The organism is Burkholderia aenigmatica (genome assembly GCF_902499175.1).
GTDB classification, from domain to species: Bacteria; Pseudomonadota; Gammaproteobacteria; order Burkholderiales; family Burkholderiaceae; genus Burkholderia; species Burkholderia aenigmatica.
Map to the genome: position 1 here is coordinate 1 of NZ_CABVQC010000020.1, position 112239 is coordinate 112239.

Genomic DNA, 112239 nt, shown 5'->3' on the forward strand with positions numbered 1-112239 from the left:
GTCGCGACGGCGCCCGCACCGCGCCGCGCGCGGCGGCGGGGCGCCGTGTGGTGGTCGGGAGCGGCATTCGCGGGCGTGGGCCTGGCCGGCGCGCTTGCGGGCGCGGTGGCCGTGTCGATGCTGATGCTCGGCAGCGTGCCGCCTTCGCATGAGCCCGGCTATCTGACAACGACGTTCGGCGGACCGAGCGTGGACTGGAGTGATGAATGAGTGAGCGTGGCTGGAAATTCATCCTCGTCGGTTCGGTCGTGCTGAACGTATTCATGCTCGGCGCGATCGGCGGCGGCGCGTATCAGTGGTTCTCGACGCATCGCGACCTGCGGGCCGCGGGCGCACCGGCGTCGCGCACCGCATTGCGTTTCGCTGCGAACGAATTGCCGGATACGCGCCAGCAGGAATTCGCCGCGGCACTGAAGGCGGCGCGCAAGGACGGCCGCGATTTCGCGCGGGAAGGGCGCGACGGCCGGATCACCGTGCTGGATCTGCTCGCCGCGCCGCAACTCGATCGTACGGCGATCGACGCCGCGCTCGACCGCACGCGTGCGGCCGATACCGCGCTGCGTGCGCAGGTCGAGCGCAGCGTCGTCGATTTCGCGGCGACGCTGACGCCGGACGAGCGCGCGAAGTTCGTCGACGGGTTGCGGCGTAGCGGTAACTGGCGGCTGCCGCCGAAGTTGCAGAAGAAACAGGGCGACGCGGCGAGCAAGTAAACAAACGCCGCGCGGGCGACGTGCGGCGGCGTGCCGTTTCAGTGATGCGCAACGCGTACGCGGAAGGCATGGCCGTCCATGCTGGCAGGCAGGTGACAGCGAAGGATTACAAGAGGCAACCGCGACTGCACCACACGGCGCGCACGTTCAACGAGCGAGCATCCACGCGGAGATCGCGTCGACCACGCCGCTCTCCAGGCCATTGAAGCCGTGATAGGCAAACGCCTCGCACGGATCGCCCCGGGACGTGCCGCCCGACACGATCATCAGGTCGGATTTCGGCGACTGGTCCAGCTTCTTCATCAGCGTATCCGTTTCGGACACCGGACAATTCCTGCAGCCGTCTTTCTCGTGATGCACGACGAGCACCGGAATCCTGAGGCTGGCAAGGTTCATGTCCGTGACCGCCGTACCCCCTCTGTCTTCGCGGAGGATGGTGGACGTCAGCACGATACCGTCGGGCCCGCCGCCGCCGGCCAGTGCAATCGCAATGGCGGCGGCGGACTGGGTGCCGCGGCTCGTTCCGACCAGCCAGACCGGTACGTGGAGTTGCTCTCTCAACCAGGCGATCACCGCACGCGCGTCGTCGGCATGTTCCTTCGACAGTCGAAAACCGTTGAGGTAGGGCGCGGATTGCCGGTCGCTCGGTGCATCGATCACTGCGACAGCGATGCCGTCCTTCACGAACAACTGCCGGGTGCGGACGAGAAAGTTGCCTCCACCCCATCCGAATCGTCCGGATGGATCGAGCTGCAGCCCGCCGTGTCCGCCGGCATAGAGAATGGCCGCGGCCTTCGGCGCGTCCGGTGCGATGAAGAGAAACCGTTGGGTCACGCCGGGACGGGTCGGAATGTCGACGACCTTGGGCGGGTTCTGCGCATGCGCCGGATAGCCGTGCAGCGTCAGTGCGACTGCAAGCAACCACGCGCCGGTCCAGCGCGTGGGCGGACGCATCGAACCGAAGCAACGAATCCGCGCGCGCAAGCTGACGGGAAGAGTGGGCATCGTAGTGGCGGCCAGCGCATTCCACTGTGGCGGGCGGGAATGCGGCAGCTTCTCCTGGTCAATGTCGTGGCGCCACGTCGACGCGAGGTGTGCCGAGCCGTGGCTGCCCGAGCGCTCGTATTCGTTCCGACGCGCGGCGTTCAATGCGATTCGACGAACTGAATGATTTCGCCGTTGTCGCGCCTGAGATAGAGTTCGTCGCCCTTCACGCGAACGTCGTTGCACGAGTACGGGATCTTGCTGCCCTTGCTGCAGACCTTGCCGTCCTCGGCTTTCCAGTCGCCGTGATCGGCGAACCCCTGGCTCGACTTGAAATCGTAGTCGCCGCCGTTGCCGTACTGGACATGCCACTGGGTACCGTCCGCCAGTTTGATGTCGAATGCCTTGCCCGCGAGACGTTGCTGGATGTCCGATGCAGCAGGCGTGGTGGCCCCTTCGGGAAAGGCCGATTGAGCGGCGAAAGCGATAGCGGGAGTCAGCAGGAGGAGGGCGAGCAGCTTGGTCATGGTCAGTCTCCGGGTGTACCGAATTCTTGCTTTGGGTCAAGACGCCGAAACTCCCTGACGCGCGGGGCGATACATGCCATTGAGTCTAGGTGGCTTTCGGGGAACGGCAAGCGCCGGGCACCTGCGGCCGGCAAGGCGTCATTTCAGGCGTTCAGGAGGGTTTCGGTCGACGCGCCTTCCGATCGGCGCCGTGCCGGTCAGGCTGGTGAAAGCCCTTTAACCGAATGTCGAAACGTGCCGTCCTCCGCAGGGGCACGGAACCGCGATACGGCGGAGCGATCCACCGGGTCGCTGCATTCGTCAGCCGAATCCGCGACGGGAATTCGAACGGCAACACGCACGCATTCGCCGCCGCGCGACGCACCAGAAATATTCGTGTTCCCGGCGACGGATTTTCCGCCGCCCGACGTTAAACACGGGTACGCATCGCGAGAGCCCCGTCATGGACCACCCGAACGACATCACACCGGCCGCCATCGCGCTGAACCGTTTCGGTCTCGGCGCGCGGGCCGACGAAGCGCCGCCTGCCGACCCGAAGGCGGCGCTCGTCGCGCAATTCGACCGTTACGACGCGCGGCCCGCCGCGTGGGCCGGCGAGCCCGACGCTGTCGCGCTTGCCACGCGCTTCGCGAACGCGCGCAACGCAATGACGGCCAACGATCCGGCAACGAAGCGCGCGACCGAGCAGTCGATCCGGCGCGACGGCAACGACATGTATCGCAGCGCCGTCGTCGCGCGGCTGAACAGCGCGCTGATCACGCCCGCGCCGTTCGTCGAGCGGCTCGTGCATTTCTGGGCGAACCATTTCGCGGTTTCGGTCGACAAGGGGCCGGTGGCGGCCTATGCGGGCGCGTTCGAACGCGACGCGATCCGCCCGCACGTGCTCGGCCGTTTCGAGGACATGCTGGTTGCCGTCGAGCAGCATCCGGCGATGCAGCTCTTCCTCGACCAGGCGCGCTCGGTCGGCCCCGACAGCCCGGCCGCGCTGCGTGCCGAAGCACGCGATCCGTCGGCGAAACGCGGGCTCAACGAGAACCTCGCGCGCGAAATCATGGAGTTGCACACGCTCGGCGTACGCACGGGTTACACGCAGGCCGACGTGACGGAATTCGCGCGTGCGCTGACCGGCTGGAGCATTGCCGGCGGGCGCGGCCCGCAGCCCGGCGACGCGGCGCCCGGCGCGTTCGTGTTCCGCCCGAAACTGCACGAACCCGGCGCACGGGCCGTGATGGGGCGCAGCTACGACCAGCCCGGCGAAGCGCAGGCGCGCGCGATTCTGTACGACCTTGCGCATTCGGAGGCGACCGGCCGGCATATCGCGTTCCAGCTGGCCCGCCATTTCGTCGCCGACAATCCGCCGCCCGCGCTGACCGACCGGCTCGCCCGCGCGTTCGATGCGAGCGGCGGCGATTTGCCGACCGTCTATCGCGCGCTCGTCGATGCACCCGATGCGTGGTCGCCGGTCAACCGCAAGTTCAAGACGCCGTGGGAGTGGGCCGTGTCGTCGCTGCGCGGGCTTGGCTGGCGCGACACGGGCGACCTGAAGGCTGCGCCGCTGCTCGCGCAGCTCGGCCAGCCGGTGTGGCGGCCCGGTTCGCCGGCCGGATACGACGACGTTGCCGCGAGCTGGGCCGCGCCCGACGCGCTCGTGCGCCGCGTCGAGCTTGCGCAGCGGCTGGCCGCGCGCACCGGCGACCGGCTCGATCCGCGCGCGCTCGGCAACACGCTGCTCGCCGGTTCGTTGAGCGCGCCGACGGCGACCGCGCTGTCGCGCGCCGAAAGCGCGACCACGTCGCTCGCGCTGCTGCTCGTCTCACCCGATTTCCAACGGAGATGACCATGGCACTGTCCCGCCGCCAATTCCTGAGCGTGGCCGCCGCTGGCGCAGGCGCGATCCTCGTCGCGCCGCGGATCGTGTTCGCGAACGTCGCGACCGACCGGCGCTTCGTGTTCGTGATCCAGCGCGGCGCGGCCGACGGCCTGAACATCGTCGTCCCGTATGCGGAGCCTGCGTACGCGTCGCTGCGCGGCCCGCTCGCGATCGACGCGGCGGCCGCGACGCGGCTCGACGGCACGTTCGCGCTGCATCCGTCGCTCGTGCAGACCGCGCAGTTGTACCGCGACGGGCAGGCGCTGTTCGTCCATGCGATCGCGTCGCCGTATCGCGACCGTTCGCATTTCGACGGCCAGAACGTGCTCGAGACGGGCGGCCGCGCGCCGTACCAGGTGAAGGACGGCTGGCTGAACCGGCTCGCCGCGCTGCTGCCGGCCACGCGCGAAAGCGCGATCGCGTTCGCGCCGACCGTGCCGCTCGCGTTGCGCGGCACCGTGCAGGCCGCTTCGTACGCGCCGTCGGGGTTGCCCGCCGCGCCGGACGACCTGCTCGCGCGCGTGTCGGCGCTCTACGAGGCCGACGCGCAGCTCGGCCCGCTGTGGCAATCGGCGATGGACGCGCGCGGCCTCGCCGGCGATGCGCATGCGCGGCAGGATCCGGCGGGTGTCGGCAAGCTCGCCGCGACGTTCCTCGCGCGCGACGACGGCCCGCGCATCGCGATGATCGAGACGGGCGGCTGGGACACGCACAGCGCGCAGAACGCGCGGCTCGCGAATCAGCTGAAAGCACTCGATACGATGCTCGCCGCGCTGCGCGACGGCCTTGGGGCCGCGTGGCAGCAGACCACGGTGCTGGTCGCGACCGAGTTCGGCCGCACGGCTGCCGCGAACGGCACCGGCGGCACCGATCACGGGCAGGCGTCGGTCGCGATGCTCGCGGGCGGTGCGGTCGCCGGCGGCCGCGTGATCGCCGACTGGCCGGGCTTGCGGCCGGGTGACCTGTACGAAGGGCGCGACCTGAAGCCGACCGCGTCGCTCGACGCGCTGATCTCGGGCGCCGCCGCCGAAAGCCTGCGGCTCGATCCGCACCGCACCGCGTCCGCGCTGTTCGCGGAAAGCGGTGCGACGCGGCCGATGAGCGGGCTGGTTCGCGGAGCCGCGTGACGCGCGGCGTTGCCGTTTCGGCACTGAATCCATCCACTACACAACAGGGAGAATGCAAGATGTTGAAGATGCGATCCGTTTCGCTCGCCGTGCTGGTCGCGGCCAGTGCGACGCTGCTGTCCGCGTGCGTGGTCGAACCCGTGCGGCCGCCGCAGCCGGCGCCGGTCGTCGAGGTACCGACTCCGATGCCCGCGCCAGGCTATCGCTGGGCGAAGGGGCATTACCGGTGGGCCGGCAATCACTGGGCGTGGGTGCCCGGGCACTGGGTGGGCGTGTACTGATCGGGCGTAACGTGCCCCGCGGCGCGGGTGCGGAAGAGGCGGAGCAGCGTATTGAAATGCGATGCGCGTTGGCCTAAGCTGCCGGATCGCGGCGACGGGCATCCGGCGATGGGCTTCCCCGTTCGTCCGTCACGGCGAGCCGATCCACGGCCGCCGTTTTCTACCTCACGGCACCCACATGAAAGCATGGCTCGTTGCGCTGGCCGTCGCGGCCGGCATGACCGGCGCGCACGCTGCGTCGTTCAACTGCGCGAAAGCATCCACGTTCGTGGAGCGCGAAATCTGCGCCAATCCGACGCTGTCGCGTCTCGACGATGCGCTCAACGCGGATTACCAGCACATGCTCTACGACTTCAGCAACTATCCGGTCGAGGATCCGCCGGAGTATGAGCAGTTCATGGCGACCCAGAAGGCATGGCTGAAGGCGCGTAACCGCTGCACGACGACGCAGTGCCTGATCGACAGCTACCGCAAACGCATCGACGTGATGTGCGGGCAAATCGACTGGCAGGTGAAAGGCGATCGCGCGAAATGCCGCAGCAATGGCGGCCTGGGCGGGCTCGAACTCGATCACTGAGCGCGGACACGTTGCGCGAGCCGGGATCCGTCAGGCCGGTGCGGGCCTACCACCCGATCCGGTGCTTCTCCTCCGTCTCGCGATGCCGCCAGTCGTCGTCCGCGTGCAGGTACTGGCTCGTCGTCGTGAGCGACACGTGGCCGAGGTTGTCGCGCACGAGCCGCAGGTCGACGCGGCCGTCGGCCATGTGCGAGCCCGCGCTGTGGCGCAGCCAGTGCGCGGACGCCTGTTCGAGCACGCGCGCCTGCTGCTCGCCGGCTTCGCCGTTCGCGCGCAACCGGTCGGCCGCATGCCGGAACACCTGCTTCACGATCCCGTGCAGCGCCGCGCGCGTGAGCGGCTTGCGCGTCTGGCCGACCGGCAGCACGAGCGGCGTGGGCTCGCCGTCGGACGGCAACGCGGACAGGCCATGCGCACGCCGGTAGCGCGACAGCTCGGCCATCATTTCGTCGGTGGCCGGCACGAGCCGCTGCCGGCCGCCTTTGCCCGTTACGTCGAGCCACCAGCGGTCGCGCCCGTCCGCGTCGCGCCGGCAGAAGAACTGGCCCATCGTCGTGTCGGCCGCTTCGGTGATGCGCAACCCGCCGAGATACAGCAGCGTGAACAGCCAGCGCGCGCGATCCGCATGGAAGCCCGCCCGCGCGTCGTCGCGCGGCATCGCGGCGATCGCGTCCTTGACCGACTGCCACAGCGGCTGCCCGAGATGGCGCGTGACGCGCGGCGCGGGCCGGCGCTGCCGCTGCCGCGACAACGCGAGCGGATTGCCGGCCAGGTAGCCGGCCTGCACGAGCCACGAGAACATCACGTTCAGGATCACCAGTGCCTGCCGCTGGCTGGCCGCCGACAGCGGCCCGTAGAACGGCCGCCAGCGCGGATCGTCGCGCGGATGCTTGCGTCCGCCGTTCGCGCACCACAGGTCGGCCGGCGCGGGGGCGAGCAGGAACTGCCGGTACACGATCAGATCTTCGTGCGTGAGCGACGACAGCGGCTTGCCGCACGCGATCACGGCCCACAGCAGCAGGCGTTCGGCTTCCTTGCGATAGTTCTGGAACGTGGTCGGCGTATCGACGAAGCGTGCGAGCCATGCGCGCACCGCGTCGAGATCGTTGGTCGCGGCAATCTGCGGATGTGCGCTGTTCGAGCGGTTGGCGCCCGTGCGTCCGTCGAGCGCGGCCGGCACGGTCAGCGCATCGATCGGCAGCGGGCGCAGCGCGGTGTCGGACGGAACGGGTGAGGTCATGCGAAGCGGGGTGCGCTGCGCGGATCGTACGCTGGGAGCCGGGCGGACGAACGCAGCGCGATCAGGCATATCGGGAAGCGCCGATGGTACACGATTGCCACGCGGCGAACCGGCCGGCGACGATCACTTCGGTCAGCCGACGGCATGCCATTCGGCAACGTCCCGACGAGCATCGCCTGTCGCGTGACGCCGATCGGCGAAAGAATCGCTGCATGCGCGGCCCGCTGGCGGCGATGACTGCGGCCGAACCGGCCCACCGTAACGTGACGCCTCGCAAGCGACATCCGGTGAACGAGGGGCAGATCGATGACTGTAAGCTATCTGTGAACTTTCTCGTTGCACTGGCCGTCTAAACGGCCCTCCAACGCTTCCTGAGGACCATCCGATGATTCGCCCATCCAGAACGCTGCTCGGCGCGGCCGTCATTGCCGCCAGCACGCTCCTCGTCGGATGCCAGACCGACGCAGTCGCCACGTCGCCGAACGCGGTGCGCCCGGCCGATGCCAAGCCGGTGACCAGGACCGTCTATGTCGCGCCGCAATCCGCGCGCTGCACCGGCGTCGCGCCGATGGAGTGCCTGCAGGTGCGTAGCAGCCCGAGCGAGCCGTGGAGTCTGTGGTACGCCGGCATCGAAGGCTTCGCGTACCAGCCCGGTTACCTGTACACGCTTGAAATCGACGAATACCGCGTCGCGCAGCCGCCGGCCGACGGCTCGTCGATCCGCTGGGTGCTCAAGCGCGTCGTCGAGCGCCGTCCGGCGAACTGACGGCCGCGCTCACGCGGACGGGCGCGCCGCCGCACTGGCCGGCGGCGCGGCCGTATCGATCCGCCGGAACACGACGGACGACAGCAGCGTCACCAAACCCATGCAGGCGAACGACAGCATGAACCCGTGCGCCATCGAGCCCCGATAGGCGGCAAACACGTTGACGAGGCCGCCGCCGATCGACACGCCGAGCCCCATCGCCAGCATCTGCATCATCGTGAACAGGCTGTTGCCGCTGCCGGCGTCGGCATGCGACAGCCCCTTGAGCGTCACGCCGTTCATCGCCGCGAACTGCATCGAGTTCGCGGCGCCGAACACGATCAGCAGCACGCCTTCCAGCACCGGCGCGGGTCGTGTCGACACCAGCGCGAACCCCGCGATCGCACACCCGACGATTCCCGTATTCACGACCAGAAATGCAGCGTAGCCGAAGCGCTTCACGAGCGGCGCGATCCAGCGTTTCGCGATGACGCCCGCGATCGCGGCCGGCAGCAGCATCAGCCCCGACTGCAGCGGCGTATAGCCGAGCTGCACCTGCATCAGCAGCGGCAGCATGAACGGCACCGAGCTCGTGCCGATCCGGCACAGCAGGTTGCCGAGCAGCCCCGAGCCGAAGTTCGGCTCGCGGAACAGCCCGAGCCGGAACAGCGGCTGCGCGCGGCGCCGCGCGTGCGGCAGGTAGGCAAGCGCGCTCGCCAGGCCGACGACGGCCAGCCCGGCCGACCACGCCGCGCGCTGCGCGGGCATCGGCGGATCGATCGCGAGCGACAGCGCGATCATCGCAACGGACAGCAGCGCGCAGCCGACGAAGTCGAACGGCGGCGGCTGCGTCAGCTGGTCGTGCGGCAGATAGCGCTGCACCGCGAGGAAGCCGACCACGCCGACCGGCACGTTGACGATGAACACCCAGTGCCACGAGATCGCCTGCGTGAGCCAGCCGCCGAGCGTCGGCCCGGCGATCGGCCCGAGCTGCGCGGCGACCGACACGAACGCGAGCGCCGACACGTACTGCTCGCCCGGCACGCGGCGCAGCACGGCGAGCCGCCCGATCGGCAGCAGCATCGACCCGCCGATGCCTTGCAACGCGCGTGCGGCGACGAGCTGGCCGAGCGTATGCGATGCCGCGCAGCCGATCGACGCGAGCACGAACACGAGAATCGCGAGCGAGAACACGCGGCGCGTGCCGAACCGGTCGGCCAGCCAGCCGGACGCGGGCGTGAGCATCGCCATCGTCAGCGTATAGACGACCACGACGGGCTGCATCGCGAGCGGCGACGCGTGCAGGCTTTGTGCGATTGAAGGCAGGGCGGTGTTGACGATCGTCGTGTCGAGCGACTGCATGAAGAATGCAGCGGCGACGATCCAGAGCAGCGCGGTGTGTGTGGGTTCTCGGGACATGGCGAAATCGGTGGTGCAAAGGCCGGCGCGGGCGGCGCCTTGACGCGGTCGCACGGCGCCTGCCGGTCTTCAAGCGCTCGATGGTACCGATTCCGATGGTCATCGGGAAGCCGCCTGACGACGTTGACTGTCATCGGTCATGCCGATGACAATGCGGGATGCTCAATCCCGTCTGGCTCAAGACGTTCGCGACCGTCACGAACTGCCGCAGCTTCACCGAAGCGGGCCGGCAGCTCGGGCTCAATCAGTCGAGCGTCAGCGAACACATCCGTCGTCTCGAAGAGAGCGTCGGCCGGCGGCTGTTCGTGCGCGACACGCATTCGATCGCGATGACGGCCGACGGCGAGGCGCTGCTCGTGCATGCGAACGTGATCCTGCAGGCGTTGAACCGCGCGGAATCGCAATTCCGCAAGCCGAGGCTGCAAGGGCTGGTGCGGCTCGGCGCGCCGGACGATCTCGCGCTCGTCGCGTTGCCGGACGTGCTCGCCGGGTTTCGCGCCGCGCACCCGGACGTCGCGCTGGAGATCACCACCGGCATGACGAGCCGGCTCTACGAAGGGCTGGACGCGGGCGCGCTCGACCTGATGATCGGCAAGCGGCGGCTCGGCGAGCGGCGCGGCACGCCGCTCTTGCGCGCGCGGCTCGAATGGGTCGCGCGGCCCGGCACGGTCGTCGATCCGGAGCGGCCGCTGCCGCTCGTGCTGGTCGCCGAGCCGAGCGTGACGCGCGGGATCGTCCTGAACGCGCTAGCGGAGAAGGGGATCGGCTGGGAAGTCGTGTGTTCGAGCAGCAGCCAGCCGGGCTGCATCGCGGCCGCGCGCGCGGGGCTCGGCCTGACCGCGACGTCGCACTATTTGTCGACGCGCGGGCTTGCGCCGCTGGTCAACGGCGACGCGCTGCCCGTGCTGCCCGACATCGAATTCATCGCGCTGGCCGCGAAGCGGCTCAGCCAGCCGGCGCGCACGCTGCTCGAATTGCTGGAAGCGAGCGACTTGCGCGCGCCCGGCACGGCCACCTGACGCGGCCGACGGGCCGACGGCCCAACGGCCCGACGCGCGGCGCCACGCGCCGGCGCCCGCGAAGCCCGCCGGGCCGCGTGCGGCCATGTGCGGCGATGTGCATCAGGCGGCCCGTTTCTGCGAAATCACCAACAGCGCGCCGTTCTTGTCCTCCAGCACCGCGCGGTATTCGTGCGGCCCGGCCTGCACGGGCACGCGCACCGATGCGCCGGCCTTCACGACCCGCGCCATCGCCGCATACAGGTCGTCGTCCTCGTCGACGCGCAGCGTCAGCGCCGCGCGCTCGACGATCTGCTCGTCGCCCGCGACCAGCGCGATCGTCAGCGGACCGCCGTCGAGTGCGCAATAGCGGTCGCCGTCGCGGAACTTCACGTTCAGACCCAGGCCGTCGACGAACAGCGGCAGCGCCGTGTCGATGTCGGCGACCGGATACAGCAGCATGGATACCTTCATTCCCTCTCTCCCTTGTCGTTGGCCGGCGCATGCAAGGCGCCGCCGTTCGATGCTAGCGCGCGGTTCGCCGCGTCACGCAGTCCGATCGGATGACGGTGAAACCCCTCTGTCCCCGCAGGCGTACCGGTACTCCGAACAGACGATGCCCGCGCCCGTCCGCGCGCCGACACTCCCATTCGTGGACCGTCGCGCTTCGTCCGTATCGTGCGGGCGGGCTGCACGACCCCGACTCGTCCAACAACCATGGAGACGCACGCAATGAAGTTTTCCCTCATCTACGAAGCCCAGACCACCGACGCATCGCGCGAGGGCGACCACCGGGTATTCAAGGAGACGGTCGAACAGGCGCTGCTCGCCGAGCAGGTCGGCTTCGACACGATCTGGTGCGTGGAGCACACGTCGCTGACCAACTATGCGCACATGAGTGCGCCGGAAACCTTCCTTGCGTACCTGGCCGGCCGCACGACGCGCATCGGCCTCGGCCATGGCGTCGTGTGCCTGCCGCCGGCGATGAACCACCCGATCAAGGTCGCCGAGCGCGTCGCGCTGCTCGACATCCTGTCCGGCGGCCGCGTGCACTTCGGCGTCGGCAAGGGCGGCAGCCAGCAGGAGGCCGGCGCGTTCGGCTACGACCTCAACGAACTGCAGCCGATGATCGACGAATCGATGTACCTCGTGCCGAAGATGTTCGTGCAGGACGAGATCGAGCATGACGGCAAGTACATCAAGATTCCGAAGCGCCCGATCCACCCGAAGCCGTTCCAGGATCCGCACCCGCCGATGTACCTGGCTTGTACGAACACCGACGCGCTGCTGCGCGCCGGCCAGCGCGGGATGGGCGCGCTGGTGCTCGGCTTCGGCGGCCCCGACGAAGTCGCGAAGAAGAACGCCGTGTACCGCGAAGCCTGGGCGAACCGCAAGCCGGAAGACCAGGTCGGCTTCCGCCCGACCCAGCACCTCGCGGCGCTGTGCCCGACGGTCGTGATGGCAGACGGCCAGGCCGCCCGCAAGATCGGCATCCGCGGCCAGCGCTATTTCATGGAATCGCTCGCGTACTGGTACACGGGCGGCGAGCGTCCGGACCCGGCGAAGTGGGGCGACGATCTCGTGCAGGCCGACACCGGCGAGATGGTGATCCGCTCGCGCTTCGCGTCGGAGGAAGTCGTCGTGAACTTCGCCGACCCGGCGCTCGCGATGATGAACCCGAACCATGCGTACGGCACGGTGGACGACTGCATCGGCTATGTCGGCCGCCTGCAGGAAGCCGGCGTCGACGAAGTGCTGTTCCTGTGCCAGATGGGCACGGTGCCGCACGACGCGCAGATGGAGACGATCCGCAACATCGGCGAGCACGTGATCCCGTTCTTCAACCGCGAGAAGGAGCGCGCCTGCGCGTGATGCACCGGGCCGCGCCCGTCGTCCGGTCGGACGATGCGGCGCGGCGGCGCGAAGCCGACCATCGACGATGGCGAGCATCGCCCGCGGCCAGGCCGCGCCGAACAACTTTGAACGAGAGCGGGGCAGGCGCCGCGGCGCATCACCCGCTTCACAGGAGACATTCGTGCATCGCGACAACGATTCGAACGCACTGGCCGCCACGCTGATCGCCCGCGCCGAGGCGCTGGCGCCGACGCTCGCCGGCCGCGCCGCGCAGGCGGAAGCGCAGGGCCGCATCCCGGCCGAGACGATCGCCGACATGCAGGCCGCCGGCTTCTTCAAGGTGCTGCAGCCGAAACGCTACGGCGGCTACGAGCTCGATCCGCAGACCTTCTTCGACATCCAGATGGCACTGGCGCGCGGTTGCATGTCGACCGCGTGGGTGTACGGTGTCGTCGGCGTGCACAACTGGCAGCTCGCGCTGTTCGACGCGCGCGCGCAGCAGGACGTGTGGGGCAACGATCCGGCGACGCTGATCGCGTCGACCTACATGCCGGTCGGCCGCGTGACGCCGGTCGACGGCGGCTTTCGCCTGTCCGGCCACTGGAAGTTCTCGAGCGGCAGCGAGCTGTGCGAATGGGTGTTTCTCGGCGCGCTGGTGCCACCGGCCGAAGCCGGCCAGCCGCCCGAATACCGCACCTTCCTGCTGCCGAAAGCCGACTACCGGATCCAGCAGGACTGGGACGTGCTCGGCCTGCGCGCGACGGGCAGCCACGACATCGTCGTCGACGACGTGTTCGTGCCCGCGTACCGCACGCACAAGGCGATCGACGGAATGATGGGCACGAGCCCTGGCCTGGCCGTCAACGATGCGCCGCTGTTCAAGCTGCCGTTCGCGCAGATCTTCGTGCGTGCAGTGTGCACGTCGTGTATCGGCGCGCTGCAGGGCGCGCTCGACGATTTCACCGGCTACGCGGCCACGCGCGTGTCGGCCAACAGCGGCGCGAAGACGACCGACGATCCGGGCGCGCAGGGCGCATGTGCGAACGCGGCCGTCGCGATCGACGAGATGCAGGTGCTGCTCAAGCGCAATTTCGCGGAGCTGATGGCGTCGGTCACGGGCGGCCCGGCCGTGTCGATCGAGCGCCGCGTGCATTTCCGCTACCAGTCGGCCCAGGTCGCCGAGCGCTGCGCGCAGGCCGCGAACGCGCTGCTGCGCTACGCGGGCGGCAACGGCATCTATCACCGCAATCCGCTGGTGCGCCGCTTCCTCGACCTGCACGCGGCCCGCGCGCACTACGCGAACAACGTGGACCGCTTCGGCCAGAATCTCGGCGCCGTGATGCTCGGCCGCGAGAACACCGACTTCTTCATCTGATGAGGCCGCGATGAACGACCCGCAAGCACAGCAATACGTGTTCGACGTGGTGGTCGTCGGCTCGGGCGCCGGCGCGCTGCTCGCCGCGTGCCGCGCGGCCGATCGCGGCCTGTCCGTCGTCGTGATCGAGAAGACGGCGCTGTACGGCGGCACGTCGGCCGTGTCGGGCGGCGGCATCTGGGTGCCGTGCAACCACCATATCGCCGAGCTGGGCGCGACCGATTCGCGCGAGGCCGCGCGCGGCTACATCGAAGCGTGCGTGGCCGGCGAATCGACGCCCGAGAAAATCGACGCGTATCTCGACCGCGCGCCGGAGATGCTGCGCTACCTGGAATCGAAGACGCCGGTACGTTACCAGTCGCTGCCGAAGTACGCGGACTATTTCCAGAAGGTGCCGGGCGCGATGCCGGGCTATCGCGCGCTCGATCCGCTGCCGTTCGACGGCGGGCTGCTCGGCGACGAGTTCGACCGGCTGCGGCCGCCGTCGCCGGGCACGCTGATCGGCGGGCGCGTCGCGGTGACGTCGAAGGAAGCGCACACGCTGTTCTCGCGCGGGCCCGGCTTCATGAAGCTCGCGATCGCGCAGTTCGGCCGCTACTGGCTCGATATCGGGATGCGCCGCCGCACGCGGCGCGACCGGCGCCTGACGCTCGGCAATGCGCTGATCGGCGGGCTGCGCCGCGCGCTGCTCGACCGCAACGTGCCCGTTTGGCTCGACACGCCGATGCGCGACCTGCTCGACGTGGGCGGCCGCGTGACGGGCGTGCGCGCGCAGCGCTTCGGACAGCCCGTGACGATTACCGCGCGACGCGGCGTGATCCTCGGCGCGGGCGGTTTCGAGCGCAACCAGCCGATGCGCGAGCGCTACCTGCCGCAGCCGACGCAGGCGCGGTGGAGTGCGACGCCGCCGGCCAATACCGGCGACGCGATCGCCGAAGGCCACCGGCTCGGTGGCGCGCTGGCGCTGATGGCGCACGTGTGGGGCGCGCCGACGGTCGGCGTCGCGGGCGAGGAGAAGCAGCGCGCGCTGTTCGTCGAACGCAACCTGCCGGGTTGCGTGATCGTGAACAGCCTCGGCAAGCGCTTCGTCAACGAAGCCGCGCCGTATTCCGAATTCGTGCCGGCGATGTATCGCGACCACGCACATACCGGTGCGAGCGTGCCGGCGTGGATGGTGTTCGACGCACGGTTTCGCCGCAAGTATCCGTGCGGGCCGATCATGCCGGCATCGATGATGCCCGATACGAAGATTCCCGCCGCGTTTCGCGACGTGCTCGTGAAAGCGGACACGATCGACGCGCTCGCCGCGCGCATCGGCGTCGACGCGGCCGGCCTGCATGACACGCTGCGCGACATGGCGCGCTATGCGGTCACCGGGATCGACGAAGCGTTCGGCAAAGGCGACAACCTGTTCGACACGTACTACGGCGACCCGCAGAACCAGCCGAACCCGTGCCTCGGGCCGGTCGACCAGGCGCCGTTCTACGCGGTGCGGATCGACGCGGGCGACATCGGCACGAAGGGCGGGCTCGTCACCGACGTGCACGCCCGCGTGCTGCGCGCCGACGGTGAGCCGATCGATGGCCTCTATGCGATCGGCAACACCAGCGCATCGATGATGGGCGCGAGCTACCCCGGCGCGGGCTCGACGCTCGGTCCGGCGATGACCTTCGGGTATCTCGCCGCCGACCACCTGGCTGCTCGCGCAGCCGACGCCGGCGGCCCGCCCGCCCGGCCATCCACGACTGAACTTGACGGAGTCCGATCATGAGCGATCTCACCACCCATCCGCTGCGTACCGACATGCTGCTCGCGATGCGTCGCCTCGCGCGCTCCGTCACGGTCATCAGCAGCGCGCACGACGGCCGGCGCTATTCGATGTCCGCGACGGCGGTCGATTCGCTATCGACCGATCCGCCTTCGCTGCTGATCTGCATCAACCGCAGCGCGTCGCTGTATCCGCCGCTCGACGCGGGCGCCGGGTTCTGCGTGAACGTGTTGTCGGCGGCCCACGAAGGCATCGCGATCGACTGCAGCGGCCGCCTGAAGGGCGAGGCGCGCTTCACGACCGGCGACTGGCACACGTCGGCGCACGGCGTGCCGTATCTGCGCGACGCGCAGGCGAACCTCGTGTGCGAGCAGGACGGCCGGTTCGAATACGGCACGCATACGGTGTTCATCGGCCGCATTCGCGAGGTGCTGATGAGCGGCGACGTCGATCCGCTCGTCTACCTCGACGGTGCGTACACGACGCCCGGCGCGCCGCTGGCCCGTGCGGCCGCGTGACGTGAGGAGCCGGCCATGAGCGATTCGCGCTTCCATCGGCTGACCGTGGCCGACGTGATTGCCGAAAGCGACGACGCGTGCTCGTTCGTGTTCGACGTGCCGGCCGCGTTGCGTGATGCATTCGCGTACCGGCCCGGTCAGTTCCTGACGCTGAACGTGCCCTGTGCGGATGCGACCGTCGCGCGCTGCTACTCGCTGTCGAGCGCGCCCGGCATCGACGCCGCGCCGAAGATCACCGTCAAGCGCGTGCGCGACGGCCGCGCATCGAACTGGCTGTGCGACCGTGTGAAGGCAGGCGACGCGCTCGACGTGCTGCCGCCGGCCGGCGTGTTCACGCCGCGCACGCTCGATGGCGACCTGCTGCTGTTCGCGGGCGGCAGCGGCATCACGCCGGTGCTGTCGATCCTGAAATCGGCGCTCGTGCACGGACGCGGGATGCTGACGCTGATCTATGCGAACCGCGACGAACGCTCGGTGATTTTTCGCGACGAACTGCAGCAGCTCGCGCAGCGCCACCCGGGCCGCATGCGCGTGATCCACTGGCTCGACAGCGTCCAGGGCATCCCGCAGCAGCGCCATCTCGAGGAACTCGCGCGGCCGTTCAGCCAGCAGGAGACCTTCATCTGCGGGCCGGCGCTGTTCATGGAGAACGCGCTGGCCGCGATGCTCGGCCTTGGATTGCCGCGTTCGCGCGTGCATGTGGAGCGTTTTGCGTCGCTGCCCGATGCGCCGGCACAGGCTGCTGATACGGCTATGTCGAGCGCAGCGGGGGCCGCAGCGTCCGGCGACGGCGCGGCGATCGAGACGGTGCTCGACGGCGACGCGTTCGCGTTCGACAGCGCGCCCGGCGAAACGCTGCTCGACGCGATGCTGCGCGCGGGCGTGCCGGCGCCGAATTCGTGCCGGATGGGGCAATGCGGCGCGTGCATGTGCCGGATCGAGCGCGGCGAGGTGGCGCTCGACAGCAACCACGTCCTCGACGACGACGAGATCGCGGCCGGCTGGACGCTCGCCTGTTGTGCACGGCCTGCGAGCGACGCGCTGCGCGTGGTGTTTCCCGACTGAGCCGTGGCGCGCCGGCGGCGCGCACGGCCACCTGATGCCTATGACGATGGACAACGAAATCCTGACCACGCCCGCGCTGATCGCACGGGCAGCCGCGCGCCACGGCGCGCATCCGGCGATCGAATCGGCGCATGGCCGGCTGACTTACGCGGAACTCGACGCGGCACGCCTCGACGCGGCCCGCGCGCTGCTCGCGAGCGGCATCGCGGCCGGCGACCGCATCGCGGTGTGGGCGCCGAACCTGCCGCAATGGATCGTCGCGGCGCTGGCGATCCACACCGTCGGCGCGATCCTCGTGCCGGTCAATACGCGGATGAAAGGGATGGAGGTGGGCGGCATTCTGCACGACGGCGGTGCACGGCTGCTGTTCTGCTGCGGCACCTTCCTCGGCGAATCCTACCCGGCGATGCTCGCGCCGCACCGGCCCGCGACGCTCGAGCGCGTCGTCGTGTTCGACGGCGAGCCGCCTTCAGGCGTGAGCGACGAAACCTGGAGCGCGTTCCTCGCGCGTGGCGCCGACGTGCCGCTGGGCGCGGTGCGCGAACGCGAGGCCCAGGTGACGCCCGACACCGTGATGGACCTGATGTTCACGTCCGGCACGACGGGCCGCCCGAAGGGCGTGATGACCGCGCACGGCCAGAACCTGCGCGCTGCGCAGGCATGGGCGGCAATCGCCGGCGTGCGGCCCGACGACCGCTACCTGATCGTCAATCCGTTCTTCCATACGTTTGGCTACAAGGCAGGCTGGCTCGCCGCGCTGGCGAGCGGTGCGACCGTGCTGCCGCACCTCGTGTTCCAGCCGGCCGACGTGCTGCGGCGCGTCGCCGACGACCGCATCTCGGTGCTGCCCGGCCCGCCGACGCTGTACTACGCGCTGCTCGACGCATCCGATCGCGCGACGCGCGACCTGTCGTCGCTGCGGATCGCGGTCACGGGCGCGGCGGCGATCGCGCCGAGCCTGATCGAGCGGATGCGCGCGGATCTCGGCTTCGAGACGGTGCTGACCGGCTACGGGCTGACCGAATCGTGCGGTTTCGCGACGCTGTGCCGTCAAGGCGACGATGCGGAGACGGTCGCCTATACGTCGGGCCGCCCGATGCCGGATGTCGAACTGCGCATCGCGGGGCCGGGCGGCGCGCCGCTCGGGCCGGACGAGACCGGCGAGATCTGGGTGCGCGGCTACAACGTGATGCGCGGTTACTTCAACCAGCCGGACGCAACGCGCGAGACCGTCGATGCGGACGGCTGGCTGCATACGGGCGATCTCGGCTGTGTCGATGCGAACGGCAACCTGAAGATCACCGACCGCATCAAGGACATGTTCATCGTCGGCGGCTTCAACTGCTATCCGGCCGAGATCGAGCGGCTGCTCGCCGCGCACCCGGCGATCGCGCAGGTGGCGCTGGTCGGCGTGCCCGATACGCGGCTCGGCGAGGTCGGGCATGCGTATGTCGTGCTGCGGCCGGGCATGCATGCCGACGCTGACGCACTGAACGACTGGGCGCGCCGCAACATGGCGAACTACAAGGTGCCGCGGCATTTCACGTTCGTCGAGCAACTGCCGACGAGCGCGGCCGGGAAGGTGCTGAAGTACCGTCTGCGGACGGGGATCGAGGCGGCGGCCTGAGCGCCGCCGCGACACACGAACGGGATGAACGCATGAACGACAACGGGTTTCCGCCGGGCGCGGTGCTGGTGTTCGGCGGCAGTGGCGGGATCGGGCAGGGGGTTGCGCTCGAGTTTGCGCGCGCCGGCGTGCCGGTCGCGGTGGGCTACCGCAGCAAGGCGGACGTGGCCGAGCGCGTCGCGCGCGACATTCGCGGCGCAGGCGTCGCGGCCACCACGCACTGCGTGGACGTGACCGATTCCGCCCAGGTCGACGCGGCGCTCGCGGCTGCAATCGGCGCGCACGGCCGCGTGCACACGGTCGTCTGGGCGGCCGGGCCGTTCGTGAACCAGCGTCATATCGGCGACATGACGCACGACGATTGGCGCCGCGCGATCGACGTCGAGACGATCGGCTTCTTCGTGGCGGCGAAAGCCGCGCTGCCGCACTTCCGCGCGTCGGGCGGCGGATCGTTCGTGACGCTCGGGTCGGCCGGGCACCTGCGCTGGCCCGACCGAGACGGGCTGTCGGTCGCGCCGAAGGCGGCGAACGAGGCGCTGGTCAAGGGGCTGGCACGCGAGGAGGGGCGTTACGACATTCGCGCGAATTCGATCCTGGTCGGCGTGATCGAGGCCGGGATGTTTCCGGTGCTGCTCGAACAGGGACAGTTCGACCAGGCGTGGATCGACGAAACGCAGAAGATGCTCGCGCTCAAGCGCTGGGGGAAGGCGTACGACGTCGGGCGGGCGGCGGTGTTCCTGGCGTCGGACCGGGCCAATTACATTACCGGGCAGCAGTTGAATGTGTCAGGCGGGTATGGGCTGTGACGGTTGAGGTGCTGCGGGCAAGGTAGTGCGCGCCCGCGATTCCGATAGGGCGCTGTAGCGATGCCTGCCCCATGAGCGAGGAGCAGGCATCGTGTGCCCGTCATGTCGGCTTGCGTATTCCGGTGACAGACCGCTTCGTGTCAGCGTCGACGCGGGGAAACCCGAGGGTCGCGATCACCACGCCAGCGGTGCCGGCTCCGTTTTCCAGAACAGCCAGCGCCGGCGTTCGAGATGCATGCCGTTGCCGATCTGGTATGGCTGCTGCCGCCCGGCATCCAGTTCGATAATCGACACGTAGCCGGCACAGGTCGAGACGACGAGCGTTCGGCCGTCGTCCGATAGATCCATGTCGCAGATCGTCGAGCCGACGAAATGTTGCCAACGGGCGTTGCCGTCCGTGTCGACCGCGCGCAGATAGCCGCCGGCATCGCCGAGGATGAATTCGTCGCGACGCGCGGCAGACGCGTAGACGCGTGCGTTGCCCTCGATCACTTTTACGCCGTCTGCGTCCTCGTAGAAATCCGAGTGCAGCCCGGGAAGCTTGTCGACCTGTACGCCGATCGTTGCGCCATTGTAAAAGTGGCAGGCGTTCAGCGCGAGCACGCTGCCGTCGGCGCTGAACACGGCATGGTGCGGATACTCGCCGTGCGGGCCGACTGTCGCGATGCATTGCAAGCGGGCGTCGAATACCCGATGCTCGCCGTCCTGCGCGCCGACTGCAATGAGCGATCCGTCCGAAGACAGCGCGCCGTGCTCCATGTCGAGCGACACGTCGGGCGCGTCGTCCGGATAGTTCTTGCGGAGCCAGTCGAAATGCTCCTGCATTTGCTCTTGGGTCGGCAGGAGCAAATGCGCGCGTTGTTCGTCCAGAACGTATGTGCCGTCGGCGGAGACCAGCAGCACGCGCTTGCCGTCCGGAAACGGGATGAGCCGGGTCGGCTTCGGGTGCGTTTCGCGCGGCGGGACGTCGAACCCCTCCGGTACGCCTTCCTGGCCCGTCGGCCAGGGGCACCATGCAACACGCGGCCCTTGCCAGCCGTCCGTCACCTCGACGCCTTGCTCGCGTGCGACGGCGAAGAAACGCCGGCGCGGGCAGCGGCCGAAGAAGAGGACGCCCGGGATGTCGGTGATCGTGTCGCCTTCGATATGCAGAACCTTGCCAGGTTCGTACGTTGCACCGAGGCGCACGAGGATGCCACCGTCACGCAGCGCGAGCACGGCCGCAATGCTCTGCGCGTTTTCCTCCAGCAACGGCATCAACGGTTCATGCGCGAGCGGCCATTGTGCCCGGATGTCCTTTCGCTCGGGGGACGCATTGGCTTCGCGAAGCGATGCCAGCAAGGCAGGCAGCAGGTCGTCGCTGTTCGCGAATTCGGGGGCATCGCCGGCCTCGTCCCAGCCTTTGGCGAGCCCGGTTGCCACGTAACGGTTGATCTCTTCGGCGTAGTCGAGCACGCGGTGTTGCCATAGCGCTTGCGCTTCGTCCTGGTTCATTCGGTTTCTCTCGGATTGGATCGGCGTTGGTTCGACGCCGTTGGTTTTTTGTAGACGGGTTCAGCCATTCGGACAACCGGCGTGGCCCGTTGCGACATGCGCCGGCCGATTCTACCGTCATGCCGTGACATTGAATTCGATGGACTTGCCCGGGGCACGCTCTCGGCCCGGGTATGGGGTGTAGCGGGGTGCGGAAATGCGTGGTCGAGCGATTGCGCTCCCGTATCGAGCTTCATCGGCGCCGACATTACCTGTCTTTCCCGCTCTTGAAATCGTTTACGACGCGGGTCGATATGTCGACCGGTTCCCGCCCATCGTTTCGGCTCGCTTATCTCCCCGGTGCACGACGCGGACAAGATGGATGCGCACGCATCGGTATTCACCCTGCATCGCCACGCGCGATCGCACATCGGCCTCGCGCGCGACCGGCGCGAGGTCACATTCTTGCAACGCATTCTTCAATGCATTGCGCCGCACGCGTTCGACGACAACGACGACACGCATGCGCTGAAGGCCGTCCCGCCTCGTTCGGCACGCGTTGCGGCACCGATGCGCGTCGCGGCGGATCGCGTGTCCCGGCATCGACCGCCGAATAAGGATGCGCGCCTGAAACATTTCCTCCTGTTACAGCCCGCGCGACCTTCCGTGTTTTGCGGTGACGCTTGTCCCGCATCGGTTTGCGCCGCATGGCACGCGCTTTGCGGTTGACCCGGTGCCGCCGGTGCAAACGAAATGGGCAACAACGATGAACGCATCGTCGGCATGCAACGACATCGAAACAATCGGGGAATCGGATCGGGCCGCGGGCGCCGCGTGGGGTGGCGCACCTGCTGCGCATGTCGTATCGGCCATGTGTACGGGGCAACGCGTGCCCGATCCGTAGAACAGCAAGCGTGCTTGCAAGGTGTCGTGTCGGGGTTCGCATCACGCAGGGCGGCGCAGGCCGCATGCGTTGGCGAGGCGCGCCCGGCACATGTCGGGGGAGGCGCCCGTGAAAATGACGGTGAACCAATGGGCAGCGGTCGCGGTGATGTGCGCCGCGAGCGCGCACGCGCAGGAGATCTACCTGCAGGGCGGCACGCAGGGCGTCGGTATCGGCGCGGCCGTGAGCTTCAATTCGATCCTGGGGGCGCATGCGGACTTCAATGCGATCGATCTTTCGCATGACTTCACGGTGGCGGGCAATCGCTATCAGGACGACCTGAAGCTGCGCCAGGGCGGCTTGTACGCGGACATCTTTCCGTGGCGCGGCAGCGGCTTTCGGGCGACGCTCGGGATGCGCTTCAACGACGACGATATCCGCGGCGTATCGGTGCCGACCAACGGCACCTATGTGTTCGGCGGCAAGCACTATCCGGCGATGCCGGGGATGTACGCGGTGGCGGAAGCGCGCTATCCGACCGTGATGCCGTACGTCGGGATCGGCTACGGGCATCGGCCGGCGTCGAAAGGGCTGGGATTCGTCGCCGATCTCGGCGTTGCGTACGGGATCCCGAAATGTTCGTACACGCTGTCGCCGGAACTGGCGGCCGCGGCCGGGCCGGCGAAGAGCCAGGTTCTGGTCTCGAGCGGGCTGGATTCGCTGCGGCAGGTGATGTCGCGCTATCGGTGGTATCCGGTTTTGCAGATCGGGATTTCGTATCGGTTCTGAGCGGTTGCGCTTCCGTTGCGTGTGCCGGGCGGGGGATGGCCGGCAGCGCCGATACGGGCGGGACAACGGGTGCCGGCAAGGGTGGCAGTTGACGACCGTCGCGAGCGCGACGCGCGACGGCGGTTTGCGCGTGCCTTCAACGGATGGGACGACTGGCTGATCGGCCGTCTTTCCCGCCGGACCGATCCGGCTTGCCTTGCACCCAGCGGTTCGACGTGTCGGGCGAGCTGCGCATGTCGAAAGGATTCATGCGCCCCGTTGCCGTTCGCCGACGCCAACCACCGTCCTCTCTCCGCCAATGGCGGTGATAGCCGTGATTGCAACGGGTGTCATGGCACTATCATTGATATCAGCCTGGATGGAGGGAATCATGGCAAATCTACGGGTGCGTAACGTGGACGATATCGTTCAGCGCCCGCGCGAGCAGGCTGCGGCCAATGGCAGGCGTGCGGAGGCTGAACATCGGGCCATTCCGGCCGCTGCGCTCGGCCGGAAACCGTTGGCGCACAAGGGCATGTTCTGAATCTGTTCAGAATTCGTCTAGAACTCACCTTCACCTGAATCGTCGTGACGCCTCGCGCATCTGCATAGCTTTCGGCCGACGTGTCCGACATGTGGCCGAGTAGCGCCTTCGCATCACGTCTTCATGGAACTTACGCGATAGCGCCTCGAAGATCGGCATCGAGCAGCTCCGCCCGGTTTCGAATTCGGCCGTTTCCACGTCGATGTCGGCGGACGATTCGAACGCGTTTCACCTCGTTCCGCGCTTCCCCCGATCGCATTCCCGAATGCCTGATTCATGTCGAACGACAACGACAGGTCGGCGACGGAGGGAAGACGATTGGCCTCGGTGCAAACGGTAACAGTCAGTTTTCCGTGAATGCGTTGCGGAACAAAGTGTGGCAATCCGGTGTCATCGTCGGTCGGGAAGCGATGGGTTGGTCGCCGGGATAAAGCAGGTGAACACGGGAACAACCATTCAAGCAATGCAGGGTGCCGTTTGAGCGGCACCGAGCGGCTCGTAACAAGGAGTGCAACAAGCATGAAAATTTTCCGCACGAGGCTTCGCAGCATCGCAGGCCTCCTGGTTGCAGCGGCAGTGTTCGATTCAGCGTATGCACAGGGTGTGCCTGGGCAGCTTCTGACTGCAACGCAGCTTAACGATGCGTTGCGGACGGCTTCGATCCAGGGCGGTGCGATCAACGGCGCGACGATCGGGAGTGCTCGTCCGGCTTCTGGCAAGTTCACATCGCTTGCGGCGTCTGCATCGAATCCGTCGTTACTGTTCAATTTCGGTGGGGTGGGCGAAAGCGATCGCGCGTTGCAGGCGATTCTGCGGGAACAGAAAATTTCGGTGATCGCATTCGGTGCGGACCCGACCGGCGCACGACCGAGCGCGACGGCGATTCAGAATGCGATCAACTACGCGTGTGCGTCGCCGTCGCAGAAGACGGTGTATGAGCCGCCGGGCACGTATCTCTGGGACCACAACGTGACGATCAACTGTCCGGCCGTCAAGCTGATCGGTTCTGGAGGGGGTGGATACAACGACAATGCGCCGAAGATCAACGCGACGACGATCAATCGCTGGGTCGGCCCGCGGGGCGGCACTGCGCTGACGATCGCCCCGTCCGGCGATCAGAAGACAGAAGACAACAGCGTCATGGGGATCTTCTGGGATGGCAACAATTCCCGTGGCGGTATCGCTGTCAATCTGATTTCAGCCCGATACGGGACTTACGACATTCGTGCAGCCCACTGGTCTACCGCTTTTGTGCAGACGGACATTTCGCCGGCGGCAACGGAGAACTCGGACGTCACGGGAAACATTTTCTACAATATTTCCGGGTATCAAACGCTGCCGACGGACGGGTCGGTGCTCATCACACACAGTGCTTACGATCACAATGCCTGCTGGAATCACTTCTTCCTGATTCAAGCCGTTTATTTCAATTCGCCCGGTATCGTGCTGAATGGCGACGACAGCGAACGGTTTGACGTGATCAATCTATACAACGCGAAGGATGGAACAGCAAAAGGGCTCGTGCTGAATGGCTCGAATACGTCGCCGTATGCCAATACGCGTCACAACACGTTCTATCTGGTTGGCACGGGGGGCAGCCAGCACGGCAACCAGGGCGGCGTTTATTCGCAGGGGGTTGACGCGTCCGGCAAGCCGCTCGCCTATCCTGCGGTGGGAAACAATATCGTCTGGTACGACGCCGAGAACTCGCAAGCGATGCCGACGGTCGATCCCGGGTCGACGCTCTGGTGGAGTGAGGACAATGCGCCGGCCGGGATGAGGCAGTTCTATTTCACGAAGAGCCCACCCGGATATGTCCAGGTCGACAATTCGGGAAAGATCACACAGGCCGGGCAGATCACGATCCCGGCGGGCGCGACGAGTGGTTCATTCACATTCCCCACCTATCAAGGCAACCGGACGGCAGGGTTTCCGCATGCCGTCGTCAGCGTTCAGGCTACGCCAACGACGGCTGCGGTTCCATTTTGGGTGTCGGCGACGAACAAGGCCGTGACGATCACGTCGGGATCGCCGCATACCGCGCTCACGTTCTCTTTCAAGGTCGAGGGGTATTGAGCCACGCTGAAGAGGATCCTTGCGGGTATCGCGCTCGGCTGCGCGTGCCCGATCCAACGCACGAACTCGACAAACCGATCGCTGCCGCCGCGCTGATCAACGCTCTCACCACCGTGGTCACGCGCAACGTCGACGATTTCTCGCACACCGGCGTGCGGTTGCCGAATCCGTTCGACTAGCCGCGCGGCCTGTCCGAACCGTTTTTTTTACCCCGTATAATCGCGCGGAAAACCAATCAAAACGAACGGGGACGCGATGACGCTTTACGCACAACAACGATGCCGATACGGCACGATGCTGTTCAATTCGAATGATGAATTTGTGGGGCGCAGCCTGTCGTTGTACGGCGAGTGGTCCGAGCCCGAGTCGTTCCTCTTCGCGCAGATGGTCCGCGAAGGCGACACGGTCGTCGAGGCCGGCGCGAATCTCGGCTCGCACACGGTGATGCTGTCCCGGGCGGTCGGGGAGCGCGGCGCGGTGTACGCGCTCGAGCCGCAGCGTCATACGTTCCAGTTGCTCTGTGCGAATCTCGCGCTGAACCAGCGGTTGAACGTCCGCGCGCTGCAGTGCGCGGTCGGCGATGCGGAAGGCTCGGTGCCGTTCCCGGTCTTCGATCCGCGTTCGCCGAACAACTTCGGCGCGTCGTCGCTGCTCGGCACGAATCGCGACACCGAACCGGTACCGCTGCGCACACTCGACTCGCTCGACTTGCCGCGGGTCGATTTCCTGAAGGCGGACGTCGAAGGTTTCGAGCCGAACCTGATCCGCGGCGCGGGCGACACACTCCGCCGGCATCGTCCGATCGTCTATCTGGAATACTTGAATCACTACACGGGTGACGGCTCGAAGGCGTTTCTCGAGCGCTTCGCGGCGCTCGACTACCGCGTCTGGTATTTCATCACGCCCGTGTTCAACCGCCTCAACTTCCTCGGCAATCCGGAGAACGTGTTCGACGGCATCTGGTCGTTCGACCTCGTGTGCATTCCACGCGAACGCGGCGAAATGCACGGGCTCGTCGAAGTGACGCCGGACAACGAAGGCGTGTGCATCGATCCGGATACGTGGCGGCGCGTGCGGTTCGCGCCGGCGTGAACCGCAGCGCGGGGATCGGGGCATAGCGCCCCGGCTCCCCGTGTCGACCGCCGGATGCGTATCGAGGGCCGCACCGGCGTGCGCGTGATGACCTTCCTGCCGCTGCGACTGCGCGGGGCAGACGGTCGATGAACTGATCCGGTTTCCGGTTCGCAAGAATCCGGCACAACCCGGCAACAACCCGACGGCAACCCGTCCGGGTTTTCCCGGCCCTCCCGCATGCCCGCGTCGTCCCGCCGGGCTTTCGCGAACCTCCCATTCCCCGCTGCCTCTCGTCCCAACAGACGATGTGACGCCATCCCCGACCGGCCAGAATCCTTTCACGAACAACGGATTCTGAACGAGGAGGAGGCCGACATGATCGATGTCCGTGCACTCGGCTATGTGGTCGTCGAAGCGACCCGCGTCGACGCGTGGCGCCGCTATGCGGAGGACGTGCTGGGCATGCAGGCGATCGACGCGTCCGACGGCGCGTTGTACCTGAAGATGGACGAACGCGATTTCCGCTACGTGATCGTCCCCGGCCAGGCCGACCGCTATTTCGCGTCGGGCTGGGAACTGCCCGACGGCGCCGCGTTCGACGCCGCGCTTGCGGCACTGCAGCGCGCGGGTGTCGAACCCGTGCGCGCCACCCGCGACGAAGCCGCGTTGCGCCGCGTGCAGGCGATGGCGTGGTGCACCGACCCGTCCGGCAACCGCCACGAACTCTACTGGGGGCCGCGCTGCGACTTCCGCCGCTTCGTGTCGCCGCTCGGCGTGCCGCGCTTCGTCACCGGCGACATGGGGCTCGGCCACGCGGTGCTGCCGGCGCCGCAGTTCGACGCGACCGACGCGTTCGTGCGCGGCGTGCTCGGCTTCGAGCTGTCCGACATCTACCGCGTGAAGTTCAGGCCCGATCCTGCCGAGCCGGAGAAGCGCATCCATTTCATGCATTGCCGCAACGCGCGCCATCACAGCCTCGCGCTGTTCGAGATGGCCGTGCCGTCGGGCTGCGTGCACGTGATGACCGAAGTCGACTCGATGGACGAGGTGGGCCGCGCGCTGGATCGCGTGGCTGCCCACGACGTGAAGCTGTCCGCAACGCTCGGCCGTCACTGCAACGACCAGATGATCTCGTTCTACATGAAGACCCCCGGCGGCTTCGATCTCGAATACGGCTTCGGCGGCCTCACGGTCGACTGGTCGCAGCACGCGGTGTTCGAGGCCACCCAGGTGAGCCAGTGGGGCCACGACTTCAGCATCGGATACCGGTAAGCCAGCACGATGACGATGAAACCTCTCGACAAGACGATGTCCGCGCGCGACGTGGTCGCGCAACTCGCCGACGGCATGACGATCGGCATCGGCGGATGGGGGCCGCGGCGCAAGCCGATGGCGCTGGTGCGCGAGATCGCGCGCTCGAACCTGAAGGGCCTGACGATCGTCGCGTACGGCGGCGCCGATGTCGGCCTGCTTTGCGCGGCCGGAAAGGTGCGCAAGGTGGTGTTCGGCTTCGTGTCGCTCGACGTGATTCCGCTCGAGCCGCATTTCCGCCGCGCTCGCGAGCAGGGCCGCGTCGACGTGCTCGAACTCGACGAAGGCATGCTGCAGCTCGGCCTGCGCGCGGCCGCCGCACGCCTGCCGTTCCTGCCGACGCGCGCCGGGCTCGGCACCGCGCTGCTCGATCACGCGCCGCAATTGCGCACGGTGCAATCGCCGTACGACGACGGCGAGACGCTGCTCGCGATGCCCGCGATCGAACTCGACGTCGCACTGCTGCACGTGAACGCGGCCGACCGGATGGGCAACACACGCATCGACGGTCCCGATCCGTTCTTCGACGCGTGGATGGCCCGTGCGGCGCAGCGCTGCTACGTGTCGGCGGAAACGGTCGACGCGTCGCTCGCGAGCGACGACCTCGACGCCGCCAAACGCAACCCGTTCGAGCGCTCGCTCGTCACCGGCGTCGTGCACGCGCCGGGCGGCGCGCACCCGACCTCGTGCGGGCCGGCCTACGGCTGGGACCTGCCGCACCTGCGCGCGTACTGCTCGAGCGCGGAAGACGACGCGAAGACGGCGGCGTACCTGCGCGACGTGGTCGGCCAGGACGAACGCCAGTACCTCGAAGGCGTCGGCGGGCTGTCGCACGTGACGACGCTGCCGTTGCCGATTCTGTAAAGGAGCGCCTTGTGAGCGAATCTCTCGACCATTCCCTCGCGGAACTGATGATCGTCGCGTCCGCGCGGCTCTGGCGCGATGACGGCGAAGTGCTGGCGACCGGCATCGGCACGGGCCCGCGGCTCGCGGCCGGCCTCGCGCGCCTTGCATATAACAACGGGCTGATGCTGACCGACGGCGAAGCGTATCTCGTCGAGGAGCCGGTGCCGCTAGGGCCGCGTCCCGACGGCTATCGCGTGAAGGCAAGCGGCTGGATGACCTACGAGCGCGTGTTCGACTGCCTGTGGCACGGCCGCCGCCATGCGCTCGTGATGCCGACGCAGATCGACCGCTTCGGCCAGGCCAACATCTCGTGGCTCGGCGACGACTACGCCCGCCCGAAAACCCAGCTGCTCGGTGCGCGCGGCTTCCCCGGCAACACGACGAACCACGCGAACTCGTTCTTCGTCAGCGGCCACGGCAAGCGCACGTTCGTCGAACACGAAGTCGACATGGTGTGCACGGTCGGCTACAACCCGGCGCGCCGGCTGCCCGGGATGAAGACCTTCGTCGACCTGCGCAGCATCGTCACCGACCTGTGCGTGATGGATTTCGGCGGGCCCGACCATGCGATCCGCGTGCGCTCGCTGCATCCGGGCGTGAGCTTCGACGAGGTGCAGGACGCGACGGGCTTCCCGCTGATCGCCGCACCGGACCTCGGCACGACGGCCGCGCCGAACGCCGACGATCTGCGCATCGTCCGCTCGCTCGATCCGCACAACCTGCGCGCGACGATCGTGCGCAACAATCCGGCGCCGCGCCGGGGATGAGGTCAGACATGGAAGCGACCCAGGTGACCTTCGGCGACGGTGTCGTCGACTACGCGGTCGAAGGCGGCATCGCGACGATCACGATGAACCGCCCCGAGTACCACAACGCGCAGAACTCGAAGATGACCTACGCGCTCGACGCGGCATTCCGGCGCGCCGCGCACGACGACGCGGTGAAGGCGATTGTGCTCGCGGGCGCCGGCAAGCATTTCTCGGCGGGCCACGACATCGGCACGCCGGGCCGCGACATCCACGAGTCGTTCGAGCGCGCATCGCTGTGGTACGACCACGTCGACAAGGAAGGCGGCGAATTTCTCTATGCACGCGAGCAGGAGGTGTACCTCGGGATGTGCCGGCGCTGGCGCGACCTGCCGAAGCCGACCATCGCGATGGTGCAGGGCGCATGCATTGCCGGCGGGCTGATGCTCGCGTGGGTGTGCGACCTGATCGTCGCGTCGGAGGATGCGTTTTTCGCGGACCCGGTCGTGCGGATGGGGATTCCGGGTGTCGAGTATTTCGCGCACGCCTACGAACTGAACCCGCGCATCGCGAAGGAATTCCTGTTCCTCGGCGAGCGGATGCCGGCGGAACGCGCGTACCAGATGGGGATGGTCAACCGCGTCGTGCCGCGCGAGCGGCTGCGCGACGCGACCTACGCAATTGCCGCGAAGGTCGCGACGATGCCGCGCCTCGGGCTCACGTTGACCAAGCAGGCGCTGAACCACGTCGAGGAACTGCAGGGCAAGCGCGCGGCGATGGATGCGGCGTTCGCGTGGCACCACTTCGCGCATGCGCACAACGAGCTGGTGAGCGGCGACCGTCTCGGCGGCTACGACGCCCGCAGCATGGCCAGCTCGCAGCGCCAGCCGAACGGCGCGGACCGCAGCGACGCGCCGACGCCGGCACCGGCCGCCGTCAACGGAGCCGCCGCATGAGCATGACGCTGCATACGCCCTTGTGCGACCTGCTCGGCTGCCGTTACCCGATCGTGCAGACCGCGATGGGCTGGGTGGCCGACGCACGCCTCGTCGCGGCCACCGGTAACGCGGGTGGCTTCGGCTTCCTGGCTGGCGCGACGCTCGAACCGGAGCAGGTCGAGGCCGAGATCCTGAAAGTGAAGTCGCTGACCGACCAGCCGTTCGGCATCAACTTCCACATGTTCCAGAAGAACGCGCAACAGGTCGTCGAGCTGGCGATCAAGCACCGGCTGCGCGCCGTCAGCTACGGCCGGGGGCCCGACGCGAAGACGATCCGCCGCTTCAAGGACGCCGGAATCGTCTGCATGCCGACCGTCGGCGCGCCGAAGCATGCGGCGAAGGCGGTCGAGCTCGGCGCGGACATCGTCACCGTGCAGGGCGCGGAAGGCGGCGGCCACACGGGCGCGGTGCCGACCACGCTGCTGCTGCCGAAGGTGCTCGACGCGGTGCGGGTGCCGGTCGTCGCGGCCGGCGGCTTCTTCGACGGGCGCGGGCTGGCTGCCGCGCTGGCTTACGGCGCGGCCGGCATCGCGATGGGCACGCGCTTCCTGATGAGCGCCGAATCGCCGGTGCCGCGCGAGACGCTCGAACGCTACGTCGCGGTCGGCGACCCGGCGCGCATCCGCGTGTCGGACGCGCTTGACGGGCTGCCGCAACGGATGATCGACAACCCGTATCTGCTGAAGCTGGAACGCTTCGGCCCGCTGCGCCGCACGTGGTTCGCGCTGAAGACGGCCGAAGCGTGGCGGCGGCAGAACGGGCTGAGCACGGGCGACATGCTCGGCCTCGCGCTCAAGGCGCTGCGCTCGCAGGACTACACGGCGAGCCAGACGCTGATGGCCGCGAACGCGCCGTTCCTGATCCAGCGCGCGATCGTCGAGGGGCGCCCCGACGAAGGCGTGCTGCCGAGCGGCCAGGCGGCCGCGATGATCGGCGCGATCGAATCATGCGATGCGTTGATCGCGCGGATCGTCGCGGAAGCGGGCGAGCGGCTCGATGCGCTGGCCGTATTGCGCGGCGCGGCAGCGGCACAGGCTGCGTAAAAAACATCACAGGAAGGCTTTGGAGATGACTACATCCAACCAACCGGCCGGCGCAACGCCGTTCCGGATCGATCGTGCCGACGGCATCGCCGAACTGGTGATTGCCCATCCGCCCGTGAACGCGCTCGACGCGCAGGGCTGGCACGCGCTCTCGCGTGCGCTCGACGCGCTCGGCGAGGACGACGACGTGCGCGCGATCGTCGTGCGCGGCGAAGGCCGCGGCTTCTGCGCGGGCGTCGACATCAAGGAACTGGCCGCGCATCCGGAGCGGATCGTCGCGGTCAACGCAGGCAACTACGAGACGTTCCGCGCGGTGCACCGCAACCCGAAACCGGTGATCGCGGCCGTACACGGCTTCGTGCTCGGCGGCGGGATCGGCATCTGCGGTGCGGCGGACATCGTCGTCGCGGCCGATTGCGCGCGCTTTGGCGTGCCCGAGATCGACCGTGGCGCGATGGGCGGCGGCGCGCATCTGCAGCGGCTGTTCGGCGTGCAGAAGGTGCGCATGATGTATTTCACCGGCGACATGATCGACGCGGCCGAAGCGTATCGGCTCGGCGCGGTCGAGCAGGTCGTGACGCGCGACACGCTGCGCGACGCGGCGCTCGCGATCGCCCGCAGGATCGCCGAGAAGAGCCCGGCGATGGTGCGGCTCGCGAAGGAGGCGCTGAACGGCGTCGAGGACGGCGATCTCGAGGACAAGTACCGCTGGGAGCAGGGCTTCACGCTGCAGGCATACATGACGAACGATTCGACCGAGGCACGGGCCGCGTTCGTCGAGAAGCGCGACGCGCGCTTCGACGCGCAGGCCGCCGCCGAGGAGGCACGCGCATGAACCTGACCTATACGCCGCAACAGCAGGCGTTCCGCACGGAAATCCGCGACTGGCTCGCCGCGCACGTGCCGCGCGAGCGGCTGCCGAGCTTCGACACGGAAGCGGGCTTTGCCGCGCACCGCGAATGGGAGCGCACGCTGCACTCGGGCCGCTGGAGCATGGTCACGTGGCCGCGCGAGCTGGGCGGGCGCGGCTGCGACCTGATCGAGTGGCTGATCTTCGAAGAGGAATACTGGCGCGCCGACGCACCGATGCGCGTGAACCAGAACGGCATCTTCCTGCTCGGCCCGACGCTGATGGATTTCGGCACGGCGGAGCAGAAGGCGCGCTTCCTGCCCGCGATGGCGGCCGGCGAACACGTGTGGGCGCAGGGCTGGTCGGAGCCGAACGCGGGCTCGGACATGGCCGCGATCCGCACGACCGCTGCCCGCATCGGCGACGAATACGTGCTGAACGGCCAGAAGATCTGGTCGACCCGCGCGGTGTGGGCCGACTGGCTGTTCGGCCTGTTTCGCAGCGACCCCGAATCGTCGCGCCACCACGGGCTCACGTTCCTGATGGTGCCGCTGTCCGCGCCGGGCATCACGGTGCGGCCGATCCGTCAGCTGAACGGGCACACGGGCTTCGCGGAAATCTTCTTCGACGACGTGCGCGTGCCGGTCGAGAACCGTCTCGCGGCCGAAGGCGCGGGTTGGCAGGTCGCGATGGCGACGGCCGGCTTCGAGCGCGGGCTGATGCTGCGTTCGCCGGCGCGCTTCCAGCGCACCGCGCAGGCGCTGCGCGACCTGTATCTCGCGCACCGCGACAGCGCGGACCGCGATCCGACGCTGCGCGAGCGCGTGGTGCAGGCATGGATGGATGCGCAGGCCTACGCGCTGTCGACCTACGCGACCGCGAGCCGGCTGCTGAAGGGCGGCCACATCGGCGCGGAGTCGAGCACCAACAAGGTGTTCTGGTCCGAGCTCGACCTGCGCATGCACCAGACGGCGCTCGACATCCTCGGCGCGCACGGCGAGGTCGTTCCGCAGACGGCCGCGCAGCACGCGACGCTCGGCCACTGGCTCGACGGCTTCCTGTTCGCGCAGGCCGGCCCGATCTACGCGGGCACCAACGAGATCCAGCGCAACATCGTCGCCGAACGGATGCTCGGCATGCCGCGCGCGTAAGCGCGCCGGCGACTCTCTCACTGAACGGACATCGTATGGATTTCGTATTCGATGAAGACCAGGAAGCGCTCGCGGACAGCGTGAAGCGCCTGCTGATGACCGAGATGACGCCCGAGCTGATCCGCGAGCTGTGGGCTACGCCGACCGGGCGTTCGGACGACCTGTGGGCGCTGTTCGCGTCGCAGGGGCTGACCGCCGTGTCGGTGCCGGAAGCGCACGGCGGCCTCGGCCTGACCGAAGTCGAATGGGCGCTGCTCGCGCAGACCTACGGCTACTTCGGCAGTCCCGAGCCGCTGCTCGACACGGCGCTCGTGTCGGCCGGCGTGCTGGCGCGGCTGCCCGCGAGCGGCTGGCGCGACGCGCTGCTGCGCGACATCGCCGAAGGGCGCGCGCGTGTCGCGCTCGTGCATCCGGTGAACCCCTATGCGGCCGACGTGCACGTCGCGCAGGCGCTGCTGTGCGAGCACCGCGGCGAGCTGCACCGCGTCGATCCCGCGCAGTGCGCATGGCGCGCGGTCGACAGTGTCGACCCGTCGCGGCGCCTGTTCACGCTCGACTGGGAACCGTCGGCGGCCACGTGCATCGCGAGCGCCGACGACGCCGCGCCGCTGCTCAATCGCGCGCTCGACCACGGCGCGTTCGCGGTCGCCGCGCAGCTGCTCGGCCTCACGCAGCGCGTGCTCGACGTCGCGATCGACTACAGCGCGCAGCGCAAGCAGTTCGGCAAGGCGATCGGCTCGTACCAGGCGCTCAAGCACCTGCTCGCCGACGTCGCGATCCGCTACGAGTTCGCCCGGCCGGTAGTCGCGCGCGCCGCGCAGGCGATCGCCGACGACCATCCGCAGCGTGCGGTGTTCGTGTCGCACGCGAAGCTCGCGGCCACTGCCGCCGCGCAACTGGCCGCACGCCACACGATGCAAGTACATGGCGCGATTGGCTACACGTGGGAGCTCGACCTGCAGATCTTCATGAAGCGAATCTGGGCGCTCTCCGGCAGCTGGGGCGACACCGCGTTCCACAAGGCCCGCGTGGCCGACGCGATCCTCGGCGACGCATTGCCGATCGGTCCCGCGCAGACCTTCGATTTCGAGGAAACCAACCGATGAAACAAGCCTATATCGTCGACGCGCTGCGCACGCCGACCGGCCGCCGCAAGGGCGGGCTCGCACACGTGCATGCGGCCGACCTCGGCGGCTTCGTGCTGAAGACGCTCGTCGAGCGCAACACGATCCCGGCCGACGACTACGACGACGTGGTGTTCGGCTGCGTCGACACGATCGGCCCGCTCGCGGGCAACATCGCGCGCACCTGCTGGCTCGCGGCCGGGCTGCCGCTGAAGGTGCCGGGCGTGACGGTCGACCGCCAGTGCGGCTCGTCGCAGCAGGCCGTGCACTTCGCTGCGCAGGCCGTGATGAGCGGCGTGCAGGACGTGGTGGTGGCCGGCGGCGTGCAGACGATGACGCAGATCCCGATCTCGTCCGCGATGACCTGCGCGGCGCCGCTTGGTTTCAACGACCCGTTCTCGGGCAGCACCGGCTGGCGCGCACGCTTCGGCGATGCACCGGTGTCGCAGTTCGTCGCCGCGCAGCGGATCGCCGATCACTGGAACCTGTCGCGCGACGCGATGGAGCGGTATGCGCTCGAAAGCCACCGCCGTGCGGTCGCGGCGATCGAGGCCGGCTATTTCAAGCGCGAAATCGTGCCGTTCGAAGGCGTGATGCACGATGAAACGCCGCGTCCCGATACGTCGCTGGAGAAGATGGCGACGCTCGAGCCGCTGACGCCGGGCGGCTCGCTGACCGCTGCCGTCGCAAGCCAGACCTGCGATGCGGCTGCCGCGCTGCTGATCGTGTCGGAGGATGCGTTGAAGCGCTACGGCCTCACGCCGCGTGCGCGCATCCATCACCTGAGCGTGCTTGGCGACGATCCGTTGTGGATGCTGACCGCACCGATTCCCGCGACGAAGGCTGCGCTCAAGAAGGCCGGCCTCGACTGGTCGCAGATCGACGTCGTCGAGATGAACGAGGCGTTCGCATCGGTCGCGCAGGCGTGGCTCGCCGACACGCGCTTCCCGCACGAGAAGACCAACCCGAACGGCGGCGGGATCGCGCTCGGCCATCCGCTCGGCGCGACCGGCGCGCGGCTGATGACGACGCTGCTGCACGAACTGGAACGCACCGGCGGCCGCTACGGGCTGCAGACGATGTGCGAAGGCGGCGGCCTCGCGAACGTCACGATCATCGAGCGCCTGTGAGCGCGCCATCTTTCACGATCCACGAGGCATGAGCATGGGAATCTGTAACGGACGCACCGTCATCATCACCGGCGCGGGCGGCGGGCTCGGGCGCGCATACGCGCTCGCGTTCGCGGCCGAAGGCGCGGCGGTCGTCGTCAACGACATCCGGCACGATGCCGCGCAGGCCGTCGTCGACGAGATTGCACGACGCGGCGGGCGAGCGCTCGCGAACGCGGACGACATCACGCAGGTCGACACCGCGCAGCGGATCGTCGACGCGGCACGCGACGCATTCGGCGACGTGCACGTGCTCGTCAACAACGCAGGCATCTGCCGCGACAAGATGTTCACGAGCATGACCGAAACCGACTGGGACGACGTGATGCGGGTGCACCTGCGCGGCCACTTCTGCCTGTCGAGCGTGCTGGCGCGCGTGTGGCGCGACGCGGCGAAGGCCGGCCACCCGGTCGATGCGCGGATCGTCAACACGAGTTCGGGCGCCGGGCTGCAAGGCTCGATCGGCCAGTCGAACTACGGCGCGGCGAAGGCCGGGATCGCGGCGCTCACGCTGATGCAGGCGGCCGAGCTGCAGCGCTACGGCGTGCGCGTGAACGCGCTTGCACCGGCCGCGCGCACGTCGATGACCGAAGGTGTGTTCGCCGACATGATGAAGATGCCCGAGGACGGCGGCTTCGACTATTTCGATCCGGCCAACGTCGCGCCGCTGGTCGTGTGGCTCGGCAGCGCGCTGTCGGCCGACGTGACAGGCCAGGTGTTCGAGGTCGCGGGCGGGATGATCGCGGTCGCGGAAGGCTGGCGCACGGGCCCGAGCGTCGATCGCGGCGCGCGCTGGGCGGCGGCCGAGGTCGGCCCGGCGGTGGCGCAGTTGCTCGCCGATGTGCGTCCCGCGCGGCGCGTGTACGGGAGCTGAGCAATGGATCTGGCGCTCACCGACGAACAGGCGATGATCCGCGACGCGGCGGCCGACGTGCTCGTCGAGCGCAGCGCGTCCGCGGACGTGCGCCGCGCGCTCGAGCAGTCGGCCGGTCGTGACGATGCGTTGTGGGCCGCGCTGGCGGGCGAGCTTGGCTGGAATGCACTCGCGCTACCCGAGGCGGTCGGCGGGCTGGGGCTCGGTGCGGTCGAGCAGACGGTGCTGATGGAACAGCTCGGCCGGCGCGTTGCGTGCGTGCCGTATTTCTCGACGGCGTGCCTCGCGGCGACCGCGCTGGCCGGCTGCTCCGATACGGCTGCCGCCACCGGCTGGCTCGCGAAGATCGCCGAAGGTGCGTGCAGCGCGACGCTGGCGCTGCCGTTGGACCTGCCGGCCGTGTCGCGGTCGTTACCGGTCGTCGCGGAAGAAGCGGCTGGCGGCTACGCGCTGTCCGGCACGATCGAACAGGTGATCGACGGCGCGCGCGCCGACCTGCTGCTGGTGCCCGCACGGATTGCGAACGAAGGCCAGTCGATCGGGCTGTTCGCGATCGACGTCGCAACGGTATCGGGGTTCACGGTCACGCCGCTCGACACGCTCGATGCAACGCGACCGATCGCGCGGGTGGTGCTCGACGAAGCTCGCGTGAACCGCGACGCGCTGCTCGCGTGCGGCACGGTGGCAGTGCAGGCGATGGAGCGCACCGCCTGGTTCGCGGCGCTTGCGCTGGCTGCCGAACAGCTCGGCGGCGCCCAGCAATGCCTCGACCTGACGCTCGACTACACGAGCCAGCGCGTGCAGTTCGGTCGCGCGATCGCATCGTTCCAGGCCGTGAAGCACCGCTGCGCACAGATGATGGTGCTGATCGAATCGGCGCGCTCGGCCGTGCTCGGTGCCGCGCACGCGTGGGAAGCGGAAGCCGGCCGCATGGTGCCGGGCGACGCATTGCGCGCCGACGTCGCCGCCGCGAAATCCGCCGCGAACGACGCGTATGCGTTCTGCGCACAGGAAGCGATCCAGCTGCACGGCGGCGTTGGCTTTACGTGGGAATACGACCCGCATCTCTATTTCAAGCGCGCACAGGCATCGGGTTCGCAGTTCGGCACGACGCCGCAACTGCTCGAATGGATCGCGAGCCATGCGATCGACGGCGGCGCATCGCAGCGCGATCGAGCGTTCGCGCCACCCGCTGCGGTGGAATCCCGTCCATCCGCCGCACGCGCAGGAGCCCTCCAATGAACAGCGAAACGCGCGAACAGCAATTGCGGCACGAAGTGGCCGACTGGGTGCAGTCGCACCTGACCGGCGGCTTCGCGTGCCTGAAATACCGCGGCGGCCCCGGCGACGAGGAAGCGTGGCCCGAACTGCGCAAGGCGTGGGAACGCGAACTGGCGCAAGGCGGCTGGACCGGCCTCGGCTGGCCGACGGATGCCGGCGGGCGCGGCTTCTCGGTCGCCGAGCAGGTGATCTTCCACGAGGAATATGCGCGCGCCGGCGGCCCCGGGCGGATGGGCCACATCGGCGAAGGGTTGCTCGGGCCGACACTCGTCGCATGCGGCTCCGACGACCAGCGCGCGCGCTTCCTGCCCGGCATCCTCGCCGGCACGCAGTTCTGGTGCCAGGGTTATTCGGAGCCGGGCGCGGGTTCCGATCTGGCCAACGTGCGCACGCGTGCCGAACAGGATGCTGACGGCACGTGGCGCGTGTACGGCCAGAAGGTCTGGACGTCGCTCGCGCACGATTCCGACTGGATCTTCGTGCTGGCGCGCACCGATCCCGCGTCGAAGGGCAACAAGGGGCTGTCGTTCCTGCTGATGCCGCTCGACCAGCCGGGCATCGAGATCCGGCCGATCAAACAACTCAACGGCGGCGCGGAATTCAACGAAGTATTTTTCGACGGCGCGCACGCGGACGCCCGCGACCTCGTCGGCGCGCCCGGCGACGGCTGGCGGATTGCGATGACGCTGCTCGGCTTCGAGCGCGGGATGTCGACGCTCGGCCAGCAGATGCAGTTCGTCCGCGAGCTCGAATGGGTGATCGACGCCGCGCGCGAAGCGGGCACCGACCGCGACCCGGTGCTGCGCCAGCGGATCGGCCGCGCGTGGGCCGGGCTGCGCGTGATGCGCTACAACGCGCTGCGGATGCTGTCCGGCGCGGACGACGTCGACGGCGGCTCCGCACCGCTGCGCCGCGAGGCGCTGATCTACAAGTACTACTGGTCGAACTGGCATCGCGACCTCGGCCAACTCGCGATGGATGCGCTTGGGTCCCGCGCGAACGTGATCGATCCGGCCGACGAAAAACTCACTCATCTGCAGCGCGTATTCCTGTTCTCCCGCGCGGACACGATCTACGCGGGCACCAACGAAATCCAGCTCAACATCATGGCCGAGCGCGGGCTCGGCATGCCCAGGGAACCGCGAGGACAAGCATGACCGAACCCACCATCCAGAAGGCACCGGCCTACGTACCGGGCCATCAGTTGCTCGCCGGCAAATCGGTGCTGATCACGGCCGCCGCCGGCGCCGGCATCGGCTTCGCGGCCGCCCGCCGCTGCGCGGAGGAAGGCTGCCGCGCGCTGTTCATCTCCGACATCCACGAAAAGCGCCTCGAACAGGCGGTCGAGACGCTGCGCGCCGAAACGGGGCTGCAACAGGTGTACGGCCGCCTGTGCAACGTCGCGGTCGAGGCCGACGTGCAGGCGCTGGTCGCGCAAGCGCAGGACAAGCTCGACGGCGTCGACGTGCTGATCAACAACGCGGGGCTCGGCGGGTCGACCCGCATCGTCGATATGGACGATGCCGAATGGTCACGCGTGATCGACATTAGCCTCACCGGGACGTTCCGGATGACGCGCGCGATGCTGCCGCACATGCAGGCCCGCGGCCGCGGCGCGATCGTCAACAACGCATCGGTGCTCGGCTGGCGCGCGCAGGCGGAACAGGCGCACTACGCGGCCGCGAAAGCGGGCGTGATGGCGCTCACGCGTTGCGCGGCGCTCGAGGCGTCGCCGTACGGCGTGCGCATCAACGCGGTCGCGCCGAGTATCGCGATGCACGATTTTCTGAAGAAGTCGGCGCCGGCCGACTTGCTGAATCAACTGGCGTCGCGCGAAGCCTTCGGGCGCGCCGCCGAAGTCTGGGAGGTCGCGAACGTGATGGTGTTTCTTGCAAGCGATTACGCGTCGTACATGACGGGCGAAGTGCTGTCGGTCAGCAGCCAGCACGCATGATGAGCGCGACCCTCGACCCCGTGCGCGCGACGCCCCGTGTGTTCGCGCATCCCGGCGAACTCGCGGCGGCCGTCGGCGACACGCTCGGCGCGAGCGCATGGCTCGCGATCGACCAGATCCGCATCGACGGCTTCGCGGATGCGACGGGCGACCACCAGTGGGTGCACGTCGATCCGGTGCGCGCGAACGACGGCCCGTTCGGCGCGTGCATCGCGCACGGCTACCTGACGCTGTCGCTCGTCAATTATTTCCTGCCGCAGATCGTGCGGATCGACGGCGCGCGGCTCGGCGTCAACTACGGCTGCGACAAGATCCGTTTCCCGGCGCCGGTGAAGGTCGGCGCGCGCGTGCGCGGCGTCGGCGAACTGCTGCGCGTCGAGCCGCTCGAAGGCGGCGTGCAGGCGTGGATCCGCGTGACCGTCGAGATCGAAGGCGAAGCCAAGCCCGGCTGCGTCGCCGACACGATCAGCCGTTACACCTTCTAGTTCGAGAGAGCCACACACATGGAAGACGCAGTCATCGTTTCCGTCGCACGCACGCCGATCGGCAAGGCGTTTCGCGGCATGTTCAACGACACCGAGGCGCCCGCGCTCGGCGGCCACGTGGTGCGCACCGCGCTCGAACGCGCGGGCGTCGCGCCGGCCGACGTCGACGACGTGGTGATCGGCTGCGCCGCGCAGCAGGGCACGCAGGGCTACAACATCGGCCGCCTGTCGGCTGCGGCGGCCGGGCTGCCGGCGTCGGTGCCCGGCATGGCGATCGACCGCATGTGCTCGTCGGGGCTGATGTCGATCGCGAGCGCCGCGCGCAGCATCGGCGCGGGCGACGCGCGGATCGTCGTCGCGGGCGGAGTCGAGTCGATTTCACTCACGCAGAACAAGCACAAGAACGCGTATCGCGCGCGTTCGCAGGCTGTGCTCGACCATCAGCCGGCTGCGTACATCGCGATGATGGAAACGGCCGAGATCGTGTCGCGCCGCTACGGCATCTCGCGCGCGGCACAGGACGAATTCGCGTTGCAGAGCCACCAGCGCACGGCGCAAGCCCAGGCGGCCGGCCGCTTCGACGCGGAAATCGCACCGCTCGACGTGCGGCGCGCGCTGTTCGACAAGGAAGGCAACCCGGCCGGCCACGAGGACGTGAACGCCGCGCGCGACGAAGGCGTGCGCGCCGACACGACGGCCGAACGGCTCGCGGGGCTGAAGCCGTCGTGGAGCGGCGGCAAGGTCGTCGAGCAGGGCGAGTTCGTGACGGCCGGCAACGCGTCGCAGCTGTCGGACGGCGCGGCGGCCGTGGTCGTGATGTCGCGTGGCGAGGCCCAGCGCCGCGGCCTGACACCGCTCGGCGCGTTCCGCGGCCTCGCGGTGGCCGGCTGCGAGCCGGACGAAATGGGTATCGGCCCGGTGTTCGCGATCCCGAACCTGCTGGCGCGCTTCGGGATGACCGTGGCCGACGTCGGGCTGTGGGAGCTGAACGAGGCGTTCGCGTGCCAGGCGCTGTACTGCCGCGACACGCTCGGCATTCCGGACGCGCGGCTGAACGTCGACGGCGGGGCGATCGCGCTTGGCCATCCGTTCGGGATGTCCGGCGCGCGGATGACGATGCACGTGCTGCTCGAAGGCGCGCGGCGCGGCGTGCGGCACGCGGTCGTGACGATGTGCATCGGCGGCGGGATGGGTGCCGCCGCGCTGTTCGAAGTCGGCGCGTAGCGGCACGCGGACGGGCCGCGCCGCTCGAGCGGCCCTCCATTCAGGACCATTCGAGGCCGCGGCAACGACCGACGGCCCGGAGACTTGCAGGCGACGGCGGTGGGCGCCATGGCGTGAACCGTCGTCGAACGCAGACACAGGAGACAAGCGATGAAACGAACTTTGCCCGGACTCGCGATGTCGGCACTCGTGCTCGGCGCCGCGCTGTTCGCGTTTTCGCCGCGCCCGCTGCCGGCGTTCCCGGTCACCGCGATCCATGCGGATCGCCTGCAGATCAACGGGCTGGCGAAGGCCGGCGCGCGCATCGTCGCGGTCGGCGAGCGCGGCGTGATCCTGCTCAGCGACGACGCGGGCGCGCACTGGCGACCGGCGTCGGTCACGCCCGACCAGGGCTCGACGCTCACGCAGGTGCGCTTCGTCACGCCGACGCTCGGGATCGCGGTCGGCCACGACGGCCGGATCGTCCGCAGCGACGACGCCGGCGCGCACTGGCGCGAGGTGTACATGGATCACGCGCATTCCGATCCGTTGCTGTCGATCTGGGGCACGGCCGACGGCCCGCTGTTCGCGGCCGGCAGCTTCGGCGAGCTGCTGCGCTCGGACGATGCGGGCCTCGATTGGCAGACCGTGAAGACGCCGGCCGGCGACCGCCACCTGAACGCGATCGTCGGCGACGGCCACGGCAGCCTGCTGATCGCGGGCGAGAGCGGCACGCTGCTGCGTTCGACCGACAACGGCGCGACCTGGGACAAGCTGCCGCCGCCGTACGCCGGTTCGCTGTTCGGCGCGCTGATGCTCGCGAACGGCGACTGGGTCGCCTACGGGATGCGCGGCAACGTCGTGCGCAGCACCGATCGCGGCGCGACCTGGACGCACGTCGACAGCCATGTACCAGTGTCGTACTTCGGCGCAACGCAGCTCACCGACGGCGAGCTCGTGCTGGTCGGGCAGGGTGGCGCGATCGTCGCGTCGCGCGACGGCGGGCTGACCTTCGACGTGCGCAAGCTCGGTGGCGTGCAGAGCCTCGCGGCCGTACTCGACATGGGCCACGGCGCGCTGCTGCTCGGCGGCGAGGCCGGCGTCGCGCCGCTCGCCGGCTTGCTTGCCGCCAGGCCGTCCTGACGCGCGGCGGTCCTGCTGCCTGCTTCCGTTCATTTCGCATCGTCCGCATCGACAAGAGAATTCCCATGAACGACCTGTCACGTCCCCCTGAAGCCGTTCCTGCGTCGCGCCTCGCCGCGTTCGTCGAGCGCTGCGCCGACACCATCATCCGCCGCCGCCGGCTGCTGCTGGTGCTGTGCGTCGCGGTGACGCTCGCGCTCGGCCTGTCCGCGACGCGCCTGAAGCTCGATCCGGGCTTCAACAAGATGATCCCGATGGAGCATCCGTACATGCAGGTGTTCGAGCGCTACGCGGGGGCATTCCCCGGCGCGAACACGATCCTCGTGAGCCTGCGCTGGAAGGGTGACGGCGACATCTACAACCAGACCTTCATGGACGCGCTGCGCCACGCGACCGACGACGTCTTCTTCATCCCCGGCGTGAACCGCTCGCGCGTGTTCTCGCTGTTCACGCCGAACGTCCACTACACCGAGGTGACCGAGGCGGGCTTTCGCGGCGACGTGGTCGTGCCGGGCCAGTTCTCGAGCGCGAACCCGGACGATCTCGCGAAGGTGCGCCGCAACGTCGCGCGCTCCGGGCAGATCGGCCGCCTCGTCGGCAACGACCTGAAATCGGCGCTGATCCGCGCGGAGCTGCGCGAGACCGATCCGGCCACCGGCAAGCGGCTCGACTACAGCGCGGTCGCGCGCCAACTCGAGGAGATCCGCGCGAAATACGCGAAGCAGGGCATCGACGTGAACATCATCGGCTTCGCGAAGCTGGTCGGCGACGTCGAGAACGGCATCGCGGGCGTGATGGCGTTCTTCGCGCTCGCGTTCCTCGTGACGGCCGCGCTGCTGTTCGCCTACACGCGTTCGTTGAAGACCACCGTACTGGCGCTCGTCGTCGCGCTGCTGCCGGTCGTGTGGCTGCTCGGCGCGCTGCCGCTGCTCGGGCTCGGCATCGATCCGATGTCGATCCTCGTGCCGTTCCTGATCTTCTCGATCGGCGTGTCGCACGCGGTGCAGATGACCAATGCGTGGAAGCAGGCGCTGGTGCGCGGCGCATCGTCGGCCGATGCCGCGCGCGACGCGTTCCGCAAGCTGTTCGTGCCGGGCACGGTCGCGCTGCTGACCAACGCGCTCGGCTTCATGGTGATCATGCGGATCCGGATCGACATCGTGCGCGAGCTCGGCATCACCGCGTGCCTCGGCGTGCTGCTGATGATCGTCACGAACAAGGTGTTCCTGCCGATCCTGCTGTCGTACACGCGCCTCGAACGCGGCACGCTGGCCCGCGCGCAGCGCACGGCGGCGGCCGGCGGTAGCGGGAAGTGGGCGCGTTTCGCGGTGTTCGCGCGGCCGGCGCCCGCACTCGGCGTGTTCGCGGTGGCGCTCGCGCTGCTCGCGTACGGCACGCTCGAATCGCGCAAGCTGGAGATCGGCGACATCGGCACCGGCGCGCCCGAACTGCGCACGAACTCGCGCTACAACGTCGACAACGCGGCGATCACGCACCAGTACAACATCGGCGTGGACGTGCTGTCGGTGATCGTCGAGACGACCGGCTTCGACGACGCGTGCCTGCATTACCCGGTGATGAGCGCGATCGAGAAGTTCGAGATGAACATGCGCGGCGTGGCCGGCGTGCAGTCGGTGACGAGCGTGGCGTCGCAGGGCAAGGTGTTCATCGCTGCGTTCAACGAGGGCAATCCGCGCTGGGCCGCGCTGCCGCGCTCCAGCGACGGGCTCACGCAGGGTTCCAACGCGTTCGATCCCGACAACGGGATGAACACCGCGAACTGCAAGGCGATCCAGGTGCTGATCTACACGCAGAACCACGAAGGCACGACCATCGCGCACATCGTCGACGAGATCAAGCGCTTCGCGGCCGAGAACCCGACGCCGAACGTCGCGTTCCGGCTCGCGGGCGGCAACGTCGGCGTGATGGCCGCGACCAACGAGGCCGTCGGCGACGCGGAGATCGCGATGCTGCTGTCGATCTTCGGCGCGATCGCGCTGCTGTGCGCGGTCACGTTCCGCTCGTGGCGCGCGGTGCTGTGCATCATCGTGCCGCTCACGCTCGTGTCGATCCTGTGCAACGCAGTGATGGCGCGGCTCGGCATCGGGCTGAAGGTCGCGACGCTGCCGGTGATCACGCTCGGCGTGGGCGTGGGTGTCGACTACGGGATCTACCTGTACGAGCGCTTGCAGCACGACATCCGCCACGGCGCGACGCTGCCCGACGCGTTCGCCGATGCAATGCGCCAGCGCGGTACGGCGGCGCTGTTCACGGCCGTCACGATGTTCATCGGCGTCGGCACGTGGGCGTTCTCCGCGCTGAAGTTCCAGGTCGACATGGGCGTGCTGCTCGCGTTCATGTTCCTCGTGAACCTGTTCGGCGCGGTATTCCTGCTGCCGGCGCTCGCCGCGTGGCTCGGCGTCGAGCGCGCCGAGCGCCGCGTGCTGCACAAGCAGCAGCCGTCGCCGGCGGCCCCGGCGCCGCTGAAGCCGTCGCCCGCGTTCGAACCCGGCAACCCGATGCGCTGACCGGCGCCCCCATTTCCCCCGCGCGCGGCCGGCCGCCGCGCGCTCTCCACAAGAGGAGTCAACCCACATGTCCGCACGCCCTTACAAGATCGAAGCCCAGCCGCTCGCGCAGCGCTATGCGCGTGGCTGGCACTGCCTCGGGCTTGCCCGCGACTTCAAGGACGGCAAGCCGCACACGCTGAACGCCTTCGGCCGCAAGCTCGCCGCGTTCGCCGATTCGACCGGCAAGGTCAACGTCGTCGACGCATACTGCCCGCACATGGGCGCCGACCTGAGCCTCGGCACGGTGCAGGGCGACCACCTCGTGTGCCCGTTCCACGGCTGGGCGTGGAGCGGCGAAGGGCAGTGCGCGTCGATCCCGTACTGCAAGCGGATCCCGCCGAAGGCGCGCATCGGCGCATGGCCGACCTGCGAGGAAAACAACCTGCTGTTCGTGTGGAACGACCCCGAAGGCAACGCGCCGCCGACGGAAGTCGCGATTCCGCGCCTCGACGTGTGCTTCTCCGATGAATGGTCGGACTGGGTCGTCGACAGGATGGTGATCCAGGCCAACTGCCGCGAACTGGTCGACAACATCTCGGACGTCGCGCACTTCGCGACCGTCCACCGCGCGCCGATCGACTATTTCGCGAACCTGTTCGAGGACCACAAGGCGACGCAGCTGATGGTCGGCCGCAGCGAGAAGCTCGGCGGCGACGCGCTGACCGCGCTGTCGACGTATTTCGGGCCGGCCGTGCACATCACGCAGATGACGGGGCAGAGCGGCGGGCAGCCGATCCACTCGGTGCTGCTGAACTGCCACGTGCCGATCGACATGAACAGCTTCGAGCTCCGCTACGGCGTGATCGTGAAGAAGGTGGCCGGGCTGTCCGACGCGCAGAACATGGAGATCGCGAACGCGTACGTGAAGGAAGCGCAGCGCGCGTTCTACGAGGATGTCGACATCTGGCACAGCAAGACGCGGATCGACAACCCGCTGCTGTGCGAAGGCGATGGCCCGCTGTACCAGATGCGCGACTGGTATTCGCAGTTCTATCTGGACGTGGCGGACGTGCGGCCGGCGAGCGTCGCGCGTAAGGCATTCGAAATGCGGATCCGGGAGGGCGCGGAACCGCCGGCGCTGCATCACGTGTTCGAGCCGCAGTAAAAGCCGGCTCGCGGAGCGAAAAAGGGGGCGTATCGAAACAGGCCCCGTCGGCCGGTAACACCCGCCGCATAAGGCGCACGCGGCGGGTGTGCTGGTGCGCCGCATCAAAATGACTTGACGAAACGGCCACTACCGCGTAGTGTCCATGACCGAAGTGTTCAAGAAGTTCGATTGCTCATCATTGGCCGCACTCCGTGCGGCGGTCGTTGGTCTCTCCCTCTTTTGATTCTTTCTGTGCCCGTCGAGGGCGCATGTTCAATTATTCGTCATTTGTATTAAGGAAGTAATTGTGGATACCGGTACCGTCAAGTGGTTCAACGAAACCAAGGGCTTTGGTTTCATCTCCCCTGACAACGGCGGCGACGATCTGTTCGCCCATTTCTCGGAAATTCGCGGCACGGGCTTCAAGACCCTGGCCGAAGGCCAGAAGGTCAGCTTCGAAGTGAAGCGCGGCCCGAAGGGTCTGCAAGCGTCGAACATCACGCCGCAGTAAGCCGCATCGGCAACGGCCGCCACACGGCGGCCGCTGCCGGATGGATTTGCGCGCAGGGCGCCGCTTTGGCGGCAGTCGGCGCGTTTCCGATGCGCACGACCGATGCATCGCGACATTCACGATGCATCGGTCGTGACGCCTCTTTCATCGCATGCCAGAATGGCGTGCGACGCAACGCCTTCGCAAAGCGCCTGCCGCTTAGCGAGCGCATCACCGCTTCAACCTGAGCAGACCGCCGCCATGCCGTTGCAGGCGCGGTCCCGACTTGCGCGGCGCTTCGTGCGCCGCCGCCACCGACCGCCTGAACGCCGCAACGCGCCGGGCTCCGATCGCAAGACAGGCCCATGGCCCGTCTGAACGAACCGATCCCCGGCAGCCTGCCGGCCGCCGTCCCGTTGTGGGCACGGCGCCGGGCAGATCGCCGCGGCCGCGGTCAATTACCTTGTCTGGAGGAATTGGTTTGGCAAAAGAAGAACTGCTGGAACTGGACGGAATCGTCGACGAAGTGCTGCCGGACAGCAAATACCGTGTCACGCTGGAAAACGGCGTCGTGGTCGGCGCGTACGCGTCGGGCCGCATGCGCAAGAACCACATCCGCATTCTCGCGGGCGACCGCGTGACGCTGGAACTGTCGGTCTATGACCTCACCAAGGGTCGTATCAACTTCCGTCACAAGGACGCGAATTCCCCGCGTCCGCCGCGAACCGGCCAGCCGCGCCGTTAAGCGGTAACGATCGGCGCGCCGCCGCGTGTCGATCGAATCCCGTCCGGCCGACGAGGCCGGACGAGCCGGGTGGACGACACCATCGCGTGCCGTCCACCGGTCGTCGCCGGCATCGTCATGCCGTGGCGGCCAATACCACCTTGACCGGCCGCCGCGCGTGCGCAACGCTCAGGCGGCCGCGTCCCGCAGGAAATCCTCGACGATCATCGCGAAGTACGGCGGACATTCCTGCATCGGGTAATGCCCGCAATTCGGCAGCGTCGCGAGCCGTGCGTTCGGATGCCACGCGAGGAACGTCGCCTGCATCGCCGCTTCGTCGAGCCCCGGATCCTTGTCGCCGACGATCACCAGGAAGCGGGTGTCGAGTCCGCGGATGTCGTCGACGAAATCCGTGCCAGTCAGCATGTCGAGATACGCGAGCCGGCAATCCGGCGCCACGCGCTCGCGGTTCTGCCGCAGCTTCACGTCGGCCCAGCGCGCCGACAATCCCCCCGTCACGAATCGCACGAGCCGGCGAAACGCATCTTCGTCGACGGCCGTGCGCGCGAAGAATGCGCGCGCGTCGTCGTTCAGGCGATTGCCGGCCGCCGACACCGGGCACACGGCGATTGCGCTCTTGATGCGCGACGGCGCGTCGGCGGCGAGCCGCTGGGTCGCCATGCCGGTCATCGAATGGCCGATCACGTGAAAGCGCTGCCAGCCGAGCCAATCCGCGAGCGCCAGGCAGTCGGCCGAGATCTCGTCGACGGTACAGGCGCCGGTCAGATGGATGGATTCGCCGTAGCCGCGCAGGTCGACGAACACGTACGTGAACGCCGTTTCGTCGAGATACGGCAGCAGCGCCGCGTAGTTCGTATGGTCGCCGAGCCAGTCGTGCATGACCATCACGCATTCGGGGCCGGTACCGTGCTGGAGGTAGCCGAGGCCGCTGTTCGGGCGGGAAGTGAGGGTGTCGATACGGTTCATTTCAAGGAGCTTCCTTTTGGTTGGAGGAACCAAAACGAAACGCCCTCCCGGCGGACCGGGAGGGCGTCTTGAAAGTGCATCGATCGTATCGGGCCGATCGGCGAAAGTCAACGATCAGAGCGCCATCCCGCCCGACACCTCGATGCGTTGCGCATTGACCCAGCGGTTGTCGTCCGACAGCAGCGACGCGATCATCGGCCCGATGTCGTCGGGCTCGCCCACGCGGCCGAGCGCCGTCCATTCTGCGACGCGCCGGTTCACCTCGGGGTTGTCGCGCACCATCCCGCCGCTGAAGTCGGTTGCCACCGCGCCCGGCGCGACGACGTTCACTGCGATGCGGCGCGGACCGAGCTCCTTCGCCAGGTAGCGCGTCAGCACCTCGACTGCCCCCTTCATCGACCCGTACGCCGCGCTGCCCGGCACGGCGACGCGCGTGAGGCCCGACGACACGTTCACGATGCGGCCGCCGTCGCGGATCAGCGGCAGCAGCGCTTGCGTGAGGAAGAACACGCCCTTGAAGTGCACGCGATAGAGCGCGTCGAGATCGGCTTCGGTCGTCTCGGCGATCGGCGCGTGATGCGACGTGCCCGCGTTGTTGACGAGGAAGTCGAACCGGTCGGCGCCCCAGCCCGAAAGCGTCTCGCGGAGTTGTTCTGCAAAGCGGTCGAACGTGGCGCTATCGCCGGTATCGAGCGGCAGCGCGATCGCCGCTTGCCCGGCGTCGGCGGTCAGCGCGACGACCTGGTCGGCTTCCGCGCGGTTCGCGCGATACGTGAAGATCGAGCGCACGCCGCGTTGCGCGAGATGAAGCACCGTATTGCGGCCAAGCCCACGGCTGCCGCCGGTGACGACGGCGATTTTCGGGGTGGAAGGGTTGGATTGTGCTGCTGCCATGCTGGGCTCCTGATCGAAGTCGGTGACGAACAGCGCCAAGCGTACGGTGGCGGCCGCCCCGGCTGAATGCCGGAACCGGCCGCGTTCTTGCCTGATCCTGCCCGGCCGCCCCGGAAGGCGCCGCGCCGCGTGTACCATCCGGACATCGGGATACGGAGGGTGGCTGCATGTCGGACGAACTGGTCGAACGTGTCGCGCGCCTGACGGATGCGCCGGGCGAAGAGAGCCCGTTCGCGACGGCGATCGACGGGCTGATCCTGCTGCGTTCGAACCGCGAGAAGCTGCCCGCGCCGCTGATCATGAAGCCGGCGCTGTGCGTCGTCGTGCAGGGCGCGAAGTGGACGACGTTCGGCGGGCGGCGTTACGACTACGGGCCCGGTCGTGCGCTCGTCGTCAGCGTCGAGATGCCGGCGACGAGCCGGATCGTCAAGGCCAGCGAGACCGAACCGTTCCTCGGCATCGTGCTCGAATTCGATCTCGCGATGATGCGTGAAGTACTCGAACGACTCGATGCGCCGCCGCCGCAACCGGCCGGCGCGATCGGTCATGGCGTCTGCGTGACCGATTTCGGCGGGTCGCTCGCCGATTGTGTGCTGCGGATGATGCGGCTGCTCGATACGCCGGCCGCGATTCCTGTCGTCGCGCCGCTCGTGATGCGGGAGATCTGCTATTGGCTGCTCGCGGGGCCGCACGGCGGCGAAGTTTCGCGCGTCGTGTTCGCCAATGGCCATGCACAGCGCGTCGTCGCGGCGATCCATGCGCTGCGTGGCCAGTTTGCCGAGGCGATCCGCGTCGAGGATCTCGCCGCCGTCGCGCAGATGAGCCCGTCGGCGTTCCATCGGCAATTCAAGGCGCTCACGTCGATGACGCCGCTGCAGTACCAGAAGCAGTTGCGCCTGCTGGAAGCGCGCCACCTGATGGTGACGGGCGCGGCGAACGCGGAAACGGCCGCGTATCGCGTCGGCTACGAAAGCGCGTCGCAGTTCAGCCGCGAATACGCGCGGATGTTCGGTGCGCCGCCGCGGCGCGATGTCGTCACGCTGAAAACCGCGCCGGCCGACGGCTGAACGCCCAGGCCGCAACGCGGTTCGCGTGCAGCTTTACGCGCGGGCCGGCGCGGTCGTACACTCGTCGGCAATTCGCGGCCCGCGCCACGGCTTTCAATCCCTTCAGTGGCTTTCAGCGGGCCAGCGACCGTGCCAGCAGGACTTTCGTCGCGCGACGCCAGGAGGCGCCATGAGTGCAGACGCAGCCCCCGCATCCCCGTCGGTTCAGGACCGCATTCAGCACGTGTTCGTGCTGATGCTCGAGAACCGTTCCTTCGATCACCTGTTCGCGCTGTCGGGCTACCCCGACATCGTCGCCGCGTCGCCGGGCAACAGCAACGCGTATGGCGGCGCGGTCTATCCGTTCGGCGGCGGTGCGCCCGACCGGATGCCGACCGATCCGTGCCACGAATTCACCGACGTGCTCGAGCAGCTTTGCGGTGCGGGCGTGCCGTTCGTGAAAGGGCAGCCGTATCCGCCGGTCGGCAATACGGGATTCGTGTCGAACTACGCGACCTCGCATGATGAAGGCACGCCGCCGCAGCCGGCCGATGCGGGCAAGATCATGCAGGGCGTCGACATCGCGACGCAGGCGCCGTCGCTGTCCGCGCTCGCGAACGCGTTCGTGCTGTGCGACGCATGGCATGCGTCGATGCCGGGGCCGACCTGGCCGAACCGCTTTTTCCTGCACGGCGCGTCGTCGGCCGGGCTCGATCACTCGCCGACCAAGGAAGAAATGGCCGGGTGGGATGCGTTCGACGGCTTTCCGTATCCGAAGGGTTCGATCTTCGCCGCGCTCGGCGACGACAACTGGCGCATCTACCAGGACCAGACGGGCGATCCGCTCGGCCACGTGCCGCAGGTCGCGTCGCTGAAGGGCATCAGCTTCTTCGACGTCGACGATCTCGCGCATTTCGAGGCCGATCTCGCGGCCGGCTATACGGCGCGCTATACGTTCATCGAGCCCGGTTACGGCGACATCGTGCACGGCACCTACCAGAACGGCAGCTCGCAACACCCGATGGACGGCCTTGCCGGCGGCGACCAGCTCGCCGCGCGCGTGTACAACGCGATCCGCAATTCGCCGGTGTGGAACAGCAGCCTGCTCGTGATCTGCTACGACGAGCATGGCGGCTTCTACGATTCGGTCAGGCCGGGCGCCGCACCGCCGCCGAACGATGGCGCGGCGGCGACGCTGAACGCGAGCGGCTTCGGGTTCGACCTGTACGGCGTGCGGGTGCCGGCGATCGTGATTTCGCCGTGGGTCGCGGCCGGGCAGGTCGACCATACGCCGTACGATCATGCGTCGGTTGCCGCGACGCTCGAGCGGCTGTTCGGCCTGGCGCCGCTGACCGACCGCGACCGTCTCGCGAACGACCTGCTGGCGCTCGTCACCACGACGTGCCGCAGCGACTGCCCGCAAAGGATCGGATCATGAGTACCACACCGGCCTTCGACCCGCGCGATGCGCTGCCCGTGCGCGACGGCACGAGCCTGATCGCGTATCTGCACATCCTGAAGAAAGCGCATGCGGCGCTGGTCGGCCATGACAAGGCCCATCAGCGTTTCAGCGAGGTCGTGACGCGCGGGCAGGCGCGGCAATACATCGAGGAACTGATGCCGTCGCTGCTGCAGGCGCGCGAAGCGCATCGGCGCAAGCGGCACGGCGCGAAGCATCGCTGACGGCCGGGGCGGTGCGCGGTCGGGGCGGCGTGAAGCCATGTCGGCATGGACAGGTGCATGAGCGAGGCCGCGACGCGTTATGCCGCCAGCCGGGCACGCTGCATGCTGAGTGCCGACACCGCGGCGCCGGCCAACTGAACGGCTGCGCCGGCGAACATCGCCGCACGCAAGCCGGCTGCACCGCCGTGCGCGGCCGCGAACAGCGTGCCGAGTACCGCGATGCCGAGCGTCGCGCCGGTCATGCGCGCGACGTTGACGAGCGCGCTCGCGGTGCCCGAACGCGCGGCGTCGACCGCCCCGACGGCGACCGTCATCAACGGCCCCGTCGCGATCCCCATGCCGAGCCCCGTCATCGCAAGCCCGAGTTCGGCGCCGAGCAGGCTCGACGAACCGGCCGACGCGCCGATCGCGCCGAGCCCGCTCGCGATCAGTCCGACCCCGCCGGCCGTCGTCGCACGTGAGCCGATGCGCTCGGACAGCGGCCCCGACCACGGCGATACGACGACGAACACGAGCGCCATCGGTAGCAGCGCGAGGCCCGCGCCGGTCGAATCGAGGCGGCCGGCGCCTTGCCAGTAGAGCGGCAGCAGGAACAGCACGCCGTACATTCCGAACGTCATGCCCGAGGTCGCGGCGATCGCGCCGCGAAACGCGCCGATCCGGAAGAGTTCGAGCGGCACGAGCGCGGCCGCGCCGTGACGCCGTTCGATCGACACGAATGTGGCGAACGCGGCGATCGCGACGCAGCCCGCGAGCACGCATGCGGCCGGCGAATCGCGGAACACGATCGCCGCATACGCCAGCGTGCCGAGCACGAGCGCGCCCGTGACTTGTGCGCCGACGTCGACGTGCCGGCCGCGCGGATCGGACGACTCGGGCACCGCCGGGATGGCAAGCAGCATCGCGGCGATGCTCAGCGGCACGACGACGAAGAAGATGCTGCGCCAGCCGAAGTGCCGGATCAGCACGCCGCCGAGTGTCGGGCCGATCGCCATCGCCGCGCCGTTGCAGGCGGCCCAGATGCCGAGTGCGCGGCCACGCTCGACCGGGTCGCGCCACACCACCCGCACGATCGCGAGCGACGCCGGGAGCAGCAGCGCGGCGCCGACGCCGGCCAGTGCGCGGGCGGCGATCAGCACCGGCACCGAAGGCGCGAGCGCGCACAGCAGCGACGCGACGGTGAAGAGGGCCGTGCCCGCGATGAAGATGCGGCGCCGGCCGTGCAGGTCGGCGAGCAGCCCGCCGGTCAGCAGCAGCACCGCGTACGTGAGGTTGTAGCTGTCGACGACCCATTGCAATGCGCCGACGCCCGCGTGGAAATAGTCGCCGATCGCACGCGTCGCGAGATTCACGACGGCCGTGTCGACCTGCGCGACGAGGACGGCGAGGCAGAGGGTCAGCAGGGTCATGCCGCGCCGCTTGACGACGCGGCCGGCGAGCGCGGAAAGTTCTCCGGTGTGAGCCATGGGCGGTGTTCTTGAGCGGACGATCATGCGAGCTTAAGCGCCGCCTGCTGCCAGCGTGGTGTCAGCAGGGCAAGGGCAGCCGACGCGCAATCGGCATGCATGTATGCTCGGTGCGCGGAGCAGGAACAACGGGCCTTGAGCCCCCGGTTCTCGCCTGATTCAACCAACCCGCGCAAATAGCCGCCGACGGCCTCCCGTCAATCGCCGGCGCACTCGCATCGATGGCGGGGTCGCATTGCAGCGCCGCGACGCCATACTGCAACGGGACCACGCAATGCACGATTGCCTGGATGAGTTTGGTCTACCGTGTCACACCCATTTTCGAGAACGCCGCACGCAAATGCGAACGCGCGGGGCTATGGCGGATCGGCATCGTTTCGGCTGCATTCTGCAGCGACAACGCTTGCGTCAGATGCAGCACGAGCGATGCCTCGCGGCGGGTTCAGCTTGAACATGGCCTGCAGCGTCTCGTCCGAGACCTGCGGCCGGCAATCGGAATCGCGTCCCCAGGAAGACGGGTGCGGCGCTTGCGGCCCGCTTGCTCGTCGATCGGCGGCGGCCGCACGAGCGGCCCAGCCGTGCGCGTCCGGCGCGTCGCGGACCAGCGCGTGCACCGTCCGCGGGTTCGCGGCGCCGTCGCACGCTAGCCAGCCGTCGGCAAAGCGCGAGCCTCCACGTTTTTTAATCGGGACGGTCGGATTGGCCGTCGCGGAGCAGGCGTCGGCACGACCAGTGGGCCGGAACGATTGCCGTTGCGATCCCGAAAACCATTCCGCTATCGGATTGATGAATTCGCTCGCTTTATCGCTATCAGCATACTAAGAGCACTGTCGGCAATGCGGAATTGCGATGACCAGCTCCGCATGTCGCCAAGTTTTCGAAGCTGGCCATGGAGTTCATTCGGCTGAGGGTTTCTATTTAGTACGTGTCCTAGTGCTCATTTTGTTTCAAATTGAAAATTACCGATTAAATCTAAAAATTAAAATAAAATTCGCCGATTCGTGCATTGACGCATTGCTTCCTCGAAAATAGAATCCATCGCCAATCTAGGAAGTTTTTGCTTCGTCCGGGGTTTCCCTTCCCTGCATCGCACGTCTCAATTGACGATGGCGAGCCGCTCCGCCTTGCGGATTTTTCCCTGGTTGAATCGTATTCGGATTATCGGTTTATTACGTCTGATCGAATTGATGGATTAATTCTGGATGGATTTGTCGTGCCCATTCAAATTTTAATGATGGAGGCGCACCAATGGATGCAAGAAAAGAATCCCGGGCTGCAACGGCATCGAATGTCTATTTTGGTCCTTCCGCGCAGAGAAAATGGCTGAGGCGCGGTGCGCCGCGCGACGTGGACGTCGTTCTGCTGACTCATCCGCGCGATAGAGCCGATGTCGAGCGGATGTTTCCGTGGGCGGGAATGCTCGATGGCGACGCACTCGCTGATCTGCTGGACTGTCTGCAACCCGTCTACGGCGAGATCATCGAGGCGAAAGGCATCAACATCGGAATCCTCTTTTTGCCGATTCTCGCGGAAGACATGATCGATCCGAGAAAGCGTGCATCGAGTCGCAGTCGCATGGAGACGGAGGGATTGACCAAGGCGGCCGCGATGGGCGCACGACATGTCTGCCTGGGCGGGCTGACCGGGGCGCTGACGAATTACGGCCGCCGCATCGAAGCGCGTTCGAAGGAACTCGGTATCGAATTGACGACCGGCCATGCGGTGACGTCGGTCTCGATCGTCCGGCAGTTCGACAAGGCACTGTCCGAGTCGGGATTGAGCGGTGGCGATGCGGTCCTCGCCATCCTTGGCGTTGGCAGCGTGGGCGCGGGGGTGGCCAGGCTGCTGGCGCACTCGCCTCGGGCCACGCGACCCGCGGAGCTGATCCTCGTCGACACGCTGCAACAGCAGGACAGGGTTCGCGCGATTGCAGACGAAGTGATGGCATATTCATCGATGCGGGTATCGGTTGAGGTGCTTCCGACGCGTTACGCGTTGCCGGATGGCAGCCGCTGCTATCGCGATGCCAATGTAATCGTCAGTGCGGTCAGCACGCCGTCCATCCTCGATATCGACCTCGTGCGCGCCGGCACGATCCTGATCGACGACAGCCAGCCTTATTGCTGGGATCGCAACGCAGCGTGGGCGCGCGTGCAGGCACGTGGTGACATCCTTCCGTGTGATGCAGGGCTTGTCGATGCAGGTGCGACCGCATATCGGTCGTTCTTTCCGTTCGATTTCGCCGACGATGTCGGAAACGGCAGCGTCGTCTCATGGTCGTGCCTGGCCGAGGGGATGTTGCGCGCCAGCCTGCCGCAACTCGCAAGCAATATCGGCGAGGCGGATGTGGCACAACTGCTGGCCTACGAGCGCGCGTTCGATAAGGTGAAGTTCGGAATTCCGCCGCTCCAATGCGGAAGGCATGTGCTGGATGTGGCCGCTTTCCGCCGTTTTCTGCGCGATGCGGACGGATCGTCCGGCGAGCGAGGAGGCCGTTCGTGAAGACGATTCCGATTTATCGAGGATGCAACCGTTGCGGGATGCCGTTGCATTACGACGCGCTGATGAATGGCACCGACGTCGACAAGACCGTGGCGTCGGCGCTATGCGCACACTGTTCGCGCATGCAATCCGATCGGCGCCCCGAATACGAACGGGATGCCGATCACGAATGGTTGCTCGATGCGATTATTTCCAGCGCCCACGGCGAACGAACCTGGCGTCACAAGGCGCTCTCGGCGGCGAAACGCTTGCCGATTGTCGGTGACGGCAGTCTCAGGACGGCAGCCGCCATGCTCGATTCGATTCCGGCCCGCGAACCGCGTTCGACGTATTCCGCGATGGTGCTCTACAGCGGCGGGAAGGACAGCACCTACATGCTGGTTCAACTGGCGGAGAAAGGGTTGAATGTTTGCGCGTGGATGCTGGATCCCGGTTACCAGTCGCCGCAAACACTCGAGAGTGCGCGGCGCGTCACCGCCAAGCTCGGTATTCCGCTTGTGATCGAACGTCCGGATAAAGCGCTCACGGATGCGCTGTTCCGATCGGGATTTTCGATCGACGGGAATTCGGATGTCGATCTACAGAAGGGAGCCATGACGTACGGCTCCGCGTGCTGGCCGTGTTTTTCGCTGATCGCGGTCAGCGCGAGCGCCTTCGCGAATCGCCATCGCATTCCGCTCTGCTTCATCGGCACGCAGAAAGGGCAGAACCGGTTGAATCTGGAAGGTGCGGGCGTGTTGTCTGCGCAAGCGTTGCCGAAGGTCAACGATCTCGTCGCCAGGTTCGTGCAGCCGTTCCGCAAAGCGATCCCGGATCACGCGGCTTCGCTCGAAGCGGATCCCGACGACATCGGGTTTCCGACCGTGCTCGTGCCGTACTACGAACTCATGCGCAAGCCCGAGCGGGAGATCCAGATTGCGCATATCGAGCGATATGACTGGATCCTGCCGAAAAATACGGGCGCATGTAGTTCGAATTGCATGATCAACGAGTTGGGCCGGGCCGTCATGCGTTCGAGATTCGGTTTCGATCTGTATCAGGTCATTGACGCGAACGAACGTCGGCTCGGGTACGCCCCGGATCAGGCCGCCTCGGGCTTGCCCGATCCGGCCATCGTGCGTCTCGGCGCTACGATGCTCGGCTTGAGTGAGCAAGAGGCCGCCGAACTTGGCGTGAAGATTAGACAGGATAGTCACGATGCGTAATCTGAGCGAAACCGAGACCTATTCCTTTACCGATCACATTCTGAGCCGCGCCGTCTTCGCGCTGTCGCGCGTCGTGGGCGTGAAGAACATCACGCGGCCGTTCTGGAATCGCTGGCGGGCTGCACTGTTCGACCAGAACACGCTAGATCGCTTCCTCGCGGCGATGGACGGTCTTTCCGACTGGCCGACGAAAGGCATGGACTTCCTGCAAGCCGAGATTCGACGGGTCGAGGCGATGCTGCCCGGGGTGTCCGACGACGATGCCATTGCGCACTACCGGCGGTTGTCGTTCCTCGCCCATCTGGTCCAATGGGGCTGTCTGCCGCTTTCGGATGCGAAGACGATGGCCTATCGGCACTGTCGAGACTTCTATATCGAGGCCGAACGCCGGGCATTCGGCGCGCGATTCGCTCGTATGCGCATCGACTGGCAAGGCAAACCGATGTGGGCGAATCTGCATTTGCCGGAGCCGACGTTATCGTCGGGGCCGATTCCGTTAGTCGTGATCGTGCACGGCATGGACGACGTCAAGGAAGAGCATCTCGCGAGCGAGCTGTTGTTTTCCGAAGCGGGTTTTGCCGTGCTGTGCATCGACGGCCCGGGGCAAGGCGAAACTTTTCTGCTCGACGGCGCGACGTGGCCGTCGAACTTCGACGAGGCGATCGTCGCGGCCGTCGACGCGTTGAGCGACTATCCGGGGATTGACACGGAAGGGTATGCCGTTGCCGGTATCAGCTGGGGCGGCATGTGGGCTTACAAGATTGCAGCAGTCGACCCGCGTGTCGGCGCGATTCTCGATCTGGGCGGCCCGGTGGATGCGCGCGAATTCAACAAGTTACCTTTCTTCCTGAAAAGCAAGTTTTGCCAGATTCTCGGCATTGCGTCGCTCGACGAGGCCCGAGATTCGGTCGACCACTTCGCCATCCGCGACGTGACGATGCTCGGAAAGATTCGCGCCCGTGTCCACATCGTTCATGGCGGTCGCGATCCGCTTGTGTCGGTCGCAGACAAGACATGGCTGCGCGATACCCTGAGCGCGCTCGGGCGAACCGACGGCGTCCAGCTGACGCTGTTCGCCGATGGAGACCATTGCTGCACGCAATACGTGACGGAAATCCGGCGTGCTGCAGCCGCAGAGTTTTTCGATGCCTACACGCAGCGAATCGGCAGTCGCTGCCAGTCGGGCCATCGCTTGCCGACCGCATAAGCGTTCATCGCCTACAACCGCGCCACATTCGGTTCTTTCACTATGGAACGCATCACGATCATGCCCCGATGGGTCGGGTACGGCTTCGTTTGCGCGTGCTTCTTCGCCGCAGGCTGTACCAAGTCGCCTGAAACGTATCACGGCTATGTCGAAGGGCAGTTTTCCTATCTGTCGGCGCCATACTCGGGAAACCTGAAGACGTTGCGCGTGGCGCGCGGCGATCGTGTCGAAGCGGGTGCGGTCGTCTTCGAGATCGGCGCGCCGGACCTGGAACAGGCAATCAAGCGCCAGTATCACCAGTGGCAATCGTCGCTGAACGTACTCGGCGACCTGGAGCAGGGCAAGCGGTCATCTGAAATCGATACGGTGAAAGCACAGGTCGAACAGGCCCGGGCGAGCGCTGCCCTTTCAACGCAACGGCTCGCCCGTGCAGAAACCGACTACGCGATACAAGCGATCTCGCGCGATCAGCTCGAACGCGAACGTGCGGCAGCGCGGGTGGACAAAGCACGGGTCAGCGAGCTCGCCAGTCAGCTGAGGACGGCGCGTTTGCCGGCACGCGACGGTCAACTGCATTCGCAACGACAGACCTCCGACGCACAGCAGGCCGAATACGAGCGGCTGCAGACGCAATACCGGCAACTGTCGGTGGAGGCCCCCGGCAAGGGTGTCGCCGTCGATACGTTCTTCACGCCGGGCGAGTGGGTCGTCGCCGGCAACCCGGTGGTCAAGATTCTGGTCGATCGCAATACGAAGGTGCGCTTCTTCGTGCCTGAGGCCGCGCTGGCCAATTTACGCGTCGGTCGTGTCGTGAGAATCACGTGCGACGGCTGCGAGCGCGGCTATACGGCGACGATCAGCCATATCGCGTCGGACGCCGAATATACGCCGCCCGTCATCTACAGCAACGATGCGCGTTCGAAGCTGGTATTTCTCGTCGAGGCGCGGCCCGATACCGTTGCCGCGCGCGGGTTGCATCCCGGCCTGCCGATCGAGGTGAGGCCATGAATCATGTGATGCCGCTGATCGATGTGCGCGATCTGAACAAGCATTTCGGCACACGGCACGTCGTCAAGAACTTGAGCCTGCAGGTCGGCCGCGGCGAGATATTCGGCTTTCTGGGCCCGAACGGGAGCGGCAAGACGACCTCGTTGCGCATGATGTGCGGACTGCTGACGCCGGATTCCGGTAGCGGAACCTGCCTCGGATTCGACATCCTGACGCAATGCCGGGAGATCAAGCGACGAGTCGGCTACATGACGCAGCGTTTCTCGTACTGGGAAGACCTGACGGTGCGGGAGAACCTCGACTTCGTCGCGCGACTGTATGCGATCGACGCGCGAAAGGAGCGCGTCGCGCGGATCCTCGCCGAGATGGGCCTGGAGTCGCGCGCGAACCAGCTCGCCGGCTCGTTGTCGGGCGGCTGGAAGCAGCGCGTGGCGCTTGCCGCTGCGCTGTTGCAGTCGCCCGAACTACTGCTGCTCGACGAACCGACGGCCGGTGTCGACCCGGGCGTGCGCAGGGTGTTCTGGGAGGAACTGCACCGTCTGGCGGCCCGCGGCGTTTCGGTGCTCGTCAGCACGCACTATATGGACGAGGCCGAACGTTGCCACAAGCTGGCCTACATCGCGTACGGCACGCTGCTGGCACACGGCGAGGTCAGTGATCTCGTGCGGCGACACGCGCTCCATACCTGGTCGGTGTCAGGAGGCGATCTCGTCCGGCTGAACGACCGGCTCAAGGGCCGGCCGGGCGTCGAGCAGGTGATTGCGTTCGGTCGTGCGCTGCACGTATCGGGACACGACGAGGTCGTGCTCGCGGCGAGTCTCGCAGCCGTCTGCGGCGATGGTGTCGAGCTTCACAGAATCGCGACGAATATCGAGCACGTTTTCCTGCATTTGATGAAGGACGCACCCGGGGAGCCTCGCTGATCATGACCGGATTCTCGATTTCCCGCTGGTGGAGCATGGTGACGAAGGAATTCCTGCAGATCCGCCGCGATCGCGTCACGCTGGGGATGATCGCAGTGTTGCCGATCGTGCAGCTGGCGCTGTTCGGTTTTGCGATCAACAGCGATCCTAAGCATCTTCCGGCGATCGTGCTCGCCGACGACGCAAGCGAATTTTCGCGATCGCTCGTCGCCGGCATGCGCAATACAGGCTATTTCGATATCCAGGGCGGCCAGTTTTCCGAACGGGCGGCTCGTGACGCGCTGCAAAAGGGCACCGTGCAGTTCGTGGTGAGCGTGCCGTACGACTTCTCGCGACGACTGGTGCGCAACGAGCATCCGGAAATTCTGGTCGAGGCGGATGCGACCGATCCCGCTGCAACGGGAAATGCGATCGCCGCGTTCAATACGATGACGCAGACCGTGTTGAACAAGGATTTGACGGGAGCCCTGGCGACAACCGCGCCATCGCAAGCATTCTCGGCCCGCGTGCACAGGGTCTACAACCCGGCCGGCATAACGCAGTACAACATCATTCCCGGCTTGATGGGCGTCATCCTGTCGATGACGATGGTCATGATGACGAGTCTCGCCATCACGCGTGAACGTGAACGTGGAACGATCGAGAACATCCTCGCGTCGCCGGCAACCTCGATCGAGGTGATCAGCGGAAAGATCGTGCCGTACGTCCTGATCGGCCTTCTGCAGTGCACGATCATCCTGCTGGCGGCACGATTCGTATTCAGCGTGCCGTTTGAAGGCAATCCGGTGACGGTCTACTGCCTCGCGTCGTTGCTGATCGTCGCGAATCTGATGGTCGGCATCGCCATCTCGTCGGTCGCACGGAACCAGTTGCAGGCGATGCAGATGACGTTCTTCTATTTCCTGCCGAGCGTCCTGCTCTCCGGATTCATGTTCCCGTTTGCAGGCATGCCGAGCTGGGCGCGGCTGCTAGGCAACGGATTGCCATTGACTTATTTCAACCGGGCCATCCGGGGCGTCCTCCTGAAGGGGAGTGGATGGAACGAAGTATGGCCCGATGCCGCGACGATGACCGTTTTCGCGCTGGTTGCAATGACGGTCGGCCTGCTCGCTTACCGAACCACGCTCGATTGAACGACGATGGCACAACGAACACCTGTCGGCCGCCGTGCTCGCCGCACGATTGCGGTCCTGCCGATCGCGGTTGTCATTCTCGCGGTGCAGGGGTGCAGCCATCCCGCGTTTACCCCGCGATCCGCGAGCGAGCTGGCATTGCCTGCCACCTTCATGGGAATGAGCGCCGGGTCGACCGATCGCGATGACGCGACCGTGCACGGCGAACACGATCCGCGCTGGTGGCGGCGCTTTGGCTCCCCGGCGCTGGACGCACTCGTCGAGCAGGCGATGCAGGACAATCCGTCCATACGGAGCGCGGAGTCGCGGCTACTCGAAGCGACGAAGTATCTTGCGGGACAACACGGTGCCAGTCGCTATCCGCAGGTGGACGTCGGCGCGTCGGCCAAAAGGGAGCAGTTGAATACCGCAGCCGCCGGCCTGCCGATGATTCCGAACCCATCTCCGTTCATGCTGTACAACACGAACGTGAACGTCCGATACGACTTCGATTTGTTCGGCGCGCAGCGTCATCGGGTCGAAGCGAAACGGTATGAAGCCGCTCTGAGAAAGCATCAGGCCGACGCTGTACGCCTGACACTGGCCAGCAACATCATCGCTGCGGTGGTCCGGGAAGGGCGGCTGCGCGACGAAATCGAATTGAACGACGCCGTGTTGCGGAATCGGCAAGCGGTTCGGCAGATGCTGCGCGAACGGCATGAAATCGGCAGCGTCGCGTATCGGGAAACGATCGACGGCGATTCCGACGTCGATCGAATCGAAGCGGAACGGGCGGCATTGCACACGGAACTGCAGCAAATCCGGTTTCAACTCGCGGTCTACGCGGGCGTGCCGTCGCCCGAGTCGCTGCCGCGGTTTCGTTCGAGCGATTTGCAGTTGCCGCAAAACCTGCCGTCGATCGTTCCGTCGGAACTCGTGCGTCGACGGCCCGACATCCTCGCAGCGGAGTCGAGCCTGCATATTGCGGGCGAACTGGCCGGTGTCGCCACGGCAAACCTTTACCCGCGGATCGAACTGAGTGCGAGCATCGGGTCGTCGCCGCTGGTGCTCGGCCAGTTGTTCGCCGGCGGCACGACGATCTGGAATATCGGTGCCCAGCTCAGCGCACCGGTTTTTCACGGTGGAGAATTGCGTGCGGCGCGGGATGCGGCGGTCGCGGCTTACGATGCCACGTTCGAGGACTACCGGAAGGTCGTGCTGGGCGCGTTGCAGAGCGTCGCCGATGCGCTGACCGAAATCGATCGCGATGCAACCGCGCTGCAGGCCCGTAGCGCGGTCGCGCAACGGCAACAGACCGTTCTCGACATGACCCGGCGCCAGTTCGCGAACGGTAGTTCGGATCGGCTTCGTGTGCTGCGCGACGAGTATGCATACGACCTGGCGCGGCTCGAGGTAACGCGCGTTCGCGCGGCCAGGATGGCCAGTACGGTTTCGTTCTTTGCCGCCGTCGGTGGCGATGCGTATCGTCCGGATTGACTGCACGTACGCCGAACGGGACGCCGGAGTCGGCGACCGCCGGGGCGCTGGCCCGACTGCCCCGTCCCGCATAAATGCCGCGACGGGGCAGGGCAGGGACCCCCGTTACGCCGCCACCTCCCGCGCCCGCACCATCGTCAGCGCCGCGTCCTCGATCATGTCCTCCTGCCCGCCGACGAGCCGTTGCCGGCCCAGCTCGACGAGGATGTCGCGCGCGGGAATCCCGTACTTCGCTTCCGCGCGCTTCGCGAACAGCAGAAACGACGAGTAAACGCCCGCATAGCCGAGCGTCAGCGCATCACGGTCGAGGCGGATCGGCGCGTCCATGATCGGCACCACGAGATCCTCGGCAACATCCGAGATCGCGAACACGTCGACCCCTGTCTCGATCCCCATCCGGTCGCACACGGCAACGAACACTTCCATCGGCGTGTTGCCCGCACCGGCGCCGAGGCCGGCCGCGGCCGCGTCGATCCGGTTCGCGCCGGCGGCAACCGCTGCGACCGAGTTCGCGACACCCATCGCGAGGTTGTGATGGCCGTGGAAGCCGAGTTCCGTGTCCGGCTTCAGCGCGTCGCGCACCTGGCCGATCCGCGCGGTCACGTCGTCGGGCAGCATGTGGCCGGCCGAATCGGTGATGTAGATGCAGTTCGCGCCGTACGACTCCATCAGCTTTGCCTGCACGACGAGCTGCTCTGGCGACGACATGTGCGCCATCATCAGAAAGCCGACGGTATCGAGCCCGAGCGTACGCGCGAGGCCGATGTGCTGCTCCGACACGTCGGCCTCGGTGCAGTGCGTCGCGACGCGGATCGTGCCGACGCCGAGTTCGTGCGCCATGCGCAGATGCTCGACGGTGCCGATGCCCGGCAGCAGCAGCGCCGACACCTTTGCCTGCTTCAGCTCGGGAATCACGGCGCTCAGGTACGCCTCGTCGGTATGAGCGGGGAAACCGTAGTTGACCGACGCACCGCCGAGCCCGTCGCCGTGCGTGACCTCGATCAGCGGCACGCCGGCCGCGTCGAGCCCGCGCGCGATGTTGCGCATCTGGTCGAGCGTGATCTGGTGGCGCTTCGGGTGCATCCCGTCGCGCAGCGACATGTCGTGGACGGTGATCTTCTTGCCTGCAAGTGACATCGCGTGGCTCCTCAACTCAAGCGGTGGCGGCCGTCGCGGCCAGCATCTGTTCGGCGAAACGCTCGGCCGTGGCGGCCGCGGCGGCGGTCATGATGTCGAGGTTGCCCGCGTACTTCGGCAGGTAATCGCCGAGCCCTTCGACCTCCATGAAGACCGACACGCGATTGCCGTCGAACACCGGGCCGTTCTTCAGCGTGTAGCCGGGCACGTAGCGCTGCACTTCCTTGACCATCGCATGCACGGACGCGGTGATCGCGTCGACGTCGGGCGGGCCGTCGGTCAGGCAGTGGATCGTGTCGCGCATGATCAGCGGCGGCTCGGCCGGATTGATCACGATGATCGCCTTGCCCTTGCGTGCGCCGCCGACCTGTTCGATCGCGCCGGACGTCGTGCGCGTGAATTCGTCGATGTTCTTGCGCGTGCCGGGGCCGACCGAGCGCGACGAAACCGTCGCGACGATCTCGCCGTAAGCAACCGGCTGCACGCGCGATACCGCGTACACCATCGGGATCGTCGCCTGGCCGCCGCAGGTCACCATGTTCACGTTCGTCTGCGCGCTGTCGAGATGCGCATCGAGGTTCACCGGCGGCACGCAGTACGGCCCGATCGCGGCGGGCGTCAGGTCGATCATCTTCACGCCGAGGGCGGTGAGCTTGTCGGAGTTGTCGCGGTGCACGTACGCGGAGGTCGCATCGAACGCGATGCGGATGTCGTCGGCGGCCACGTGCGGCAGCAGCCCGTCGACACCTTGGTCGGTCGTTTTCAGGCCGAACTCGCGCGCTCGCGCGAGACCGTCGGAGGCCGGATCGACGCCGACCATCCACACGGGTTCGAGCACCGGCGAGCGGCGCAGCTTGTACAAAAGGTCGGTGCCGATGTTGCCGGGCCCGATCAGTGCGCATTTGATTTTCTTCATCAGGATTCCTTTTGTTCAGATAAAGCGGACGTCGCAGCTGCCGATGCCGGAGATGTGCATCGACAGCGCATCGCCGGCCGTGACCGGAATCAGTTTCGCCAGCGAGCCGGACAACACGATCTCGCCGGCGAGCAGCGGCACGTCGTACGCGGCGAGCGTGTTCGCGAGCCACGCGACTGCATCGGCGGGGTGGCCGAGCGCCGCATCGCCGCGCCCTTGCGCGACTGGCTCGCCGTTCTTGTCGATCGTCATCTCGCACGCAGCGAGATCGAGCGTGCGCGGATCGACGCGCGCGTCGCCGAGCACGTACACGCCGCACGACGCGTTGTCGGCGACGGTGTCCTCGATGCGGATCGCCCAGTCGCGGATGCGCGAATCGACGATCTCGAAGCAGGGCGCGACGGCGGCCGTCGCTGCGATCACGTCGGTGCGGTCGATGCCGGGGCCGCGCAGGTCGCGCGCGAGGATGAACGCGATCTCGCCTTCGGCGCGCGGTGCGATCAGCGTATCGGCAGGAATCGCGTCGCCGGCCGCGCAGTGCATGCCGGACAGCAGGATGCCGAAATCGGGCTGGCGCACGTTCAGCATGTCCTGCACGGCCTGGCTCGTCACGCCGATCTTCTTGCCGACCACAGCCTCGCCGTGTTCGACCCGGCGTGCGATGAAGCGCTGCTGGATGCGGTAGGCGTCGTCGAGCGACAGGCGGCGCGGGCGGCTCGACAGCGGCGCGACTGGCGCGCGCGCGTGCCACGCGGCGTACAGCTCGTCGCCGAGCGTCGTATGCAGGCGGGAAGACATGAAAGGGCCCTCGAATCTTGAATGGAACAGGCCGCCGTCGCGGGCGGCGTCGTGCGCCGGAGCGGGGCTCCGGCGCGTGGGGCGCGGGTGTGGTGCGTCAGTTGCCCGAGCTGCGGATCCCGTCCGGCGAGAAGTACGCCTCGGTGAACTGCGGGCTGTTGTCGAGCTTCGGCATCGGCCCTTCGTTCGTCAGGCGGTCGGCCATGTACGCGCCCGAGACGAGGTCGTGGTAGAACACGACGCCCGGATAGAACGTCTTCGCATCGAACGCGTAGAGCGTCGTGGCAACGTTGGTACGCCAGAGCTGGCCGCGCGCGTCATAGTTGTCGGCGAGCAGCGTGATCCACGAATCCTCGTCGAGGTACAGCACCCGCTTCGCATACTGATGGCGATAGCCGTTCTTCAGCGACGCCTGCAGCACCCACACGCGATGCAGTTCGTAGCGGATGTAGGACGGATTCTCGTGGCCCTTGCCGAGCAGGTCGCTGTACTTGACCGACGTGTCCATCGCCTTGTAGTTGTCGTACGGCACGTAGATCTCTCGCTTGCCGAGAATCTTCCAGTCGTAGCGGTCGCCCGAACCGTTGAAGAGACGATCGTCGTCGACGGTGCGGAAGCCGCCCGGCCCCATCGGCTGGTCGTAGCCGTATTCAGGCGCCTGCCGCACGCGCCGCGTGCCGGGGTTGTACATCCACGTGCGCGACGCGTTGTCCGCACCGGCCTTGTCCCAGTTGGTGAACGACAGGATCAGCGAGCCGCGGTCGGACAGCGGCAGGTCGGTGGCGACGCGCGCATAGGTGCGGTTGTTCAGGTCGCTCTTCACGTCGTACTTGCCGACGTTGCGCGGCGAGTAGATGTCGTAGCGCACCTTGCCCCAGGCCATGTTGCCGTCGGAATAGACGACCGCCTGGTCGTAGGTGGCCTGTTCGGTGCCGATCGCCGACGACATGCGCTGGTTCCACAGCAGCTCGGTGGCGCTCTTCGGGATCGGGTACGGCACCTGCGGCGGCGCGTTGGTGAGCCCGTTCGCGTCGGACGTCATCGTCGAGTCGGGCGCATAGGTGCGGATGTCCTTGTAGACGGCATCCGTATAGCGGAAATCGCGATGGCTCGGATAGACGACGATCTTGAAGGTGGCCGGATAGCGCTTGAACATGGCCTTCTGGCCGTCGGTCAGGTGCTCGGCGTATTGCGCCATGTTCTCGGCGGTGATCGTCGCGACCGGCTTGTCGCTCGCGAACGGATCGGGGTAGCGGCCGCCGCGCTTGTACTGCACGTCGGGCGGCGTGCCGAGCCACTTGCCCGACCATTCGGGCACGCCGCTGTCCTTGCTGGCGGCGCGCACCGCGCCCATCGGCGTCAGTGGGCCGTCGAGCGCCTTCAGGTCATCCGGGGACACCTTCGGGAACGACGCCGTCGCGACGACCGCGCACGCGGCCATCACCGATGCGCGCAGGAGGGGGAGATGAATGCGTTTCATGACTATCCTCATCTTGCTGGGTGACGAGCGGCCGGGCCGCTCAGAAGTGGTAGGTCGCCGTGGCGAGCACGTAGTCGCGATCGGCGAGCGGCCGCGTGGCGGGATTCGGCGAACCGAGGAACTTCGCGTAGACGAGCGACAGCTGCAGGTTGCTCAGGCGCGTGAAGGTCACGCCGGCGGTCACGCGGTGGTCGCCCTGGCCCGTCAGCGAGCCGAGCGCGCCGGCCAGCGGCGACGTGCCCGTCAGGTCGTGTGCGTAGGTCAGCGGCACGTCGAGATCCCAGCCGTTGAACACGTTCTTGTAGCTGAGCGTCCACGCGACCTCCATCGCGAGCGCGTTGCGCGAATTCGCGAGCGTCGTCGAGCCGTCGAGCGCCGAGATGCTGCCCGCGTGCACGTACGTGAGTTCGCCGGTCAACGACTGCGAGTTCGCGAGGAAGCTCGGCCCGATCGAGTAGATGCCGGACAGGTTGGTCTGCAGCACGTTGGCGCGCGTCGACTGCGGGCCGGTGGGCGTGTTGACGAGCACCGCCGCGCCTTGCCGATACGACACTTCGCCCGCGACGTTCACCGGGCCGACCTGCGTCGAGAAGCTCGCGCCGGTCAGCTTGATGTTGCTGAAATAGGTCTGCTGGTACTGGAGCGTCGGGAAGTACGTCGTGACGACGCTCGGATTCATGTCGTTGTAGTGCAGGTGGTACAGGCCGAGCTCGGTGTCGCCGAGCACGCGGAAGCGCGCGCCGATCCCCCACTGGTTGCGTGCGCTCGGCTTCTCGTCGGGGCCGCGCGGAATCACCATCCCGCCCGGGCCGATGATGTACTGCGCGCCGGGGCCGGTGACGTCGGAGTAGCTCCAGTACGTGCCGGGCGCGGTCAGCCGGTTCTGCTGGAACGAGAACTGGTAGTAGGCGAGCAGGCTGAAGCTCGGCGTGATCTGCCACTGCGTCGAGATCTGCGGCACGGGCAGCAGGATGTCCTTCACCTCGGCGCCGGCCATGTACGACTTGGTCGCATCGGACGGCCCCTGTGCGCCCGCGATGTTCGGGAAGAACAGGCTTTCGCCCCACGCGACGACCTGGTCGCCGACCTTCACGTTCAGGCTCGTCGAGCCGATGTGGAACGTGTTGTACGCATACGCGGCGAGCAGCGTCGTGTGGCCGCCCGACCAGTAGCGCGCGTCGCTCGTGAAGTCGTTGTACTGGCCCGAGTGGTTCACGGTGCCCGGCGCATCGTTGTAGTTCGGGCGGTGATAGGCCTGGTCGTAGAACGTATCCGCGCGGACGAACACACCCCAGTCGTCGTGCTTCAGGTTCACTTCGCCGAGCAGGCTGACCTGGTTCTCGATCAGCTTGTTCTTCGCGAAGTTGCGGTCGCCGTCGTCGCCGTTGATGTTCGCCGGCGTGAGGAGATTGCCGCTCGGTGCGCGGGTGCGCATGCCGAGGCCGTAACTGAGCGTGAACGTGTAGTCCAGCGTCGTGTCGGCGCCCAGCTCGATCGTGCTGCCGGCGTGCGCGCTGGGAACGGCGCACGTCAGCAACGCGGCGGCCAGCGTCGACAGCGTGGCGGTTGCCCGCTTGTCGGTACGGCGCGAAATCCGTTGATGCATGGTGTCTCCTCTTGGGGGTATCGACGACGGTCGACTGTGTGTGTTGTCGTGAGAGGCAGAGTAGGGAGATCGCGGTAGCAGGGAATCGTCAAAATGAACTAGATGACTTCCCTAGGACTGGCAACGATTCGCACCGCACCGTCGGGAATGCACGCATCAACGCGCGGCCGCTTGCGCCGCCCGCAGGAACGCAGGCCGCTCGCCGCCGCCGTCGAGCCGCAGGTTCGCGCCGGACGTGTACGACGCGTCGGGCGATGCGAGAAACAGGCACGCAGACGCGACGTCGTCGGGTGTCGCGAGCCGTCCGGCGGGAATCGTCGCGCGGATCGCGTCGAGCGCGTCGTCGTCGCCGTAGTGGCCTTCGGTGGCCGATTCGGTCTGCACGAGGCTCGGGCTGATCGCGCATACGCGCACGCGCGGCGCCCACTCGACCGCGAGCGACGTGACCGCGTTGACGAGGCCCGCTTTCGCGGCGCCATACGCGGCCGTGCCGGGCGACGGACGCGACGCGCTGACGCTCGCGATGAACAGCATCACGCCGCCTGCCGGCTGCGGCTGCATGATTGCGTTCACGCGCTGTGCGAGTTGAAGCGGCGCGATCAGGTTCAACCGCACGATCGATTCGGTGAAGCGCGGAGAAGCATCGGCCGCGAGCGCGAACGGCGAGCCGCCCGCGTTGTTGACGAGCACGTCGAGGCCGCCTGCCGCATCGTGGATCGTCGCGAGCATCGCGTCGACCTGTTCGATGTCGCGCAGATCGGCCGCGACGAACGCCGCCGTGCGGCCGCTGGCCGACGGCGGCGTGTCGGGCGCACTGCGTCCGCAGACGAACACGCGCGCGCCCGCCGCGAGAAACCGTTCGGCGATGCGCCGCCCGATGCCCTTGGTGCCGCCCGTCACGAGCACCGTCTTGCCGCTGTAGTCGAATCCGTTCATCGTTGCCTCCGTTTCGGTGGGCCGATGATAGGAAGAAGCGCGCGCGGCTTCGTAGTCTGAAAGGATGATGCCGGCCGGCGCCGGCGGCGCAATCATCGTGGCAGGCATCCATCGAACGACGAAGGAGACAACCCGCGATGACGATTCCCACGACGCCGCCGGCCGGCATCTTCACCGACGTGCCGGGCGGCCTGCGCCTGCACCACTACGAGGCGGGCGAAGGCCGGCCCGTGGTGTTCATCCACGGCAGCGGCCCGGGCGCCAGCGGTTTCAGCAACTTCAAGCACAACGTGCCCGCGTTCGCGGCGGCCGGCTATCGCGCGATCGTCGTCGACCTGCCGGGTTACGGGCAGTCGTCGAAGCCGGCCGACATTGCCTATACGCTCGATTTCTTCGTCGGTGCGCTGCATGCGCAACTGAACGCGCTTGGAATCGGGCCGGCCGTGCTGCTCGGCAACTCGCTCGGCGGCGCGATTGCGCTCAAGTACGCACTCGACTACCCGGACGAAGTCGACGGGCTGATCATGATGGCGCCCGGCGGGGTGGAGGATCGCGACACCTATTTCCGGATGGAAGGCATCCAGCGGATGGTGAAGCTGTTCACGAATCGCCAGATGAATGACGACACGATGCGCGAACTGCTGACGCTGCTCGTGCACGATCCGGCGATCGTCACAGACGCGCTCGTCGCCGAGCGGATGAAGGTGTGCGTCGAACAGCCGACCGAAGTGCTGTCGACGATGAGCGTGCCGAACCTGACCGACGCGCTCGGTGACCTGCGTACTCCGGTGCTCGGATTCTGGGGCACGGACGACCGCTTCAATCCGGTCGGCGGCGCGCTGAAGTTCCTCGAACGCTGCCGCGATGCGCGCTTCGTGCTGATGAACCGGTGCGGCCACTGGGTGATGGTGGAGCACGCCGACTATTTCAATCGGGAATGCCTCGATTTTCTTGCGACGCGGAATACGCGATAACGCCGGATGCCCTTGACGGCCGGCCTCGATGCAGGCGGCCTGTCTGAACAAATATATGGAGACGACATGAAACTCATCGAAGACCTGTTCGACCTGCGCGGCAAGGTCGCCGCGATCACCGGCGGCGCGCGCGGCATCGGCGCGGAGACCGCACGCACGCTGGCTGCCGCCGGCGCGAGCGTCGCGATTCTCGACGTGCTGTCGCAACCGGCCGAAGCGCTGGTCGAGGAAATCCGCGCGCAGGGCGGCCAGGCGGTGTTCTGGTCGCTCGACGTGACGCACGAGGCCGACGTGGCGCGCGTGTTCGGCGAGATCGTCACGCGCTTCGGGCGCCTGGACGTGCTCGTGAACAACGCGGGCATCGAAGGCCACAACGTGCCGACGCACGAACTCACGCTTGCGCAATGGCAGCGCGTGCTGGACGTGAACGTCAACGGCGTGTTCCTGTGCACGCGCGCGGCGATTCCGCATCTCGACGCGGCCGGCGGCGGCTCGATCGTGAACCTGTCGTCGATGTACGGGATCGTCGGCGGGCCCGACGTGCCCGCGTATCACGCATCGAAGGCCGCGGTACGGATGATGGCGAAGGTCGACGCGATGCTGTACGCGGCGAAGAACATTCGTGCGAACTCGGTGCATCCCGGCTATATCCGCACGCCGATGCTCGAGGAAGCGTTCCGCCAGATGGGGCAGGATCCCGATCGTGCCTTCGAGTACATGCAGACGAATGTGCCGATGGCGAAGATCGGCAGTCCGCGCGACATCGCGGCCGGGATCCTGTATCTCGTGTCGCCGGCAGGCCGTTACGTGACGGGCGCGGAACTGGTGATCGACGGCGGGTTTACCGCGCGCTGACGCAACGCGGCGCACGCAACGGAACAGGAGACAGGCAGTTGAAAGCGCTCGTGGCAGTGAAACGCGTGGTCGACGCGAACGTGAAGGTCGGCGTGAAATCCGACCGGACGGGCGTCGACATCGCAAACGTGAAGATGTCGATGAACCCGTTCGACGAGATCGCGGTGGAGGAAGCCGTGCGGTTGAAGGAGGCCGGCGTCGTGACCGAAGTGGTGGCCGTGTCGGTCGGCGTCGCGCAGGCGCAGGAAACGCTGCGCACGGCGCTCGCGATCGGCGCGGATCGCGCGATTCTCATCGAATCGAATGAAGGCGTCGAGCCGCTCGGTGTCGCGAAGGTGCTGAAGGCGCTGGTCGACAAGGAGCGGCCGCAACTGGTGATCCTCGGCAAGCAGGCGATCGACGACGATTCGAACCAGACCGGGCAGATGCTGGCTGCGTTGGCGGGTTTGCCGCAGGCGACGTTCGCATCGAAGGTGATAGTGGCCGACGGTAAGGCAACGGTCGCACGTGAAGTCGACGGCGGCGCTGAAACGCTGTCGCTTCAACTGCCCGCTGTCATTACCACCGACCTGCGCCTGAACGAGCCGCGCTACGTGACGCTGCCGAACATCATGAAGGCGAAGAAGAAGCCGCTGGACATCGTGAAGCCCGACGAGCTCGGCGTGGATGTGACGCCGCGTCTGAAGGTGCTCAACGTGAACGAGCCGCCGAAGCGCGCGGCCGGCGTGAAGGTGCCGGACGTGCAGACGTTGGTCGGGAAGCTGAAGACCGAAGCCAAGGTGCTGTAACAGGGAGCGCAAGGACATGACGATTCTGGTGATTGCGGAACACGGCAACGCGTCGATCAAGGCGGCAACGCTGAATGCCGTCGCTGCCGCACAGGCGCTCAATGCAGCGGGTGGCGGCGACGTTCACGTGCTCGTCGCAGGACACGACGCGCAGGCGGCGGCCGATGCGGCAGCGAGGATCGCGGGTGTGTCGAAGGTGCTGCTGGCCGATGCGCCGCAGCTGGCCGACGGTCTGGCCGAAAACGTCGAAGCAACGGTGATGAACGTCGCGACGCGCTACTCGCACATCGTTGTGCCGGCGACGGCCTACGGCAAGAACATCGCGCCACGCATTGCCGCGAAGCTGGATGTCGCACAGATCTCCGAGATCACGGCGGTGGTGTCGGCCGATACGTTCGAGCGCCCGATCTACGCGGGCAACGCGATCGCGACGGTGCAGTCTAGCGATCCGGTCAAGGTGATCACGGTGCGCGCGACGGGTTTCGATCCGGTGGCAGCCGTTGGGGGCAGCGCATCGATCGAGAAGATCGAGGCGGCGGCCGACGCTGGCAAGTCGCAGTTCGTGAGCCGTGAAGTGACGAAGCTTGACCGTCCGGAACTCACGAGCGCGAGCATCGTCGTGTCGGGCGGCCGCGGGCTGGGCAGCGGCGAGAACTATACGAAGGTGCTGGAGCCGCTGGCCGACAAGCTGCATGCCGCACTGGGCGCGTCGCGCGCAGCGGTCGACGCCGGCTACGTGCCGAACGACTACCAGGTCGGCCAGACCGGCAAGATCGTCGCCCCGCAACTGTACGTCGCGGTCGGCATCTCGGGGGCAATCCAGCATCTGGCCGGGATGAAGGATTCGAAGGTGATCGTCGCGATCAACAAGGATCCGGAGGCGCCGATCTTCAGCGTGGCCGACTACGGTGTGGTCGGCGACCTGTTTGCACTGGTGCCGGAAGCGGTCGCGGCGCTCTGACCGATGCCGCTGTTCGAATTCAACGGGATGCGGCCGCGCGTCGATCCGTCCGCGTATCTCGACCCGAGCGCGGTCGTGATCGGCGACGTGACGATCGGCGCGCGCTGCTACATCGGCCCGCATGCGAGCCTGCGCGGCGACTTCGGCGCGATCGTCGTCGAAGACGGCAGCAACGTGCAAGACGGCTGCGTGTTGCACGTCGGGATTGGCGAGACGTGCCGGCTCGGCGTGAACAGCCACATCGGCCACGGCGCGATCGTGCATGGGGCGACGCTCGAATCCGACACGATGATCGGGATGAACGCGGTCGTGATGGACGGCGCGACGATCGGCGCGACGACGATCGTCGCCGCGTGCGCGTTCGTGAAGGCCGGCTACGACGTACCGCGCGGCGTGCTGCTCGCGGGCATGCCGGGGCGTGTCGTGCGGCGGCTGAGCGACGCGGAGATCGATGCGAAGGCGAACGGCACGCGGATCTATCAGCAACTGGCGGCGGACTGCCTGAGGACGATCAGGCGGGTCGACGGGTGAGCGGGCATCCGGGCGGGTCTGGATGCGACGGATTGCCGGGCAGGTTGCCGTTGCCGTAAGATCGGCACAGGCTTTCCCATCGGCATTCGCGTCACATGAAAAAGAACGTTCGTTTGCGGCTCACGGTCATTGCGTCGGCATTTGCCGTCTACAGCGTTTACATGCACATCCAGCAGTTCATCAGTGGTTGCGTGTGGGTCAGGGGCCATCAGCGCTGCAGTTTCGAAAACAGCGCGAATTTCGAAGGCTGGATGGATCTCGATCTGATGATCGCGTGCTGCTGGGTCGCGGCGGCGGTGGTCGGCTGGATTGCCGTTGTGCAGGCTGCGAAGAAGCCGGGTTGAAAGGCTGGCGCTTCTTTCACGCAAAACCGATCGCTGTCAATCCGTGACAACGATCGTCCATGCGGCATCGCCGCAATCGTCAGTGCCGCACCCGGATCCTCGCGCCGCAGGGGCAACCGGCCAACGGGATCGGGTTCCGGTCCGTCGACGCGCTGGTCGGCGCAGACGCCGGCACGCGCCTCGCCACCCATCCGCCGCCATCGGCTGTCGTTGTGCTTTTTCCTTCCGTACCGGGATAATGATCCGGCGTCGCGCACGCTGCGCGCGGGGAGGCTCCCATGCAATTTCCGACGGGTTCGGTGGTCGCGCTCAGTTCGGCCGCCGCGACGATGTTTTCGATGGGCATGCTGTTTCTCGGCTACTGGGGGTGGCACGAGCCGCTGCCGTGGCGGTTCGGCGACTACGTCGTGATCCTGCCGGCGCTGGCCGGGTTCGCATGCCTCGTCAGTGTGCCGTTTCTCGCGACATCGCCGATGAAGACACCCGACGACGAGTCGCGGATGTTCGTCGCGCGGCGCGTGTTTCTGTGCGGCGCAAGTGCGTTGTGGTGTGCGATCGTCGCGTCGCTGGTCGTGTGAGATTCGCGCGAGATTTGGCCGAGCCGCCGCCCGCCGGCGCGGCCCGGCGCAATCCTGTCGAAGCGTCTTGCATGAGCGCTGAAAACACGGTTTTCACGCGTCGATTCGGGCCACAATCGCGGCTTTGATTTCCCCTTTGGCGTGCACTAAATTCGAAGCGTTCACGTGTCACCGAGCGCGAGGTGGAGTCATGACGCCGTGGGAGATTCAGGGCATCGAATTGATCAATTGCAATTGCTCATACGGTTGTCCCTGTCAGTTCAATGCGTTGCCGACCAACGGCAATTGCGCAGCGATGGGGGCGATTTCGATCGACAGCGGCCACTACGGCGACGTGGTGCTCGACGGCGTCCGGATCGCGGTCGTGTTCGAGTGGCCGGGGGCGATCCACGAGGGCGGGGGCCGGTGCCAGCCGATCGTCGACGAGCGCGCCAGCCCGGCGCAGCGCGACGCGGTGCTGAAGATCATGACCGGTCAGGATACCGATCCATTTGCGACGATGTTCTCGGTATTTGCGTCCACGCTCGAGCAGGCGTTCGATCCGATCTTCACGAAGATCGATTTCGACGTCGATGTCGACGCGCGGCGTGGCCGGATTCACGTCGACGGCGTGTTCGACGTCGCGGGCGATCCCATCCGCAATCCGGTGACGGGCGCCGAGCATCGCGCGCGGATCGACCTGCCGAACGGTTTCGAATACGAACTGGCCGAGATCGGTTCGGGTACGTCGCGCTCGCAAGGCCATATTCCGCTGACGCTCGACGGCACCTATGCACAGTTCGCGCGGCTGCACCTGAACAACCACGGGTTGATCCGGCATCGCGTCGCGGCATGATTCCCGTCGGTCACTGGCTCGCGCGCGAGCGCGTCATCACGCTGCTCGGCATGGCGACGCTTGTCGGCCTGTGCTGGTTCTACCTGTGGAGCGGGGCGGGCACCGGCATGTCGGCGTTGGAGATGACGACCGTCGCGCTCTTTCCGCATCGCCTGGCGAACGTCATGGGCAGCATGGATCCGTCGCTGCCGACCGTGATCGTGATGTGGTGGGTGATGATGATCGCGATGATGACGCCCAGCGCGGCGCCGCTCGTGATGCTGTACCGGCGTGTGCTGCGGCAACGTGGCGCGGACGGGGCGGGTTCGGCGTTCACGTCGGTGTCGCTGCTGAGCGGTTACCTGGCCGCGTGGCTCGCCTTCTCGATCGGCGCGGCGTTGCTTCAGGCGATGCTGCAGCCGACGGGGCTGATCTCCGCAATGATGCTGTGGTCGAAGAGCGCCGTCCTTTCCGCGATCGTGCTGGCGCTGGCCGGGCTCTATCAGTTCTCGCCGCTGAAACGCGCGTGTCTGCGGCAATGCCGGGCGCCGGCCGGGTTCCTGGTCGCGCACTGGCGACCGGGCGTCGCGGGCAGTTTCCTGCTCGGCGTGCGGCACGGCCTGTATTGCGTCGGCTGCTGCTGGTTGTTGATGGCGCTGCTGTTCGTCGGCGGCGTGATGAATGTCGTGTGGATCGCGGCGCTGTCGTTGATCGTGTTCGCGGAAAAGATCCTGCCCGGCGGCGAACGTATCGGGCGTGCGCTGGGCGTCGTACTGATTGCGTGGGCCGGGGTGACGCTGATCGTGTGACAGGCGATGCGTGCGTCACGCAGGAGCCGTGCCGAGATCCACGAAGACCTTGTCGGCGCCCGCCTTGTACAGCCGCTTGCCGAGCTTCGGATAGTCGCACACGTCGTGTTCCGGACGGTCGCCCGCCACGAGATAGACCAGCGGCAGATCGCCGGTATTCAGCATTGTGTGCGCGCTGCCGCCGCGCGGAAATCCCATGAAGTCGCCCGGGCCGATCGCATAGGTGTGGCCATCGACGACTGCTTCACCGGTTCCCGACAGGATATAGACGCATTCTTCCGCGTAGAGATGCCGGTGGTATTCGGTGGATTCGTGTCCGGGCATCAAGGTCATCAGATGGAAGCCGAGTTGTGTCAGCCCGGTTGCGTCGCCAAGCGATCGCTTCAGGCGGACAGCATTGCCGTTCAACGGATGGACCGAATGTTCCGGTTCCATCGCTGCGATGTCGGCGGCTTTCAGCACCTCACGCGGGGTGTTCATCATCTGTCCTTTCCGGGAATCGGGGCGCCAGTGGTGCGGCAAGTATGAATCATGGGGGCTGGCGTTGGCGACAGCGTTTCTGCGCGATGCTACGTAACGCAGGGCCCGCGTTACGCACGCGTTACCTAGGGCGAAAGGCTTGATCGCCGCTGTGAGGTTGAAGCCGGAGGCCACGCGTCGCGCCCCGGAAGGCCATCGGGGCGCGACGGCCTGGCGGCTGGACGAAGTCGTCAGGGATGCCGATCGTAATGGCACGATAGCTGCTTGTCGGGATGATCGCGCTGAAAGCGAACGGGGCTTTTCGATGCGTCAATCGCGCGTGATGTCGCGCTGCGACGGCGGCCGCGCCAAACCGCGCGCGGGCAGCGGCGTCGACATCACGATCGACGTGCGTGTTTCGCCGTACAGGTTGATGCGTTCGATCAGTTGCTCGAGATGGGACATGCTGATCGCGACGAGCCGCATCATGTACGAGTCCGCGCCCGTCACGTGGTGACATTCGACGACTTCGGGAATCGTCTCCAGCAACCGGAGGAATTTTGCTTTCGCCGGTTGCTGCACCGTGATGCCGATCAGCGCGCTGACCGGATAGCCGGCTGCGGCAGGATTGATCCGGGCCGTGTAGCCCTCGACGACGCCGGCCGCCTCGAGACGCTTCACGCGTTCCGTTACCGCCGGCACCGACAGGTGCACCTGGCGCGCCAGCTCCGTGTAGCTGATGCGGCCGTTGGCCTGCAACAGCGCCACTACCTTCCAGTCCAGATCATCCATCGAGGCGGGTTTTTTTAAGGTGGAGTAGCCATTTTTCCTTAAAAACCGCATTCAGCGATGACCGGACTTTCCCTACGATGCCTGTTCAACACATTACATGTCGCAAGGAGCAGGCAATGCTGTTCATCAAATCCGTCGTGATGGGGCTGTCGATCGCGGTGCCGGTCGGCCCGATCGGCATGCTGTGCATCCAGCGCAGCCTGAGCCGCGGCTTTCAGGCGGGATTCGCAACAGGCGTCGGCGCCGCTTGCGCCGATGCGATCTACGGCTTGCTCGGTGCGCTCGGCATCGCGGGTATCGTCACAGCCTTCCCGATGCTGACCGTCGGGTTGAAAATCGGCGGCGGCGCGTTCCTCGTGTGGCTGGCGTGGACCATCGCGCGTCAGGCGCCGGCCGCGTCGACGCTGCAACGCGACCTGCCGCGCACGTCCGTCCTGCGCGATTTCGTGACGACGTTCGGCCTGACGCTGTCGAACCCGATGACGATCCTGTCGTTCGTCGGGATTTTCGCGGCGCTCGGCCCGCTGTCGGGGGGGCGGGAAGGGGCGATGGGATCGGCCGTGGCGCTGATGGTCGCCGGTGTGTTCATCGGTTCCGCGACGTGGTGGCTGTGCCTGAGCAGCGCGACCGCCGCGCTGCGCACGAAGATGTCGTTCGCGTTCATGCACGGGCTGTCGCGCGTGTCGGCCGCGGTCATCGCGGGATTCGGCGTAATTCAGGTCGTCGCGGGCATGCGTGGTGTCATCTAGGTTGACGCATCGCGCGCATCGCGTTGCGACCGGATGGCGTCGACCGTCGTCAGGAGATGCGCGAGCAACTCGAGCATGACCGCTTTCGGAAAATACTGGTTCATTCGGGTGCTGACGACGAGATCGGACGGCAACGCGTCGATCGAACACTGAACCGTCAGCAGCTCGTCAGCGAGTTGCACCAGCGCTGCGCGATCCCGCGTGCCCACCGCACCCGCGATCTCGTCCGGCCAGAAAACGAACGCGTCGATGCCGCAGCATTCGGCGACGCAGTCCGTCTCCAGTGCATCGAGCAACGGCATGATCCCTGCCAGACAGGGATCGATCGCGACCGCCTGCGCCTGCTCGCCCGTCAGGTCGCCGAATTCGATCCAGCGATCCGGGCCGATGCTGATGTCGTTCTTGTGTGGTTTGCCGTTCATGGGTTGACGCTCGACAGGTTCAGTTTTCGTGACGATCACCCCAGCTCGAACGACGTGACCCCGAACACGCGATCGAGCGCAATCGCCGGTGGGTCGTTCGTGTACATTCGCGCGGTTTCGAAGACGCTCGTCATGCCGTGCCGTTCCGCCAGCGCGACGGCCGCCGGGTTCGTTTCCGGCACGTCGAGCACGATGATCTCGCCGGGCATGCGCGCCGCCAGCGCGCGAAACAACCCGGTGGCCACGCCCGCGTCATCGGCGAACAGCGGGCCGATCTTGCAGCCGGTCTTGCAGCGGCGCACGACACCGTATCCGGCGACACGGCCGGCGTCGAGCGTCGCGAGCGCAACCGCATCCGGCTGCGCGATCCACGCGGCGACGAAACGCTCGCGCGCCGCGGGAAAGCACTGGCGATCGTAGGCGAGCAACTGCTCGAACGGGACGTCGGCCGCTGCCACCACGTGCGCGCAACCGATGCCGCCCACACGCCCCTCGTAGCGGATATTGCGGTACGCGAGCTCGAATCCGGACTTCCGGTAGTTTGCCTGCTGGGCCAGGACACCATCGAGCCCGATGTTGCGGACGCCGAGGTACCGCATGCCGTGTTGCCAGATTCGGATGCCAAAGCCTTGGCCGCGGAACCCGGGTTTCACGATGTAGAGACCGATGAAGCCAAAGCGTTCGTCGTAGGCGACAGCCGCGAGGCACGCGACCGGCTCGCCGCGCCAGACGCCGACGAAGAACCCGGCCGGGTCCGCATTCCTGAAACAGGATGGATCGTGCAGGCCGGGGTTCCAGCCTTCTGCAGCCGCCCATTCGACCGACATGGCTACCTCGTCGGCCGACATGGTGCGCACGATGAAGTCTCCGCCTTGATCCATGGTTCACTCCAGTCGCCGCGCTCGAGATTGCGTGTTGCGTGACGGAATAGGTATCGGGGAAGCGCGGGCAGGCTGCCTCCGTGGCTGCCGATCGGGCCATCATAATCCCAAGAGCGGGGATGAGCGTGGGGCGGTCACGCAGTGCCGGAATGGATGGCCCGCGATCGGTTGACGCGGATCGCGTGGCTGCGCTTGGCGAATATCGGGGATTTGGAGCGAGGGGGCAAGCGCCAACCACTTGATGAAGCCGGTGCGGACGCTGTTGTAAGCCAATCATATGTCCGGTGGCGCTGGACACAGCTTTCCGACGGGCGGCCAAGCTGCACGTCGCACCAAGGCCGTCCCGCCCCGATCAGAACGTATAACTCACCTTCCCGAACGCCGTCCGCCCGAGCGTGTTGTACCCATACGCGGTCATGTACTGCCGATCGAACAGATTCGACACCGTCGCCGACACGGTCAGGTGCGAATTGATCCGATACGAAGCACGCAGGCCCACCGTCAGATACGACGGCAGATAGGTCGAGTTCGCCGGATCGTCGAACGTCGTCCCGCCATAAAGCAGCGACGCCCCCGTGCTCAACGCATGCAGATGCAGTTCGTCCCACGTGTGGTCGATGTTGAGGCTGACCGTCTGGCGCGGCCGACGGTTGAGCCACGAGTCGTTGGTCTCGTCCTGCGGATTCAGGATCCCGACCGCGACGCTCACCGGCGTCGAGCGGCCGATCGTCCCCTTGTACGACAGGTCGATCCCGCGAATATGCGCGCGACCGATGTTCATCGGTGAGAACGTCGCCGGGTTGTACGCGATCAGGTTGGTGACCCGCGTGTCGTAGATCGCCGCCGTGAACGTGCCGTACGACGTGTTCGCATCGACCGCAGCCTCGACCGACGTGTTGCGTTCCGGGCTGAGATTCGGATTGCCGTAGCCGGGGTAATACAGATCGTTGAACGTCGGCAGCCGGAACGCATTGCCGTACGACACGCGGGCCGTGTACACCGGCGTGATCGCCCAGGACAGCGCCGCGTTACCCGTATTCACCGACTGCCCGGCGATGATTTCATGACGCCCCGCGAGGAACATCGTCACGCTGCCAAGCGTCGCGGACTGGTGCAGCGAGAACGCGGAATCGTTGCGCGTCGGCACGCCGTTCGGAGCGTCGACCGGCAGGAACGCCTGCTCGCGCGTGAAGTCGTACGCGAGCTTGGTCTCGCCCGACAGCGGCAGCCCGAACAGATGGAATCCGCGCTCCTGATGCGTCAACGACGTCGACGTGCTGATGCGTTGCGAATTGATCTGGTCGGTCGGGATGGTCGGATCGCTTGCATAGAGGAACTGGCGATCGTTCGAATAACCGAAGGACTGGTCGAACTGCGTGTCCGGCGTGATATCGAGGTGGAACGCGATACCGGTCGTCAGCTGATGATCGAACTGGCGGTTCGCATAGCCGCTGTTGTCGTAGGACAGATCGGAGCGGTGATACAGCGCGAACGTCGAGATCGACCAGTTGTCGCGCGCGTAGCCGAGGCGCGCGTCGAGATCCTGCGCGTGGTACGGGTTGCGGCCGTCCTCATGACCGTACGCGAACGGCCGCGTCGCATCGATGCCGGCCGTGTTGTACGAGTGCAGGCCGAGCGAGTAGGTGAGCCCGCCGAGCGCGGCGAGCGGCCCGGTCGACGGCACCGTGCCCGACGTGCGGAGCTGCGTGTCGAACGTCTTGTTCGACCCGCCGCCGAACGACACGGTGGTCTGGTTCGGCTGGTTGCCGGCGCGGCGCGTGAAGAGCTGCACGACGCCGCCCATCGCGTTGGCGCCGAACGACGCGGCGGCCGGCCCCGAAATCACTTCGACACGTTCGAATGCTTCGGTCGGCAGGTCGGACCACGGCGCGATGCCGGTGGTCGACGAGCCGATCCGGATGCCGTCGATGAACACGGCAACCTGGCTTGCCGACGAGCCGCGGATGCTGACCGACGCGGACGAACCCGGGCCGCCGTTCTGCGAGACGGTCACGCCGGGCAGCGTCGCGAGCGCTTGCGTGATGCTAGGGTCGCTCGGCGACAGCCGGTCGAGATCGGTACGCGTCAGGACCTGGGTCGTCGCATAGCGCTGGTCGAACGACTCGGGCAGCCGCCGCGTGTCGGTCACGTTGATCGTCGGCAGGTCGGTGCCTTCGGCGGCCGGGGCCGGTTGCGACGCCGCGGCGTCGCCGGCGGCGTGGGCGAGGGGCGACAGGAGCGCGGTCGCGGCGGACGTGGCAAGGAGGTGTCGAATCTTCATGAGGCTGTCGTTGTTGTCGGGCTGCGCATGCGTCGATCGTGAGCGGGCGGCGGGCAGCGCCGGTCTTGTTATCGGTGATCGGGTTATCGCGGGACCGAGCCCCGTGCGCCGTCGCTGTGGGCATCGGCGCGGCGCATGCCGGCGGGCGCGATCGAGATGGAACGGCACGCGCGAGCAGGCGGGCCGTGCATGCCGGCGGCGTGCCGGCGCGACGCTTCCGGCGCGGAAGCGGATGCGGTAACAGTGGACATCGGGCGGATCCTGAGGTCGGGCCGTCCATGCAACGGGCGACCGCCAACGGCGGTGCCGAGCGCGCCGGGACACCCCGCCCGGTGCGGCTGCTTGGACCTCGGGTCGATGGCAGGTCTCCTGGCTCGCGGGTCGTCATTCGTGCCGGCCTTCCCGGTTTCCCAGTGGCATGCAGTGGCACGGATTCGCCGCTCACAGTTGCGGGGGCAGCCGCAGATTCGAGGTGGGGCCTCTCCTGCGTTCCCTTTTGATCCCATCCCTGGGAACCATCAGCGCGCAAGGGTAATGGCGTGCGTTCCGGCGCGTCAATTGTCCGGCCGCGCGGGGATGCGAAAAAACGTCATTACCGCGCAAAAAACTTTCGAAATCCTTTCTTTTATGCGTCGGCGCTGCGTTTCATGTCTGACGAAACGGGAGGGCACGCAGCGGTGCAATCGCGCCTGAACCGGCTCGGCGCGATACCCGTCCACCGGACGAACGCGCGGCGGAACGCTTCCTCGCCGCCGAATCCGAGATGGGCAGCGATCCGCGCGACCGCCCAGTCCGACTCGCGCAGCCAGCGTTGCGCGGCCTCGGCGAGACACTGCTCCCGCAGCGCTTGATAACCGCTTCCTTCGGCTACCAGCCGCCGCCGCAGCGTCGCCTCGCTGACGCCGAGCCATGCGGCCAGCTCGGCGAGCGCCGGCAACGCCTGCTCATGCGCGAGCGCGGCATCGAGAAAACCGCGCACCTGCTGCGCCCACGACACGACGGCCGGTGCCGCATCGATCAGACGAAACGGAAAATCGACGAGAAATGCGTCGAGCTCGGCCGGCTGCCGGATCACATGGCATTCGAGCCGCGCCGCATCGAATGCGAATCCATAGGTTTTGCGGCCGACCTCGACCGGCGCATTGAACAGCCCGAGCAGCGGCATCGCGTCGTCGCGGCGCGGATGGCCGAGCCACACGTCGATTGGCCGCAACGGCTGCCCGATCAGCCAGCCGAACAGCTGCAGATAGCAGAACAACCCGGTCAGGTCGACGAGGCACGCGGCCGGACTGCGCGTGCGGCGCAGCGAATCCATCCGGAACGTCGCGCGCCCGTCGCGCACCGCGAGCGACAGCGCGCCGGCGCGCGGCGTCAGCATCTCGCAGAATTCGCGTGCGCAGCGGATCGCGTCGGCCAGCGTCGCGCAGCTCAGCAGGCAGCGGCACATCAGGTCGACTTCGCGCTTGCGCATCGGCGGGTGGCCGTCGCCGCGCGCGACCTGCGCTTCGAGCCGTTCGATCGCGTCTCGGTACAGCGCGATGAAATCGCCCGACGTCGTCGCCGGTTGCGGCGGCTGTGCGTCGCGGTCGGCCGGCGGCGCGCCGCTGCGCGTGAGCTCGCTCAGCAGGCGTGCGCCGAGGCCCGGCAGGACGCGGCCTCGGGCCGGCATGGCGCGCTGTTTCATGAGTTTCCCGATCTGAGCGTTGCGACAGGGGCGGGTGAGCGGGCCGATAGGGGTCCGGGAACCGTCACCACGCAAGAATGCTATCCACGCCGACTGCCTTCGGCCTCGCCGGAACGGCGTAGGCCGGCGCGCATCCCTGTAACGAACGACCACGGACGACACGCGAATGATCCAGATCGTAGACGAAATCACGCTCGCGCCCGAGCGCATTCCCGACGTGCTTGCACTGCTGCGCGACCGTTACCTGCCGGGCCACGCGGCGCGCGGGCTGACGGCGGCCGGCCGCTGGGTATCGCCGCCCGTCGCGGTGCCGGGGCAGCCGAGCACGCTGTGGCTGACCTGGCACGTTGCCGACGCGCCGGCCTACTACCGGATGCGTGCGCTGACGGATGCCGACGTGGTCGGCTTCTGGATGGCCGTCGACGCGCTGTGCGACGTGCGCCGCCGCCATGTGATGACGGATGCCGATGCGCCGCTGCCCGCGCTGACGGAGGTCGATCATGCGGCATGACACGGCACAGGTATTCGTGTCGGCGGATCGCGACGCCGACGCCATCGAACGCGCGCTGCACGAAGCCGCGCACGCACTGACGGGTGCGAAACGCGTGGCGCTGGCGCGGAATCTGGACGGCAGCTGGGGCGCGGGCGACTACACGCTCGACGTGCTGCGCGACGAGTCGGCGGCCGACGGCACGGCGGCTTTCGCCGCGCTGGCGCACCTGCCGGGCATCGCGCGCATCGATGGCGCCGGTTGCCGCGCGATCGGCGGCGGCCTGCGCGAACCGGCGCTGCGCGACGGCGTGTGGCGCACGCTGATGCTGCGCGTGCGGCCGCAGGCGAGCGCAGCGCAGATTGCTGCGCTCGAACGCGAACTGCTGCAGATGCCCGCGTTCATGCCGGGCATCCGCAATTGGCGCCTGAGCCGGATCGTGACGCCCGGCGTATGGACGCACGTGTGGCAGCAGGAATTCGCACACGTCGGCGATCTGCTCGGCGAATACCTGATGCATCCGTATCACTGGGGCTGGGTCGATCGCCGGTTCGATGCCGAAAGCCCCGACTGGACGGTCGATGCGATCTCGCATGCGTTCTGTCCGCTCGCGTCGAGCCTGCTGGCCGAGACGGCGGCCTGACGCGCAGCACACATCAAGCTGACAACAACCCTGGAGACACGAAGATGCGAGCCCTGTTGATCGACCGCGTCGGTCATTCCGACGCCTTGCGGATGGCCGACGTGCCGGCACCGACGCCGGGCCCCGGCGACGTGCTGATCCGCGTGGCCTACGCGGGCATCAATCCCGCCGACTGGAAATGCCGCGAAGGCTACCTCGGTGCTTTCATGCAATACACGTTTCCGTTCGTGATCGGCTTCGATGCGGCCGGTGTGGTCGAAGCGGTCGGCGACGGCGTCGACGGTTTCGCGCCCGGCATGCGCGTGTTCGCGCAGACCGACGTCGGGGCGGGACGCTGGGGCGCGTATGCGGAATTCGTTGCGGTGCGCCACGACTCGGTCGTGCGCGTGCCCGACGCGGTGAGCCTGGCGGAAGCCGCCACGGTGCCGACGCCTGCACTCGCCGCGTGGGCCGGCCTGTTCGACGACGGCGGGCTGCGAGCGGGCCAGACGGTGCTGGTGCACGGCGGCGCGGGCGCGGTCGGCACGTTCGCGATCCAGCTCGCGGTGCAGGCCGGCGCGCGCGTCGCGGCGACGTGTTCGGCGCGCAACCGCGCGACGGTCGAGTCGCTGGGCGCGGCGGCCAGCATCGACTATCGCGAGCAGGACATCGCCGCGGCGCTGCGCGCATGGGCGCCCGGCGGTGTCGACCTCGTGCTCGACGCGGTCGGCGGCGACACGCTGCCCGATGCGCTCGACCTGCTGGCACCGGGCGGCACGCTGGTCACCATCATGACGCTCGCGGCCGGCGATGCGGAGCGGCTGGCCGCGACGGCCGCCGAAGCCGCCCGGCGCGGCCTGCGCACCGCGATGACCTATAGCCGGATGCCGAGCGGCGGCACGCTCGCCCGGATCGCGGAGCAGCTCGACAAGCGCGCACTGCGCGTGCCGCGTTTCGACCGTTTTCCGCTCGAACAGGCGGCCCGCGCACTCGATCTCGTTCAAACGGGCGAGGCGAGAACGAAGCTGGTGCTTCATGTTGCGGATATCGCCCGCTGAGCGGCCCGCACGCACATCACAGGAGACAACGATGACCGACACCCGAACCGGCGTACTGGCCGGCAAGTGCGCGCTCGTGACGGGCGCAAGCCGCGGCATTGGCCGTGCGATCGCGCAGCGCCTCGCATCCGAAGGCGCGACCGTCGTCGTGACGGCGCGCAGCCTGACGCAATCGGCCACAACCGCCGGCACGCTCGCCGAAACGGTGGCGTTGATCGAGCAGGCCGGCGGCCGCGCGATCGCGCTTGCGGCCGACCTGTCGAACGCGGCCGAGCGCGATGCGCTCGTCGGGCGCGCGGCGCAGGCGGCCGGCGGCCTCGACATCCTCGTCAACAACGCGGGCGTGGCCGACTACGCCTGCGTCGACGCGATGCCGATGACGATGTTCGACACGACGGTCGAACACTATCTGCGCATCCCGTTCGCGCTGGCGCAGGCCGCGATCCCGCTGATGCGCGCACGCGGCGCCGGCTGGATCGTGAACGTCGGCTCGGTGACGGCGCTGCCGCCGCTGCGGCCGTTCGACGATTTCTCGCGTGCGGGCGGCGCGACCGTCTACGCGGCGGTGAAGGCGGCACTGTCGCGTTTCACGCAGGGGCTTGCGGCCGAACTCGAAGCCGACGGCATCGCCGTGAATCTCGTCGCGCCGAGCACGGCGATCCGCACGCCGGGCGCCGCGCGCTACATCCCCGAAGGCTATCCGACCGAGGACGTCGCGTATCTCGCCGAAACCGCGCTCGCGCTGTGCAGCCTGCCGGCGCGCGACCGCACGGGCCTCGTCACGCACAGCCTGCATTTCCCGGTCGCGCAGCAGCTCGCGGTGCGCTCGCTCGACGGCCGCACGGCGCTGCCGCCGCCGGTGATTCCCGCGTATGCGCATCCCCACATCGACCCGACAGGACACTGATTGATATGACGAATTCGATTCGCTTCGATGGCGGCACCGCCGTGATCACCGGCGCGGCCAGCGGCATCGGCAGCGGGCTCGCGCGCCACGCTGCCGGGCTCGGCATGCGCGTCGTGCTGGCCGATCTAGACCCGGCGAAGCTCGACGCATTCGCGGCGACGCTCGACACCGACGTGCTCTGCGTGCCGACCGACGTCAGCCGGCCAGAAGCCGTCGACGCACTGGCGGAGGCCGCGTGGCAGCGCTTCGGCGGCGTAGACCTGCTGTTCAACAACGCGGGCGTGATGGCGACCGGCTTCAGCTGGGAAATCACGCCGGAACGCTTCGAGCGCAGCTTCGCGATCAACGTGCACGGCGTGCTGAACGGGATCCGCAGCTTCGTGCCGCGGATGCTCGAACGCAACGTGCCGGCGCGCATCGTGAATACCGCATCGGTCGGCGGGTTCCTGCCGAGCCCGCTGATGTCGCCCTATTCGGCGACGAAATTCGCGGTGGTCGCGCTGACTGAATCGTTGTACGGAGAACTGAAGATGCTGGGCGCGCCGGTCGGCGTGTCGTTGCTCGCGCCGGGCCCCGTGCAGTCGGGCATCTTCAACGACCCGTTCGGCGCGGCGCACGACCGGCCCGCGGTGCGCGGCTTCGTCGACACGATGCGCTCGATGCTGAACGCGCACGGACTCACGCCCGACGCGTTCGCCGAACGGGTGTTCGACGGCATTCGTGCAGGGCGCTACTGGTTGATTCCGCAACCGGAGACGATCGACGGCGCGCTGCAGCGGCGCACCGACGACATCCTCGCTTCACGCGATCCGTCGCTGCCGTCGTTCTGAGAGCCAGGCGCGGCAGCCGCGCCCGGCGCACCGTCACATGTGCGTGCCGGTGTGCGTGCGGCCGCTCGGGTCGCCGCCGCGATCGGGGGGCGTATTGTTCTGATCGATCTTCGCGAGCACGAAGCCGGCGTGCGGCAACGCGCCGGGCGAGCGGTGCGTCGCCTGCGCGACGGTGTCATGGGGCGATGCGGCGGGAAAACCGGATGACGTCACGCCCGGTTGAGCGAACGCCGAAAGGGAAGCAGCCGCCAGGGCGGCGGCGACGATCGCGTGCGTTTTCATGGTGGCTCCTTCACGACTGACTGAGGGACAACGTAATCAGTCTAGGGCGCGAAACTTAACGCGGCGTGAAGGAACGGTGCGGCGCGTATGACGGAATATTCATGCGCGCCGCGATGTTCATGCGGATGCCGATACCAGCGCGCAGAAGGTCTCGAGATCGACGTTGCCGCCGCTGATCACCACGCCGACGCGCTTGCCCTGCAGCGCGTCCTTCATCCGTCGCGCGGCGGCGAACGACAGGCAGCCGGTCGGCTCGACCACAATCTTCATACGAGTCGCGAAGAAGCGCATGCAGTCGACCAGTTCCGCGTCCGTCGCGGTCAGGATGTCGTCGACGTCGCGGCGGATGATCGGGAACGTCAGGTTGCCGAGGTGCTGCGTCTGCGCACCGTCGGCAATCGTGCGCGGCGTGTCGATATGCACGATCGCGCCGGAACGGAACGATTGCTGGCCGTCGTTGCCGGCTTCCGGTTCGACACCGTAAAGCGTCGCGTGCGGCGACAGCGCGCGCGTGGCGAGCGCGGTGCCCGACAGCAGCCCGCCGCCGCCGAGCGGCGCGAATACCGCGTCGAGCGGGCCGACTTCGTCGAACAGTTCCTTGGCCGCCGTGCCCTGGCCGGCGATCACGTCCGGGTGATCGTAGGGCGGGATCAGCGTGAGCCCGTGCTGCGCCGCGAGATCGCGTCCGATCTGCTCGCGATCCTCGGTGTAGCGGTCGTAGGTCACGACATTGCCGCCGTAGCCGCGTGTCGCGGCTATCTTCGCGGCCGGCGCATCCTGCGGCATCACGATCGTCGCGGGAATGCCGAGCATGCGCGCCGACAACGCGATCGCCTGCGCATGGTTGCCGGACGAGAACGCGACGACGCCATTGCGGCGCTGCGTCGCGTCGAAGCGCGACAGCGCATTGAACGCGCCGCGGAACTTGAATGCGCCGATGCGCTGCAGGTTCTCGCACTTGAAGAACACCTGCGCGCCGAGCGCTTCGTCGATCGTCCGCGACGTCATCACCGGCGTGCGGTGCGCATGGCCTTCGAGGCGGGCCGCCGCGGCGGCAACGTCGTCGTACGTGGGGAGAGTCGGAGAGTTCATGGGATGCCCGTGGGTCGTTGAAATCGTTCAGCAGGAAAGCAGCGCGTGCCACGCGCTTGCGTCATTTCGCATCGTTGTAGACGGTCGCGCGCGAGACGCCGAGATGTTGCGACACGATCTCCATCGCGCGGCGCACTTGGAGGAAGCCGTCGACCTTCAGCGTCTGCATCAGCTCGCGGCGCTGGTCGGTCTTCAGTTCGCGCGGCGTCGTCGCGAGACGCATCGCGAATGCGTCGATGCGTTGCCGGATCGCGTCCGCGCCGGCGGGGTCGAGCGTTTCGGCGATGGCTTCGCCATCCGTGCTGCAGAACTGGTTCAGCATGCCCTGGAAGCCGCGGAACAGCGTGACGTCGGCATTCAGGCACAGCGCGGCCACATAGCGGCCGGTCGAATCCTTGATGCCGATCGACGTGCTTTTCGCGGTGCGGCCGTCGGCGAAGCGGTTCGGGTAGTTCGCGAGCACTTGCGGGAAATCGTCGTCCGCGATGCGCGCGAGGCCGAGCTCGGTCGTGGGATCGCCGACCGCGCGCCCGGACAGGTTGTTGTGGATCGCGAGAATCGAGTGCTTCGGCGTGCGCAGGTCGTGAACCACGACCTCGGTGAACGGCGCGAACATCGCGCCGAGCCCTTCGGCAATGCGCTGCACCTGTTCGATCAGCGAGGCCTGCTCGGACAGCGCTTTTTTCCGGGTGGTGGTCATGATGGTTTCGCGTTCAGGTTTCGAATCGATGCGATGGCGTCGGGAACGGGGCAACCGGCGTGTTACGCGCCGTCCGCGGTTTCCGGCCGGGTGATGTCGGCGAGCAGCGGCTGCGCGATCCGCACGTAGTCGGCCGCGTCGAGCACGACGGAGCGGTCGAGGCGGCCCGCGTTGAAGGCAATCTCGGTGTTGCGTTCGATTAGTGCGGGATCGACGACGAGCGTCACGCTGGGGTCGAACGCGAACGGCGGCACGGCGCCCATCACGCAGCGCGTGACGGCGGCCGCAAGATCGGGCGACGCGAGTGTGGCCTTGCGGCGGCCGACCGCATCGGCAACCTTGCGGAAATCGATCTTCAGGTGGCCGGGAATCACTGCGAGCGCGGTGCTGTCGCCGCCATCCTTGAACGTGCACAGCATCGCCTTCGCGCCCTGATCGGGGCGTGTGCCGCGCAGCGCGGCGATCGCGTCGGATTTGCCTTCGGCCGGATGCTCCAGCACGCGGAACCGCGCGCCGGACGTGTTCAGCAGATCGCAAAGCGTGTCGAAAACGGGGTAGTCGCTCATGTCGCTCCGGGCAGGTGGGGCCGGGGGATCGGGGCGCGCTCGGATGCGGATGCTTTAGCGTGCCGGTCGATGGATTGTCCAATTATAGACGTTTTGTCATGGGTGTGGCAAAGAGGTGAGAGGCTGGGGGAAGGGCGTTCGGGCGTATCGACGAAAATGTGTCACTCGACCCATTTTGTGACGAGTATCGAGCAAGTCCTGTGTCCTCTCGCCAATCGATATCGGCGCCTCTCCCCGGTTTTCCGAACCTGCGTAGAATGTCGCCGTCTGGTTCGGCCTTTCGGCCCCAGCAGTGGAACCGACACGACCCAATGTCAGGTATCGATGTTTTTCAAAATCCGGTCGACCGACCCCTATCCCCACTCGATGCAGTCGGTATGCGGCCGGCATCGGCGGCGACGACGCGTCACCGGCATCATCGCCCGGGCATTCGCTCATCGCGCAGCAGGAGGAATGCTTGAAGAGGGATACGGGTTTCAACGGGGCGTGATCGCCGGATTCATCGAAGCCGTGAACCCGACGCTGTCGCGGGCAGCGCTTACCCGGCGAGCTGCACTGGTTACCGCACAGATCGAGGGGCTCATCGTGTTGATCCTGCAAAGAAATCGGTTCCCGTCGGACCTCAAGGGAATCGAGGACGATGCGGTGAAGGCCATTCTGGCTTTGGTCAAGGCGCCATGAGTTGAATTGCCGCGGTGGCTCGGCGTCAATCCGGCCTGGGTACATTCTGGGCGATACGCGTGGTCAATGGTCGGGTCGTCAGATCCGGGCGGGCAGCCAGCCAATGAGCGGCGATGCGCTTGTCCGGCATGGCTGCATACAAGATGTCGTTACCATCCTTGAATCCGGTCGGAAAATATATCCATTGGAGTCCACGAGCCATGTTGAGCGGCATGCAGGAAGCGTGCGGAGCAGAATCGTCCCCGGAGCTGCAATGCGCGGGCGACCGAACAGGCAGGAAACGCCGCTTTTACGCGCAAACGGTGCTGACGCTCGTCCTGGCGTTGGTTGCGCATGCCACGTTTGCCGCGAGCGGCGTGAGTGACGACGATCAGCAGCAAGCTGCGTTGCATACCTTGATGCGCAACGATCCGGCGCCGTCGGATAGCGTTCAGGGTGTCGCGCTATCGCCGTGGGCACATGGGCCATCGGCTTCCGGGCCGCTGTGGGTCGTGGCCGCGTTGGTACAGCGCTCGACCGAGAACGTCGACGCGGAGTTGTGGACGGGTGTCCTGACCCGTGACGGGCAAGGGTTCCACCTGCTCGCAAGCGATCGAAGCGAGCACGTCGATACGTCGCCGCTGTTGTGGAACCCATCCCTGACCATGGACGTGATTCCGTACCGAATCAATGCGCAGGAAACTGCCTTTGGCGTTCGCTTCAACAATAACTACACATCGACTGCGCATAGCGATTCGACCGAGATGCTGAGCCTGTATCGCTATGCCGATGCTCGTGTGATACCCATCTTCACCGCAATGACCGACTGGTCGACCTATGACAAGGAGGCGGCTGCCGAGTGTGTAGCGGAGAAGGCGGGCAAAGGCAAAAATCCGGGCGACGCACAGCAGGACGCGTGCGCTGCGGAAAACACGACGGAGGCTCACTACGTGCTGTCGTTCAGCCCTCACATGACCAACGGGCATTACGACCTCGTTGTGCGTCCGAAGGGCAAGGCCGCGTCGGGCAAATCCGCGCGGTTTACCTGGAACGGGAAGACTTATCAGCCGCGTCGATTCGCCGGTGACGGGCACTGAAATGCCACTCAGGATCGGATGAAACTGACGCACGCTGCGTGCGGCTCGTTGCGGACGAAACGATTGACCGCCTTCGGTTCGGCTCACGTCCGCTGTTCGTGTGCTCGTGCTACGATTCGCGATGCCTGAGTGACATGGCCGAAAGCCGGCATTGACCCACCCGTAGCGAACCGCAACAGATCCCACTCGAATCATGTACGCAGCTGCCTGGCCTCCCTCGAAAACGCACTGAAAACCAGCGGCGATGCAGTCATTGCATCGGCCTTGGTATTCGTCCCGGACTGTGCTGAACAACAGTCCGGCGATGTCGTTCGAATTGACTGATCGTGTCTGTATTCGTGCGACTGCGTTTTCCAGAGACCACAACATGCGTATTTTCAATACGATGGCGGCGCACGCCATCCCGCTCGTTCCCCGTTCGCTGATCCGCAGGATCTCCCGCCGCTATATCGCCGGCGAAACGCTTTGCGATGCGCGTACGCGCATCCAGGCGCTCCATGCAGCAGGCTTCCGAACCACCGTCGATGTGTTGGGCGAGACGGCGTCATCGCCTGAACAGGCAGAGTCGATGACGCGCGATTATCTCGATCTCATCGATGCGCTCGGTTCAGCGCATGAACCCGCCGAGCTTTCGATTAAATTGACTGCACTCGGGTTGCATCTCGACGAAGCCGCATGCCTGGCGCGCGTCTCGGCGATACTGCGTTCGGCGGCTGCGCACGGGATCAGCGCTTGCATTGACATGGAAGACATCCGCTGTACCCGGAAAACGCTCGATGCGTTCTCGAAGTTCGAAGCCGAAGGCCATGCGATCGGAGTCGCACTGCAGGCGTATTTGAAGCGCACGAGCGATGACATCGTGCCACTGCTTGAGCGCAAAAGCCGCATGCGTATCTGCAAGGGGATTTATGCGGAGGCGAGCGAGCACCTCGTCGACGGTGCGTCGAGGGATCGGGCGGCGATCAATGCGCACTTCGTCCGGCACGTTTCGACTGCAATACAGGCGGGATCGTTCGTGGGCATTGCCACCCACGATGCACAATTGATCGATGCGCTGACCGGCTGGCTGCAACGCGAGCGGATCGACAGGTCGAGGTTCGAATTCCAGATGTTGCTCGGTGTGTGTGAACCGGCGCGTGACGCGCTGCTTGCGCAAGGATTCAATGTGCGCGTCTATGTGCCGTACGGCCAGGACTGGTACGGCTACAGCACGCGGCGAATCAAGGAGAATCCGAGAATCGCCGGATATATTCTGGCCGCGATGATACGTAACGATCGGGTGCGTTAGCCACCGCGGCACGATCGACAGGTTGGGACCAGCCAGGTCGGTGGTCCCGCTTGCATGGAGATCCAGGATGCCCGTAAAGCGATACGCCATTCGCAATGGCTATCGCGTTTCATTCGAGAGGTTCTCTACAAACGATGCAGACAGAAATCGAAGCACCGGGCCCAGCCGGCCCGCTGAAAGGCACGCTCTTGTCTCCGGACACCGGTGACGCCCCGGTGGTGTTGATCGTGCCAGGCTCCGGCTCGACCGACAGAAATGGCAACTCACCGCACTGGGTGCAGGCGTCGACCTACCAATTGCTCGCGGAAGGATTGCTCGATGAAGGTATCGCGTCGGTTCGAATCGACAAGCGCGGCTTGTTTGGCAGCGCGTCGGCGACACCGGATGCCGATGACGTCACGATCGACGCGTACGCGACCGACGTCCGTTCGTGGGTAGCCGCGATCCGTGCACAGACCGGCGCTTCCTGCGTATGGGTGTTGGGGCATAGCGAAGGCGGATGGGTGGCATTGCTGGCGGCAAGGCAAATGGCCGACATTGCCGGCCTGATCCTGGTATCCACGGCGGGACGCCCGCTCGCGCCCGTATTGAGGGAGCAACTGCAATCGAACCCGGCCAATGCGCCAATCCTGGAAAATGCACTGTCGATCCTCGAATCGCTGGAAGCCGGGAAACGGGTAGACGCAGCCGGGATCGATCCAGCACTCATGCCGTTGTTCAGACCGCAAGTCCAGGGCTTCCTGATGAGCGAATTGACCATCGATCCGGCAGCGCTGCTGGCCGGCTATACGAAGCCCGTGCTGATCGTGCAGGGAACGCGGGATATCCAGGTTGCCGTACAGGACGCGGAACGACTGAAGGAGGCCAATCCGCGGGCCGAAATGGCGCTGATCGCCGACGCCAATCATGTGCTCAAGACGGTCCGCACGTCGGCGCGGCAAGAGAACCTCGCCGCTTATTCGGACCCGGATCTGCCGCTGGCAGATGGCGTCGTGGCGGCGATTTCGACGTTCGTGCATGCATCGACAGTGAACAGGCCTTAGGCCCGGTCGAATCCGGTTCGTCTGTCGGTCGAACGCATCGAGCAGGCGTCGGCCAGCAGACGACACTCAATGGACAAACGCCAATCGCCGGAAATCGTGCACCGTCAACGCCGCAGATAATCCGAGACGCGCGCCTGCAAATGCGTGATCGCATCGGTGAGCCGCAGATACGCGTCGACATCCATCAGCGTCCATTCCTGGCCTTCGTTGCCGAAACGGATCGCGGCGATTTCCGCATCGCTCAGCCAGCTGGCGAAGAACCAGTGCGGCAGGCGGTCTGGCCGGGTCGACGGATAGACCCTGGACCAACCGATCCGGCTGCCCGGTATCGTCAGTCCGAATTCCTCATGGAGTTCACGCAACGCGCACGCTTCGGGCGTCTCGTTGCCTTCCCGGCCTCCACCGGGCAGGTCCCACAGACCGGGAAACGGTATGTCGGGTTTGTCGTCGCGTCGATAGACGAGGATTTCCCGGTCCTTGAAGAGCGCGATCTTCGAACCACTGAAGGGGGCAAGCGATTCCATGCATGATCCGTATCGTGGAAGCGGGATTGTCAGTGTAGATTCTCGGGTATCCATGCGTACAGCCCGGGTTCGGCCATTTTCTGCGGAAAGAACGAAATGAACGCGATGTTGTCGATCAGAACCGCGAGGCGGGAAGACGCCGCGCGAATTGCCGTGCTTGGCGCGCATGTGTGGGTGCATACCTATGCAGCGGTGGGCCTATCCGAGGTCATTGCACAGTATGTGCTGAGCACCTTTACGAGCGAACGGATCCTGACGCTGGTGAACGATCCCGGCGTCGTTCTACTGATTGCCGAGGCGGACGGAAATCTTGCCGGATACATCGTCATCCGCCTGGATTCGCACCACGCGGACATTCCCGTCGAGATAGAAACGCTCTACATCCAGCCGTCTTTTGCCGGCCGTGGAATCGGATCTTCACTGCTGACTCATGCGAGCGGCGTGGCAGAGGAAAGAACCGGAAATCGCTCATTCTGGCTCAGCGTCAACTCGCAAAATGAGAAGGCAATCGCTTTCTACCATTCCCGTGGAATGACGCAGGAGGGGATAGCGTACTTTGAGCTCGACGGGATCCGGCACGAGAACAAGATCATGGTCGCAAGGGGCTGACCCATCGCTTAAACGAACCATGACAAACCCGATTCGATTCCGCGTCCGGCCGGTATTTCACGGCAGCGATCTTCTGGTCGAGGTACTTGACGATCATCGCGCAGTGAATTTTCCAAATATCGCGGCGATCCTGCAGGATGCGCTGCACGCTGTCCAGGTCCCGCATCCGGATGGCCTTGATGACCCTGCGGTCGCATTGTCCCAGGATCGCTACTTCAGCTATTGGACATATGCGCGGGGCCACTATGAAATAGACGACGATATCTGGGCGCTGTTCGTCACCGCGACGATCCACAACGCGTTGATCGTCGCGGACATCGAAAGCGCACTCCTGTCGACGGGACAGTTCGTCAAGGAAGACGTGGATTTCGGCAGGTTCGCGTGAGTTGAAGGGATCCGGGAAAGCCGTCGCAACGATGGCGAGCGACTGTACCCGGTGGCCATCAAGGATCGCGCCGCGCGATCGCCTGGGCTTATCCCCGCACGTCCTTCACGACATACTGACTCGTCGGCACCACATCGATCTTGTCGAAGTCGATGAAGCGCCCACAGCTGTCCATCATCTCGGCCACATTGCGCTGGAATTTCTCGTCATCGCCCACCGCATCGAAGAACGCATGCGGATCGGTCATCGCCGCAGCGGGGAAGCACTCCTCGACGATCGCGTCGTAGCCGGGTGCCGCATGCGTGAGCGCGCGCACGACCACGTTCTGCACGTACAGGAAATTGTCCTGCGTCTCGATCGCGACGCGCGTGTGATGCCCGTGCCACACGTCGAGCCATGCTTCATGCGTGAGGCGCGGCGGCCGTTTCAGGAACGCGAGCTGCGAGAAGCCCGTGGTCCGCTCGCCCGGACGCGCCGGAAAGCGCGTATTCGGAATCGGCTGCGACTCGGTAACCAGATACGCAGCCATGTGCGGGACGACCGCGCGTACCGCATCGTCGAATGGCTGGCGGAACATCGCGTTCGCACTGTCGACCCATACCGAGACGATGCCATCGATGCCCGGGTGCGTGTTGGTCTGCTTCAGGCCGGCGGCCGGCGCGACCTCCGTGTCGGCGACGTTCACCTGCACGCCGTGCGCACCGAGCGACAGAAACTTGTCGGCGAGCTGCGCGCGCACGGTGCGGCTCCATTGATCCGGCGCGGCCTGTGCGTCGCGCCACAACACGTAAATGACTTTCTCCATTGCTTCGGCTCCAGGGGAATGACGGGATCGGCGGCGCTGCCGCCGGGGTTCAGGAAGCGGCTTCAGGCGTTCCCGCCGGCTGGTGCGCGCCCGGCGCGAACCGGTTCGCGGTCAGCGTGAACGACGGCGGGATCGGCGACGTGACGGTTTCGAACAGCCGTTCATGACGCGTCGCGTGAATGCGCCACACGCCGTCGCACTTCACGTACTGGTCGTCGTAGAACGCAGTGCCGTGCAGCAGGTAGTTATCCTCAAGATTGATCGCGTGATCCTCGAGAAACCACACGCCGCACGCGTGATCGGCCGAGACCAGCGTGAGCTCCGGGTGATGGCCGTGATGCATCGTCAGGAAGGTCGGCTTGCCGATCAGTTCGCGCAGACTCGACACGAACGCATCGCGGCCGTCGTACGCATAGCGGCCACCGTACAGCCGTGCTTCGCAGTCGTCGGTCAGGCAATCCGCGAGCAGCGCCCAATCGTGCGTGTCGACCGCGCGGAAATACCGGTATTTCAGCTGTCGGATCTGCTCGTACTCATGGAGCGTGCGGGTCGTGTCGTCCATCGCCGGGTCTCGTTGTGGTGTCGTTCGATGGTAGGAACGAAGCGCGGTGCATCACATCGTCTGTTCGGACGAATGCCGTTGCCGCACGTCAACGAGGCTACCGAAACGAATCACGGATTTCATCCGAACGGGTGATGGCCGGTGCATCGCGCGGCGGTAACGTGGCATCGACGCGGCGTTTGAACCGCGTCGGCATCGAACAAGGAGACGGGATGACCCTCATCGAATCGCTGGAAGCGCGCGTGCGCCGGCTCGAGGATGCCGACGCGATCCGCCGGCTGAAGGCGCGCTACTTCACGTGCTGCGACCGCAAGGATCCGCAGGGGATGCGCGACTGCTTCGCGCCCGGCCACGTGCATATCGACTACGGCCAGATTGGCACGTTCGACACGCGCGACGCGCTCGTCGACGTATTCGCACGACTCGGCTGCCATCCGCACATCGTCGAGATGCACCACGGCGTGAATCCCGAGATCGCCGTGCTCGACGACACGCATGCACGCGGCACGTGGGGCCTGCACTACCAGATGATCGACACGAACGCGCGCACGCTCACGCAGCTCGGCGCGTACTACGACGACGAATACCGGAAGGTCGACGGCGAATGGAAGATCGCGGGCACGCGCTGCGTCGTCACGTCGACACTGACGGCCCGCTACGAAGGCGATGCGCCAGGCGTGCTGTTCGCCGGCGCGCAGCCGCCGGCCGCCTGACGCACGCCAGCGCCACGCTTGTGGCGCACATTTCACAGGAGACATCGAACATGACACAGCATCACGATGCGCAGGTCGCCGTCGTGACGGGCGCATCGCGCGGCGCGGGCAAGGGCATCGCGCGTGCGCTCGGCGCGGCCGGCATGACCGTCTATGTCACGGGCCGCTCGCAGAACGAAGGCGATGCGCCGCTGCCCGGCACGATCCACGAGACCGCGCGCGAGATCGACGCGCTCGGCGGCCGCGGCATCGCGGTGGTCTGCGACCATGCGGACGATGAGCAGGTGAAGGCGTTGTTCGAGCGCATCGAAAGCGAACGCGGGCGGCTCGACATGCTCGTCAACAACGCGACCTACCTGCACGATCAACTGATCCTGCCGGGCCCGTTCTGGGAGAAGTCGCTCGACCTCGTCAACATCCTCGATGTCGGGCTGCGCTCGGCGTATGTCGCGAGCTGGCACGCTGCACCGCTGATGGCGAAGCGCCGCAGCGGGCTGATTGCGTTCACGTCGTCGTTCGGCGCGAGCTGCTACATGCACGGCGCGGCCTACGGCGCGCAGAAGTCCGGTGTCGACAAGTTCGCGAAGGACATGGCTGTCGACCTGAAGCCGTTCGACGTCGCGGCCGTGTCGATCTGGATGGGCCCGCTGCGCACCGAGCGCACGACGCGCGTGTGGGAAGAACACCCGGATCTGTACAAGGAATTCTCGCTCGTCGCGGAAAGCCCCGAATTCACGGGGCGCGTGATTCACGCGATTCACGGCGACCCACAGCGCATGGCGCTGTCGGGGCAGGTGCTCGTCGGCGCGGAAGCCGCGCTGCGGTACGGCATTGCCGATCTCGACGGCAAGCAGCCGCCGTCGTACCGCGAATTGCTCGGCGGGCCCGTGCAGGCGCATCCGGCGATCGTCGCCTGAGGTGCGCGCATGGGCATCCTGAAGGGCAAGGTCGCACTCGTGACGGGTGCAGGGCAGGGCGTCGGCCAGGGCGTCGCGCATGCGCTCGCGGCGGAAGGCGCGCAGGTCGCGGTGGTCGGTCGTACTCGCGACAAGCTGCTCGCGACCTGCGAAGCGATCCGCGCGCGCGGCGGCGTGGCCGAGCCGTTCGTGTGCGACGTGATGGACGCCGCGCAGATCGCGCAGTGCGTCGACAGCGTCGTCGCGCGGTTCGGCGGTGTGCAGATCCTGATCAACAACGCGCAGGTCGTGCCGCTCGGCCGCCTGCTCGACGTGACCGACGCGGATTTTATGGCGGGGCTCGAATCGGGGCCGATCGCGACGCTGCGGATGATGCGCGCGTGTCATCCGCATCTGAACGGCGACGGCGTGATCGTCAATTTCGCTTCGTCGGCCGCGGTGCGCTGGGATGCGTCGGGTTACGGCGCATACGCCGCGACCAAGGAGGCGATTCGCGCACTGACGCGCGCGGCCGCCTGCGAATGGGGCGTGGATGGCATCCGCGTGAACGCAGTCGCGCCGCATGCGTTGTCGCCGGGCCTGAAAGGCTGGGTCGACGCGAATCCGCAGGAAGCCGCCGCGTTCTTCCGCACGATTCCGCTCGGCCGCGTCGGCGACTGCGAGCAGGACATCGGGCGCGCGATCGTGTTTCTGGCGAGCCGCGACGCCGCGTACCTGACGGGCGCGACGCTGCCGCTCGACGGCGGGCAGGCTTACTGGGGCTGATCGCAAGGGCCGGCGGCGCGCGGCGCTGGCCGCGTGCCAATCACGATCCGGCACGCACGCGCACGCAGGCGCACGGCAGCCGGCAAACCGGAATTGAAGAGAGGACGACATGGGTCGACTGGAAGGCAAGGTAGCGATCGTCACGGGCGGTGCGCGTGGCATGGGCGCGGCGACGTGCAGGCTGTTCGTCGCGGAGGGCGCGCGCGTCGTGATCGGCGATGTGCTCGACGCGGAAGGCGAAGCGCTCGCGCGCGAGCTTGGCGACGCGGCGCGCTTCATGCGGCTCGACGTCGCCGACGAAGCGAACTGGGTGCGCGTAACCGAAGCAACGATGGAAAAGTTTGGCCGTATCGACGTGCTGGTCAACAATGCGGCCGTGCTGACCTTTGGCGGCATCACCGAGCTGTCGACACGCGATTTCGAGCGCGCGGTGTCGATCAATCTCGTCGGGACCTTCATCGGGATCCGCACGGTCGCGCCGCGCATGATCGCGCGGAAAAGCGGGTCGATCGTCAACATCTCGTCGGTGGACGGGCTGCGCGGCGTGAACGCGCTGGCCGCGTATGTGTCGAGCAAGTGGGGCGTGCGCGGGCTGACGAAGGTCGCGGCGCTCGAACTCGGCCATCAGGGCGTGCGTGTGAATTCGATCCATCCGGGCGGCGTGAACACCGCGATGTCGAATCCGACCGGCGCGCCGCTCGAGGAAATCAACAAGCACTATGCGAACGTGCCGATGCAACGCGTCGGCCTGCCCGACGAGATTGCGCGCGCGACGCTGTTCCTCGCGAGCGACGAAGCGTCGTACTGCAACGGCGCCGAGCTGGCCGTCGACGGTGGAATGGCAGCGGGCGCGTATTACCCCGGATTGCCGGGCGCACCGTTTTGAGCAGGGGCGCTTGCCGCGCGTTCACGTCAGATGTTTGTGTACGCAACCTAATTCGGGGTTTCCCGCAGTAGCGAAAACGCGAATTCGCGCAACTTGCTTTCGCGGTTGCCATGCGCGGGAGCGGCAGGCCGGTTTTGCCGCTCCCGCAAAACCCTTGCCGGGCGGCCGTCCCGGACATTTCATCCCCAAAGCGCGCGCAATGGCGCTGTAAAAAGGACTCACAGGCAACCGGCGTGCCGGCTCGCCGACATAGTTGTTTCTTGTTGCAACGCAACGTTTGCTGAATAACGGCGATGGTATGCTGGCCGTCATGGAGTTGTACGGCAGGTTGCTTGTATGGCGAAACTCGCGTTCGCAATTACTAAAGAGACATCACCTTCTCTCGCTCGCATCGCGGCATCGACGCGCGCTCCGCTCGCGCGTCCCGTCCTGCGCGCCGCCGCATCCTGCGCTCCAATCGCATACCCCATCTCGCGGGTTCGACCCGCATCCCCCATCCCCGCCCAATAATCTGGAGACATTCTCATGTCGCAAAACACTATGGCCGAGGCAACACACGGCCCGCTGATCGCTCCGCCGGCTTTCGTCAAACATCGCAAGCTGATCGACTGGGTGTCGCGTATCGCGGCGCTCACGGAGCCCGAGCGCGTCGTGTGGTGTGACGGCTCGCAGGAAGAAAACGACGCGCTCTGCCAGGCGATGGTCGACCAGGGCACGCTCACGCGCCTGAACCCGGCAAAGCGCCCGAACTCGTATCTCGCGCAATCCGATCCGTCCGACGTCGCGCGCGTCGAGGACCGCACGTTCATCTGCGCGGCATCGCGCGACGACGTCGGCCCGACCAACAACTGGATCGAGCCTGCCGAAATGCGCGAGACGCTCAACGGCCTGTTCCGCGGCTCGATGCGCGGCCGCACGCTGTACGTGGTGCCGTTCTCGATGGGCCCGCTCGGCTCGCCGATCGCGCACGTTGGCGTTGAGCTGTCCGACAGCCCGTACGTCGCGGTGAACATGCGGATCATGACGCGCATGGGCCGCGAGGTGTACGACGTGCTCGGCGAAGACGGCGATTTCGTGCCGTGCGTGCACAGCGTCGGCCATCCTCTGCAAGCCGGCCAGCAGGACGTGCCGTGGCCGTGCAACCCGGTCAAGTACATCGTGCATTTCCCCGAAACGCGCGAGATCTGGAGCTTCGGTTCGGGCTACGGCGGCAACGCGCTGCTCGGCAAGAAGTGTTTCGCGCTGCGTATCGCCTCGACGATGGGCCGCGACCAGGGCTGGCTCGCCGAACACATGCTGATCCTCGGCGTGACGTCGCCGGCCGGCAAGAAGTATCACGTCGCGGCGGCATTCCCGTCCGCGTGCGGCAAGACCAACTTCGCGATGCTGATTCCGCCGCAGGGCTTCGACGGCTGGAAGGTTACGACGATCGGCGACGACATCGCATGGCTGAAACCGGGCCCCGACGGCCGGCTGTATGCGATCAATCCGGAGGCCGGCTTCTTCGGCGTCGCACCGGGCACCGGCGTGAAGACCAACCCGAACGCAATCTCGACGCTCACCGAAAACGTGATCTTCACGAACGTCGCGCTGACGGAAGACGGCGATGTGTGGTGGGAAGGGCTGACCGACACGCCGCCCGCGAAGCTGACCGACTGGCAGGGCAACCCGTGGACGCCGGAAATCGGCAAGGAAACGGGCCGCAAGGCTGCGCATCCGAATTCGCGTTTCACGGCGCCGGCTGCGCAGTGTCCGTCGATCGACGGCGACTGGGAGAATCCGGCCGGCGTGCCGATCGATGCGTTCATCTTCGGCGGCCGCCGTTCGACGACCGTGCCGCTCGTGACCGAGGCGCGCGACTGGGTCGAAGGCGTGTACATGGCCGCGACGATGGGCTCGGAGACGACCGCCGCGGCGGTCGGCCAGCAGGGCATCGTGCGCCGCGATCCGTTCGCGATGCTGCCGTTCTGTGGCTACAACGTCAGCGATTATTTCGCGCACTGGCTGACGCTCGGCAAGCAGCTCGAAGGCGCGGGCGCGAAGCTGCCGAAGATCTACTGCGTGAACTGGTTCCGAAAGGATGCGAACGGCAAGTTCGTGTGGCCGGGCTTCGGTGAGAACATGCGCGTGCTGAAGTGGATGCTCGACCGCCTTGAAGGCACCGGCGGTGGCGGCGATCATGCGTTCGGCGTGTCGCCCGCGTATGAGGACCTGCACTGGGATGGGCTCGATTTCACGCGCGAGCAGTTCGATGCGGTGACGTCGATGAATGCCGACGAATGGCGTGAGGAGCTGAAGCTGCATGCCGCGTTGTTCGATACGCTGAAGCTGCGCCTGCCGGCCGAAATGACCGACACGATGAAGAAGATCGCGGAGCGCATCGGCGCCTGACGGTTCGCATTCGAGTCGTTATCCTGACGTCCCGCCGCCGGCATTCATCGCCGGCGGCGGGACGTTTTTGCATTCGCGCCCCACACGCGCCGCTCGCTTACTGCGCGCGGCAATGCGCGACGACTTCATCCACCGCGCGCTGCACGTCGCCGCGCCGGTAACGCAGCAGCGCGCTGTCGGCCGGATCGGGCTCGTACGACACGACATTGCCGCGCCCCGTGTAGATCGCGATGTCGGGCAGCAGCGGATGCTCCTGGTCGAGCGACGGCACGTCCTGCGGATTGCCGGCCGCGCGGAAGAAAGCCGCGAAGTAGTCGGCGAAGCTGAGGTTCTCGTCGCCGACGAGGTAGGCTTTGCCCGCTTCGCCGCGCTGCAGCGCCCCCCAGATCGCTTCCGACAGCGATTGCGTCGAGATGAAGTTGCTGCCGCCGGCTGGCCCGAACACGGGCAGCCCCGCGAACTGGCCTTGCGCATAGCCCGTGTACGCCGCGAACATCTCGTTGCGCAGCCCGGGCACCGATCCGACGACGAACGGCGCATTGACGCTGCAGACGGCGAACGACGGCGTCGCGAGGGCACGCACACGTTCGTCGGCGAGATGGCGCGAGCGCACATACGGCACCGTATCGACGAGTGCCGGAGCGACCTGCGGATAGAAGCTGCCGACCAGCACCGCGCGTTTCACGCCCGCATCGCGCGCGAGCGCGAAGAAGCTCGGCACCGCGTCGACGTTCGCGCGCTCCCAGTGCGCGGCTTCGTCGGTGCCGGGCGGCAGGTGGCGGATGTCGTTACCGGCCGCGAACACCACTGCATCGAACGGCGCGAGATCGTCGCGCGTGAAGTTGCCGGCCACGTAGTCGCGCAGCAGCACGTCGAACTGCGCGAGCGCGCTGCCGGGGGCGGGTGGCTTGCGGGCGGCGAGCGTGACGTGGTTGCCCTGCGAGTGCAGGTGCAGCGCGGCATGGCCGCCGATGAGGCCGGTGCCGCCGACGATCAGGATCTTCATGGTGTCTCCCGGTGCGGCGCAACCGCGCCGCGTGAAATGAACAGGCGAGCGGTGCCGCTCAGAAGTTGAAGCCGTTGCCCGCGACGACGGGCAGGTTGGTCCAGAAGCCGTTCGGGTCGCGATACCAGCCGGCCGCCGCGAGCGCGCCGCCGTCGACATGCAGCGTCGTGCCGGTGACCCACGCGGCGAGCGGGCTCGCGAGGAACAGTGCGGCGCCCGCGATATCGCCGGCCGCGCCGAAGCGCCCGAGCGGGATCCAGCGCGGGATGTGCTCGCGATGCTCGGCCGAGACCATGGCGCTGACGGGCACCTGCGGCGTCTCGGTGGTTTCGGGCGCGATCTGGTTCACGCGAATGCCGGCCGGCCCAAGTTCGACGGAGAGGCTCTTCGTGAAGCCGGTCAGCGCGGCCTTGAACGACGCGTACACGGTGCAGTTCGGAATCGCACGGAAGCCTTCGATCGACGACACGCCGACGATGCTGCTGCCCGCGCCGCGCTTGCGCAGCAACGGCAGCATCGCGCGCGTGACGATGAAGACCTGGCGAAGATTCACGTCGAACAGCCGCGCGATGTCGTCGTCGGTGCAGTCGTCGAACGGTTTCGCGATCTGCAGGAAATCGCCCACATTGTTGACCAGCACGTCGAGGCCGCCGAAGCGTGCGTCGATCGTTCGCGCGAACGCATCGACCTCGTCGCGGCACGTGACGTCCACGGTGCCGACGAGCGCATCGACGCCCGCCGCTTCGAGCGCCTGGCGCACGTCCTGCGCGCGGGCCGGGTCGATCTCGGCCACCGCGACGCGCGCGCCGGCCGCGCCGAACGCTTCCGCGCACGCACGGCCGATGCCCGCGCCGCCGCCAGTGACCAGCACGGTCTTGCCGGTGAATGAAATCATCGATGGACTCCTTTGAACGGGAAGGCAGGGCGTCGCGTCACAGCGACGACACCAGTTGCGCGTTGTCGATCCGCAGTTCCGCACCGTTCACGAAACGCGATTCGTCGGACGCGAGGAACAGCACGAGATTCGCGACGTCCTGCGGGTCGCACATGCGTGCCATCGGATCGCTGCCGATGCCGAGCGCGGCCGGGTCGAGATCGGGCATCAACGCCTGCGTCATCGGCGTCCAGATCCCGTCCGGATGGATCGAGTTGCAGCGGATCCGGTAGCCGCTGCGCTTGCAGTGCACGGCGACACTGCGCGCGAGTGCCGTCACCGCGCCTTTCGACCCGGTGTACGCGCACATCATCGGCAGCCCGCCGAGCGCGGCGACCGACGACATCATCACGATCGAGCCCGGCGTGTCGTTGCCCTTCATCGCGCCGATCGCGTACTTGCAGCCGAGGAAATAGCCGTCCGCGTTGGTGCGCATCACGCGCCGCCACGTGTCGAGGCTCGTGTCCTCGATCGAGCCGACCGGACAGATCGCCGCGTTGTTGACGAGCACGTCGAGGCGGCCGAAGCGGTCGAGCGTCGACGCGATCGCATGCCGCCAGCCATCCTCATCGGCGATGTCGTGGCGGACGAACAGCGCCGCGTCGCCGATTTCGCGTGCGAGCGCGCGGCCCGCGTCCTCATCGATGTCGGTCAGCACGACACGCGCGCCTTCGGCGGCGAGCAGCAGCGCATCCGCGCGGCCGACGCCGCTTGCCGCGCCGGTGACCAGCGCGACCTTGTTTGCGACTCGATTCATGGTCGGTCGAATTCCTTTGACGGTGAAAGAAGGCGGGTGCTCATGCGGCGCCCGGTACGCGGCCGGCCTTGATCGCGTCGAGCGCGGCCGTGCCGTAGATCTGCGCGATCGTGTCGTCGACGCGCGGGTTGGTACGCAGTTCATGGCCGCCGTCGACCGCGAAGCTCTGGCCGGTCACCCAGCCCGACTCGGGACCCGCGAGATAGCGCACCGCATGCGCGATCGCTGCCGGTTCGCCGAGCGTGCCGAGCGGGATCTGTTCGAGAAAGCTGTCGACGAGCGCGCGGTTGTCGAACATCGGCGCCGTGGCTTCGGAGCGCGTGAGGCCCGGGCGCACCGCGTTCACGCGGATCTTCGCGCCGGCCAGTTCCTCGGCCGCGCCGCGCACGAGCGCTTCGAGCGCGGCCTTCGCGGTGCAGTACGCGGACAGCCAGCGGAAGTTGATCTGCGCGGCCGTCGACGAGATGCAGACGATCGCGCCGCCGCCGCTGTCGGCGAGCCGCGGCGCCGCATGACGAATCGCGGTGAACGCGCTGTGCAGGTTCAGGTCGATTTCGGCGCGGAAGGTGTCGGCGTCGTGCAGCAGCAGCGGCCGGAAGCCCGCCCCGCCGACCGTCGGCACGACGATGTCGAGGCGATGGTCGAGCGCCCATGCGCAGTCGAGCGCGGCCTGCAGGTCGGCTTCGTCGCAGGCGTCGCCCGCATGGATCGCGACGCGGCTGCCGGGCACCGCGTCGGTCAGGTGCCGCTGCGTGCGTTCGAGCGCATCGCGGCGACGGCCCATCAGCACGACGGCCGCGCCGTCGGCGACGAGCGCGTGCGCGCAGGCCGCACCGATACCGCCGGCGCCGCCCGTCACGAGCGCGGTGCGGCCGTCGAGGGGAGCTGAGGTGCGCATCGTTCAGCCCTCCAGCGGCAGATCTTGCGCCCAGTCGACGTGCAGCGTGCGCGCGGCGAAGCGCCACGTGGCGCCGTCGAACACGCAGCGGTCGCGATAGCGCAGCCCCCAGTCGAGCTTGCGCTTCACGCCGTCGCGCACGTAGACGTGGCAGGCGACGCCATAGGTCTCGACGACGGCCGCGCCGCCGTCGAGCGTGACGAGCTGGTTGTGCACGTGATGCTGGGTCGCTTCGTAGCGCTCGATCACGCGCATGCCCGCGACGATCGCGTCGCGGGCGTCGAAGCGGAAGCCGGGGCCGGCCAGGGTGGCATCGGGGGTGAAGAGGGCGGTGAGTCGTGGCCAGTCGCGCCGGTCGACGGCTTGCGCGTAGCGGCACGCAAGGTCGTACAGCGCGTGGCGGGGATTGGAATCGGTCATGCGTTGGCTCCCGTGGAAAAACGGAACGCATCGGCCGTGCGAAGCGGGCCGACGCGGCGGCATTGCGACGTCGACGGGCAGGTTCGCACCGGGCAGGCCGGGATTCATCATCCATACGGAGCAGGGCGAGGGTCGGGGAAAACACCGGGGCAGGCCGCCTTATATCGCACGAGGCTGCGCGGATGGTGCGATGCAGCGACCGGAGCGCGGCATGCATCTGACGATTGGCGCGGCCTGCTACGACAGGCGCGCGACGTGTCGCGTTTCCTTCACGTATGCGAAGCCATCGCGTTCGATGTTGCGATGCCGCAGGCCGTACCCCGTCCGCTCAGCGTTTGCCCCTAGTCGAAACGGACGATGGCCGACGGCCGGGCGCTGGCTACCGTGCAGTCATCCGGTGCCGCATGCGATGCCCGCCGGATACGAGCCGCACCAGCGGACAACCGGAGGGGACACGATCATGAGACTGACGACTCGCAAGCTGTGCGTACTGGCGATGGGCACGTTCGCTGCCATGGCACTGGCGCGATACGGCGCCGATCAGGTGCCGTCGCCGCCGTATGCGGCCGGCATCCTGCAATGCCGCTCGGTCGACGTGAACGGCCTGCCGACCGGTTGCGTGCCGATCGATCCGTCGCACTTCGGTTTCGCCGCGATGCGCGGCATGTGACGCCGGCGCGGCCGCGCGCCGCGCCAACCGGCCGGACGTCGTCGCGCGGCGACGCGTTGTCCGCATTCGCCGAAATCGCCGCGCGGTCGTCGTGCGTCGGCCAGGCTGGCGCGGCGGGTCCAGCTTCGCGCGATTCGACTGCCGTCGCATCCGGCATGGCCCGCGGTTTGCATTGGCGCCGCCGCGTGCCAGTACCGGCAACGCGGTATCGCGGTAACGCGCCATCGTGACGTGACGGCGCAGCGACGTCCGCATCAGGACCGTGAGCCCTCGCCACCCCCACCGCTTCCCGCAGATCTCCTAAACGCTGACCATTCCTCATGTCATCCGACGATTCCCTGACTCACCCCTTGAACACCCGCGACGTACATCGTTGGGATGCCGAACACGATGTCGTGATCGTCGGCTTCGGCGCGGCCGGCGCCTGCGCGGCGATCGAAGCCGCGAGCGCCGGCGCCGACACGCTGATCGTCGAGCGCGCGTCGAGCTACGGCGGCACGAGCGCGCTGTCGGGCGGCGAGATCTACCTCGGCGGCAGCGGTGGCACGCCCGCGCAACGGCAGGCCGGCTTTACCGACGCCACCGAGGATCTGTACCGCTACCTGATGCTGGCCGGCGGCCGCGACGCCGACGACGCGAAGGTGCGGCTCTACGCGAACGAAAGCCTGGCGCACCACGACTGGCTCGTCGCGCAGGGCCTCACGTACAAGAACACGTTCATTGCCGAGCGGATCGTCGAACCGGAAACCGACGACTGCCTGATCTGGTCGGGCAGCGAGGAAGCCTGGCCGTTCAGCGAGGCGGCGAAGCCGTGCCCGCGCGGGCACACGCCGCAATGGCCGGGCTGGGGCGGCGGGCAGATGCTGATGCGCGTGCTGGCGGAACGCGTGGCGGCGCTCGGTGTCGCGACGCGCTACGACACGCGCGCGCAGGCATTGATCGTCGACGACGGCGGCGCCGTGCGTGGCGTCGTGCTGCGCGCGTATGGCGAGACGGCATTCGTGCGGGCACGTCGCGCGGTGATCCTGTGCGCGGGCGGCTTCGCGATGAATCGCGACATGGTGCGCCGGCATGCACCGCAGTTCCTGCGCTCGGACGAGCCGATCGGCGGCCCCGGCGACGATGGCTCGGGCATTTTGCTCGGCCAGAGCGCGGGCGGCGCGGCGATCCACATGGATCAGGGCTTCGTCAGCCTGCCGTTCTACGCGCCCGAATCGCTGATCCGGGGGATCTTCGTGAACGCGCGCGGGCAACGCTTCATCAACGAGGACGGCTATCACGGCCGCACGGGCCATCACGCGTTCCACCAGGCCGACGACCGCATCTACCTGCTCGTCGACCAGGCGACGTACCAGGAACCGCCCGCGATCGCGCGGATCGGCATCGCGGCGGCCGGCGAAACGTGGGAGGAAGTCGAACGCGATCTGCAGATGCCGGCCGGCACGCTGACGGCCACCGTCGACGTCTACAACCGCCATGCGGCCGAAGGCGCCGATCCGCTGTTCCACAAGGCGAAGAAATGGCTGCAGCCGCTGATCGAGCCGCCGTTCGTCGCGCTCGATTGCCGGATCGACTACGCGTTCTATCCGCACTTCACGCTCGGCGGGCTCGACACGCTGCCGACCGGGCAGGTGGTCGATGCGGCGCGCGCGCCGGTGCCGGGGCTCTACGCGGCGGGCCGCACGACCTGCGGGCTGCCGCGCTGGGGCGCCGGGTACAGCTCGGGGCTGTCGCTGGCCGACGCGACGTTCTTCGGCCGGCAGGCCGGGCGTCATGCCGCGCAAGCGGGGTGCGACGCACTGCGCAGTGCCGCGTAGCGATTTCAGGCGGAAAACGAACGACGCCCCGGGTAATCGCATTGCCCGGGGCGTCGTCGTTTCAAGCCGCCAAGCGGCAACCAATCAGGCCAGCCGGTTCTTAGCCGAGATCGAGCGCGTTCGTCAGATCACCCGGCGGCGTCGCACCGCGCGCGGCGAACGCCTTGTTGCGCGCGACCACGCCGTCGAGCGGCGCGAGCCCGTGTACGCGGCTGATGAAGCGCAGGATCGAGTTCGTGTCGTACAGCGTGTGATCGACGAAACCCTTCTTCGCGAACGGTGAGATCACGAGCGCCGGAATCCGCGAGCCCGGCCCCCAGCGATCGCCTTCCGGCGGCGCGACGTGATCCCACCAGCCGCCGTTCTCGTCGTGCGTCATCACGATCACGGTGTTGTCCCATTGCGGCCCGCGCCGGATATGGTCGATCACGGTCGCGATGTGACGGTCGCCCGATTCGATGTCCGCGTAGCCCGCGTGCATGTTCAGGTTGCCCTGCGGCTTGTAGAACGTGACGGCCGGCAGGCGGCCCGCGTCGATGTCGGCGATGAAGTGGTTGGTCGACGGCTCGTCGCCGAGCCCCGCGTCGCGCAGGTGCTTGCTGCGCGCGTCGGTGCCGGGCGCGTAGTTCTCGAAATAGTTGAACGGCTGGTGGTGGTACTGGAAATCCGGCACGGTACCCGTGTCGCGATGCTCGAGCGCGTACTGCCACGCGCCGCTGTACCACGCCCAGTCGACGTTCTTTTCTGACAGGCGGTCGCCGATCGTCGCATAGCCCTGCGGTGGCATCACGCGATGATCGGCCGGATCCGCATACGCAGCGTTGCCCGGATCGGGCGGCGGTACGTAGCTCGGCTGGTACGGCGGCGCCATCGTGTTCACCCCGTAGCCATCCGGCGTCAGCGCGCCATCCGCCGCGAACTTCGGCGGGCCGTCGAGCGCGGACGCGGGCGAATCGTTGGCGAGTTTCAGGCGCGTACCGGCGGGATCGTCGCCTTCGACCTTCGACAGCAGTTTCGCCGCATGCGGATGCTTGTGCGCGTCCGGATACAGCGGCGGCTGCGCCGAGATCAGGAACATGTGGTTCATCCACGAACCGCCGAAGGCCGCCATGAAGAAGTTGTCGCACAGCGTGTATTGCCGCGCGAGATTCCACAGTCGCAGCGTATCGGCCGAATTGCGGTAGTGACCCATCACGAGGCCGCCGGAATCGGCCCACGCGGCGAACTGGTTGTTGCGGCCGGCCGCGATCTGCATCTGGTTCTGGTAGAAGCGGTGCCACAGATCGCGCGTGATCACGCCGTTCGGCAGCGCCTTGCCCTGTACGTCCGTGATCAGGAACGGCGCGTTCGGCAGTTTGTCGATGTCGCGTTCGGCGATCGCATAGCGCTTGCCGTCTACTTCCTGCGCCTGCGGCACGAGCCCGCCCCAGATCTTCGGCAGCACGGGCAGCGGCGTCGTGCCGTCACGATCGAGCTGCTGCGCGTGCTCGGGCCGCACCTCGCTCAACGGATGCTGAACGCCCGGAAAATCGCCGTACAGGTTCGCGAAGCTGCGGTTTTCCGCATAGATCACGACGATGTGGCGCACGCGCTGGCGCAACGCTTCGTCGATGCGCTGGTCGGCGGCGGAACGCGGCGCGCTGCCTGCCACGGTTTCACAGCCGCTGAGCGCGACGCCCGCACCGAGCGCGGCGAGGCCGCCGAGCACACGGCGGCGGTCGGGATCGGCGGGAAGGTCGTCGGGGCGATCGGGCGTGTCGTTCACGTCGGGGGTTCCTCGAATGGGCGGGTGGACGGGGGCATCATTCGCTGTGGCGTCGCACAGGCTGCCGCGCCGCAGGATGGAAAGCAATGGCCGGCGTTGCGTGCCGGCCGCTTCGGCATGACTGTCACAAAAATGTCATGAGTGCGACTATAACGCGGCAACGGGGGCAGATGAAAGGTGTTTGTCGGACGAATCGAGGCACGCCTCGGGCCATGCGCGACGCCCGCGCGCGAACTAGACTGGATTCAGGGGCGGCGCGTCGCGGCGTGCCGCCCGGGCGAGGATTGCCCGGCGGCGCCGGCCGACGGCGTCGTCGCGGCGCCATTGATGCGACGAACGAGGCGTTGAAGCGAGGCGACGATGGCGTGGATGAAGGCCGCTTCCGCATGGCCGCCGATGCCGCGCGCCGGCTGCGCGCGTGTCCGCGCACGTTCGCCGTGCCGCGCAGCGTAGCGCGCACGTCCGGCCCGATGCCATGGACAGGAAATTCGACTACCCGGGATTGCTGATCGCGGCGGGCTTCTTCGTGCTGTTCGCCGCGCAGTTGCTGATGCTGCATCCGTCGTCGGCGTCGATCGCGTACAGCGATTTTCACCGACTGGTCGCCGCACGGCTCGTCGACGATCTCGAGGTCGGCCCCGCGTCGATCTCGGGCACGCTGAAGATGCCGCAGGCCGGCGCGATGCTGCCGGCCTCCGAAACCGCGGCCGTGCAGCAGGCCGGCGCGCCGTGGCGCTTCACGACCAACCGCGTGACCGACGAACACCTGACCGACACGCTGACCGCCGCCGGCATCCGCTATCACGGCGCGCCCGACACGAGCTGGATCGCATCGCTTGCGTCGTGGCTGCTGCCGCTCGTGCTGTTCGTGTTCATCTGGAACATGATGCTGCGCAGGCGCGGCGGGCTGCAGGATTTCACCGGGATGGGCAAGAGCCGCGCGCGCGTGTACGTGCAGCAGGAAACCGGCATCACGTTCGACGATATCGCGGGTATCGATGAAGCGAAGGCCGAGCTGCAGCAGCTCGTCGCGTTCC

The 112239-nt window shown here is 67.0% G+C and carries 110 protein-coding genes, 3 pseudogenes and 1 riboswitch (1 of these 114 only partly in view); of the genes and pseudogenes, 79 read left to right on the top strand and 34 right to left on the bottom strand.

Annotation, left to right across the window (positions count from 1 at the left end):
* Together BDO18943_RS15980 and BDO18943_RS15985 are read left to right on the top strand one after the other, a co-directional pair.
* Positions 1–210, top strand: a pseudogene (locus tag BDO18943_RS15980) (hypothetical protein); the annotation flags it as partial.
* Positions 207–710 carry a periplasmic heavy metal sensor gene (locus BDO18943_RS15985; protein ID WP_175023202.1) on the top strand — a complete coding sequence of 168 codons (504 nt, stop codon included), beginning with the start codon at positions 207–209 and terminating at the stop codon, positions 708–710. The pseudogene BDO18943_RS15980 and the gene BDO18943_RS15985, both read left to right, overlap by 4 nt.
* Positions 711–857: 147 nt before the next feature.
* On the opposite strand, the gene BDO18943_RS15990 is transcribed toward BDO18943_RS15985, so the two are convergent.
* Positions 858–1859 carry an alpha/beta hydrolase gene (locus BDO18943_RS15990; protein WP_235996054.1) on the bottom strand — a complete coding sequence of 334 codons (1002 nt, stop codon included), beginning with the start codon at positions 1857–1859 and terminating at the stop codon, positions 858–860.
* Complete coding sequence (locus tag BDO18943_RS15995) at positions 1856–2221, bottom strand: hypothetical protein (RefSeq protein ID WP_175023204.1); 366 nt, start codon at positions 2219–2221, stop codon at positions 1856–1858. Before BDO18943_RS15995 ends, BDO18943_RS15990 begins: the two co-directional genes overlap by 4 nt.
* Before the next feature lie 442 nt (positions 2222–2663).
* On the opposite strand from BDO18943_RS15995, the gene BDO18943_RS16000 reads away from it, so the two are divergent.
* The 4 genes from BDO18943_RS16000 to BDO18943_RS16015 all read left to right on the top strand — a co-directional run bounded on the left by BDO18943_RS16000 (position 2664) and on the right by BDO18943_RS16015 (position 6076).
* Positions 2664–4058, top strand: coding sequence for a DUF1800 domain-containing protein (locus BDO18943_RS16000; RefSeq protein ID WP_175023206.1), 1395 nt, complete (start codon positions 2664–2666; stop codon positions 4056–4058).
* A 2-nt stretch (positions 4059–4060) separates the two neighbouring features.
* Positions 4061–5218 carry a DUF1501 domain-containing protein gene (locus BDO18943_RS16005; protein WP_374101915.1) on the top strand — a complete coding sequence of 386 codons (1158 nt, stop codon included), beginning with the start codon at positions 4061–4063 and terminating at the stop codon, positions 5216–5218.
* Positions 5219–5280: 62 nt separating this feature from the next.
* On the top strand, positions 5281–5499 hold the full coding sequence (locus BDO18943_RS16010) for a YXWGXW repeat-containing protein (RefSeq protein WP_043191099.1): 219 nt from the start codon (positions 5281–5283) through the stop codon (positions 5497–5499).
* 178 nt (positions 5500–5677) lie between these two features.
* Positions 5678–6076 (top strand): lysozyme inhibitor LprI family protein, encoded by a 399-nt coding sequence (locus BDO18943_RS16015; RefSeq protein WP_175023210.1) that lies wholly within the window; start codon positions 5678–5680, stop codon positions 6074–6076.
* A 46-nt stretch (positions 6077–6122) separates the two neighbouring features.
* Here the strand turns inward: BDO18943_RS16015 and BDO18943_RS16020 are convergent, their stop codons facing one another.
* Complete coding sequence (locus BDO18943_RS16020; protein WP_175023212.1) at positions 6123–7316, bottom strand: tyrosine-type recombinase/integrase; 1194 nt, start codon at positions 7314–7316, stop codon at positions 6123–6125.
* 385 nt (positions 7317–7701) lie between these two features.
* Here BDO18943_RS16020 and BDO18943_RS16025 point away from each other — a divergent pair, with 385 nt between their 5' ends.
* Positions 7702–8082, top strand: coding sequence for a DUF4377 domain-containing protein (locus BDO18943_RS16025; protein ID WP_175023214.1), 381 nt, complete (start codon positions 7702–7704; stop codon positions 8080–8082).
* Positions 8083–8091: 9 nt separating this feature from the next.
* On the opposite strand, the gene BDO18943_RS16030 is transcribed toward BDO18943_RS16025, so the two are convergent.
* Positions 8092–9480: a DHA2 family efflux MFS transporter permease subunit gene (locus tag BDO18943_RS16030; protein WP_175023216.1), complete on the bottom strand. Its 1389-nt coding sequence runs from the start codon at positions 9478–9480 to the stop codon at positions 8092–8094.
* Positions 9481–9638: 158 nt separating this feature from the next.
* Between BDO18943_RS16030 and BDO18943_RS16035 the strand changes: the two genes are divergently transcribed.
* Positions 9639–10499, top strand: a complete 861-nt coding sequence (locus tag BDO18943_RS16035) for a LysR family transcriptional regulator (protein ID WP_175023218.1) — start codon at positions 9639–9641, stop codon at positions 10497–10499.
* A gap of 102 nt (positions 10500–10601) precedes the next feature.
* Here BDO18943_RS16035 and BDO18943_RS16040 read toward each other — a convergent pair whose 3' ends face one another.
* On the bottom strand, positions 10602–10952 hold the full coding sequence (locus BDO18943_RS16040; RefSeq protein WP_043190962.1) for a VOC family protein: 351 nt from the start codon (positions 10950–10952) through the stop codon (positions 10602–10604).
* A gap of 258 nt (positions 10953–11210) precedes the next feature.
* On the opposite strand from BDO18943_RS16040, the gene BDO18943_RS16045 reads away from it, so the two are divergent.
* The 7 genes from BDO18943_RS16045 (at position 11211) to BDO18943_RS16075 (ending at position 19491) form a co-directional block, all read left to right on the top strand.
* Positions 11211–12350 carry an LLM class flavin-dependent oxidoreductase gene (locus tag BDO18943_RS16045; protein WP_069252948.1) on the top strand — a complete coding sequence of 380 codons (1140 nt, stop codon included), beginning with the start codon at positions 11211–11213 and terminating at the stop codon, positions 12348–12350.
* Positions 12351–12513: 163 nt separating this feature from the next.
* The gene (locus tag BDO18943_RS16050; RefSeq protein ID WP_089452817.1) at positions 12514–13707 is read left to right on the top strand and encodes an acyl-CoA dehydrogenase family protein; all 1194 of its coding nucleotides are present in this window, start codon (positions 12514–12516) and stop codon (positions 13705–13707) included.
* Positions 13708–13717: 10 nt separating this feature from the next.
* A complete protein-coding gene (locus BDO18943_RS16055) occupies positions 13718–15478 on the top strand; it encodes an FAD-dependent oxidoreductase (RefSeq protein ID WP_175023220.1) in 1761 nt (586 codons plus the stop codon).
* Positions 15475–15993 (top strand): flavin reductase family protein, encoded by a 519-nt coding sequence (locus BDO18943_RS16060; RefSeq protein ID WP_122949524.1) that lies wholly within the window; start codon positions 15475–15477, stop codon positions 15991–15993. The genes BDO18943_RS16055 and BDO18943_RS16060 overlap by 4 nt, the downstream gene beginning before the upstream one ends.
* Positions 15994–16008: 15 nt before the next feature.
* Complete coding sequence (locus BDO18943_RS16065; RefSeq protein ID WP_175023222.1) at positions 16009–17058, top strand: ferredoxin--NADP reductase; 1050 nt, start codon at positions 16009–16011, stop codon at positions 17056–17058.
* A 40-nt stretch (positions 17059–17098) separates the two neighbouring features.
* Positions 17099–18685 carry a FadD3 family acyl-CoA ligase gene (locus BDO18943_RS16070; protein ID WP_321533535.1) on the top strand — a complete coding sequence of 529 codons (1587 nt, stop codon included), beginning with the start codon at positions 17099–17101 and terminating at the stop codon, positions 18683–18685.
* 32 nt (positions 18686–18717) lie between these two features.
* On the top strand, positions 18718–19491 hold the full coding sequence (locus tag BDO18943_RS16075) for an SDR family NAD(P)-dependent oxidoreductase (RefSeq protein ID WP_175023225.1): 774 nt from the start codon (positions 18718–18720) through the stop codon (positions 19489–19491).
* Positions 19492–19665: 174 nt separating this feature from the next.
* On the opposite strand, the gene BDO18943_RS16080 is transcribed toward BDO18943_RS16075, so the two are convergent.
* Positions 19666–20985 carry a WD40 repeat domain-containing protein gene (locus BDO18943_RS16080; protein ID WP_175023227.1) on the bottom strand — a complete coding sequence of 440 codons (1320 nt, stop codon included), beginning with the start codon at positions 20983–20985 and terminating at the stop codon, positions 19666–19668.
* Between the two features lie 973 nt (positions 20986–21958).
* Between BDO18943_RS16080 and BDO18943_RS16085 the strand changes: the two genes are divergently transcribed.
* The 25 genes and pseudogenes from BDO18943_RS16085 to infA all read left to right on the top strand — a co-directional run bounded on the left by BDO18943_RS16085 (position 21959) and on the right by infA (position 47439).
* Positions 21959–22636, top strand: a complete 678-nt coding sequence (locus tag BDO18943_RS16085; RefSeq protein WP_175023229.1) for a hypothetical protein — start codon at positions 21959–21961, stop codon at positions 22634–22636.
* Between the two features lie 370 nt (positions 22637–23006).
* Positions 23007–23129 (top strand): annotated as a pseudogene (locus BDO18943_RS16090) (FitA-like ribbon-helix-helix domain-containing protein); the annotation flags it as partial.
* A 549-nt stretch (positions 23130–23678) separates the two neighbouring features.
* On the top strand, positions 23679–25235 hold the full coding sequence (locus tag BDO18943_RS16095; protein ID WP_175023233.1) for a glycosyl hydrolase family 28-related protein: 1557 nt from the start codon (positions 23679–23681) through the stop codon (positions 25233–25235).
* Positions 25236–25273: 38 nt separating this feature from the next.
* Positions 25274–25414 (top strand): annotated as a pseudogene (locus tag BDO18943_RS16100) (VapC toxin family PIN domain ribonuclease); the annotation flags it as partial.
* 115 nt (positions 25415–25529) lie between these two features.
* Positions 25530–26327 carry an FkbM family methyltransferase gene (locus BDO18943_RS16105; protein ID WP_235996058.1) on the top strand — a complete coding sequence of 266 codons (798 nt, stop codon included), beginning with the start codon at positions 25530–25532 and terminating at the stop codon, positions 26325–26327.
* 357 nt (positions 26328–26684) lie between these two features.
* Positions 26685–27581, top strand: coding sequence for a VOC family protein (locus BDO18943_RS16110; RefSeq protein WP_175023237.1), 897 nt, complete (start codon positions 26685–26687; stop codon positions 27579–27581).
* A 9-nt stretch (positions 27582–27590) separates the two neighbouring features.
* Positions 27591–28484 carry a CoA transferase subunit A gene (locus BDO18943_RS16115; RefSeq protein WP_175023239.1) on the top strand — a complete coding sequence of 298 codons (894 nt, stop codon included), beginning with the start codon at positions 27591–27593 and terminating at the stop codon, positions 28482–28484.
* 11 nt (positions 28485–28495) lie between these two features.
* Positions 28496–29293 (top strand): CoA-transferase subunit beta, encoded by a 798-nt coding sequence (locus tag BDO18943_RS16120; protein ID WP_043186560.1) that lies wholly within the window; start codon positions 28496–28498, stop codon positions 29291–29293.
* An 8-nt stretch (positions 29294–29301) separates the two neighbouring features.
* Positions 29302–30228: an enoyl-CoA hydratase gene (locus BDO18943_RS16125; RefSeq protein ID WP_175023241.1), complete on the top strand. Its 927-nt coding sequence runs from the start codon at positions 29302–29304 to the stop codon at positions 30226–30228.
* Positions 30225–31313 carry an NAD(P)H-dependent flavin oxidoreductase gene (locus BDO18943_RS16130; RefSeq protein ID WP_175023243.1) on the top strand — a complete coding sequence of 363 codons (1089 nt, stop codon included), beginning with the start codon at positions 30225–30227 and terminating at the stop codon, positions 31311–31313. Before BDO18943_RS16125 ends, BDO18943_RS16130 begins: the two co-directional genes overlap by 4 nt.
* A 25-nt stretch (positions 31314–31338) precedes the next feature.
* Positions 31339–32148 (top strand): enoyl-CoA hydratase family protein, encoded by an 810-nt coding sequence (locus BDO18943_RS16135; protein WP_175023244.1) that lies wholly within the window; start codon positions 31339–31341, stop codon positions 32146–32148.
* A complete protein-coding gene (locus tag BDO18943_RS16140) occupies positions 32145–33314 on the top strand; it encodes an acyl-CoA dehydrogenase family protein (RefSeq protein ID WP_175023247.1) in 1170 nt (389 codons plus the stop codon). The genes BDO18943_RS16135 and BDO18943_RS16140 overlap by 4 nt, the downstream gene beginning before the upstream one ends.
* Positions 33315–33349: 35 nt before the next feature.
* Positions 33350–34420 (top strand): acyl-CoA dehydrogenase family protein, encoded by a 1071-nt coding sequence (locus BDO18943_RS16145; RefSeq protein ID WP_175023249.1) that lies wholly within the window; start codon positions 33350–33352, stop codon positions 34418–34420.
* A complete protein-coding gene (locus BDO18943_RS16150; RefSeq protein WP_175023251.1) occupies positions 34417–35568 on the top strand; it encodes an acetyl-CoA C-acetyltransferase in 1152 nt (383 codons plus the stop codon). The genes BDO18943_RS16145 and BDO18943_RS16150 overlap by 4 nt, the downstream gene beginning before the upstream one ends.
* A gap of 34 nt (positions 35569–35602) precedes the next feature.
* A complete protein-coding gene (locus BDO18943_RS16155; RefSeq protein ID WP_175023253.1) occupies positions 35603–36481 on the top strand; it encodes an SDR family oxidoreductase in 879 nt (292 codons plus the stop codon).
* Between the two features lie 3 nt (positions 36482–36484).
* Positions 36485–37723, top strand: a complete 1239-nt coding sequence (locus tag BDO18943_RS16160; protein ID WP_175023254.1) for an acyl-CoA dehydrogenase family protein — start codon at positions 36485–36487, stop codon at positions 37721–37723.
* Complete coding sequence (locus tag BDO18943_RS16165) at positions 37720–38919, top strand: acyl-CoA dehydrogenase family protein (RefSeq protein WP_175023256.1); 1200 nt, start codon at positions 37720–37722, stop codon at positions 38917–38919. The genes BDO18943_RS16160 and BDO18943_RS16165 overlap by 4 nt, the downstream gene beginning before the upstream one ends.
* Complete coding sequence (locus BDO18943_RS16170; RefSeq protein WP_175023258.1) at positions 38916–39716, top strand: SDR family oxidoreductase; 801 nt, start codon at positions 38916–38918, stop codon at positions 39714–39716. The genes BDO18943_RS16165 and BDO18943_RS16170 overlap by 4 nt, the downstream gene beginning before the upstream one ends.
* The gene (locus BDO18943_RS16175; protein ID WP_175023349.1) at positions 39716–40201 is read left to right on the top strand and encodes a MaoC family dehydratase; all 486 of its coding nucleotides are present in this window, start codon (positions 39716–39718) and stop codon (positions 40199–40201) included. The genes BDO18943_RS16170 and BDO18943_RS16175 overlap by 1 nt, the downstream gene beginning before the upstream one ends.
* A gap of 18 nt (positions 40202–40219) precedes the next feature.
* Positions 40220–41425, top strand: coding sequence for an acetyl-CoA C-acyltransferase (locus tag BDO18943_RS16180; RefSeq protein WP_175023260.1), 1206 nt, complete (start codon positions 40220–40222; stop codon positions 41423–41425).
* A gap of 150 nt (positions 41426–41575) precedes the next feature.
* Complete coding sequence (locus BDO18943_RS16185; RefSeq protein WP_175023262.1) at positions 41576–42547, top strand: WD40/YVTN/BNR-like repeat-containing protein; 972 nt, start codon at positions 41576–41578, stop codon at positions 42545–42547.
* Positions 42548–42612: 65 nt separating this feature from the next.
* Positions 42613–45075, top strand: a complete 2463-nt coding sequence (locus BDO18943_RS16190; protein WP_175023263.1) for an efflux RND transporter permease subunit — start codon at positions 42613–42615, stop codon at positions 45073–45075.
* Positions 45076–45142: 67 nt separating this feature from the next.
* Complete coding sequence (locus BDO18943_RS16195; protein WP_175023266.1) at positions 45143–46222, top strand: Rieske 2Fe-2S domain-containing protein; 1080 nt, start codon at positions 45143–45145, stop codon at positions 46220–46222.
* 289 nt (positions 46223–46511) lie between these two features.
* Positions 46512–46715 carry a cold-shock protein gene (locus tag BDO18943_RS16200; RefSeq protein WP_006483056.1) on the top strand — a complete coding sequence of 68 codons (204 nt, stop codon included), beginning with the start codon at positions 46512–46514 and terminating at the stop codon, positions 46713–46715.
* 460 nt (positions 46716–47175) lie between these two features.
* The gene (gene infA, locus BDO18943_RS16205) at positions 47176–47439 is read left to right on the top strand and encodes a translation initiation factor IF-1 (protein WP_011355053.1); all 264 of its coding nucleotides are present in this window, start codon (positions 47176–47178) and stop codon (positions 47437–47439) included.
* Positions 47440–47607: 168 nt separating this feature from the next.
* Here infA and BDO18943_RS16210 read toward each other — a convergent pair whose 3' ends face one another.
* Together BDO18943_RS16210 and BDO18943_RS16215 are read right to left on the bottom strand one after the other, a co-directional pair.
* Positions 47608–48405, bottom strand: coding sequence for an alpha/beta fold hydrolase (locus BDO18943_RS16210; protein WP_175023268.1), 798 nt, complete (start codon positions 48403–48405; stop codon positions 47608–47610).
* A gap of 114 nt (positions 48406–48519) precedes the next feature.
* A complete protein-coding gene (locus tag BDO18943_RS16215; protein WP_175023270.1) occupies positions 48520–49299 on the bottom strand; it encodes an SDR family NAD(P)-dependent oxidoreductase in 780 nt (259 codons plus the stop codon).
* 167 nt (positions 49300–49466) lie between these two features.
* On the opposite strand from BDO18943_RS16215, the gene BDO18943_RS16220 reads away from it, so the two are divergent.
* The 3 genes from BDO18943_RS16220 (at position 49467) to BDO18943_RS16230 (ending at position 52028) form a co-directional block, all read left to right on the top strand.
* Positions 49467–50366, top strand: coding sequence for an AraC family transcriptional regulator (locus tag BDO18943_RS16220; protein ID WP_175023272.1), 900 nt, complete (start codon positions 49467–49469; stop codon positions 50364–50366).
* Positions 50367–50535: 169 nt separating this feature from the next.
* Positions 50536–51783, top strand: a complete 1248-nt coding sequence (locus tag BDO18943_RS16225) for an alkaline phosphatase family protein (protein WP_175023273.1) — start codon at positions 50536–50538, stop codon at positions 51781–51783.
* Complete coding sequence (locus BDO18943_RS16230; RefSeq protein ID WP_175023275.1) at positions 51780–52028, top strand: hypothetical protein; 249 nt, start codon at positions 51780–51782, stop codon at positions 52026–52028. The genes BDO18943_RS16225 and BDO18943_RS16230 overlap by 4 nt, the downstream gene beginning before the upstream one ends.
* Positions 52029–52105: 77 nt before the next feature.
* Here the strand turns inward: BDO18943_RS16230 and BDO18943_RS16235 are convergent, their stop codons facing one another.
* Positions 52106–53494, bottom strand: a complete 1389-nt coding sequence (locus BDO18943_RS16235) for an MFS transporter (protein ID WP_175023277.1) — start codon at positions 53492–53494, stop codon at positions 52106–52108.
* 1248 nt (positions 53495–54742) lie between these two features.
* On the opposite strand from BDO18943_RS16235, the gene BDO18943_RS16240 reads away from it, so the two are divergent.
* Genes BDO18943_RS16240 through BDO18943_RS16270 form a run of 7 tightly spaced genes read left to right on the top strand, consistent with a single transcriptional unit; the run spans position 54743 to position 62948 of the window.
* A complete protein-coding gene (locus BDO18943_RS16240) occupies positions 54743–55996 on the top strand; it encodes a hypothetical protein (RefSeq protein ID WP_175023279.1) in 1254 nt (417 codons plus the stop codon).
* Positions 55993–57201, top strand: a complete 1209-nt coding sequence (locus BDO18943_RS16245) for a 7-cyano-7-deazaguanine synthase (protein ID WP_175023281.1) — start codon at positions 55993–55995, stop codon at positions 57199–57201. Before BDO18943_RS16240 ends, BDO18943_RS16245 begins: the two co-directional genes overlap by 4 nt.
* Complete coding sequence (locus BDO18943_RS16250; protein WP_175023283.1) at positions 57194–58408, top strand: alpha/beta hydrolase family protein; 1215 nt, start codon at positions 57194–57196, stop codon at positions 58406–58408. Before BDO18943_RS16245 ends, BDO18943_RS16250 begins: the two co-directional genes overlap by 8 nt.
* Before the next feature lie 60 nt (positions 58409–58468).
* The gene (locus BDO18943_RS16255; RefSeq protein ID WP_175023285.1) at positions 58469–59416 is read left to right on the top strand and encodes an HlyD family secretion protein; all 948 of its coding nucleotides are present in this window, start codon (positions 58469–58471) and stop codon (positions 59414–59416) included.
* The gene (locus tag BDO18943_RS16260; protein WP_175023287.1) at positions 59413–60339 is read left to right on the top strand and encodes an ABC transporter ATP-binding protein; all 927 of its coding nucleotides are present in this window, start codon (positions 59413–59415) and stop codon (positions 60337–60339) included. The genes BDO18943_RS16255 and BDO18943_RS16260 overlap by 4 nt, the downstream gene beginning before the upstream one ends.
* Before the next feature lie 2 nt (positions 60340–60341).
* The gene (locus tag BDO18943_RS16265) at positions 60342–61472 is read left to right on the top strand and encodes an ABC transporter permease (RefSeq protein ID WP_175023289.1); all 1131 of its coding nucleotides are present in this window, start codon (positions 60342–60344) and stop codon (positions 61470–61472) included.
* A 6-nt stretch (positions 61473–61478) separates the two neighbouring features.
* Positions 61479–62948 carry an efflux transporter outer membrane subunit gene (locus BDO18943_RS16270; protein ID WP_175023291.1) on the top strand — a complete coding sequence of 490 codons (1470 nt, stop codon included), beginning with the start codon at positions 61479–61481 and terminating at the stop codon, positions 62946–62948.
* 105 nt (positions 62949–63053) lie between these two features.
* Here BDO18943_RS16270 and dmpG read toward each other — a convergent pair whose 3' ends face one another.
* The 6 genes from dmpG to BDO18943_RS16300 all read right to left on the bottom strand — a co-directional run bounded on the left by dmpG (position 63054) and on the right by BDO18943_RS16300 (position 69821).
* Complete coding sequence (gene dmpG, locus BDO18943_RS16275; protein WP_059600523.1) at positions 63054–64085, bottom strand: 4-hydroxy-2-oxovalerate aldolase; 1032 nt, start codon at positions 64083–64085, stop codon at positions 63054–63056.
* A 16-nt stretch (positions 64086–64101) separates the two neighbouring features.
* Entirely contained in the window at positions 64102–65001 is a 900-nt protein-coding gene (locus BDO18943_RS16280; protein WP_043186599.1) for an acetaldehyde dehydrogenase (acetylating), read from the bottom strand.
* Between the two features lie 15 nt (positions 65002–65016).
* Positions 65017–65799: a 2-oxopent-4-enoate hydratase gene (gene dmpE / locus BDO18943_RS16285; RefSeq protein WP_175023293.1), complete on the bottom strand. Its 783-nt coding sequence runs from the start codon at positions 65797–65799 to the stop codon at positions 65017–65019.
* A 97-nt stretch (positions 65800–65896) separates the two neighbouring features.
* Positions 65897–67279 carry a DUF1329 domain-containing protein gene (locus tag BDO18943_RS16290; RefSeq protein ID WP_175023295.1) on the bottom strand — a complete coding sequence of 461 codons (1383 nt, stop codon included), beginning with the start codon at positions 67277–67279 and terminating at the stop codon, positions 65897–65899.
* 40 nt (positions 67280–67319) lie between these two features.
* On the bottom strand, positions 67320–68885 hold the full coding sequence (locus BDO18943_RS16295; protein WP_175023297.1) for a DUF1302 domain-containing protein: 1566 nt from the start codon (positions 68883–68885) through the stop codon (positions 67320–67322).
* Between the two features lie 156 nt (positions 68886–69041).
* Entirely contained in the window at positions 69042–69821 is a 780-nt protein-coding gene (locus tag BDO18943_RS16300) for an SDR family oxidoreductase (RefSeq protein ID WP_175023299.1), read from the bottom strand.
* Between the two features lie 137 nt (positions 69822–69958).
* Between BDO18943_RS16300 and BDO18943_RS16305 the strand changes: the two genes are divergently transcribed.
* From BDO18943_RS16305 to BDO18943_RS16345, 9 genes are all read left to right on the top strand, one after another.
* Positions 69959–70795 (top strand): alpha/beta fold hydrolase, encoded by an 837-nt coding sequence (locus tag BDO18943_RS16305; RefSeq protein ID WP_175023301.1) that lies wholly within the window; start codon positions 69959–69961, stop codon positions 70793–70795.
* A gap of 66 nt (positions 70796–70861) precedes the next feature.
* The gene (locus tag BDO18943_RS16310) at positions 70862–71650 is read left to right on the top strand and encodes an SDR family NAD(P)-dependent oxidoreductase (protein ID WP_175023303.1); all 789 of its coding nucleotides are present in this window, start codon (positions 70862–70864) and stop codon (positions 71648–71650) included.
* 38 nt (positions 71651–71688) lie between these two features.
* Positions 71689–72438 (top strand): electron transfer flavoprotein subunit beta/FixA family protein, encoded by a 750-nt coding sequence (locus tag BDO18943_RS16315; protein WP_175023305.1) that lies wholly within the window; start codon positions 71689–71691, stop codon positions 72436–72438.
* 16 nt (positions 72439–72454) lie between these two features.
* Entirely contained in the window at positions 72455–73399 is a 945-nt protein-coding gene (locus BDO18943_RS16320) for an electron transfer flavoprotein subunit alpha/FixB family protein (protein WP_175023307.1), read from the top strand.
* A 3-nt stretch (positions 73400–73402) separates the two neighbouring features.
* On the top strand, positions 73403–73930 hold the full coding sequence (locus BDO18943_RS16325) for an acyltransferase (RefSeq protein WP_175023309.1): 528 nt from the start codon (positions 73403–73405) through the stop codon (positions 73928–73930).
* A 95-nt stretch (positions 73931–74025) separates the two neighbouring features.
* Positions 74026–74274, top strand: coding sequence for a hypothetical protein (locus tag BDO18943_RS16330; RefSeq protein WP_043186615.1), 249 nt, complete (start codon positions 74026–74028; stop codon positions 74272–74274).
* Between the two features lie 278 nt (positions 74275–74552).
* Positions 74553–74852, top strand: coding sequence for a hypothetical protein (locus BDO18943_RS16335; protein WP_043186617.1), 300 nt, complete (start codon positions 74553–74555; stop codon positions 74850–74852).
* Between the two features lie 190 nt (positions 74853–75042).
* Positions 75043–75687, top strand: coding sequence for a DUF1326 domain-containing protein (locus BDO18943_RS16340; RefSeq protein ID WP_043186620.1), 645 nt, complete (start codon positions 75043–75045; stop codon positions 75685–75687).
* A complete protein-coding gene (locus BDO18943_RS16345; RefSeq protein WP_175023311.1) occupies positions 75684–76475 on the top strand; it encodes a DUF2182 domain-containing protein in 792 nt (263 codons plus the stop codon). The genes BDO18943_RS16340 and BDO18943_RS16345 overlap by 4 nt, the downstream gene beginning before the upstream one ends.
* Positions 76476–76490: 15 nt before the next feature.
* Here BDO18943_RS16345 and BDO18943_RS16350 read toward each other — a convergent pair whose 3' ends face one another.
* Entirely contained in the window at positions 76491–76958 is a 468-nt protein-coding gene (locus tag BDO18943_RS16350) for a cupin domain-containing protein (RefSeq protein ID WP_374101918.1), read from the bottom strand.
* A gap of 306 nt (positions 76959–77264) precedes the next feature.
* On the bottom strand, positions 77265–77726 hold the full coding sequence (locus BDO18943_RS16355) for an Lrp/AsnC family transcriptional regulator (protein WP_175023312.1): 462 nt from the start codon (positions 77724–77726) through the stop codon (positions 77265–77267).
* Positions 77727–77842: 116 nt separating this feature from the next.
* Between BDO18943_RS16355 and BDO18943_RS16360 the strand changes: the two genes are divergently transcribed.
* Positions 77843–78475 (top strand): LysE family translocator, encoded by a 633-nt coding sequence (locus BDO18943_RS16360; RefSeq protein WP_175023313.1) that lies wholly within the window; start codon positions 77843–77845, stop codon positions 78473–78475.
* On the opposite strand, the gene BDO18943_RS16365 is transcribed toward BDO18943_RS16360, so the two are convergent.
* The 4 genes from BDO18943_RS16365 to BDO18943_RS16380 form a co-directional block, all read right to left on the bottom strand.
* The gene (locus tag BDO18943_RS16365; RefSeq protein ID WP_175023314.1) at positions 78472–78897 is read right to left on the bottom strand and encodes a DUF6331 family protein; all 426 of its coding nucleotides are present in this window, start codon (positions 78895–78897) and stop codon (positions 78472–78474) included. The two genes, BDO18943_RS16360 and BDO18943_RS16365, sit on opposite strands and share 4 nt — an antisense overlap.
* Positions 78898–78932: 35 nt before the next feature.
* On the bottom strand, positions 78933–79778 hold the full coding sequence (locus BDO18943_RS16370; protein ID WP_175023315.1) for a GNAT family N-acetyltransferase: 846 nt from the start codon (positions 79776–79778) through the stop codon (positions 78933–78935).
* A 352-nt stretch (positions 79779–80130) separates the two neighbouring features.
* Entirely contained in the window at positions 80131–82059 is a 1929-nt protein-coding gene (locus tag BDO18943_RS16375; protein WP_175023316.1) for a TonB-dependent receptor domain-containing protein, read from the bottom strand.
* A 342-nt stretch (positions 82060–82401) separates the two neighbouring features.
* Positions 82402–82594: riboswitch (cobalamin riboswitch) on the bottom strand.
* A gap of 90 nt (positions 82595–82684) precedes the next feature.
* The gene (locus BDO18943_RS16380) at positions 82685–83743 is read right to left on the bottom strand and encodes a helix-turn-helix domain-containing protein (protein ID WP_175023317.1); all 1059 of its coding nucleotides are present in this window, start codon (positions 83741–83743) and stop codon (positions 82685–82687) included.
* Positions 83744–83909: 166 nt separating this feature from the next.
* On the opposite strand from BDO18943_RS16380, the gene BDO18943_RS16385 reads away from it, so the two are divergent.
* From BDO18943_RS16385 to BDO18943_RS16405, 5 genes are read left to right on the top strand one after another with little or no spacing between them, the layout of a single operon-like run.
* Positions 83910–84254: a hypothetical protein gene (locus tag BDO18943_RS16385; RefSeq protein WP_175023318.1), complete on the top strand. Its 345-nt coding sequence runs from the start codon at positions 83910–83912 to the stop codon at positions 84252–84254.
* Positions 84244–84876, top strand: a complete 633-nt coding sequence (locus BDO18943_RS16390) for a Dabb family protein (protein WP_175023319.1) — start codon at positions 84244–84246, stop codon at positions 84874–84876. The genes BDO18943_RS16385 and BDO18943_RS16390 overlap by 11 nt, the downstream gene beginning before the upstream one ends.
* A gap of 44 nt (positions 84877–84920) precedes the next feature.
* Entirely contained in the window at positions 84921–85913 is a 993-nt protein-coding gene (locus BDO18943_RS16395) for an NADP-dependent oxidoreductase (protein ID WP_175023320.1), read from the top strand.
* Positions 85914–85944: 31 nt separating this feature from the next.
* The gene (locus BDO18943_RS16400; RefSeq protein WP_175023321.1) at positions 85945–86820 is read left to right on the top strand and encodes an SDR family NAD(P)-dependent oxidoreductase; all 876 of its coding nucleotides are present in this window, start codon (positions 85945–85947) and stop codon (positions 86818–86820) included.
* A 5-nt stretch (positions 86821–86825) separates the two neighbouring features.
* Positions 86826–87650 (top strand): SDR family NAD(P)-dependent oxidoreductase, encoded by an 825-nt coding sequence (locus BDO18943_RS16405; RefSeq protein WP_175023322.1) that lies wholly within the window; start codon positions 86826–86828, stop codon positions 87648–87650.
* 33 nt (positions 87651–87683) lie between these two features.
* On the opposite strand, the gene BDO18943_RS16410 is transcribed toward BDO18943_RS16405, so the two are convergent.
* From BDO18943_RS16410 to BDO18943_RS16425, 4 genes are all read right to left on the bottom strand, one after another.
* A complete protein-coding gene (locus tag BDO18943_RS16410; protein WP_175023323.1) occupies positions 87684–87932 on the bottom strand; it encodes a hypothetical protein in 249 nt (82 codons plus the stop codon).
* A gap of 117 nt (positions 87933–88049) precedes the next feature.
* Positions 88050–89024, bottom strand: coding sequence for a threo-3-hydroxy-L-aspartate ammonia-lyase (locus tag BDO18943_RS16415; protein WP_175023324.1), 975 nt, complete (start codon positions 89022–89024; stop codon positions 88050–88052).
* A gap of 61 nt (positions 89025–89085) precedes the next feature.
* On the bottom strand, positions 89086–89724 hold the full coding sequence (locus BDO18943_RS16420) for a helix-turn-helix transcriptional regulator (RefSeq protein WP_043186672.1): 639 nt from the start codon (positions 89722–89724) through the stop codon (positions 89086–89088).
* A 62-nt stretch (positions 89725–89786) separates the two neighbouring features.
* The gene (locus BDO18943_RS16425) at positions 89787–90290 is read right to left on the bottom strand and encodes a YbaK/prolyl-tRNA synthetase associated domain-containing protein (RefSeq protein WP_175023325.1); all 504 of its coding nucleotides are present in this window, start codon (positions 90288–90290) and stop codon (positions 89787–89789) included.
* A gap of 324 nt (positions 90291–90614) precedes the next feature.
* Between BDO18943_RS16425 and BDO18943_RS16430 the strand changes: the two genes are divergently transcribed.
* The 4 genes from BDO18943_RS16430 to BDO18943_RS16445 all read left to right on the top strand — a co-directional run bounded on the left by BDO18943_RS16430 (position 90615) and on the right by BDO18943_RS16445 (position 94378).
* A complete protein-coding gene (locus BDO18943_RS16430) occupies positions 90615–90971 on the top strand; it encodes a hypothetical protein (protein ID WP_175023326.1) in 357 nt (118 codons plus the stop codon).
* Between the two features lie 200 nt (positions 90972–91171).
* On the top strand, positions 91172–92047 hold the full coding sequence (locus BDO18943_RS16435; protein WP_175023327.1) for a hypothetical protein: 876 nt from the start codon (positions 91172–91174) through the stop codon (positions 92045–92047).
* 367 nt (positions 92048–92414) lie between these two features.
* A complete protein-coding gene (locus BDO18943_RS16440) occupies positions 92415–93335 on the top strand; it encodes a proline dehydrogenase family protein (protein WP_175023328.1) in 921 nt (306 codons plus the stop codon).
* A gap of 134 nt (positions 93336–93469) precedes the next feature.
* Positions 93470–94378 carry an alpha/beta hydrolase gene (locus BDO18943_RS16445; protein ID WP_175023329.1) on the top strand — a complete coding sequence of 303 codons (909 nt, stop codon included), beginning with the start codon at positions 93470–93472 and terminating at the stop codon, positions 94376–94378.
* Positions 94379–94482: 104 nt separating this feature from the next.
* On the opposite strand, the gene BDO18943_RS16450 is transcribed toward BDO18943_RS16445, so the two are convergent.
* Positions 94483–94902 (bottom strand): NUDIX hydrolase, encoded by a 420-nt coding sequence (locus BDO18943_RS16450; protein ID WP_043186685.1) that lies wholly within the window; start codon positions 94900–94902, stop codon positions 94483–94485.
* A gap of 96 nt (positions 94903–94998) precedes the next feature.
* Between BDO18943_RS16450 and BDO18943_RS16455 the strand changes: the two genes are divergently transcribed.
* Positions 94999–95511, top strand: coding sequence for a GNAT family N-acetyltransferase (locus BDO18943_RS16455; RefSeq protein WP_175023330.1), 513 nt, complete (start codon positions 94999–95001; stop codon positions 95509–95511).
* Positions 95512–95530: 19 nt separating this feature from the next.
* Positions 95531–95896, top strand: a complete 366-nt coding sequence (locus tag BDO18943_RS16460; protein ID WP_175023331.1) for a hypothetical protein — start codon at positions 95531–95533, stop codon at positions 95894–95896.
* Between the two features lie 88 nt (positions 95897–95984).
* Here the strand turns inward: BDO18943_RS16460 and BDO18943_RS16465 are convergent, their stop codons facing one another.
* The gene (locus BDO18943_RS16465) at positions 95985–96701 is read right to left on the bottom strand and encodes an EthD domain-containing protein (protein ID WP_175023332.1); all 717 of its coding nucleotides are present in this window, start codon (positions 96699–96701) and stop codon (positions 95985–95987) included.
* A 49-nt stretch (positions 96702–96750) separates the two neighbouring features.
* Positions 96751–97263 (bottom strand): nuclear transport factor 2 family protein, encoded by a 513-nt coding sequence (locus BDO18943_RS16470; protein WP_175023333.1) that lies wholly within the window; start codon positions 97261–97263, stop codon positions 96751–96753.
* 212 nt (positions 97264–97475) lie between these two features.
* On the opposite strand from BDO18943_RS16470, the gene BDO18943_RS16475 reads away from it, so the two are divergent.
* The 5 genes from BDO18943_RS16475 (at position 97476) to BDO18943_RS16495 (ending at position 102935) form a co-directional block, all read left to right on the top strand.
* Positions 97476–97976 carry a nuclear transport factor 2 family protein gene (locus BDO18943_RS16475; protein WP_175023334.1) on the top strand — a complete coding sequence of 167 codons (501 nt, stop codon included), beginning with the start codon at positions 97476–97478 and terminating at the stop codon, positions 97974–97976.
* 50 nt (positions 97977–98026) lie between these two features.
* Positions 98027–98893: an SDR family NAD(P)-dependent oxidoreductase gene (locus BDO18943_RS16480; protein ID WP_175023335.1), complete on the top strand. Its 867-nt coding sequence runs from the start codon at positions 98027–98029 to the stop codon at positions 98891–98893.
* Positions 98894–98902: 9 nt separating this feature from the next.
* Entirely contained in the window at positions 98903–99658 is a 756-nt protein-coding gene (locus tag BDO18943_RS16485; RefSeq protein ID WP_175023336.1) for an SDR family NAD(P)-dependent oxidoreductase, read from the top strand.
* A gap of 109 nt (positions 99659–99767) precedes the next feature.
* Entirely contained in the window at positions 99768–100544 is a 777-nt protein-coding gene (locus BDO18943_RS16490) for a glucose 1-dehydrogenase (RefSeq protein ID WP_175023337.1), read from the top strand.
* A 525-nt stretch (positions 100545–101069) separates the two neighbouring features.
* A complete protein-coding gene (locus BDO18943_RS16495) occupies positions 101070–102935 on the top strand; it encodes a phosphoenolpyruvate carboxykinase (GTP) (RefSeq protein ID WP_175023338.1) in 1866 nt (621 codons plus the stop codon).
* 97 nt (positions 102936–103032) lie between these two features.
* Here BDO18943_RS16495 and BDO18943_RS16500 read toward each other — a convergent pair whose 3' ends face one another.
* Genes BDO18943_RS16500 through BDO18943_RS16520 form a run of 5 tightly spaced genes read right to left on the bottom strand, consistent with a single transcriptional unit; the run spans position 103033 to position 106950 of the window.
* The gene (locus tag BDO18943_RS16500) at positions 103033–103941 is read right to left on the bottom strand and encodes an NAD-dependent epimerase/dehydratase family protein (RefSeq protein WP_175023339.1); all 909 of its coding nucleotides are present in this window, start codon (positions 103939–103941) and stop codon (positions 103033–103035) included.
* A gap of 58 nt (positions 103942–103999) precedes the next feature.
* Positions 104000–104833 (bottom strand): SDR family NAD(P)-dependent oxidoreductase, encoded by an 834-nt coding sequence (locus tag BDO18943_RS16505; protein ID WP_210771949.1) that lies wholly within the window; start codon positions 104831–104833, stop codon positions 104000–104002.
* A 40-nt stretch (positions 104834–104873) separates the two neighbouring features.
* A complete protein-coding gene (locus tag BDO18943_RS16510) occupies positions 104874–105632 on the bottom strand; it encodes an SDR family oxidoreductase (RefSeq protein ID WP_047903207.1) in 759 nt (252 codons plus the stop codon).
* 40 nt (positions 105633–105672) lie between these two features.
* Positions 105673–106530 carry an SDR family NAD(P)-dependent oxidoreductase gene (locus BDO18943_RS16515; protein WP_175023341.1) on the bottom strand — a complete coding sequence of 286 codons (858 nt, stop codon included), beginning with the start codon at positions 106528–106530 and terminating at the stop codon, positions 105673–105675.
* A 3-nt stretch (positions 106531–106533) separates the two neighbouring features.
* A complete protein-coding gene (locus BDO18943_RS16520; protein WP_175023342.1) occupies positions 106534–106950 on the bottom strand; it encodes a nuclear transport factor 2 family protein in 417 nt (138 codons plus the stop codon).
* 460 nt (positions 106951–107410) lie between these two features.
* On the opposite strand from BDO18943_RS16520, the gene BDO18943_RS16525 reads away from it, so the two are divergent.
* Entirely contained in the window at positions 107411–107620 is a 210-nt protein-coding gene (locus BDO18943_RS16525; protein WP_043186702.1) for a hypothetical protein, read from the top strand.
* Positions 107621–107940: 320 nt separating this feature from the next.
* Positions 107941–109437 carry an FAD-dependent oxidoreductase gene (locus tag BDO18943_RS16530; RefSeq protein WP_175023343.1) on the top strand — a complete coding sequence of 499 codons (1497 nt, stop codon included), beginning with the start codon at positions 107941–107943 and terminating at the stop codon, positions 109435–109437.
* A gap of 100 nt (positions 109438–109537) precedes the next feature.
* On the opposite strand, the gene BDO18943_RS16535 is transcribed toward BDO18943_RS16530, so the two are convergent.
* Positions 109538–111202 carry an acid phosphatase gene (locus tag BDO18943_RS16535; RefSeq protein WP_175023344.1) on the bottom strand — a complete coding sequence of 555 codons (1665 nt, stop codon included), beginning with the start codon at positions 111200–111202 and terminating at the stop codon, positions 109538–109540.
* A 475-nt stretch (positions 111203–111677) separates the two neighbouring features.
* Between BDO18943_RS16535 and ftsH the strand changes: the two genes are divergently transcribed.
* Positions 111678–112239: the 5' end (the start) of an ATP-dependent zinc metalloprotease FtsH gene (gene ftsH, locus BDO18943_RS16540; RefSeq protein WP_175023345.1), read on the top strand. Its footprint extends 1421 nt past the window's final position; the window shows 562 of its 1983 coding nt (coding positions 1–562); it begins with the start codon at positions 111678–111680; its stop codon lies off the right edge, out of view.

Bases quoted from the DNA above. Each gene is read 5' to 3' on its own strand.
- BDO18943_RS16370 (WP_175023315.1), bottom strand. From the start codon at position 79,778: ATGGATCAAGGCGGAGACTTCATCGTGCGCACCATGTCGGCCGACGAG.
- BDO18943_RS16310 (WP_175023303.1), top strand. From the start codon at position 70,862: ATGAAACTCATCGAAGACCTGTTCGACCTGCGCGGCAAGGTCGCCGCG.
- dmpG (WP_059600523.1), bottom strand. From the start codon at position 64,085: ATGTCACTTGCAGGCAAGAAGATCACCGTCCACGACATGTCGCTGCGC.
- BDO18943_RS16005 (WP_374101915.1), top strand. From the start codon at position 4,061: ATGGCACTGTCCCGCCGCCAATTCCTGAGCGTGGCCGCCGCTGGCGCA.
- BDO18943_RS16470 (WP_175023333.1), bottom strand. From the start codon at position 97,263: ATGGACGACACGACCCGCACGCTCCATGAGTACGAGCAGATCCGACAG.
- BDO18943_RS16320 (WP_175023307.1), top strand. From the start codon at position 72,455: ATGACGATTCTGGTGATTGCGGAACACGGCAACGCGTCGATCAAGGCG.
- BDO18943_RS16340 (WP_043186620.1), top strand. From the start codon at position 75,043: ATGACGCCGTGGGAGATTCAGGGCATCGAATTGATCAATTGCAATTGC.
- BDO18943_RS16150 (WP_175023251.1), top strand. From the start codon at position 34,417: ATGAAACAAGCCTATATCGTCGACGCGCTGCGCACGCCGACCGGCCGC.
- BDO18943_RS16240 (WP_175023279.1), top strand. From the start codon at position 54,743: ATGGATGCAAGAAAAGAATCCCGGGCTGCAACGGCATCGAATGTCTAT.
- BDO18943_RS16210 (WP_175023268.1), bottom strand. From the start codon at position 48,405: ATGAACCGTATCGACACCCTCACTTCCCGCCCGAACAGCGGCCTCGGC.
- BDO18943_RS16520 (WP_175023342.1), bottom strand. From the start codon at position 106,950: ATGACCGATTCCAATCCCCGCCACGCGCTGTACGACCTTGCGTGCCGC.
- BDO18943_RS16035 (WP_175023218.1), top strand. From the start codon at position 9,639: ATGCTCAATCCCGTCTGGCTCAAGACGTTCGCGACCGTCACGAACTGC.
- BDO18943_RS16180 (WP_175023260.1), top strand. From the start codon at position 40,220: ATGGAAGACGCAGTCATCGTTTCCGTCGCACGCACGCCGATCGGCAAG.
- BDO18943_RS16490 (WP_175023337.1), top strand. From the start codon at position 99,768: ATGGGTCGACTGGAAGGCAAGGTAGCGATCGTCACGGGCGGTGCGCGT.
- BDO18943_RS16290 (WP_175023295.1), bottom strand. From the start codon at position 67,279: ATGAAACGCATTCATCTCCCCCTCCTGCGCGCATCGGTGATGGCCGCG.
- dmpE (WP_175023293.1), bottom strand. From the start codon at position 65,799: ATGTCTTCCCGCCTGCATACGACGCTCGGCGACGAGCTGTACGCCGCG.
- BDO18943_RS16475 (WP_175023334.1), top strand. From the start codon at position 97,476: ATGACCCTCATCGAATCGCTGGAAGCGCGCGTGCGCCGGCTCGAGGAT.
- BDO18943_RS16425 (WP_175023325.1), bottom strand. From the start codon at position 90,290: ATGAGCGACTACCCCGTTTTCGACACGCTTTGCGATCTGCTGAACACG.
- BDO18943_RS16190 (WP_175023263.1), top strand. From the start codon at position 42,613: ATGAACGACCTGTCACGTCCCCCTGAAGCCGTTCCTGCGTCGCGCCTC.
- BDO18943_RS16095 (WP_175023233.1), top strand. From the start codon at position 23,679: ATGAAAATTTTCCGCACGAGGCTTCGCAGCATCGCAGGCCTCCTGGTT.
- BDO18943_RS16000 (WP_175023206.1), top strand. From the start codon at position 2,664: ATGGACCACCCGAACGACATCACACCGGCCGCCATCGCGCTGAACCGT.
- BDO18943_RS16170 (WP_175023258.1), top strand. From the start codon at position 38,916: ATGACCGAACCCACCATCCAGAAGGCACCGGCCTACGTACCGGGCCAT.
- BDO18943_RS16045 (WP_069252948.1), top strand. From the start codon at position 11,211: ATGAAGTTTTCCCTCATCTACGAAGCCCAGACCACCGACGCATCGCGC.
- BDO18943_RS16185 (WP_175023262.1), top strand. From the start codon at position 41,576: ATGAAACGAACTTTGCCCGGACTCGCGATGTCGGCACTCGTGCTCGGC.
- BDO18943_RS16395 (WP_175023320.1), top strand. From the start codon at position 84,921: ATGCGAGCCCTGTTGATCGACCGCGTCGGTCATTCCGACGCCTTGCGG.
- BDO18943_RS16140 (WP_175023247.1), top strand. From the start codon at position 32,145: ATGAACCTGACCTATACGCCGCAACAGCAGGCGTTCCGCACGGAAATC.
- BDO18943_RS16380 (WP_175023317.1), bottom strand. From the start codon at position 83,743: ATGAAACAGCGCGCCATGCCGGCCCGAGGCCGCGTCCTGCCGGGCCTC.
- BDO18943_RS16510 (WP_047903207.1), bottom strand. From the start codon at position 105,632: ATGAATCGAGTCGCAAACAAGGTCGCGCTGGTCACCGGCGCGGCAAGC.
- BDO18943_RS16375 (WP_175023316.1), bottom strand. From the start codon at position 82,059: ATGAAGATTCGACACCTCCTTGCCACGTCCGCCGCGACCGCGCTCCTG.
- BDO18943_RS16235 (WP_175023277.1), bottom strand. From the start codon at position 53,494: ATGGCTCACACCGGAGAACTTTCCGCGCTCGCCGGCCGCGTCGTCAAG.
- BDO18943_RS16280 (WP_043186599.1), bottom strand. From the start codon at position 65,001: ATGAAGAAAATCAAATGCGCACTGATCGGGCCCGGCAACATCGGCACC.
- BDO18943_RS16350 (WP_374101918.1), bottom strand. From the start codon at position 76,958: ATGATGAACACCCCGCGTGAGGTGCTGAAAGCCGCCGACATCGCAGCG.
- BDO18943_RS16330 (WP_043186615.1), top strand. From the start codon at position 74,026: ATGAAAAAGAACGTTCGTTTGCGGCTCACGGTCATTGCGTCGGCATTT.
- BDO18943_RS16030 (WP_175023216.1), bottom strand. From the start codon at position 9,480: ATGTCCCGAGAACCCACACACACCGCGCTGCTCTGGATCGTCGCCGCT.
- BDO18943_RS16325 (WP_175023309.1), top strand. From the start codon at position 73,403: ATGCCGCTGTTCGAATTCAACGGGATGCGGCCGCGCGTCGATCCGTCC.
- BDO18943_RS16015 (WP_175023210.1), top strand. From the start codon at position 5,678: ATGAAAGCATGGCTCGTTGCGCTGGCCGTCGCGGCCGGCATGACCGGC.
- BDO18943_RS16110 (WP_175023237.1), top strand. From the start codon at position 26,685: ATGATCGATGTCCGTGCACTCGGCTATGTGGTCGTCGAAGCGACCCGC.
- BDO18943_RS16465 (WP_175023332.1), bottom strand. From the start codon at position 96,701: ATGGAGAAAGTCATTTACGTGTTGTGGCGCGACGCACAGGCCGCGCCG.
- BDO18943_RS16165 (WP_175023256.1), top strand. From the start codon at position 37,720: ATGAACAGCGAAACGCGCGAACAGCAATTGCGGCACGAAGTGGCCGAC.
- BDO18943_RS16435 (WP_175023327.1), top strand. From the start codon at position 91,172: ATGTTGAGCGGCATGCAGGAAGCGTGCGGAGCAGAATCGTCCCCGGAG.
- BDO18943_RS16515 (WP_175023341.1), bottom strand. From the start codon at position 106,530: ATGCGCACCTCAGCTCCCCTCGACGGCCGCACCGCGCTCGTGACGGGC.
- BDO18943_RS16125 (WP_175023241.1), top strand. From the start codon at position 29,302: ATGGAAGCGACCCAGGTGACCTTCGGCGACGGTGTCGTCGACTACGCG.
- BDO18943_RS16195 (WP_175023266.1), top strand. From the start codon at position 45,143: ATGTCCGCACGCCCTTACAAGATCGAAGCCCAGCCGCTCGCGCAGCGC.
- BDO18943_RS16270 (WP_175023291.1), top strand. From the start codon at position 61,479: ATGGCACAACGAACACCTGTCGGCCGCCGTGCTCGCCGCACGATTGCG.
- BDO18943_RS16080 (WP_175023227.1), bottom strand. From the start codon at position 20,985: ATGAACCAGGACGAAGCGCAAGCGCTATGGCAACACCGCGTGCTCGAC.
- BDO18943_RS16525 (WP_043186702.1), top strand. From the start codon at position 107,411: ATGAGACTGACGACTCGCAAGCTGTGCGTACTGGCGATGGGCACGTTC.
- BDO18943_RS16135 (WP_175023244.1), top strand. From the start codon at position 31,339: ATGACTACATCCAACCAACCGGCCGGCGCAACGCCGTTCCGGATCGAT.
- BDO18943_RS16065 (WP_175023222.1), top strand. From the start codon at position 16,009: ATGAGCGATTCGCGCTTCCATCGGCTGACCGTGGCCGACGTGATTGCC.
- BDO18943_RS16105 (WP_235996058.1), top strand. From the start codon at position 25,530: ATGCTGTTCAATTCGAATGATGAATTTGTGGGGCGCAGCCTGTCGTTG.
- BDO18943_RS16335 (WP_043186617.1), top strand. From the start codon at position 74,553: ATGCAATTTCCGACGGGTTCGGTGGTCGCGCTCAGTTCGGCCGCCGCG.
- BDO18943_RS16225 (WP_175023273.1), top strand. From the start codon at position 50,536: ATGAGTGCAGACGCAGCCCCCGCATCCCCGTCGGTTCAGGACCGCATT.
- BDO18943_RS16445 (WP_175023329.1), top strand. From the start codon at position 93,470: ATGCAGACAGAAATCGAAGCACCGGGCCCAGCCGGCCCGCTGAAAGGC.
- BDO18943_RS15985 (WP_175023202.1), top strand. From the start codon at position 207: ATGAGTGAGCGTGGCTGGAAATTCATCCTCGTCGGTTCGGTCGTGCTG.
- BDO18943_RS16500 (WP_175023339.1), bottom strand. From the start codon at position 103,941: ATGAAGATCCTGATCGTCGGCGGCACCGGCCTCATCGGCGGCCATGCC.
- BDO18943_RS16255 (WP_175023285.1), top strand. From the start codon at position 58,469: ATGCCCCGATGGGTCGGGTACGGCTTCGTTTGCGCGTGCTTCTTCGCC.
- BDO18943_RS16420 (WP_043186672.1), bottom strand. From the start codon at position 89,724: ATGACCACCACCCGGAAAAAAGCGCTGTCCGAGCAGGCCTCGCTGATC.
- BDO18943_RS16070 (WP_321533535.1), top strand. From the start codon at position 17,099: ATGACGATGGACAACGAAATCCTGACCACGCCCGCGCTGATCGCACGG.
- BDO18943_RS16055 (WP_175023220.1), top strand. From the start codon at position 13,718: ATGAACGACCCGCAAGCACAGCAATACGTGTTCGACGTGGTGGTCGTC.
- BDO18943_RS16530 (WP_175023343.1), top strand. From the start codon at position 107,941: ATGTCATCCGACGATTCCCTGACTCACCCCTTGAACACCCGCGACGTA.
- BDO18943_RS16360 (WP_175023313.1), top strand. From the start codon at position 77,843: ATGCTGTTCATCAAATCCGTCGTGATGGGGCTGTCGATCGCGGTGCCG.
- BDO18943_RS16455 (WP_175023330.1), top strand. From the start codon at position 94,999: ATGAACGCGATGTTGTCGATCAGAACCGCGAGGCGGGAAGACGCCGCG.
- BDO18943_RS16355 (WP_175023312.1), bottom strand. From the start codon at position 77,726: ATGGATGATCTGGACTGGAAGGTAGTGGCGCTGTTGCAGGCCAACGGC.
- BDO18943_RS16145 (WP_175023249.1), top strand. From the start codon at position 33,350: ATGGATTTCGTATTCGATGAAGACCAGGAAGCGCTCGCGGACAGCGTG.
- BDO18943_RS16495 (WP_175023338.1), top strand. From the start codon at position 101,070: ATGTCGCAAAACACTATGGCCGAGGCAACACACGGCCCGCTGATCGCT.
- BDO18943_RS16215 (WP_175023270.1), bottom strand. From the start codon at position 49,299: ATGGCAGCAGCACAATCCAACCCTTCCACCCCGAAAATCGCCGTCGTC.
- BDO18943_RS15995 (WP_175023204.1), bottom strand. From the start codon at position 2,221: ATGACCAAGCTGCTCGCCCTCCTCCTGCTGACTCCCGCTATCGCTTTC.
- BDO18943_RS16345 (WP_175023311.1), top strand. From the start codon at position 75,684: ATGATTCCCGTCGGTCACTGGCTCGCGCGCGAGCGCGTCATCACGCTG.
- BDO18943_RS16405 (WP_175023322.1), top strand. From the start codon at position 86,826: ATGACGAATTCGATTCGCTTCGATGGCGGCACCGCCGTGATCACCGGC.
- BDO18943_RS16460 (WP_175023331.1), top strand. From the start codon at position 95,531: ATGACAAACCCGATTCGATTCCGCGTCCGGCCGGTATTTCACGGCAGC.
- BDO18943_RS16480 (WP_175023335.1), top strand. From the start codon at position 98,027: ATGACACAGCATCACGATGCGCAGGTCGCCGTCGTGACGGGCGCATCG.
- BDO18943_RS16025 (WP_175023214.1), top strand. From the start codon at position 7,702: ATGATTCGCCCATCCAGAACGCTGCTCGGCGCGGCCGTCATTGCCGCC.
- BDO18943_RS16385 (WP_175023318.1), top strand. From the start codon at position 83,910: ATGATCCAGATCGTAGACGAAATCACGCTCGCGCCCGAGCGCATTCCC.
- BDO18943_RS16175 (WP_175023349.1), top strand. From the start codon at position 39,716: ATGAGCGCGACCCTCGACCCCGTGCGCGCGACGCCCCGTGTGTTCGCG.
- BDO18943_RS16250 (WP_175023283.1), top strand. From the start codon at position 57,194: ATGCGTAATCTGAGCGAAACCGAGACCTATTCCTTTACCGATCACATT.
- BDO18943_RS16115 (WP_175023239.1), top strand. From the start codon at position 27,591: ATGACGATGAAACCTCTCGACAAGACGATGTCCGCGCGCGACGTGGTC.
- BDO18943_RS16430 (WP_175023326.1), top strand. From the start codon at position 90,615: ATGTTTTTCAAAATCCGGTCGACCGACCCCTATCCCCACTCGATGCAG.
- BDO18943_RS16300 (WP_175023299.1), bottom strand. From the start codon at position 69,821: ATGAACGGATTCGACTACAGCGGCAAGACGGTGCTCGTGACGGGCGGC.
- BDO18943_RS16075 (WP_175023225.1), top strand. From the start codon at position 18,718: ATGAACGACAACGGGTTTCCGCCGGGCGCGGTGCTGGTGTTCGGCGGC.
- BDO18943_RS16060 (WP_122949524.1), top strand. From the start codon at position 15,475: ATGAGCGATCTCACCACCCATCCGCTGCGTACCGACATGCTGCTCGCG.
- BDO18943_RS16390 (WP_175023319.1), top strand. From the start codon at position 84,244: ATGCGGCATGACACGGCACAGGTATTCGTGTCGGCGGATCGCGACGCC.
- BDO18943_RS16415 (WP_175023324.1), bottom strand. From the start codon at position 89,024: ATGAACTCTCCGACTCTCCCCACGTACGACGACGTTGCCGCCGCGGCG.
- BDO18943_RS16160 (WP_175023254.1), top strand. From the start codon at position 36,485: ATGGATCTGGCGCTCACCGACGAACAGGCGATGATCCGCGACGCGGCG.
- BDO18943_RS16365 (WP_175023314.1), bottom strand. From the start codon at position 78,897: ATGAACGGCAAACCACACAAGAACGACATCAGCATCGGCCCGGATCGC.
- BDO18943_RS16230 (WP_175023275.1), top strand. From the start codon at position 51,780: ATGAGTACCACACCGGCCTTCGACCCGCGCGATGCGCTGCCCGTGCGC.
- BDO18943_RS16410 (WP_175023323.1), bottom strand. From the start codon at position 87,932: ATGAAAACGCACGCGATCGTCGCCGCCGCCCTGGCGGCTGCTTCCCTT.
- BDO18943_RS16260 (WP_175023287.1), top strand. From the start codon at position 59,413: ATGAATCATGTGATGCCGCTGATCGATGTGCGCGATCTGAACAAGCAT.
- BDO18943_RS16085 (WP_175023229.1), top strand. From the start codon at position 21,959: ATGTCGGGGGAGGCGCCCGTGAAAATGACGGTGAACCAATGGGCAGCG.
- BDO18943_RS16400 (WP_175023321.1), top strand. From the start codon at position 85,945: ATGACCGACACCCGAACCGGCGTACTGGCCGGCAAGTGCGCGCTCGTG.
- BDO18943_RS16295 (WP_175023297.1), bottom strand. From the start codon at position 68,885: ATGCATCAACGGATTTCGCGCCGTACCGACAAGCGGGCAACCGCCACG.
- BDO18943_RS16220 (WP_175023272.1), top strand. From the start codon at position 49,467: ATGTCGGACGAACTGGTCGAACGTGTCGCGCGCCTGACGGATGCGCCG.
- BDO18943_RS16020 (WP_175023212.1), bottom strand. From the start codon at position 7,316: ATGACCTCACCCGTTCCGTCCGACACCGCGCTGCGCCCGCTGCCGATC.
- BDO18943_RS16265 (WP_175023289.1), top strand. From the start codon at position 60,342: ATGACCGGATTCTCGATTTCCCGCTGGTGGAGCATGGTGACGAAGGAA.
- BDO18943_RS16155 (WP_175023253.1), top strand. From the start codon at position 35,603: ATGGGAATCTGTAACGGACGCACCGTCATCATCACCGGCGCGGGCGGC.
- BDO18943_RS16305 (WP_175023301.1), top strand. From the start codon at position 69,959: ATGACGATTCCCACGACGCCGCCGGCCGGCATCTTCACCGACGTGCCG.
- BDO18943_RS16130 (WP_175023243.1), top strand. From the start codon at position 30,225: ATGAGCATGACGCTGCATACGCCCTTGTGCGACCTGCTCGGCTGCCGT.
- BDO18943_RS16440 (WP_175023328.1), top strand. From the start codon at position 92,415: ATGCGTATTTTCAATACGATGGCGGCGCACGCCATCCCGCTCGTTCCC.
- BDO18943_RS16040 (WP_043190962.1), bottom strand. From the start codon at position 10,952: ATGAAGGTATCCATGCTGCTGTATCCGGTCGCCGACATCGACACGGCG.
- BDO18943_RS16450 (WP_043186685.1), bottom strand. From the start codon at position 94,902: ATGGAATCGCTTGCCCCCTTCAGTGGTTCGAAGATCGCGCTCTTCAAG.
- BDO18943_RS16485 (WP_175023336.1), top strand. From the start codon at position 98,903: ATGGGCATCCTGAAGGGCAAGGTCGCACTCGTGACGGGTGCAGGGCAG.